General features: G+C 39.0%; 93 protein-coding genes and 2 pseudogenes. 77 read left to right on the top strand and 18 right to left on the bottom strand.

Annotation, left to right across the window (positions count from 1 at the left end; translation table 11 throughout):
* The first annotated feature begins 171 nt into the window (after window positions 1-171).
* Window positions 172-1413 (top strand): ornithine--oxo-acid transaminase, encoded by a 1242-nt coding sequence (gene rocD / locus M472_RS30870; RefSeq protein WP_021069756.1) that lies wholly within the window; start codon window positions 172-174, stop codon window positions 1411-1413.
* A gap of 197 nt (window positions 1414-1610) precedes the next feature.
* Here rocD and M472_RS30865 read toward each other — a convergent pair whose 3' ends face one another.
* On the bottom strand, window positions 1611-2147 hold the full coding sequence (locus tag M472_RS30865) for a hypothetical protein (protein ID WP_021069755.1): 537 nt from the start codon (window positions 2145-2147) through the stop codon (window positions 1611-1613).
* 411 nt (window positions 2148-2558) lie between these two features.
* Here M472_RS30865 and M472_RS30860 point away from each other — a divergent pair, with 411 nt between their 5' ends.
* The 13 genes from M472_RS30860 (at window position 2559) to M472_RS30810 (ending at window position 20442) form a co-directional block, all read left to right on the top strand.
* Window positions 2559-2741 carry a hypothetical protein gene (locus M472_RS30860; RefSeq protein WP_021069754.1) on the top strand — a complete coding sequence of 61 codons (183 nt, stop codon included), beginning with the start codon at window positions 2559-2561 and terminating at the stop codon, window positions 2739-2741.
* Window positions 2742-2809: 68 nt separating this feature from the next.
* Window positions 2810-4507 (top strand): tetratricopeptide repeat-containing sensor histidine kinase, encoded by a 1698-nt coding sequence (locus M472_RS30855; protein WP_158499891.1) that lies wholly within the window; start codon window positions 2810-2812, stop codon window positions 4505-4507.
* Between the two features lie 13 nt (window positions 4508-4520).
* The gene (locus M472_RS30850) at window positions 4521-5186 is read left to right on the top strand and encodes a response regulator (RefSeq protein WP_021069752.1); all 666 of its coding nucleotides are present in this window, start codon (window positions 4521-4523) and stop codon (window positions 5184-5186) included.
* Between the two features lie 173 nt (window positions 5187-5359).
* Entirely contained in the window at window positions 5360-5845 is a 486-nt protein-coding gene (locus tag M472_RS30845) for a hypothetical protein (RefSeq protein ID WP_144062687.1), read from the top strand.
* Window positions 5846-6101: 256 nt separating this feature from the next.
* Window positions 6102-7112 (top strand): hypothetical protein, encoded by a 1011-nt coding sequence (locus M472_RS30840; protein WP_144062686.1) that lies wholly within the window; start codon window positions 6102-6104, stop codon window positions 7110-7112.
* Window positions 7113-7202: 90 nt separating this feature from the next.
* Complete coding sequence (locus M472_RS30835; RefSeq protein WP_021069748.1) at window positions 7203-7769, top strand: RNA polymerase sigma factor; 567 nt, start codon at window positions 7203-7205, stop codon at window positions 7767-7769.
* Window positions 7770-7857: 88 nt separating this feature from the next.
* Window positions 7858-9051, top strand: a complete 1194-nt coding sequence (locus M472_RS0122630) for a FecR family protein (RefSeq protein WP_021069747.1) — start codon at window positions 7858-7860, stop codon at window positions 9049-9051.
* A gap of 190 nt (window positions 9052-9241) precedes the next feature.
* On the top strand, window positions 9242-12592 hold the full coding sequence (locus tag M472_RS30830) for a SusC/RagA family TonB-linked outer membrane protein (protein ID WP_031301544.1): 3351 nt from the start codon (window positions 9242-9244) through the stop codon (window positions 12590-12592).
* Window positions 12593-12609: 17 nt separating this feature from the next.
* The gene (locus M472_RS30825) at window positions 12610-14088 is read left to right on the top strand and encodes a RagB/SusD family nutrient uptake outer membrane protein (protein WP_021069745.1); all 1479 of its coding nucleotides are present in this window, start codon (window positions 12610-12612) and stop codon (window positions 14086-14088) included.
* Between the two features lie 13 nt (window positions 14089-14101).
* Window positions 14102-14998 carry an endonuclease/exonuclease/phosphatase family protein gene (locus M472_RS0122625; RefSeq protein WP_158499890.1) on the top strand — a complete coding sequence of 299 codons (897 nt, stop codon included), beginning with the start codon at window positions 14102-14104 and terminating at the stop codon, window positions 14996-14998.
* Between the two features lie 26 nt (window positions 14999-15024).
* Window positions 15025-17436, top strand: a complete 2412-nt coding sequence (locus M472_RS30820; protein WP_081643126.1) for a BACON domain-containing protein — start codon at window positions 15025-15027, stop codon at window positions 17434-17436.
* Between the two features lie 17 nt (window positions 17437-17453).
* Window positions 17454-19625, top strand: a complete 2172-nt coding sequence (locus M472_RS30815; RefSeq protein ID WP_144062685.1) for a BACON domain-containing protein — start codon at window positions 17454-17456, stop codon at window positions 19623-19625.
* Between the two features lie 4 nt (window positions 19626-19629).
* On the top strand, window positions 19630-20442 hold the full coding sequence (locus tag M472_RS30810) for an endonuclease/exonuclease/phosphatase family protein (protein WP_021069741.1): 813 nt from the start codon (window positions 19630-19632) through the stop codon (window positions 20440-20442).
* Between the two features lie 34 nt (window positions 20443-20476).
* On the opposite strand, the gene M472_RS30805 is transcribed toward M472_RS30810, so the two are convergent.
* Both M472_RS30805 and M472_RS30800 read right to left on the bottom strand, forming a co-directional pair.
* Complete coding sequence (locus tag M472_RS30805) at window positions 20477-21172, bottom strand: SDR family oxidoreductase (protein ID WP_021069740.1); 696 nt, start codon at window positions 21170-21172, stop codon at window positions 20477-20479.
* A 58-nt stretch (window positions 21173-21230) separates the two neighbouring features.
* Complete coding sequence (locus M472_RS30800; protein ID WP_021069739.1) at window positions 21231-21527, bottom strand: hypothetical protein; 297 nt, start codon at window positions 21525-21527, stop codon at window positions 21231-21233.
* Between the two features lie 159 nt (window positions 21528-21686).
* Here M472_RS30800 and M472_RS30795 point away from each other — a divergent pair, with 159 nt between their 5' ends.
* The gene (locus M472_RS30795; RefSeq protein WP_021069738.1) at window positions 21687-22721 is read left to right on the top strand and encodes a YncE family protein; all 1035 of its coding nucleotides are present in this window, start codon (window positions 21687-21689) and stop codon (window positions 22719-22721) included.
* 59 nt (window positions 22722-22780) lie between these two features.
* Here M472_RS30795 and M472_RS30790 read toward each other — a convergent pair whose 3' ends face one another.
* From M472_RS30790 to M472_RS30780, 3 genes are read right to left on the bottom strand one after another with little or no spacing between them, the layout of a single operon-like run.
* The gene (locus tag M472_RS30790; RefSeq protein ID WP_021069737.1) at window positions 22781-23923 is read right to left on the bottom strand and encodes a glutathionylspermidine synthase family protein; all 1143 of its coding nucleotides are present in this window, start codon (window positions 23921-23923) and stop codon (window positions 22781-22783) included.
* Window positions 23923-24291, bottom strand: a complete 369-nt coding sequence (locus M472_RS30785; protein ID WP_021069736.1) for a hypothetical protein — start codon at window positions 24289-24291, stop codon at window positions 23923-23925. Before M472_RS30785 ends, M472_RS30790 begins: the two co-directional genes overlap by 1 nt.
* Complete coding sequence (locus M472_RS30780) at window positions 24291-24593, bottom strand: hypothetical protein (protein WP_021069735.1); 303 nt, start codon at window positions 24591-24593, stop codon at window positions 24291-24293. Before M472_RS30780 ends, M472_RS30785 begins: the two co-directional genes overlap by 1 nt.
* Window positions 24594-24813: 220 nt before the next feature.
* On the opposite strand from M472_RS30780, the gene M472_RS30775 reads away from it, so the two are divergent.
* Genes M472_RS30775 through M472_RS30765 form a run of 3 tightly spaced genes read left to right on the top strand, consistent with a single transcriptional unit; the run spans window position 24814 to window position 25918 of the window.
* Window positions 24814-25143, top strand: coding sequence for a hypothetical protein (locus M472_RS30775; RefSeq protein ID WP_144062684.1), 330 nt, complete (start codon window positions 24814-24816; stop codon window positions 25141-25143).
* Window positions 25118-25684 (top strand): RNA polymerase sigma factor, encoded by a 567-nt coding sequence (locus M472_RS30770; RefSeq protein ID WP_021069733.1) that lies wholly within the window; start codon window positions 25118-25120, stop codon window positions 25682-25684. Before M472_RS30775 ends, M472_RS30770 begins: the two co-directional genes overlap by 26 nt.
* Before the next feature lie 21 nt (window positions 25685-25705).
* Entirely contained in the window at window positions 25706-25918 is a 213-nt protein-coding gene (locus tag M472_RS30765; protein ID WP_021069732.1) for a hypothetical protein, read from the top strand.
* 59 nt (window positions 25919-25977) lie between these two features.
* Here the strand turns inward: M472_RS30765 and M472_RS30760 are convergent, their stop codons facing one another.
* Window positions 25978-26460, bottom strand: a complete 483-nt coding sequence (locus tag M472_RS30760; protein WP_031301539.1) for a very short patch repair endonuclease — start codon at window positions 26458-26460, stop codon at window positions 25978-25980.
* 394 nt (window positions 26461-26854) lie between these two features.
* Between M472_RS30760 and M472_RS30755 the strand changes: the two genes are divergently transcribed.
* The 7 genes from M472_RS30755 to M472_RS30725 all read left to right on the top strand — a co-directional run bounded on the left by M472_RS30755 (window position 26855) and on the right by M472_RS30725 (window position 38048).
* Complete coding sequence (locus M472_RS30755; protein WP_021069730.1) at window positions 26855-27451, top strand: RNA polymerase sigma factor; 597 nt, start codon at window positions 26855-26857, stop codon at window positions 27449-27451.
* A gap of 76 nt (window positions 27452-27527) precedes the next feature.
* Window positions 27528-28685 carry a FecR family protein gene (locus M472_RS30750; RefSeq protein WP_021069729.1) on the top strand — a complete coding sequence of 386 codons (1158 nt, stop codon included), beginning with the start codon at window positions 27528-27530 and terminating at the stop codon, window positions 28683-28685.
* 264 nt (window positions 28686-28949) lie between these two features.
* Entirely contained in the window at window positions 28950-32384 is a 3435-nt protein-coding gene (locus M472_RS30745) for a SusC/RagA family TonB-linked outer membrane protein (RefSeq protein ID WP_031301538.1), read from the top strand.
* Window positions 32385-32403: 19 nt separating this feature from the next.
* A complete protein-coding gene (locus M472_RS30740; protein WP_021069727.1) occupies window positions 32404-33975 on the top strand; it encodes a RagB/SusD family nutrient uptake outer membrane protein in 1572 nt (523 codons plus the stop codon).
* Between the two features lie 106 nt (window positions 33976-34081).
* Window positions 34082-35827 (top strand): FISUMP domain-containing protein, encoded by a 1746-nt coding sequence (locus tag M472_RS30735; protein ID WP_158499889.1) that lies wholly within the window; start codon window positions 34082-34084, stop codon window positions 35825-35827.
* A gap of 93 nt (window positions 35828-35920) precedes the next feature.
* Window positions 35921-36961: an alpha/beta hydrolase gene (locus M472_RS30730; RefSeq protein ID WP_021069725.1), complete on the top strand. Its 1041-nt coding sequence runs from the start codon at window positions 35921-35923 to the stop codon at window positions 36959-36961.
* A gap of 70 nt (window positions 36962-37031) precedes the next feature.
* Window positions 37032-38048 carry a hypothetical protein gene (locus M472_RS30725; RefSeq protein ID WP_021069724.1) on the top strand — a complete coding sequence of 339 codons (1017 nt, stop codon included), beginning with the start codon at window positions 37032-37034 and terminating at the stop codon, window positions 38046-38048.
* Window positions 38049-38111: 63 nt separating this feature from the next.
* Here M472_RS30725 and M472_RS30720 read toward each other — a convergent pair whose 3' ends face one another.
* Window positions 38112-40814, bottom strand: coding sequence for a substrate-binding domain-containing protein (locus tag M472_RS30720; protein ID WP_021069723.1), 2703 nt, complete (start codon window positions 40812-40814; stop codon window positions 38112-38114).
* 335 nt (window positions 40815-41149) lie between these two features.
* Between M472_RS30720 and M472_RS30715 the strand changes: the two genes are divergently transcribed.
* From M472_RS30715 to M472_RS30600, 24 genes are all read left to right on the top strand, one after another.
* A complete protein-coding gene (locus M472_RS30715) occupies window positions 41150-42487 on the top strand; it encodes a sugar porter family MFS transporter (RefSeq protein ID WP_021069722.1) in 1338 nt (445 codons plus the stop codon).
* Between the two features lies 1 nt (window position 42488).
* Entirely contained in the window at window positions 42489-43367 is an 879-nt protein-coding gene (locus M472_RS30710; RefSeq protein ID WP_021069721.1) for a PfkB family carbohydrate kinase, read from the top strand.
* 20 nt (window positions 43368-43387) lie between these two features.
* A complete protein-coding gene (locus tag M472_RS30705; protein WP_037458339.1) occupies window positions 43388-44866 on the top strand; it encodes a glycoside hydrolase family 32 protein in 1479 nt (492 codons plus the stop codon).
* Between the two features lie 77 nt (window positions 44867-44943).
* Window positions 44944-48168, top strand: coding sequence for a SusC/RagA family TonB-linked outer membrane protein (locus M472_RS30700; RefSeq protein ID WP_021069719.1), 3225 nt, complete (start codon window positions 44944-44946; stop codon window positions 48166-48168).
* Window positions 48169-48172: 4 nt separating this feature from the next.
* Entirely contained in the window at window positions 48173-49873 is a 1701-nt protein-coding gene (locus M472_RS30695) for a RagB/SusD family nutrient uptake outer membrane protein (RefSeq protein WP_021069718.1), read from the top strand.
* Window positions 49874-51502 (top strand): glycoside hydrolase family 32 protein, encoded by a 1629-nt coding sequence (locus tag M472_RS30690; protein WP_031301535.1) that lies wholly within the window; start codon window positions 49874-49876, stop codon window positions 51500-51502.
* 146 nt (window positions 51503-51648) lie between these two features.
* Entirely contained in the window at window positions 51649-52212 is a 564-nt protein-coding gene (locus M472_RS30685; protein ID WP_021069716.1) for a sigma-70 family RNA polymerase sigma factor, read from the top strand.
* A 68-nt stretch (window positions 52213-52280) separates the two neighbouring features.
* Window positions 52281-53408, top strand: a complete 1128-nt coding sequence (locus M472_RS30680) for a FecR family protein (RefSeq protein ID WP_021069715.1) — start codon at window positions 52281-52283, stop codon at window positions 53406-53408.
* A 95-nt stretch (window positions 53409-53503) separates the two neighbouring features.
* A complete protein-coding gene (locus M472_RS30675; RefSeq protein WP_021069714.1) occupies window positions 53504-57103 on the top strand; it encodes a SusC/RagA family TonB-linked outer membrane protein in 3600 nt (1199 codons plus the stop codon).
* A 10-nt stretch (window positions 57104-57113) separates the two neighbouring features.
* Window positions 57114-58520 carry a RagB/SusD family nutrient uptake outer membrane protein gene (locus tag M472_RS30670; RefSeq protein ID WP_021069713.1) on the top strand — a complete coding sequence of 469 codons (1407 nt, stop codon included), beginning with the start codon at window positions 57114-57116 and terminating at the stop codon, window positions 58518-58520.
* A 19-nt stretch (window positions 58521-58539) separates the two neighbouring features.
* Window positions 58540-59391 carry a substrate import-associated zinc metallohydrolase lipoprotein gene (locus M472_RS30665; RefSeq protein ID WP_021069712.1) on the top strand — a complete coding sequence of 284 codons (852 nt, stop codon included), beginning with the start codon at window positions 58540-58542 and terminating at the stop codon, window positions 59389-59391.
* A gap of 2 nt (window positions 59392-59393) precedes the next feature.
* Window positions 59394-60875, top strand: a complete 1482-nt coding sequence (locus M472_RS30660; protein ID WP_021069711.1) for a DUF4302 domain-containing protein — start codon at window positions 59394-59396, stop codon at window positions 60873-60875.
* A 95-nt stretch (window positions 60876-60970) separates the two neighbouring features.
* Window positions 60971-62368 (top strand): DUF4302 domain-containing protein, encoded by a 1398-nt coding sequence (locus M472_RS30655; RefSeq protein ID WP_021069710.1) that lies wholly within the window; start codon window positions 60971-60973, stop codon window positions 62366-62368.
* Window positions 62369-62370: 2 nt separating this feature from the next.
* Entirely contained in the window at window positions 62371-63981 is a 1611-nt protein-coding gene (locus tag M472_RS44475) for a Type 1 glutamine amidotransferase-like domain-containing protein (protein WP_021069709.1), read from the top strand.
* 150 nt (window positions 63982-64131) lie between these two features.
* Window positions 64132-65223 (top strand): alpha/beta hydrolase family protein, encoded by a 1092-nt coding sequence (locus tag M472_RS30645; protein ID WP_031301532.1) that lies wholly within the window; start codon window positions 64132-64134, stop codon window positions 65221-65223.
* A gap of 36 nt (window positions 65224-65259) precedes the next feature.
* A complete protein-coding gene (locus M472_RS30640; RefSeq protein WP_021069707.1) occupies window positions 65260-65853 on the top strand; it encodes an RNA polymerase sigma factor in 594 nt (197 codons plus the stop codon).
* Window positions 65854-65879: 26 nt separating this feature from the next.
* Window positions 65880-66992 (top strand): FecR family protein, encoded by a 1113-nt coding sequence (locus tag M472_RS30635; protein WP_021069706.1) that lies wholly within the window; start codon window positions 65880-65882, stop codon window positions 66990-66992.
* A gap of 336 nt (window positions 66993-67328) precedes the next feature.
* Window positions 67329-70886, top strand: a complete 3558-nt coding sequence (locus tag M472_RS30630) for a SusC/RagA family TonB-linked outer membrane protein (RefSeq protein ID WP_021069705.1) — start codon at window positions 67329-67331, stop codon at window positions 70884-70886.
* A 5-nt stretch (window positions 70887-70891) separates the two neighbouring features.
* The gene (locus M472_RS30625) at window positions 70892-72313 is read left to right on the top strand and encodes a RagB/SusD family nutrient uptake outer membrane protein (protein ID WP_081643124.1); all 1422 of its coding nucleotides are present in this window, start codon (window positions 70892-70894) and stop codon (window positions 72311-72313) included.
* Window positions 72314-72321: 8 nt separating this feature from the next.
* Window positions 72322-73164 (top strand): substrate import-associated zinc metallohydrolase lipoprotein, encoded by an 843-nt coding sequence (locus tag M472_RS30620; protein WP_021069703.1) that lies wholly within the window; start codon window positions 72322-72324, stop codon window positions 73162-73164.
* Window position 73165: 1 nt separating this feature from the next.
* Window positions 73166-74629, top strand: a complete 1464-nt coding sequence (locus tag M472_RS30615; RefSeq protein WP_021069702.1) for a hypothetical protein — start codon at window positions 73166-73168, stop codon at window positions 74627-74629.
* A 2-nt stretch (window positions 74630-74631) separates the two neighbouring features.
* Window positions 74632-75951 carry a DUF4302 domain-containing protein gene (locus M472_RS30610; RefSeq protein ID WP_021069701.1) on the top strand — a complete coding sequence of 440 codons (1320 nt, stop codon included), beginning with the start codon at window positions 74632-74634 and terminating at the stop codon, window positions 75949-75951.
* A 342-nt stretch (window positions 75952-76293) separates the two neighbouring features.
* Window positions 76294-78363 (top strand): S9 family peptidase, encoded by a 2070-nt coding sequence (locus M472_RS30605; protein ID WP_021069700.1) that lies wholly within the window; start codon window positions 76294-76296, stop codon window positions 78361-78363.
* Between the two features lies 1 nt (window position 78364).
* Entirely contained in the window at window positions 78365-79690 is a 1326-nt protein-coding gene (locus tag M472_RS30600) for a D-alanyl-D-alanine carboxypeptidase (RefSeq protein WP_021069699.1), read from the top strand.
* Window positions 79691-79756: 66 nt separating this feature from the next.
* Here the strand turns inward: M472_RS30600 and M472_RS30595 are convergent, their stop codons facing one another.
* The 6 genes from M472_RS30595 to M472_RS45190 all read right to left on the bottom strand — a co-directional run bounded on the left by M472_RS30595 (window position 79757) and on the right by M472_RS45190 (window position 83697).
* Window positions 79757-80884 carry a TlpA disulfide reductase family protein gene (locus M472_RS30595; protein ID WP_021069698.1) on the bottom strand — a complete coding sequence of 376 codons (1128 nt, stop codon included), beginning with the start codon at window positions 80882-80884 and terminating at the stop codon, window positions 79757-79759.
* A gap of 167 nt (window positions 80885-81051) precedes the next feature.
* Window positions 81052-81510 carry a GNAT family N-acetyltransferase gene (locus M472_RS30590; protein ID WP_021069697.1) on the bottom strand — a complete coding sequence of 153 codons (459 nt, stop codon included), beginning with the start codon at window positions 81508-81510 and terminating at the stop codon, window positions 81052-81054.
* Window positions 81511-81655: 145 nt separating this feature from the next.
* Window positions 81656-82198 (bottom strand): CbrC family protein, encoded by a 543-nt coding sequence (locus tag M472_RS30585; protein ID WP_021069696.1) that lies wholly within the window; start codon window positions 82196-82198, stop codon window positions 81656-81658.
* Between the two features lie 151 nt (window positions 82199-82349).
* Window positions 82350-82862 (bottom strand): hypothetical protein, encoded by a 513-nt coding sequence (locus tag M472_RS30580; RefSeq protein WP_021069695.1) that lies wholly within the window; start codon window positions 82860-82862, stop codon window positions 82350-82352.
* 517 nt (window positions 82863-83379) lie between these two features.
* Complete coding sequence (locus M472_RS45870) at window positions 83380-83505, bottom strand: hypothetical protein (protein ID WP_021069694.1); 126 nt, start codon at window positions 83503-83505, stop codon at window positions 83380-83382.
* A gap of 9 nt (window positions 83506-83514) precedes the next feature.
* Entirely contained in the window at window positions 83515-83697 is a 183-nt protein-coding gene (locus M472_RS45190) for a hypothetical protein (protein WP_144062683.1), read from the bottom strand.
* Between the two features lie 196 nt (window positions 83698-83893).
* Here M472_RS45190 and M472_RS30570 point away from each other — a divergent pair, with 196 nt between their 5' ends.
* Both M472_RS30570 and M472_RS30565 read left to right on the top strand, forming a co-directional pair.
* The gene (locus M472_RS30570) at window positions 83894-84418 is read left to right on the top strand and encodes a hypothetical protein (protein WP_144062682.1); all 525 of its coding nucleotides are present in this window, start codon (window positions 83894-83896) and stop codon (window positions 84416-84418) included.
* Between the two features lie 124 nt (window positions 84419-84542).
* Entirely contained in the window at window positions 84543-84776 is a 234-nt protein-coding gene (locus M472_RS30565; protein ID WP_021069691.1) for a hypothetical protein, read from the top strand.
* Window positions 84777-84838: 62 nt separating this feature from the next.
* On the opposite strand, the gene M472_RS45185 is transcribed toward M472_RS30565, so the two are convergent.
* The gene (locus tag M472_RS45185) at window positions 84839-85015 is read right to left on the bottom strand and encodes a virulence RhuM family protein (RefSeq protein ID WP_144062681.1); all 177 of its coding nucleotides are present in this window, start codon (window positions 85013-85015) and stop codon (window positions 84839-84841) included.
* Between the two features lie 142 nt (window positions 85016-85157).
* Between M472_RS45185 and M472_RS30560 the strand changes: the two genes are divergently transcribed.
* From M472_RS30560 to M472_RS30550, 4 genes are all read left to right on the top strand, one after another.
* Entirely contained in the window at window positions 85158-85847 is a 690-nt protein-coding gene (locus M472_RS30560) for a tetratricopeptide repeat protein (protein WP_021069690.1), read from the top strand.
* Between the two features lie 98 nt (window positions 85848-85945).
* On the top strand, window positions 85946-86581 hold the full coding sequence (locus M472_RS44470) for an LA_2272 family surface repeat-containing protein (protein WP_021069689.1): 636 nt from the start codon (window positions 85946-85948) through the stop codon (window positions 86579-86581).
* A gap of 431 nt (window positions 86582-87012) precedes the next feature.
* Window positions 87013-87927, top strand: coding sequence for a hypothetical protein (locus M472_RS30555; protein WP_051146115.1), 915 nt, complete (start codon window positions 87013-87015; stop codon window positions 87925-87927).
* A gap of 521 nt (window positions 87928-88448) precedes the next feature.
* Complete coding sequence (locus M472_RS30550; protein ID WP_021069687.1) at window positions 88449-89390, top strand: hypothetical protein; 942 nt, start codon at window positions 88449-88451, stop codon at window positions 89388-89390.
* A 135-nt stretch (window positions 89391-89525) separates the two neighbouring features.
* Here M472_RS30550 and M472_RS30545 read toward each other — a convergent pair.
* Window positions 89526-89900 (bottom strand): annotated as a pseudogene (locus M472_RS30545) (Fic family protein); the annotation flags it as partial.
* Between the two features lie 537 nt (window positions 89901-90437).
* Window positions 90438-90623: pseudogene (locus M472_RS46050) on the bottom strand (IS256 family transposase); the annotation flags it as partial.
* Here M472_RS46050 and M472_RS45180 point away from each other — a divergent pair.
* The 19 genes from M472_RS45180 (at window position 90531) to M472_RS30465 (ending at window position 110176) form a co-directional block, all read left to right on the top strand.
* Complete coding sequence (locus M472_RS45180; protein ID WP_144062680.1) at window positions 90531-90716, top strand: hypothetical protein; 186 nt, start codon at window positions 90531-90533, stop codon at window positions 90714-90716. The pseudogene M472_RS46050 and the gene M472_RS45180 sit on opposite strands and share 93 nt — an antisense overlap.
* A gap of 449 nt (window positions 90717-91165) precedes the next feature.
* Window positions 91166-91708: a Pvc16 family protein gene (locus M472_RS30540; RefSeq protein WP_021069685.1), complete on the top strand. Its 543-nt coding sequence runs from the start codon at window positions 91166-91168 to the stop codon at window positions 91706-91708.
* Window positions 91702-92421, top strand: a complete 720-nt coding sequence (locus tag M472_RS30535; RefSeq protein WP_021069684.1) for a hypothetical protein — start codon at window positions 91702-91704, stop codon at window positions 92419-92421. Before M472_RS30540 ends, M472_RS30535 begins: the two co-directional genes overlap by 7 nt.
* Before the next feature lie 15 nt (window positions 92422-92436).
* Window positions 92437-93933, top strand: coding sequence for a phage tail sheath family protein (locus M472_RS30530; RefSeq protein WP_031301526.1), 1497 nt, complete (start codon window positions 92437-92439; stop codon window positions 93931-93933).
* A gap of 28 nt (window positions 93934-93961) precedes the next feature.
* The gene (locus tag M472_RS30525; protein WP_021069682.1) at window positions 93962-94411 is read left to right on the top strand and encodes a phage tail protein; all 450 of its coding nucleotides are present in this window, start codon (window positions 93962-93964) and stop codon (window positions 94409-94411) included.
* Window positions 94412-94436: 25 nt separating this feature from the next.
* Window positions 94437-94889, top strand: a complete 453-nt coding sequence (locus M472_RS30520) for a phage tail protein (RefSeq protein ID WP_021069681.1) — start codon at window positions 94437-94439, stop codon at window positions 94887-94889.
* Window positions 94880-95041, top strand: coding sequence for a DUF5908 family protein (locus M472_RS45965; RefSeq protein WP_021069680.1), 162 nt, complete (start codon window positions 94880-94882; stop codon window positions 95039-95041). Before M472_RS30520 ends, M472_RS45965 begins: the two co-directional genes overlap by 10 nt.
* Entirely contained in the window at window positions 95041-95670 is a 630-nt protein-coding gene (locus tag M472_RS30515) for a CIS tube protein (RefSeq protein ID WP_021069679.1), read from the top strand. The genes M472_RS45965 and M472_RS30515 overlap by 1 nt, the downstream gene beginning before the upstream one ends.
* Window positions 95671-95675: 5 nt before the next feature.
* Window positions 95676-97478: a phage baseplate assembly protein V gene (locus tag M472_RS30510; protein WP_144062679.1), complete on the top strand. Its 1803-nt coding sequence runs from the start codon at window positions 95676-95678 to the stop codon at window positions 97476-97478.
* Between the two features lie 3 nt (window positions 97479-97481).
* The gene (locus M472_RS44900) at window positions 97482-97781 is read left to right on the top strand and encodes a PAAR domain-containing protein (RefSeq protein ID WP_031301525.1); all 300 of its coding nucleotides are present in this window, start codon (window positions 97482-97484) and stop codon (window positions 97779-97781) included.
* Complete coding sequence (locus tag M472_RS30505; protein ID WP_021069676.1) at window positions 97778-98170, top strand: GPW/gp25 family protein; 393 nt, start codon at window positions 97778-97780, stop codon at window positions 98168-98170. Before M472_RS44900 ends, M472_RS30505 begins: the two co-directional genes overlap by 4 nt.
* Window positions 98171-98207: 37 nt before the next feature.
* The gene (locus tag M472_RS30500; RefSeq protein WP_021069675.1) at window positions 98208-101231 is read left to right on the top strand and encodes a hypothetical protein; all 3024 of its coding nucleotides are present in this window, start codon (window positions 98208-98210) and stop codon (window positions 101229-101231) included.
* Window positions 101212-101988, top strand: coding sequence for a hypothetical protein (locus M472_RS30495; RefSeq protein WP_144062678.1), 777 nt, complete (start codon window positions 101212-101214; stop codon window positions 101986-101988). The genes M472_RS30500 and M472_RS30495 overlap by 20 nt, the downstream gene beginning before the upstream one ends.
* Window positions 101960-103879, top strand: coding sequence for a hypothetical protein (locus M472_RS30490; protein WP_021069673.1), 1920 nt, complete (start codon window positions 101960-101962; stop codon window positions 103877-103879). The genes M472_RS30495 and M472_RS30490 overlap by 29 nt, the downstream gene beginning before the upstream one ends.
* Window positions 103880-103888: 9 nt before the next feature.
* Entirely contained in the window at window positions 103889-106639 is a 2751-nt protein-coding gene (locus tag M472_RS30485) for a contractile injection system tape measure protein (RefSeq protein WP_021069672.1), read from the top strand.
* 12 nt (window positions 106640-106651) lie between these two features.
* Window positions 106652-107077 (top strand): hypothetical protein, encoded by a 426-nt coding sequence (locus M472_RS30480; protein WP_021069671.1) that lies wholly within the window; start codon window positions 106652-106654, stop codon window positions 107075-107077.
* Window positions 107078-107087: 10 nt separating this feature from the next.
* On the top strand, window positions 107088-107570 hold the full coding sequence (locus M472_RS30475) for an eCIS core domain-containing protein (protein ID WP_021069670.1): 483 nt from the start codon (window positions 107088-107090) through the stop codon (window positions 107568-107570).
* Between the two features lie 30 nt (window positions 107571-107600).
* Window positions 107601-108902 carry an ATP-binding protein gene (locus tag M472_RS30470; protein ID WP_021069669.1) on the top strand — a complete coding sequence of 434 codons (1302 nt, stop codon included), beginning with the start codon at window positions 107601-107603 and terminating at the stop codon, window positions 108900-108902.
* A 2-nt stretch (window positions 108903-108904) separates the two neighbouring features.
* On the top strand, window positions 108905-110176 hold the full coding sequence (locus M472_RS30465; RefSeq protein ID WP_021069668.1) for a hypothetical protein: 1272 nt from the start codon (window positions 108905-108907) through the stop codon (window positions 110174-110176).
* Between the two features lie 62 nt (window positions 110177-110238).
* On the opposite strand, the gene M472_RS30460 is transcribed toward M472_RS30465, so the two are convergent.
* On the bottom strand, window positions 110239-111132 hold the full coding sequence (locus M472_RS30460; RefSeq protein WP_144062677.1) for a hypothetical protein: 894 nt from the start codon (window positions 111130-111132) through the stop codon (window positions 110239-110241).
* A 281-nt stretch (window positions 111133-111413) separates the two neighbouring features.
* On the opposite strand from M472_RS30460, the gene M472_RS30455 reads away from it, so the two are divergent.
* The 3 genes from M472_RS30455 to M472_RS44895 all read left to right on the top strand — a co-directional run.
* Complete coding sequence (locus tag M472_RS30455; RefSeq protein ID WP_144062676.1) at window positions 111414-112982, top strand: P-loop NTPase fold protein; 1569 nt, start codon at window positions 111414-111416, stop codon at window positions 112980-112982.
* 3 nt (window positions 112983-112985) lie between these two features.
* Window positions 112986-114785, top strand: a complete 1800-nt coding sequence (locus tag M472_RS30450) for a serine/threonine-protein kinase (protein WP_021069665.1) — start codon at window positions 112986-112988, stop codon at window positions 114783-114785.
* A 349-nt stretch (window positions 114786-115134) separates the two neighbouring features.
* A partial coding sequence (locus M472_RS44895) for a LuxR C-terminal-related transcriptional regulator (RefSeq protein ID WP_200859606.1) occupies window positions 115135-115343 on the top strand: 209 nt, incomplete at its 3' end.

Here is a 115343-nt window from a genome sequence, read left to right as displayed (position 1 = left end):
TCTTGATTTTTGAATAAATTCTTGTGGAATTCTGTTTTTTATTAACCTTTTATTGATTTGGAGGTTAGGCTTTTTGGTGCGAGAATATTTTTCTAGCTTTGGGAAAACAGTAATTTGAATGTTCTCTGTGTCAGGCTCTGCTGATCGGAGAGATAAAACAAAAATAAACTTATGTATCACAATTATCAAATTCCGGAAAAGACAGCTTCTTATATTGAGGTCGAAGAAAAACACGGTGCGCATAACTATCATCCGTTGCCTGTGGTGTTGTCCAAGGGACTGGGAGCCAAAGTATGGGACGTAGAAGGAAAGGAATATTTTGATTTCCTGTCTGGATATTCAGCAGTAAATCAAGGACATTGTCATCCAGATATTATTAAAGCCCTAACAGAGCAGGCGCAACAGTTGACATTGACTTCGCGTGCGTTTCACAGTGATAAGATGGCGGGATACACGGAATATATCACGGCCTATTTTGGCTACGATAAGGTGTTGCCAATGAATACTGGAGTGGAGGCTGTCGAGACTGCATTAAAATTAGCTCGTAAATGGGGATATGAAGTAAAAGGCGTCTCGGAAAATCAGGCTAAAATTATTACCGTAGAAGGAAACTTTCACGGACGTACGATCAATGTTATTTCCTTTAGTACAGACGATACTGCAAAAGGAGGATTTGGCCCATTTGTCTCTGGTTATGTGACGATTCCGTACAATGACTTGAAGGCTTTGGAGGAGGCGGTAAAAGATCCAAATGTTGTCGCTATGTTGGTTGAGCCAATTCAGGGCGAAGCTGGTGTATACGTACCTGATGCTGGATACCTGTCGTCTAGTTATAAGATTTGTAAAGATAATAATGTATTGTTTATAGCGGACGAAATCCAAACAGGATTGGCGCGTACTGGAAAGATGTTGGCTTGTGATCACGAAGGGGTTCGGGCAGATATCTTGATTTTGGGCAAAGCGTTAAGCGGTGGTGTATTACCGATCTCTGCAGTACTTGCGGATGATGCGATTATGCTTTGTATCAAGGCAGGCGAACATGGGTCTACCTATGGTGGAAATCCGTTGGCCTGTGCGGTCGCTATTGCGGCATTGGATGTTCTGAAAAATGAAGATTTGGCCAATAAGTCTCAGCTGTTGGGAGAGTTATTCAGAACTGAACTTGAGAAACTAAACCACAAATATATCCAAGAGGTACGGGGCAAGGGACTTTTAAATGCGTTGGTCATTAACCATAGTAATCCGGATGCGGCTCAGCACCTCTGTATCGAGTTGATGAAAAATGGGCTATTGGCAAAACCGACTCATGGCGATAAAATTAGATTTGCTCCGCCATTGGTTATTTCTGAAAAACAGCTTTTGGAAGCTGTCGAAGTCATTAAGAAGAGTTTAGTGGTCTTGGATCATATCTAAGCCATTTATAATTAGTGTTCTAAATAGGAAAGCCATCTTGATAGATGGCTTTTTTATTTGTCGTTGAGTCTATAAAGCCAGTTTTGGCCATGAGATCTAAATAGCGACAACAGACCCGCCTTAGGACCATGAGGAGATACACTAGTAACGAAGTTTTCTTCCGGTATTATCAGCGTATTGTCTTTTATAAATAGGTCTTAATCTTTAGCAATAAATACAGCTGCTACGGTTGATAATATGCCCAATGACACCAATAGTTTGAGACCATTTCGAACAGAAATATTGGAGCTTCTGGTAAGAGGTTTTGATGGCAGGTTTTGTTGCAGTCTGTTTTTGTTTTCCTTCTTTTCCGTTTGTACGGTGCTTTTCGCTAAATATCCCTCTCGCCATTGACGATAAGGTCGGGGTTGGAAATCTATTAATATAGCCAACATTTTAACGACGTCCTCGGACGGGTTAGAAGTAATTCCGAGAATATAATTTCTGAGTGGCCTAAATTTATCCAAATCATACTTACGTATGTGTGTGTCTAACTCAGCATACTCACCATTATACATAAAGAAACGTAAAAGCGTCTCTTGATCGTGCTGGGACAATCCCTGTGCCATTAGCAAGAGAAATAGGTTTCGTAAATCACCAGGTGATGGCTTCTCCAGTTCATCGTAGGGAAGCTCTCCATTCTTTTTCTTCGTTAGATAAGCAGACCTCACTGCTTCTTTAAATAGCTCAAACATATAACAAAGTTAATGTCCTCGTTTATCAGAATTTACGGAAAACCGTAACTGCTGTTGTTTTTCTCGTGCGCCGCATTTGATTGGAATTTTCGGAAAATCAATGGTTATATAGGAATATCCAAAGAAGTATTGGAAATAGTGGAATTGTTTGATTTTTAGATTGTTGTGGTAATTATGTTTGCTTCGTGAATCAGCGCTAATGGCAAGTTGATACTAGTTTTGACTTGCCCCTGTTGATTCTCGAAAACATATAGGGCGGAAAATATAAACCGGTTTGGGAAGCAGTTTTGTCTTCCGCACTATATGTCCCACTTCCCAAAAAATTCAGAAGGCCTTCTGAAGACAACTGTAGCAATCTCGTGCATGAAGCACTGGACCTACCTGTTTTTAGACTTTTAAATTTTTTGACCTATGTGGCATTTAATTATTGCATTATTTATGGCAAGTACCTTGTCGTTACATTCAACTGTTAAAACAAGTGAACCTGTAGAAAATATCATTGTAAAAAAGAAAAAAGAAGATCCAAAAGGTGGTGATACTGGTACTGTACGTCCACCGATCCCTAGAATGTTACCCCTAAAACGTACAGCCTAAAAATATAAGACGGTTCTATACCGTCTTATATTTTACTTTTTCGTAGATTCAGGGCATAATTGAATGTTTTGAGGATTACGAAATTATTTTTGGTTTTTATTGTCTTTCTAGCCTGTACAGCAAAGAAGAAAAAGATTCCCGATGATGTAAAGCTAGACCTCAGAAGTTACTATGAACATGCTTTTGCCTATTTGGACAAAGGCAAATTAGATAGCGCCTTTGCTGAGTTTGAACAAATAAAAAATTTGGCTTCGGAGGCCCATGATAGTCTCAATACTGCTAATTGTTTGATTCAAATGGCTATTACGGTCCGAGATGTTGGCGATTATCTTACGTCACAAGAATTGTCTTTGGAAGCAGGAACCTATCTGGATACGAGCAAAGTAAAACATAAAGTATATTTAAGTACCAATTATAACAATCTCGGTAACGTTACTGGAGAGCTGAAAGATTACGAAAGAGCTATTGAGTTTTACGATATGGCGATTCATTATTCAACGGATACAATGAATACTAAAGTATTCTTGAATAACAAAGCTAGAGCCTTATCAATGATCGGAAAGGAGCAGGAGGCTTTAGAAATATATGAAGATATACTGCACAGTGAGAATAAAGATCAAAAAGAATATGCTCGGTCTTTAACGAATTATGCTTTCCAACGAACGAAACTTGACCCAGACTATGATGCCTTATCGGATTTGAAAGAAGCATTAGCGATTCGTAGGCGTCTAGATGATAGGTGGGGAATAAATTCAAGCTACGCTTATCTTGCGTTGTATTATGAGGGCTTGGATTCGGATTCCGCATTGTTCTATGCACAGGAGAGGAATAAAATTGCAATAGAAATAAATAGTGTAGATGATCGCCTGGATGCCTTCAAGAAATTAATAACGCTTAGTCCCGAAAAGGTATCTAAGGATTATTTTAAAGCCTATGGAGAGCTATCGGACAGTATACAGCTTGTGCGATCTAATGCAAAAAATCAGTTTGCTTTAATTCGGTATGAAGTTGAAAAAAATAAAGCGGATAACCTAAAACTCCAGAATGAAGTTAATGACAAATTGTACAGAATTAATATGCAGCATCTATTGACTTGGTCCATCATAGTTGTATTTGCATTGATTACTGTCTTTAGTCTCTTTTGGTACAAGCGGCGTAAGCAGCGTCTTCTTTTGGAAGCTAATAACAAAATAAAAGCCAGTCAGCTCAAAACATCAAGAAAGGTGCACGATGTGGTGGCCAATGGGTTGTATCGGGTAATGACAGAGATTGAAAATAGGGAAGACATCGATAGAGAAGGGATTTTGGATCGATTGGAAAGCATGTACGAAAAGTCGAGGGATATTTCGTACGAGGTAGAAGAGGTGGCAACAGCAAACGAAACGCCATATCATGAGTCCTTAGGTGAGATGTTACGTTCTTACGCAAACGAAAGCCGTCAAGTCATTATGGCCGGTAATGAAGCTGAACTTTGGGCGGCGATTCCTCAAAATATCAAAAATGAACTGGAGCACACATTGCAAGAGCTTATGGTTAATATGCGTAAGCATAGTGGGGCGGATCGTGTGGTATTGCGCTTTGATCGCTTAGAAGGTGCTTTAAATGTCTTTTATAATGATAATGGAGTAGGTTTGTCCGAAAACTTTTCAAAAGGGAATGGGTTGAATAATACGGGAACCCGTATGGAAAATATAAATGGCAGCATTAAATTTGTGAGTGAGCGAGGGGAGGGACTGAAAGTGTATATATCGATTCCGATCCTTTGAAATAGCAATCATTATGTTTAAAAAAGTACTAATTGCAGAAGACCACGAAATAGCGAATATTTCGGTTCAAAAAACACTTCATGAAGTAGGAATAATAGATACTAAATATGTCTACTATTGTGACGATGCCTTGAGTTGGGTGCGCAATGCACTACGTGATGATGAACCTTATGATCTATTGATCACGGATCTGTCCTTCGAAGCTGATTATAACGAACAGCGTATTGGAGGAGGAGTAGAGTTGATCAAAGAAGTAAAAAAAGTACAGCCTGATATTAAGATTATTGTATTTTCTGCGGAGAATCGCAGCAGTGTTATCGAGGAACTGTTCAATCGGTATGGCATAAATGGGTATGTGCGCAAAGCTAGGAGAGATGCACAGCATTTGAAAGAAGCGTTGCATGCGTTGTCCGATGGCCGTAACTATCAGTCTCCAGATATAAAGCAGGCCATACGGAATAGAAATTCGCATGATTTCAGTACTTTGGATGTCAATATTGTATCGCTACTCGCCGAAGGGATATTGCAGAAAAATATTCCACACTACCTCCAAGAGCGCGATATAAAGCCTTCAGGATTGAGCAGTATTGAGAAACGTTTGGGTTTGATGAAGGAGCTACTGGGATTTTCTAAAAATGAACAGTTAGTGGCTTACTGTAAAGATATCGGTTTGATTTAGCGTTTTGCTCCTTTTGCCCCGTTTTTTTCTACCACTAGAAATAAAAAAATGGTTTTACGGTTTCCCGTAAATTTTGGTTTATTCTTCTGTTTACTTTTGTCAGCGTAATCAGGCTGTATAGTACATTCGTATTTTAGAAAGCACGGCTTACACGCAAACACAGCAGGATGACCATGAGCATATTCTTCGATTCAAACATTACTTTCCTTTTCAAAGAGGAAGCTATTACCAATTCCATCATAAAGACGAAGAGAGTATGCGACCTGTTGACCCATCAAAATGAAAGCTTCGGTGACCTAGAGCGGGCATTTTATTTGTGTCAACAGGAACATGGTCATATTTATGAAGTGGAAGAACGCTCCACCCCCTTGCTCTTGGGTATCTACTTGACTTGTTATCGGTTATTCCCTTCTGCATCAGGAGGTGCTCAGCTTTTGATAGGTGATGAGGAGTCGTTTCCTATTGATCAATTTATAGAGGCAAAAGCAATCAATTCTACGCTCTCTCAACCCATCTTGGAGTGTCTTGCCTATCTTGATAAGCAGTTACATGATAATGATAGTAGGGAAATAATCAAGCACAAAATTCTAGAGCTAGGTAACCAATTTCGCTTTCATATCATGGTGAAAAGCGATCTGCAAGCGTACTCCGACTCTTAAGACTTATGGAATAGAAAAATTGGAGCAAAAACTTTATTTGTTAGTTTTGGGATAAAGTGTTATTTTAGATTCCAATAGATAGTAAGTAATCAAATTAGACCTTGTAACATCACGTATTACATGTTAAAAGCTTTAGGAGTTAAGTTGAAAAATTCATATTAACTTAACTTAAGCATCGATTAAAAAGGATAATTTTGTGTTTTTACTAATTTCTGACTACTGGGGCGGTCCACTCGACAGAAAATTAGCGAAAAATATGAAATCAATTATTTTAAAAAGAACTGGATCAAAACGCATGCCTTTTGTGCCGTTATGTGTTTTTATCGGTATGGTTTGTACGTTTTCTTCTTGTGATAAAAACAATGAGAAAGGGGAGCTTGTGGATGGAATACAAGTATCCGAGACAGAAGGATTCGAAGAAAAAGTTGGTCAATTGAAATGGACAGCGGAGGGAGGATTGGATACGATATACGTAGCGAGTAATTCTCCATTAAAGCTTTCCTTTGAAACCAATGAGGTGAATAACTGGGTGAAGGTCGATAAGATAGAGGCTATTGCCGGAACAAACAAGTCGCGTGTTATTTTGGACGTGTTACCAATGGAAAAGATCTATAAAAAACGTGTCGGTGTGCTCAATCTCAATAATGATGATACCTATTCTGGTGTATTCATTCGCTTGAACCAAGGGTATAATATGCGTGTGGAGGAAAATTTTGCTTGGCTTAAATATGGTTCGGGGTCACCTCTGGACCTGAGTAAAGCTACTCCTATGGCCCAATGGACTGCAACACAGAAGCAAATCGGCTGGACCAGTTCAAATACAGCATCTACGCTGGGGATGAATGGTTATATGCTGTTGGGGGCTGCCGATCAAGGCGTCAATTTATCATCACCAATATATCCTGGTTTAGAAAAAGATAGTTTATTGCTATTGACCTTTGATGCTGTTGGATATATTTCTAAAGCAGGACTAAAGGATAAAGACAAGCTTACTGTTAAATTGGTGGGTGCGGAATTCGAAAACGGGGAGACTAGTAAAGTTGTCACACTGGCCTATTATGACTATCAATCTGCTTTATTGTTAAGTACGATGTGGGAAGGTTCCCAGTTTGAATTTGTCGTGAAGAAGCCCAATCTCAACCCTACAGCATCCACAATACAGTTGCAGTTTATGACGGGAGATCAGCAGGAAGAGTCTGGTAATCGAGTTTTTATTGATAATATCAATCTATATATCACCGATCAGTTTACACCTGTTAAGAAATAGTAACGCAACAATTTGTTAATCATTAAGTAACTTGAAGGATATACAAATTCACTTAGTTTGTACAAACGGTAGGTCATCTGATATTACACAATGGAAGTAATGAATGGTATTTTAGAAGGTGTTGATTTTGAAGATTTTATGCGGGGAGATCCTAAGGCCTTCCAAAAAGCTTTTGATTTCTATTTTCCAATAATATTTCGTTATGCTTTGAGTAAAGGTGCGGAACGAGAAGATGCGGAGGATATTAGTCAAGAGGCTTTTACGTTGCTGTTTTTGCATCGTGATAAGATCCATAGTTCTAAAGACCTGTATCCCTATTTGTACATTATTACCAAGCGTCTGTGTATATCCTTCTTTAGGAAAAAGATAAGTGGGGAGAAGACTGTCAAGGAAGCATCCTTGGAATGGTCTTCTATTTCTTTGCATTTAGAGCAAAAAATAAATTTTGGTGAGCTGAACTGTATCCTCCAGCAAATCATCGCAACCTTGCCTCCACAGCAGCAGGAAATCTATCGCCGATTTAAACTCGATGATGAGCCACAGCAAGAAATCGCGGATAGTATGGGCATTTCCCGCCATACTGTTAAAAATCATTTACAAGTAGCAACAAAATTGGTTCGTCTTAAGCTACAAAAAATCTATTTTTTTCTTTTCTAATCGTATTTGTCATTTTTTTGAAAAAAGAAGTGCTATAGACTAGTACATTTCTTTTTGACTTTCGTTTATAGATTAAAATTGACAACGATTGGATAAGAAAGAACTATATACATTGGTCAAACAATATCGGGAGGGAACGATCGATATAAATAGCCTCGAACGCTTACGTCTATTTCTCCAGACCGAGGAAGGGCAGCGATTACTCGAAGAGACATGGGATGATGAATTTGAACCTCCTTTCTATATAGGAGATGAATTGGTTCAATCTCGTGTTTTCGAAAAGATTTCCAATGATCCCCGATTGGAGTCTACATTGCTTTATCATAAATCATTTTTTAGGAGATATTGGCGACAAATTTCGGCGGCGGCGGTGTTGTTTCTGATTGGAGTCGCTTCTACGTTATGGTGGTACGGAATGGAGCAGAAGGTAGAAGATCGTATTTCTATGGAAACAAGTGATGTCATTGTGCCAGCGAGCAATAAAGCAAGGATTCAATTTGAGGATGGCAGTTTTATTGAGCTGGATCAGATTACATCGGATACGATTATAGCTGACAGAGGTCTTCATATCTTTAAAAAAGCAGATGGCAGTATTAGTTATGCCTATACTGATCATGCTGGAGTACAGAAAGAGAAGTACAATACCATCGTAACTCCCCGTGGCGGAGAGTATAACCTGACATTGCCTGATGGCTCTAAAGTGTGGTTGAACGCTGCTACAAAAATGAGATATCCTTTAAAATTTGCGAAGGGCGGTAGAATGATAGAGTTGGAAGGGGAGGCCTATTTTGAAGTAGCCAAACAGATGAACGGAGATAAGTTCGTTCCTTTCTACGTATGTAGTGGAAAGCAAAAAATAGAAGTATTAGGAACCCAATTTAATGTAAATACCTACGGCTTGACGTATAAGACAACCCTGATAGAAGGCAAGGTAGCGATGCACTATGAGGGCACCTCTGGAACCCGTGTTTTGAGACCTTCAGAACAGGCTGTGTACTCGACATCGACAGGAACCAATACCGTACAATCTGTAGACCCTTCTTATAGTATGGCTTGGCGTTCAGGCAAGTTTGCCTTCGACAATGTGTCCATCTACGAGGTAATGGCAGAAATAGCCCGATGGTATGATGTGGAGGTGGATTTTGAGGGGGATATGTCTCAGGTGAGATATTCGGGAAGTATATCAAGATTTGAAAAATTTGAACAATTGTTACAATTAATAGAGTGGACCGACCTAGTAACATTTAAAGTGCAGGGAAGGAGGATAACTGTCATGAAATAAGGCTACACAAGCCTTCGCATATAAAAAAGCAGGAACGTTGGAGCCGTCCCTGCCGGATGATATGCCCAAAGGCATTTTTGGATTGAAACTGAATGTATTATTAATCTCAACCTATTAACAAATGTATGAAAAAAAAAGGTTAGGGGCGGGCTATGCCTTTAACTTACCTAAACTGAAAATTCCATTGTATATGAAATTGACATGGATTCTGATTTTAGTTGCCTCCATGCACCTTAGTGCGAGTACCTTTGGGCAAAAGATTACGCTAAAAGGGAAGAATGTTCGCCTGGCCACTCTATTAAAAGATTTTGAAAAACGTAGCGGTTATACTGTGTTTTATGCACAAGGGATACTCCCTAATAATACCATTGCCCATGTTGAACTGATTGATATCGAGGCACTGGATCTGCTGCGGCAACTGCTGGTACCCTATGAACTCGAATTCAAACGTAAGGATCGTAGTATCGTATTGCTGCCAAGACAAGAATCTCAGAAAAATAATCTAATACCTATTGCTGAGAGAAAGCAGCAGCAACAGTTGTTGAAAGGGACGATTCGAATGACAACAGGTGCTGTATTGGCTAACGTCACAGTACGTGACAAATCCAATGGTAAAACAACGCGCACGGACGAAGCAGGTGCTTTTAACCTCGAGGTGAAATTGCCAGCGGTATTGGAGTTTTCTCTTTTGGGATTTGATAAAAAGGAAATCAATGTGACTAGTGCGGAAGAACTGAAGGTCGTGATGGTAGAAAAGATCACGGATATGGACGAAGCAGTGGTCATTGGGTATGGTCAAGTCAAGAAAAAGGATTTGACAGGATCGGTCGTTAATATAAAAATGGACGATGTGAAGGATGCTCCTGTACTTTCTGTGGATTTGGCGCTACAGGGACGTGTACCGGGAGCTGAATTTACAGCGACCACTGGTGAACCTGGTGCTACGACCTCGATACGTATACGCGGTACACGCTCGATAACAGCAAGCAATGAGCCACTTATCGTAGTCGATGGGGTTATGGATGCGGTAAGTAGCTTGACTGACATCAATACCTCAGATATCGAAGCTATCTCGGTTCTAAAGGATGCTTCTGCTACAGCAATATACGGAACACGTGGAAGTAATGGTGTTATTATCGTGACGACTAAACAAGGTAAATCGGGGAAAGACAATATTACGCTGCGCAGTACGGTGGGGTTGTCTCAGTTGCCTAGAAAATTGGATATCATGAACGCAGCACAGTATGCTCAGTATCGCAATGATTACGCTTTGTTTACATCAGCTGATCCTTACGGGGATATCACTATTAACTCTCCAATGTCTGCCTATCCTTACCCCGATCCCAATGCATTGGGCAAAGGTACGGACTGGGTTGGTGAAATAACCCGTATAGCACCATATCATACGCACAATCTGTCGCTGTCTGGCGGGCGCAACAAGAGTAGCTATTATGCATCGATAGCATACGATAATACGCAAGGGATTATCCAAGAGAGCGGATTGGGACGTTTTACAGGAAGACTGAATCTTGATTATCAACTTTTTCCTTGGATGAAAGTGGGTTTGAAATATAGCTATACCAAACGGGACGAGAATAAAAACTTGGTGACTATCGGAGGAACAAATTGGTGGAACGGTGCCATCTACTTGAATCCAATGATCAAGGTCTATGACAACTTTAATGATCTTTGGTATTCGGGACAAAAGTTTAACTCGCCACGTTCGATACTTGATTCGGATATGATCAATAATATCAAACATGACGGGATAACGAATACAGGATACATTGAGATCGAACCGATAAAAAATCTAAAAGTGAATTCGCAACTGACGTACTATTCTTACGGACGTCATACTTTTCAATATGAACCGGGCAGTCTGCCTGCCAAAGCGGATAATGAAGGGGGCACGGCTTATAGAGGAGAATATACGCAGAGTAACTTGATGAGTCAGACGACATTGAACTACTTGAAAAAATGGGATGATGTGCACCATTTGGATTTTACGGCCGGTTTTGTTGGTCAGAAAATTACAGATGATAATCTAACCTTACGAGGCGAAGGCTATCAATCCGATGCGATTCTTTGGAATAATATGAATGCTATTCCAGATAAAGAAAACTATGTGGGGGGATCTGGAAATACGGCAAAGACATCAATGTCTTATTTGGCACGCGCAAATTACAACTATAAAAGCAAGTATTATCTTACGGTAACAGGTCGTAGAGATGGTGCCTCTAACTTTGCAAAGAATGAAAAGTGGGCATTTTTCCCTTCGGCAGCTTTAAAATGGACTGTAAGTAACGAGGACTTTTTAAAAGATTCGAAATGGATCAATGATTTCTCTGTACGTGCCAGTGGGGGGCGTACTGGTAACGACGGTATCTCCTCGTACAGATCTCTAGCCGCTCTCTCATCGTCTACCAGTGGCTATCTTTTTAACGGTTCGCAACCCGTTGCATTCTATCCCTCTCGCTTAGCGTCGGAAGAGCTGTCCTGGGAGAAAACAGATATGTACAATATTGCTACGGATATCGCGCTGTTTAACAATAAGGTGAGTATGACTTTTGAAGCATACCTGTCTTATACGAAAGATCTTTTACTCGATGTACAGACGCCTACGCAGACTGGATATGCAACCCGCTTTGCTAATGTCGGTAAGACATCCAATCGCGGTCTGGAGTTCAGCATAGAAACACGTAATATTCAAAAGGACAAATTTTCGTGGACCAGTTCATTTTCTATCTCTCACAATAAACAAAAGGTGGACGACATTGGACATTACGGTTATGTGAGCGCTTATACCGCAGCTGGTAATAATGGCTACATGATGTATGGGTATGTTAAAGATTATCCCTTGAATGCATTGTGGGGATTTCAATATGCTGGGACATGGAAATCTCAGGAAGAAATCGATAGGAATAAGGTGACCAAAGCCTATGTCTCTGCTTCGGCTCAGCAATATCGCTTGGGATCTGCACGCTATATCGATTCTAACCATGACGGCATATTCAATGAGAATGACCTTATCTATCTTGGAAATGCAGATCCACTCGTGCATGGAGGCTTGCAAAACAATTTTAGATATGACAAGTGGACACTTGGTGTTTTTCTAAATTATTCCTTGGGTGGTAAGATTTATAACATCTCTGAACAATGGATGGGAAATGGGAGCAACTTTGCCAATCAATATGCCTACATGTTAGATGCTTGGCATCCTGTCCGTAACCCAAATTCGGATTTACCGAGGGCCGGATCGGTCGATAATATAGCATCCAGTCGCATGGTTTATGATGCTAGTTTTTTGAGACTCAAGAGTGTTTCTGTGGGATATACATTGGATTTGGCCAAATGGACTAATAAGAAGCTTCGGGATGTACAGTTTGGCCTAGCCGGGGAGAATCTATTTGTTTGGAAGAAATATAATGGATTTGATCCAGATGTCTCTTCGTCCAGTGGTACCTCGACGTTAAGAAGGATAGATATCGGAGCTTACCCTAAGCCTCGTACTATTGTGGGCAGTATTCAAATTAGGTATTAAATCAAAAAGGTTTATAAATGAAACGTTTATTTATATTTTTTCTAAGCAGTCTACTCTGGACGGGGTGTTCCATCGAGGAAGAACCGACCTCATTTGTCAATACAGATAATTACTATTTGACAGAGGCCCAGTGTATTTCGGGACTTAACTCTACATATATTCCCCTAAAAACTATTTACACTTATACTTACCTGATTGCAACGGAAGGGGTCAGTGATCTGATGTATATCGCATCGGGAACGCTGGATGCTCAATTGGATATATCTCCTGCGCAACCTCGGTTTGGACAGAATATGTGGACGCTGGGGTATAGGGGGGTAATGTATAGCAATTCTATTATCGAGGGTATTAAACGCTCTCCTTTGGCTCAAGAAACTAAAAATAGATTGTTGGCCGAGGGGATGGTTATGCGTGCGTATTATTATTGGTTCTTGACATCGACGTTTGGTGATGTGCCTTTTTACACGGAGGATGTTGCTAACGCTGAGGTCTTGGATCGGGTTTCTAAGATGGGAAGGATGCCCGCATCCGCTACTCGGGATTACCTGATTTCGGAATTGCAGGAATATGTACCTTATCTGCCACAAATACGTACCAATGATGTCCCAGGCAATCGCTCTGGAGCTGCTATGGGATGGATGTTGATCGGTAAGCTTGCACAATGGAATAAAAAATGGGACGTAGCGAAAGACGCTATGGACAAATTGGAAGCCATCTACGGTGACTTTAACAAATATCCACTTGAAGATATCGCATTGAAGAACAAGAATATCTTAGAATCTATCTTTGAAATTCAATATACCTATTCGGAAACAGGGTTACAGGTGACGACAAACTCAGGAGCGATATGTATGCCTCCTCGGAGTACAGGTGCTATCTATGACGGTGTAGAGATTCCGGAGTTAGGTACGAATGCGACAACGTGGTCACCACTCCGTCCTAACAATTTTTTCTTTCAGAGTGTGATGCGTCGCGGAGGTGAAGATCTGAGGACAAATCTGAATCTAGCTTGGGATTACAAGGGTGTCGCATTCAAGAGTACAGCTACAAGGCCCTGGTTAGGAACTAAGTTCTGGACGTACAATATGTATAATGTTGCGGATGGTAATAATCAGCGCGTATTTCGATACGCTGATGCATTGTTGATGCAGGCAGAGAATTATCTGGAGTTGCGGGATCAGACTACTGCTATTAAATATTTGAATATGGTCCGTAGCAGAGCTGGATTGCCATTGTATGAATTTAAAAACTGGGACTTGCTGCGCGAGGAGATACAAAAGGAAAGAGGACGCGAACTGTTGGGCGAGTACCAGCGTAAATACGATTTGGTGCGTTGGGGGATTTGGTACCAGACAACGTATGATTATACGGATTATGCAGCATTGAAAACTAATATGCTGCCTTGCCACGAGTACTATCCTATACCGGATATCGAAGTTGTAAAATCAGGTAATAATTTGGATAATAAAGCTTACGAATTTTATGGAAAAGGTTAATACACATATAAAAATGAAAAGTTTCAGATGGTCTTGTCGAGTGGGGTTATTTGCCCTTGCAATGACTGTCTTGGTTATGGTATCGTGCAAGAGCAAGGAAGAAACTGAGCCTATCATAGAGGAGCCCGAACCCGAGGAACTGGTATTGCCCGACACCTTAAAGGTCATCAGTTATAACATCTTGGAAGGGATGAAAAATGATAAAGCAAACAATTATAATAAGTTTGTGGAATGGATTAAATCCCAAGAACCGGATATCTTGGCCTTACAGGAAGTCAATGGTTTTAATCAACGAGATTTAGAAAAATTAGCTAAACGCTATGGACACAATTATGTGATTACTAATTTGAAATCTACTGATAATTATCCTGTAGCTTTAACCTCTAAGTATCCCATAGAGTCGCGTCGTAGAATCACATTGCATGTGTCTCACGGAGCGATATTTGCCCGCCTTAAAGATACCGATCTGAATATTGTGGTTACTCATTTTTGGCCACAGGCGTATTGGAAGACAGTCGGGGACAACCTGGGTAACGACTACCGGTTACAGGAGGCCAAGGTGGTACTGGATAGCACTATCCGAAAATTTACGGAAGAGAAGGAATGGATTTTTATGGGAGATTTTAACTCGGTATCCCGTCGTGATTATGATCCCGCTGTAACGACCAATAACTACTGGGCGACTGACGAGATTATGGGAGCGGGGTATATTGATGCGATCCACTACCTGCATGGTTACAAGGAGGATGGTAGTGCAAAGTATGATTTTCAATATCCTGGAAGACGAATCGACTTTATATTCGGAACAGAACCGGTATTGAAGCGAGTTACTAAAGCGATGCCGATATATGATGAGTTTACCAAGGTGTATTCGGATCATCCACCTATGATGTTTCATTTACTACTCTAGTATTTTAACGCTCGAATAATACAAAAATGAATAAGATAATAATATATAGCATGCTTTCCTATAGGAGTATGGCGCTCCTTCTTTTAACACTTTTGATGGGATGTGAAAGAAAGTTTGAGCTGGACCTTTCGTTGTCTGTTAATACCAACGAAATGCACCTGGAGGCTCCCGAAGGCAAAACGAAGATAATGGTGTATTCGGATGGTGACTGGAGTGTTGCTGTCAAAGAAGAAGCAGATTGGCTGGCCCTGGATCGTCTGTCCGGAACAGGGAACTCTGATATCTTGTTTTCCTATTCCCAGAATTTTGGGGTATCTCGATCAGCGACCTTGGTGATCTCAAAAGGAAAAGAGAAACAGGAAGTAAAGATTATACAAGCGGGATTGAATGCGGCTTTCCGTTTTTCAAAATCAAAGTATACAATTACGAGAAATCCTTTCCAGATTAATCTCCCTATTGTAAACGACTTGAAGTCGAACATCAAGAATATTAAGATAGATTATCTTTATGATGATGAGACATCGGAGAAGTGGATCACAGAGGCTTCGTTTACGGACAATGGGTTTCAATTTAAAGCGCTGGAGAATAACGCTGGACGGAATCGTACAGCTAGGGTATACCTAACCGTCATTGATGGATTTGACAAAGAGTATACGGTATTTGCAGATGTTGATCAATCTTTACAGGAGCCTGTTTTAGTACCTCGTAAACCGTTGTCGCTATTAACCCGCAGTGCTAAAATAGATACGGTGATCGTAAAGGGGAACGTCGGCGCATTGTTTCCTGATTTTGAGCATGAGATAACCTATGAACAAGGCAGCGGTTGGATCGAGAGAGTGGAATTGGCTAACGATAGCTTGTTGATGATAGCGGTTCGTGCAAACGATTCGGGCGAGAAGCGAACTGCACAGGTGCGATTGAAGTATGACAACAATGGAATCAATTATATCAACCTGGTACATCCTGTCGAACAGTCAGCAGATGATTTTGAATATTTGACCATGGAGGATTTGAAAGCACTGATTCCCACAGCTACAGGCGAAGTTATACTCCATACACCTCTTCAGGTATTAGAGGCTTTTGTGATTTCCGACGCGGGAAATACGAATATGGATGTCAATCCCAATAAAGCGTTTAACGCGATTGATTATGATGAAGCGCCTAAGACAGCTTATGTACAAAATCAACAGGGAAATTCGGGTTTACGATTGAAATTTGCAACAAAGAATGCGAATACATTGAAGCGTTATAGCAAAGTGGCACTATCGGTAGATGGCCTGGTATTGGTTAAGGAGTCTAATCCTACACGTTATACAATCAAAGGATTGACTGCAAGTGCGATCGTGAAATCGGAAGCAGGAACTGCTGCGAGTATACCGACAAGGTATAAAGCAATCGCTGAACTAAACGACAGTGATATGTACACCTATGTCAGTTTAAAGAATACGAGTATATCGGTTCCTTATGGCAGTTATGTCAATGTTAACATGGGCTATGCCGGTATTTTCACCCCTTGGAACCCACAAGGTACCAGTGGACCATATGTAGATGCGGTGCCTACAGCTATTTATGATGATCAAGGGGGAAGTCTCAAAGCCGTGGTAAATGTGGCGACTTCATGGAGTCGTAGTACACTGCCTACCGGTTCAGGTACATTCTCTGGTATTATCGTACACCACAAATTGCTAAAGTATGGCTATGGAGAGGGGGAAATCGGTCGTTACTCCATTCGACCTGTCACACAATCTGATATTAAACTCAATGAAGCAGAAAAAGCTAAAACATTGGTCGAGTGGAAATGGATGAATCCAAGCAATCTGTCAGCTAGTGTCCCAATTCAGAAAGATGGGGACAAAATCCGTCCGGCTGTTGGTCAGGGAGAGATGAGCTGTACGGTACCCGGAGCTCCGTCTTCGCTAGGTGCCCACCCAATCTACCATACGGATAATAGCTCTAAAGCAGTGCCCAGCTCTGCAGCACAATATAATACGAAGTGGTGGAACACTTCTACGAATATTGGGGAGGGTTTTGTATTCAAATTTTCAACCAGTGGGATCAATGCACAACGTTTACTTCTCAACTTCAGTCAAGGTGGAGGGTCAGGAAATGCTGCTACATTGCACGTGCCTACGTATTGGCAGATCGCTTATTCTCTAGATGGAATCAATTACACGGTTATGCCGAACTCAACGTATGGTATACGTCCGTTGGCAGGCTGGGGACTGAATCATATGTATACGGCGAATGGTTTAAATACATTTACATTCAAACTGCCTAGTGAATTGTTGAACAAACCGAATGTATTTGTCAAGTTACAGGCTCAAAAGGATGTCTGTGGTGAGGATAGTCCAAATGGTGCCGAGACTGGGCGGATTACAGCCGACTTGGGAATTGTTACGGTGCGTCTAGGAGCAGTAGCAGTTAAATATATACCTTAAAAATTCAAGATAGAAAAATGGTCAAATTACAATATATCGGTGTTTTTTGCTTGCTGATGATCGTGTTTGCTTGCAAAAAGGATGATGCAGAATATCTCCGGTTTTCGGAATTAGGAGCTGCAAAGAAAGAATATACCATACCAGCAACGGCTGGCCAATTGGAAGTCAACGTGTTGTCCAGCGGAAACTTTGAGGTGATGTTGCCAGCGGAACAGGAGTGGTTAAAGCTGAATAGTAATAAAATGAAAGGAGATACCAGCTTCATGTTGGATTACGAGGCTAACGATGGTTTTCCTCGTAAATCCTTGGTCGCTCTATATGCTCCTGAAAGCGAACGCTATGATACGGTAATGGTTAAACAGAGTGGGGCGGTACAACCTGCACTGAATTTTCCAACATTGAACACGACTGTGCTGGGAGATGGTGGACAGGTAGTGGGTAAGCTGAATACCAATATTCCATTGGAAGATATCACGATAGCGGTCGTATATCCATCTCCAGATGTAGAGCCTTGGGTTAATACAGATTTTGCTTATGATAAGAGTACGGAAAATTTTAGCTTCACCGTAAAGCCGAATACTTCGCAGACGGAACTGCGAAGTGTACAGATTCGTCTTTCATATAAAGATGGATGGGATATGGAACAGGTTTCTACGTTGTATCTTCTACAGGCAAATGCGCAAAATATGTTCGGAACGCAGGCTGATTTTCCGGAAATCCGGATTTGGGCGGGAGAGAAAATAACTTCTGACTTGTTTATAGAAGGCCATGTCGTGAGTGAGGCAGGAAATCCTAACGTAGGAGATGTACCCCAAACAACACCTACGAAGATCAATTACGCAGAAAATGACCGCACGGTATATGTACAAAGTGAGGACGGACGATATGGTTTTCGTATTTTGACGAGTACGCCTGCAGATAATATTTTTAAAAGATACAGTAAGGTGCAGATCTTATTGAAGGGCGTTGGTGTAGAGCGGGAGTCGAATCCCAATCGGTATACGTTGACAGGGGTTACCTCGATGATGGTGATGAAGCAGGAGGAAGGTTCTGCTGCTCAGATTGCCGTCAAACAGAAGTATGTTGGCGACTTGACGGATGACGATATCTATACCTTTGTGACATTGAAGGATGTGGAGTTTCCTATTCGGAAAGGATCTTTTACGCCGATCAATGAAGGATATTCAACTCTGTTTTCGGCTGATCGTATTGGTAAGTATCCGTTGTTGATGCGGGATAAAAACGGAGATGATTTCTTTACACTAACCAACACACGTACGACATACCGTAGAGATGGTAGTATGTTGCCTGCTGGGTCGGGAACGATCTCTGGTATTATTGTGCATGAGAAGTTTACACGATTTGAGTATCAGGATGCAGCTTCTGAGCAAGATTATGGCAATATAGGCCGTTATCAAATCCGGCACTTGGCGAAGGAGGATATTAAGATCAGTACTGCGCTGAATAGTGGTTTTTCAGAGTTGCTTACCGAGTATCAGTATCCGAATATTGTGAATGGAATAGCTTTGCCGACCTTTGGTAATAATGGAAGTATAAGTTTTTCTACGAATACGGTGAATCTGAGCCGAAGCTCTGATAACAGCTATTTAGGCCCTGTGGGTAAGGAAAACATAGGAAACACAAACCAATATGGAAATGGGGTGTTGACCAGCGCCGGTAGCAAGCAGAATACGGAAGCGACGACCAATTCGGATGGTAAGGGCGCTGTAACAAATGCAACTATTGTAGCGAACAATACTTGGTGGAATTATGAAAAGGATAGAGGCGAAGGCTTTGTGGTAGATTTTTCTACTTTGGGAATCAATACCAATCAGCTTTCTATGCAGTTTACCGTAAATAACCACGTTGGAGGAACTGGTAAGGGTGCGCCACGTTACTGGAAAGTAGAATGGTCGGAGCATGGAAATATGGATGGTGCTTGGACCAAAATAAAAAGCTATACGGTACCTGATGCACCCCTATGGGCAAATACGAACATACATCAATTGCCAGGTTATAAGAATATTAATGTGAAGCTTCCACTGGCCTTATTAGGAAAAGAAAAGGTGTACCTTAGGCTTGTAGTGGAGAGAAACTTGGCATCAGACGGAAATAGTTATGCGAGTGAACCATTGTCTGTCGCCACTACGACTGGGATCGGTTATTTGGCAATTCGTTATAATAAATAGAAAAATGATAAAGAGAGTTACAGGATTGTTTGGACTTTTGGCGTTGACTTGTGCTACTGCATTTGGACAGTTGCCGGACAACTTGCCCCTACGTATTAAGGTGGGGGTATATAATATTGGGCATTTTAATCAAGGACGATTAGGTGGTTTCCAGGGAGAGGGTAAAATGATGCGTGCTGAGTTGTTTCGGTGGAAAAGCTGGATCGCTCAACAGGGACTTGATATTTTTGCAGTCAATGAATGGAATACATATTTTGATAAAGACAGTACCGTGAATGCGGCGGCGGAGTTGTTAAAACCATTTTATCAAAATGTCTATTTCGGCAAGGAGAACAGATGGATATACAATGGTATCGCTACAAATTATTCCTTAACAAACATTCGTCAGGAGAAATGGGATGGAGATTATTATGCGGTGTTGGGTGATTTAAAAATAGGTGATAAGATCATTACGATTATATCATCACATATTCCTTGGCAGAAGGAATGGCATAATAGTTCCATGGATGCGCTATTGGCAGAATTAAAGAAGCATGAATATTTTATTTGTATGGGCGACATGAATGCTGTAGACAAAGTACAGTTGAAGTTTAAAGAAGCTGGCTTTAATATGGCGAATGGGGATGCACAAGGCTGGTTTGCAACTGCGGCAGGTACGAATGCTGCTGAAGGTCGGGTCGGAGCGGTACCCAATAGGAGTATCGATAATATCGTAACGAGCAGCAACATTAAGATTATGAATGTATCTGCTCCATTTACCCATTTAAATGATTTGGATCATTTACCGATCCTAGCGGATTTAATTGTTACTTGGTAATATGAAGGGGGGTCTTGCAAAAGACACCCCTTTTTTACATGTTATCGTCCTCCATAGCTGGCATATTGATTTCTTTCACACAACTGGAGTTGGAGGTGGTCGTTACAAAGCGAAGTGCAGCGATGACATCTTCTAGTGGGATGAGATCTTTATTCTCGGATTCATTGGGCAGTGTTGCTAGATACCCCAGATTCAAGATAGATACTCCAACCCTGTAGGTGCGAAGATTTTCGCGTAGCGCATGTACAATGCCTCTCAAGGCAAATTTGGTAGCAGAGAATACAACTTCTTTACCCTTATGATTGTCGAGTCCCCATGTCGAACCGATAAAGATAACTTTGGCATTAGGAGACCGCTTGAGGTTGTCAATAATCGATTGGACGATCAATAGGCAAGAGGTGATATTCGTATTAATAATAGTAATGATTTCGCTTTCGGGTACATGTTGGAAGTCGTAGTCAGAAGAGAAGGCGAGCTCTTCCCAAATTCCCACATTGTAGATAAAATAGTCTATCTTTTGATCTTGGATCTTTTCTTTTAATAGCTGAGTGGCTACGCTGGGTGCTGATAAATCAGCTGCTATCCATTGCATGTTTTTCTGTTGATCCAGGTAGGCCGGTTTGCTTCTTGAAATTCCAAATACCGTATCTTCTTTATTCGGTAGCTTTTGAGCTATTGCTTTCCCTAATCCCTTGCTGATTCCAAAAATTAAATAGGTCTTTTTATCCATTCCCTTCTAAATGAGTTTTCAGTTTGTTTGATCTGATATCGTTGTGATCAAACCTGATTTATTTCTTGATCAAGATTATCTTGTTACTTCCATTTTCTACACCTATATCTAGTGCTTTTCGATTTGTCAAGCTATTTTCTAATAGGGATAGATGTTTGGAAAAGTGTTTTGTATCTGTTGTCAGCCAGAATGAAGATGCCATGATGCCAATCTGTACCCGATAGACCGAGTCTCCTTGAGGTTCTAACTGTTCTATGACCTGAGCGTGGTACCATTGGATATTTTTCTCTTCGTGTTTTGCACCGCAAGAAAAAAAAACCGTAATGAAAGTGAGATATCGTATGGATCTGAACATAAATGTATAAAAGTAAAACCAAATTTAGTGTTTTAATTTATAGCCACAAGAGATTGAAAGTGGATTAAAATAATTCTTTACTTCGGAAATTAAAAGGTTGAGCAACTCCTCTAATAAAGACTTGTTTATAATTTATCTAAATAAACTATTTTATAAAATATGAAACAGATACTTTTAGGTGCGACGATGGCATTCGCTTCAGTTCTTGCGTTTGGTCAAGAGAATAATGCTAATTTTAAAATTGAGCAGGCGCAAAAACTGCCTAATGAACTTTATCAATTGGTATATAATCCCACTAATAACCTTGTCTACGTGGCAGGACCACAGAAGGGATTTAATAAAGAGGCCGAAAACTTTATATATGTTTTAGATGGGAAGAGTCTTGCTATACAGGATTCTATTTCGTTGGGAAAATACCTTCCATTTGCTATCGCTCTGAACAATAAGACGCAAACGCTGTATGTTGGACATTCCTTGCAGGATGCTGTGTCTGCTGTGGATCTAAAGAGTAAAAAGCAACAAGTGATATCCAGTGGGAAAGCCAAAGCTAAAATTCGGGAAATAGCCGTAGATGAGGTAAGAGACAAGGTGTATGTATCGGATCATGGTAATCCTTCTATTTGGGAGATCGATGGAAAGACGAATACTTACTTAGGATCATTTGATAAATCAGATGCTTATCTTCTTGGTCTCAATGTTGATCCTCAACGTGGCAAGGTATACGGTACAGATGCTAATACAATGGAGGGGAGTATTCTCGTCTATAACAGTGAGTCTGGAAACTTGGAAGGTCAGTTTAAAACATGGTCTTACTGTCCTCTAAATATTGCGTTGGATAAGGCGGGTAATCGCTTATTTGTAAGTCAGTCTAATGATAACAACGTAACGATAGTGGATGGTAATACAGGTGATATCCTACAGAAGGTTTATTTAGGTTATGATTCATCACCTATAGGACTGGTCTATGATGAAAAAAGTAAACTGTTGTATACAGCTAATCGGAATAAGCAGGAGGTAGCGGTTATTAATACAGACAGCTATCAGGTGGTAGAGCGTATTGCGACCAAGGGATTGCCTAATACGATTACTTTGGATCCGGCATCACGTGCTATCTATGTGACCAACAAGGGAGCCGGTAAGAAAGGAGAACCTGTGGAGAATGGGAATACGGTTTTGAAAATTAATAGAATTTAGTATTATTTTTATCAATTAGAATAAGAGCGCTACATCGACGATGAGCGCTCTTTATTTTTTTAATGCCTGATGATATGCGGTATAAACCGGCTTTGATCTGTGGTAATAGGCATATCGGACTCCCTGAAAGAGATACCGCAGGACTCTTGCCCAATAAGCCAACTGCCAATAATGGAGAATCCCGTTTCTTCGCGGTGCAATGTCGCTAGTTCTTGATAGATAAATCCTTCTTCACCATATTCTCCGTCTGTCGCGTAAATCATCTGTTTGTCATAGTACATCTCCACATTGGCTCCTTCGCGCGCAAGGATGGGTTTTTTTACAAAATGCTGCAGGTGCTGAGGTCTGTCAAAATAGGAGGCTAACAGGTGGGAATGATTAGGAAATAGCTCCCAAAGAATAGGTAATATTGCTTTGTTGGACAATAGCATTTTCCAGGAAGGTTCGATCCATTGGGCCTGGTTTAGATCGTTGATGATGTGTACACCAAACTCTTCACGCGTCATCCATTCCCAGGGATACAACTTGAAAATGGATTGTATAGGATCACCTTCGAGATCTGCAAAATTACGCCCGGTCCAGCCAATATCATCCATATAGATTAGCTTAGTCTGTAACCCTGCTTGAATGGCGGTGTCTCTTAAATATTCGACATTGGTTAGATCCTCTAAGGTTTCCTTACTACAGGCAAAGTGAAGTATATCGCCTTTTAAATACGGTGCCAGCTCGCCCCAACTGTTTATGAGCTGCTCATGAATACTGTTGAATTGATCTGTTAATTCTGGAAAATAATGTTTCTTCCAGTACCATTGTACTATTCCTGTCTCAAATAGCGAGGTGGGTGTGTCGGCATTGAACTCCAACATTTTCAAAGCGCCATTCGCCTTGTCGTAGGCAAAGTCGAATCGACCATATAAAGAGGGGGCATCATCTTCCCAAGTACGCTCGATATGATGTATGATATAAGGAGGGATATGAAAGCGTTGGTATAACTTATTTTTGATAATGTACTCGACCGCTTCTAGACACATTGACCATAGCTCATTCGTAGCTTTGTATATTAAATCGGCCTCTTTGGCACTGATCTCATAATAGTAATCATCGACCCAATAAGGAACATTATCTAGTGTGTGGTAACCATAACCTATAGATTCTAATCGGGATTTCCAGTTAGGATCTATCCGTAATTTATTTGTCCGCATTATGATCCTGCTGATGCTCTAGGCGTCGTGGTTGCACTTTTTCCAAAGCCGCCTCGCTGAGCTTTAAAGGCAGCAGCTTTGGCTGCATTAGTTCCGGAAACGGATTGTGGATGCAAGTTGTTGTTTGCATAACCTAATACACCACCCATATGCCTGAATGCCATAAACCACAATAAGGAAGAGCCCATGCCACCACCTGTACCGTGTCCAGGTCGGTAGTTGTCCGTGACCTCCGTATAAGCTGCTGTAGAATCTGCTCGCATATAGACTCGTTGCTTGTCTTCCACTTTAGCTTGTGGCTGTGCGCAAGAAGCCAATACAGAAGTGATCAATACCAATTGAATGTTTTTTGCTGAAGGTTTTCTCATTATTGTACAGTTACATAGATGGGAACTTTACTCAGGGTCTTCGTAGAATCAATGCCATCCCATGTATTTGGGGCCGCAAGAGTCTTGATGGTATCATTTTTTGAAGCAATCTGCTCGCCATTGTACCAAATATGTTGGCTTGTGATATGCAATACCGAATCTCCTTGCGTCACTGTTTTCAAAGTCACTTCACGAGCGGATTTCTTGTCCAGTTGCTCTAGAATCTGCTCTTGTTGACCGCTGTTACATGCCGTTAGCAAGGAGACGGATAGTGCCGTTATAAAGTAGTTTGTTACGTTCATACCTTACAAATATGCCATTAATCCTTGTCTTAAAAAAATGAGAATTATACAGAAAATAGAAAAAAATATGCTGTTCGGGAAAAAAAGTGAAATTTATCTAAAATATTTTCAACACTAGATTGTCTACATTTATAGAGGGCTCTGTAAAAGTAACACGGGATAATTTTGAAATAATATGAAATTAAGAAAAATAAAATTTGCCTTATTAGGCATAGCCTGCATGGCTGCTTTGAGTGGTGTCATCATGGTATTGTGGAATCTGTTGATTCCAGAAATATTCGGACTCACTTCGATTAACTTTTGGCAGGCACTGGGTCTGTTTGCGCTGGCACGTCTGCTTTTTGGCCGCTTCGGTGGAGGGCGAGGCAAAGGATGCGGTCCTGGTTTTGGTGCCATGAAAGGCGGAGCAATGTCGGAAAAATGGGCCAGTATGACTGCAGAACAACGTAAAGAGTTTATTTGTAAGCGACGGAAATTTGGTTTCGGATATCCTTTCGGAGCAGATCATTTTGATACAACACAAGATGACGGAACCAGGAAAGAAGATTGATGTTGACCGGCTCGTTAGAGAGCAGCAGCCCAAATTGCGCTCCTTTATTCAAAAGCGTGTCTCTAATACAGAGGACGCTGAAGATATTCTTCAAGATGTTTTCTACCAACTGGTAAGGACTATTGATGCTAACTTGACGCCTATCGAGCAGGTTTCGGCTTGGTTGTATCGTGTAGCACGGAATGTTATTATTAATAAGGGTAAGAAGAAGCGTGAGGTGGCCATGCCGTTACTTTCGCACGATGATGAAGGAGAAATTCTAGAAGAATTTTCAGATATCTTATTTGGCGAGCGTAGCCCAACTCCAGAATTGGTGTACCTGCGTTCTTTGGTGTGGAAGGAACTCGAGAGTGGGCTTTCTGAATTACCGATAGAACAGCGGGAAGCATTCGAATTGACGGAGATAGAGCGAATGCCTGTTAAGGAAGTGGCGATGAGTTTGGATATCCCTCTTAATACCCTCTTGTCCCGGAAGCACTATGCTGTTAAGCATCTTCGAAAAAGACTATACACACTGTATAAAGACCTTATGTTTTATTAGATATAAAAATACGCTATCATTATGATTTATATATTTGCTACCTCGGTAGAGAGCGATCAGGATATTCAGACACTGAAACCTTATTTGGAAGAACAGCTTCCAGATGCAAGATGGAACTTCGATCTCGAAGACTGTGACAATATATTTCGGGTGGACACACCGACATCAAAAGCTGCTGCTATTATTGAACTTTTAGTGGAGCTGGGGTATAATTGTGAGGAATTGCCCTACTAGTTTCTGGTAGGTATATTACATGTTCTGTTTTTGTGAACATAAGGGCTATGGGGACTGCGTTATCTCCATAGCTTTCTCGTTTCCAGGAACAGTTCGATTTGGTGGAGTACTGTTGGCAAATTCTTTAAAATATCTCGTGACCAAAAGCGAAACACAGTATAGTTCATCTCTCTAAGCGCACGGTTTACACGCTCATCTTTCTGCATATTTCGTTCGATCTTCGGAATCCAAAACAAGCGGTTGGATTTGATTTGCTCTCGGTTTTTTTTCCATTCGAAGCCATGCCAAAACTCACCATCGACAAATATCGCTAACTTATATTTCTTGATTACGATATCAGGGTGTCCGGGTAGGGTGTTGTCGTGGATGCGGAAACGAATATTCTTTGCCCATAAAGCACGTCTTAATAGGACCTCGGGTTTGGAGTGCTTGCTTTTCATTTTGGACATCATCTTACTACGTTTACCAGTAGTATAGAAACCCGCGGACTCCTCAAATCGCGGAACCATTATTCGATCTTCATCATCATAATTGTGCATCATACAAATTTAGAGAAAATACGGTTCAAACCTAAGATACCCGTGAAGAATACAAATTGTTAAATTCGTAATGCTTGTTGTTTTGTGTTTTCTTTTAAAGAAATATATATTGTTTGTCAATGCTTTAGTTTGTTTATATAAAGTTTTTGTTTTAAATAGATGCAGCTTGGTTAAAGTTTTTGTTTAGCTAGTTCTTTGCCATTGAAAAAACGTTAGAAATGGAATTAATATCCTGATTTTGTTATTTAATCGGTGTTCTTTATTTCATTATTTTGTGCGATGGTTGATGGAATGAAAAAATGGAATAGGATTGAGTGTATTCTTTTTTACGTTAATTTATTTGACTTTATTTAAAAGTTTTCTTTAATTCGTTGCCAACTGGCCAATTGTTTATACCATGGTTACGCTTTCTATAGAAGAGGAAAAAATGCTTTTAGTGACTTTACAGCTGGGAGATGTGAAGGCATTTGACCGTATTTATGAAGCATATGGTAGACTCATGGCACGAAAATTACACCAATTGGTTCGTATCCCTGAGCAGGTGGAGGAGATACATCAGGACGTATTTACTGCGTTATGGGTTCAACGTGAAAGTCTTGAAGGGGTACAGTCCCTGAAAGCCTATCTGTTTACGATTGTAAGGCACAAAGTGATCGATTTTTATCGGAAGGCGTCGAGAGATAAAGCTTTACAGGAGGAGTTGGTTCATTGGGCATCTTTTTCATACGAACATATCGAAGCAGTGTTAGAAGATAAAGAAAATGCAGCGTTATTGGAATCACTTGTTGCACAACTACCCCCACAACGTCAAAAGGTATTCCGTATGATCAAAATAGAAGGTAAATCTTATGCTGAAGCTGCTGCATATTTTGAGGTTTCTATGTCAACGATAAAGGATCACATGGCACGATCTTCAGAGTTTTTCAAGCAACAATTACAAGGCAAATATTCTCATCTTTTATACCTCTTGTTGATCAGCCTGTATCTTAAATAATAATTTTCATTTTTTTTTTCTTTCAGAGCCGAGAGTTTTCCAATTCGTTACGACTACACTATAAACGAATTATAAATTGGAGAACAAAAGTACTTTATTTGAACGTTACCTAAGCGGTGATATCAGTCGTGAAGAGTTGCAGCGTTTGTTGTCATTCTTTGAAGAAGAAACGAACGGAGAAACTGAACTTGATGATCGTATAAGACAAGTATTAGACGATAGGGATTCAGATAGCACAGATCCGGACTATATTTCTTCCATGTTGGAGCGTAACGCGACTAAACTGAATGCAGTAGTCAGACAGGAGGAAAAAGAAGTGAAAAAGGTGTATCGGTTATCTCAACAGCAGTGGTTGCGTATAGCTGCGGTCTTTTTATGCGTGTTGGTCGGTTTAGGTTATTGGAGGTTTTATGACTCTTCTTCCGATTTATCGGTCGCGACGGCTGTAGATATTGCTCCTGGGACTGATCGAGCTGTATTGATTCTGGATGACGATCGTACGATTGTGTTGGATAGTAGTGCATTGGGGATTGTCAATAAGGAGGATGTGGTACAGTACGCCGATGGGACTTTGTTGGCTGCTGTTGGTAATTCGGAACGCCTGATTCTGCGTACGCCAAAAGGGGGGCAGTTTAGAGTAAGTTTGCCAGATGGTACGCAGGCTTGGCTGAATGCAGATTCTGAGATCAGCTATCCCGTGGTATTCGATAATAAAGAACGTAAGCTGTCCGTACGGGGAGAAGTATATTTAGAAGTCGCTAAGGAAAGAAATAGACCTTTCATTGTGGAAAGCGATAATCAAAGAATCGAAGTGCTGGGTACTCATTTTAATGTCAATGCTTACCGAGATAACGGGCGAGTGATAACGACATTGAGCGAGGGAAGTGTACGCGTGACACATGCACAGACAGGTGAGGAGTTGGTGTTGAAGCCTGGGGATCAGGTTCAGATTGCACCTCAGGGAAGGATGAAGGTACAGCAAGTGGATATCACGGAGATTGTTTCTTGGAAAGAAGGCCTGTATGTTGTACATGATCAAGAATTAGGGTTGTTTGCCAAACAACTCGAACGTTGGTACGATGTTGATGTCGATATGTCAACATTTAATAGACAGAAGCTGTCGGCTGTCATCCCGCGGGATGCGACATTGGCTACAGTGTTGGATGCGATAGCATTAAAGACAGATGTACAGTTTCGTATAGAAGGAAGGAGGGTGACTGCTGTAAAGAAATAAAATAGAAACTTGTTCTTGGCAGTTTAGAACTGTCGCGGTGCTGAAGACACCGCGGACAGTGTGTCGGAACAAAAGCGGAGCATAATCCATTTTTATTAACCGAATAATACAAACTTAAACATTCCGGAAGTATGGCGCAAGCTTCTTTTTGTGTTTCATAAACAGGGAGATAGTCTGTATTGTTCACTTATGAATATGTTATAAACCATGAACAATAAAGGACTATGTAAAAACAGATTTTTAATAGCTAAGTATGTTTATTACATGAAGTTAACCTTATTTTTATTTTTAATGTCATTGATGGCGGCTTTTGCAGAAGCAAATGCACAGCGCATAAATCTGACAGTAAAAAAAATGCCACTAAAAAAAGTGCTCGTCGAGCTGAGCAGGCAAAGTGGATATACCTTTGTCTATGGTGATGCAGAGGTCGATAGAGTAAATCCAGTGAGCGTTTCTCTAAAAGATCAGACTCTGATTCAGACATTAGATGAACTATTGGGACCTAGATCGTTGACCTATCATATCAAGGGCAAATCTATCGCTATTGAGGTTGTCGGAAAAGAAGCGGATAGAAACGATCATATAGGGGCTCCTCGCTCGGCTGTACAAAAGGAGATAGAGATCAAAGGGCTGGTGGTAGACGAGAATAAAAATGCCTTATTTGGTGTGAGTGTTCGAGAAGAAGGAACGAGCAATGCTGTTTTGACCGATAGAGCTGGTGCTTATATCATCAAAATTGCATCGGATAAGTCTGGAGGCAAATTGAGCTATAGCTATCTGGGTATGAAGGCCCAGGTGATAGAGATAAATAAGCGTACTAAAATTGATGTCATTATGACCACCTTGGAAAATAGAATCAATGAGGTGGTTGTCACGGGGTATGGTGACATTAATTGGGATCTTTACACGGGGTCAGCTAAAGTGCTTAAGACGGAGGATATTGCCGGACGTCCCGTTGGCTCATTTGAAAATGCCCTCGGTGGACTAGTGCCCGGCTTGGCGGTGTCTAGCTCGGGTCAACCGGGAGATATAGCAGAAGTTCGGCTCCGTGGTTTCGGATCTATGAGTTCTTCAAGTCAACCGTTGTATGTGATTGATGGAGTAGTGTTTGATCAAGACAATACGACTGGTCATAGTGGTGCAGTATCCAGTCCTATGGCGACTCTGAACCCTTCAGACATAGCCAGTGTGACTATTCTCAAAGACGCTGCCTCAGCTTCGCTGTATGGATCTCAAGGTGCTAATGGCGTAATCGTGATTACGACTAAACAAGGGACAGCTGCGGATCGCATAAGGTACAATGTCGCTGTACAAGGAGGGGTATCGAATATATTTTCAGCGGTCAAGCCTGAGTTTGTTACATCAGAGCAGTACATGGAATTGTGGACAGAAGGGCAACTTCATCAACTGGTACAGCAGCAAGAAGGGAATTTTAAAGAGAATCTAGATAATCTCTACCATAATAAATTGGGATTCTTCCTTGGAGGGAAAAACTTCTATCAATGGGAGAAGATGGCTCGTCAAGCATTTAATAATTACTACGCTATCCCACAGCCTGATGGTACTACACAGTATTATGACTATTGGGGAGCCGATAGGGATAAATTGCCCCATACGGATTGGTACGACGAGATCACACGGACAGCTCGATTTCAGCAATATGATTTCTCGATGTCCGGAGGTAGTTCTAGTCTTAAATATTTTCTTTCATTAGGTTATTTGGATCAACAGGGGATCATTCTTAACAGTGCGTTGCAACGCTATTCTATGCGGTTCAATCTGAGTGCTGATGATCGTAAGAAATTAATAAATTGGGGTTTGAATAGTACGATCAGTGCTACAGACCAAAGTGGCCCATTAACTGCTGGAACATCGTACAATATGCCTCACTATGCGGCCTTGTTATTGCCTTCTGTTGTGCCGGCTTATCTTTCTGATGGATCTTATAACTTTAGCTTTCCAAATAATTTACTTAACGGTAGCCATAATCCTATTGCCAGTGCCTATGACAATATTCGTGAAAGGCCGCAATTCAGTCTTTTGACCTCGGGTTGGGTAAGGGTGAATATTAAGCCTTGGTTGGATTTTAAAAGTGATATTTCCCAATACTACATCACGGGACGTCGCATAGATTATTTCGGTAGAGAGTTCGGCTCGGGATACGGAGCCAATGGGGATTTGACCAACTACAATTCGAGAAGGATAAAGTTGACCAATAAGAATACGCTTAACTTTAACTATACAATCAATAATAGACATCGTTTTAATGCTTTAGCAGCATTTGAACTTGTTGATTTCAAGCAAGAGTGGACTTCGGTTTCTGCGGTGAACTTTATGAATGATGATAAACCGGTCTTGTCAACAGGAGCGGAACTGTCTGGCTGGGCTGGAAGTGGCTATGATTATTCTCAAGTATCCATTGTGTCTAAGTTGGACTACTCGTATCGATACAGATATTTTATAGGAGGATCGTTTAGGCAAGATCATTCTTCTCGATTTTCGCCAGAACACCGTATGGGCAACTTTTGGTCCATCTCCGGAGCTTATCGAATTACGAACGAGCCATGGGCATTCATCAAGACCATAACTCCCATCTTCAACAACATTAAATTCAAAGCGAGTTATGGTTATAACGGTACGCTTCCTACAAGCTATTACAGCTGGCGTAGCTTGTTTAATGGAGCTGGAAGATACAATTCGGAGCATGCATTGTCCCAAACATACCGAGGTACGTATGATCTGAGTTGGGAAAAGAATAAAATCTACAATGTAGGGGTGGATTTAGGGATGTTTAAGGATAAAGTGAAAATAACTGCAGAATACTATCAGCGTAAGTCTTCAGATCTCCTTCAGGACGTGCTGGTGTCTAAAGTGTCCGGTTATAATTCCATCTTAATGAATACTTCCGCAGGGATTGTCAATCGTGGATTCGAAATGGATGTCGAGGCTCGTTTGATTGATAAGCAAATCAAATGGAATACCAAGCTCAATCTTGCTACACTGAACTCAAAGTATTATGGATTGGAGCAGGATATTATAGGTACACATATCCAGCGCAATGGAGAGAGTGTCAGTTCTTGGTATATGAGTGAGTTTGCTGGTATCAATAGACATACAGGACAGCTTCTTTATTATGCTTATGATAACTTGGGCAATAAGATTATTGCAAACAATGATTACCCCTCATCGCGTCGTGTACTTGGAAAAGGTATTCCTACAGCTACAGGGGGATTTAGTAATTTCTTGAATTATCAAGGATGGGAACTGTCGGCATTAATGACATTTGGCTGGGGACATCAGGTTTTTGACGGAAGAAAGAGTTCGAGAACGGGTATTGATGGTCAATCTATGGATTACAATGCAGATATCTCCCAACTCGATCGATGGACACCGGATAATCCTTATGCCACGAGTCGGATTCGCATTAATGGACAACTGTCGCCTGGTGGATCTTCTAGACACTTGTACAAGGGAGACTATTTGAAATTGAAGAATATAAAGTTGTCTTATGCTTTTGCGCCCAGCACATTTAGAAAGCTTGGAATCAGCAATCTGTCGCTGTATAGCCAGGTAGAAAACCTATGGGTCGCTACGGCTTTGAAAGGATATGATCCGGATCTTCAAATGGATGGTTTTGTGGTGCCTGCGAAGTATCCCACTGCTACAACAACTACAGTAGGACTAAATATGAATTTTTAAATATATAGAGCCATAAATCATGAAATATATTATTACATATAGCTTATTGTGTCTCTTTCTATGGTCAACATCTTCATGCACGAAATTCTTGGACAAAGAATCGTATACAGATCATGACGAAGATATACTGACTAAACCAGAAGGAATACATGCATTGTTGAATGGAATCTATGACTCTTTTACGAAAGATGCGTACTATGGCCGAAATATGTATGCCTATGAGGGTGCAAAAGGAATGGATTTCTTTGTTCGGTTGTCCAGTGGCAATTCCTTCGAAAGAGAGAACAGGTATTCTGAATCTACCAGTGCGAGCGGTGCAGGACCTGGTATGTGGATAACAATTTACGGTGCAATTCGTACCGCAACTACACTTGTTGAAAATATAGACAAAACGGAGGGGCTAAGCCTAGAAGAAAAAGAGACCATACTGGGGGAGGCTACTGCTTTGCGGGCGTTGGCTTACTTTGATCTGATGCGACTGTTTGCCTATCCTCCTCGTTTCTCGGTTCCTGGAGGTTCAGAATATGGGGAACAGTTTTCTTGGGGCGTACCTCTTGTCGAGAATATGGATATGGTCAATAATATCTATAAACATGAGGTGCGCAGAAAGACTGCTTTGGAGACCTATACCTATATCGAAAATGAGTTTATAAAAGCAAAGGACTTGCTGAAAAACAAAGCTGCAATTGGTGGACGTATCAATTACGTGGCTACCTGTACGTTGTTAAGTCGAGTGTATATGTACATGAATAAGTGGGATGACGTTATTGAAATGGGAGAGGAAGCTTTGCGTGTGGGACAGTCTAGTTTTAATTTGATCCCCTATAACAGTTATAAGACGACCTATTATAAGCCTTTCAATTCGGAGAATATTTGGGAATTGACTTATAGCCTGACGGATCATATAGGAAGTAATTCTTTGAATTCGCTGGTACGTAAGCCTACTTATAACAACCCTGGCGCACCCAATGATGGACAGGTCTCTCAGAATTTAGGATATGCAGCGTATGGTTTGATGCCGGCCACGGTGAGCTTTTTGAAAAATACGGTCAATGGGATAGAGGATGTTCGGGGATACCTTGTTTGCGATTTGGGAATTGCAAATAAGGATTATAAGGGATACCGAAAATATGTAGGTGAATCATACCATTCGGTATACAATCTGCCAGTGGTAAGATTGCCTGAAATATACCTGAATTTGGCCGAGGCTTATTTGAATAAGGATGATATCAGTAATGCGCAATCTTATTACAACTTGATACGTACAGCTCGAGTTCAAGATACTGATTTTAAGACTTCGGATGTGGATCAATGTAAACGATTAGTTTATGAAGAAAGACGTCGGGAATTGATGCTGGAAGGCCATACTTTCTGGGATTATTTCAGACGCGGTGAAACGTTAAAACGGCCTGAGCTGTTGGAAAATGCCAATAAAATAACCATTGCTTTCGGTTACGGAACAAAGACTAATGCTCGCGCGCAGGTGATCTATCCTATACCCTTGAATGAGTTGGAAGCTAATCCTGCAATTCGTGATCAGCAAACCGTGGGCTATGAAAGCTACGATGATGTATATAATAGAATCGATTAAAAACCAGTTTATGAAATGATTAAGACTTATCTGTTACGTGTTTGCTGCAATGAACAGCGTGTGTACAAGACAAGTCTATAGCTTCATCACAATAAAAAATAAACAGATGAAAAATAATATTTTTTACTTCGTTATCCTCTTTTTGTGTGGATGTACTTTGCTGTCTTGTAAAAAAGAAACTATTAATATAGAGGAGGTACAGCTTGATAATATAGAGTTAAACTTTAACAAATCAGGACAGTCTACTTTGCTGGAAATTCCTGTGAACGAAAAAAGTAATGGATGGCATGTATACTCCCCTTCACAAGATACGTGGTTAACACATGAGATCGTCCCTGGACGCTCATCAATGTATGTGTATGTAGATGGTAATAATACGGACCAGTCTCGTTCTTCCTATATCGTGATCAGTAGTGGGAATTACACTCAAAAGATTATCGTAACGCAAGATAAAGAAGGTGGCGTGGATCTATCCCAAACGTATGTGCCAGTACGTTACCTCAACTCTTCTGCGCAGGTTACTATTACAAACTTTGAAGATCTTACAGATATAGCCGTGACACAGGAGGAAGGAACCGCAAGTTGGTTGTCCATATTGACAGAGGGAGATAAAATAAATTTAAATGTAAAAATAAATGAGTTGACTACCGCAAAGCAAGCGCTAATCACGGTTACCGCAAAGCGTCGTGTATCGGGAGAGTCGGTTACGTCATTTATTAATCTTTATCAGGGGAAAGGTGGTATGACACCTTATATTATCGAGATACCTGATTTTACAGCTTCCAGTGTATACAAGGTGATGGATGGTAATAAGCAAGTCGCCCAAATTACAAAGGAATTTTTGAGGGGGGTAGACAAGGTCAATGCACAAGCTGTCGTGGTATATCCGGTGGAAAATGATGTCGTTTATATCAATAAAGGATATGTAGCACAGGTTGTCCTGGAGAATAAAGATCTGAAAGATCTGACCTATAATTATGCGGCACCAACAGGTGCGGTACACGGTGGAACAGTTTCCTTTAATATCGGTGGGAATACCATATCCGGCTACGTGGCAGGTAGTGAAGCTACTCCAGTGACAACCATATATATGCCTGGTGATGTGGGGATGGGAACCGATGTGATTCCTGACAGTAAGCAGACTACGGTAGTACCACATGTGATAGAGGATGTTCGGAATAGTGAAACACAAATCTATCCCATTGTCAAAATCGGCACTCAGTATTGGATGGGCAAGAACTTGAATACGATGTATTACAATCAGAACAAAAATTTCCAAGGTATACCTACCAATCTAAACAGTAGTTTTATGAATCCTAATTATCATATCAACGGGTACAACAATGGTGCTTCGACTGCGGCTGGGGCTATTACAAACCGGGAACGGTTTGGTTTCCTTTATGCGTATTTGGCGATAGGTGGATTTAATACGGTAGCGGAAGCTGGTTTAGTAAATGAAGATGATGTCATAGCGGACAATATTTCGCCTGAGGGCTGGCTGGTGCCGACGGTACAGGAAGCGACCAAACTACGGGATTATCTATCGAGATTGTCTCGGTTGCGAAATTTTGTAATGTATGACGAGAATACATCTATTGGCTTTACACCTGATCAAGATGATAACATTACTGGATTTAACGCACCGAACGGAAGTTATAAAAGTGGAAATACAGCATGGGCAGCTTTTGGAAATGCGAATGGTGCTTGGTACTTGACACGATCATTTAAGGATGTGAACAATAATAAGCTATTCCATATGAATGGTATTCAGTCTTCTCAAGCGATGTATAGAAACTCGAGCATACGCAGTTTGAATGCAGGCGCTATAAAGATAACAGATAGCGATAGTTAAGTTTCGCAAGCAGACGCTATTTTTCCATAGCGTCTGCTTATCTTATGGATCAAAGAAATGTTAAAGAGCGTGTGTGTTAAAATAGTATATCTTATGCAAAAGAAAATTAGAGTAGGGAATGTTCGTGTCGCTATGCTTAAGCTGTTTATGATCGTTTTTATCGGTCTTTGGAGCGGTTGTAAGTCGTCTGAAACACCTGAACCTCCTATACCGCCTCCATCCAAAATACCGAAGGACGGTGTCTTCCTGAAACGCGGTGAGGGCTCTTTTACCTATAAAGGGTATGAACCTTTGTCCAATAAGCCAATCACCGTCTATTACTATATTCCTACGACAGGAAATATAGATAATATGCCTGTTTTATTTTCTATGCATGGTGCGGAAAGAGACGGAACAATACAACGGAATGCATGGAAGTACCTAGCGGAAGCTAACGGGTTTGTAGTCATTGCACCGCAGTATGCTAAAGCTTATTACAGTGAGAACGAATATCAGTTTGGTGGGGTGTTTACCAATACAAGTTTTACGATAGCTAACGCACCAGATAAATGGACCTATCAAACAATAGAAGCGCTGTTTGACTACTATAAAAAGGAAACAGATAGTAAAGCGATTTCTTATCATATGTTTGGTCATTCGGCAGGAGGGCAATTTGTGCATCGGTTTTTATTAGCAATGCCAGACGCTCGCGTCGATAAGGCTGTCGCAGCGAATCCTGGTGGGTGGACATTTCCTTACTTGAATGGAATTACGGGTACAGACAATAAGACCTACGGTTGGCCCAATGCCGTGTATGGGAGCCCTATGAGCGATGAAAATTACCTTAAGAAATACTTTGCTAAGAAACTCTATATACAATTGGGACAATTGGATATAGACGAGAATGATTCAAGCCTTCCAAGGGATGCTCCTGCCAATGCTCAGGGAAAACATCGCCTGGATCGAGGTCGTTTTTTTTATGAAGAGAGCTTACGTATAGCGGGAGAAATGCAGGCTCCCATAGCTTTTCAGAAAGCTGAAGTGGTAGACGGAACACACTCGTCTCTAAGGATGGTATATGGCGGAGTAGTTTCTAATGCGGCAGATATCACAAAGTTAGGTCCTAATGCCGCTTTTAATCTGCTTTTTAATTGAAAAATATAAGATTAAATGAGCACTGGATGTTTTTTGCATTGATGCTCATCAACGATTGAAAGATAATAAAATGAAAAATAAAGTTTTTTTGACCAGTTTATTGCTGCTGGTATTTATGGGAACGGCAGTATTTGCTCAAAAAGGAAAAGATAATCCATTTAAGCGTGGAGGTGGGGTGATAGAGTATAGTGGCTATGCACCTTTGAGCGATAAACCGATTTCATTATTTTATTATATTCCCTCGAGGGGAAATATAAAGAAGATGAAGGTTCTTTTCTCTATGCACGGCGCAGAGCGGAGTGGCTTGGTACAGCGGGGAGTATGGCGGAATCTTGCAGAGGAGCACGGATTTATTGTCTTAGCTCCTCAGTTTGTCCATAAGAATGGTTATTTAGAGAATGATTATCAATTTGGAGGAGTCTCTGAGACAGCTAAGGAGTTTGTCCTTAAGCCAGAAGAGAAATGGACTTATCAAATGATTGAACACCTTTTTGATTACTTTAAAGAATGTACAGGGAGTACAGCGGCTACGTATGATATGTTTGGACACTCTGCTGGCGGGCAATTTGTACATCGTTATCTGTTGATGATGCCGCATGCGCGGGTAGGTGTTGCGGTAGCTGGAAATCCTGGAAACTATACCTATCCGATGGCGGAGGATTTGATCTCACCTAATGGATTGTCAGCAGATCCTTCAGGTTGGCCTTTTTCTTTTAAAAATACGCCATTTGCTACAGACGATCGGTTAAAAGCTTTCTTTAAGCGAAATCTTGTAATTCTTGTAGGAACCAATGATACGGAATTGATGAAAGAAGGGACACCTGAGAATGCGGTAGCTTTGCTCCAAGGCAAACATCGCCATGAAAGAGGATGGAATTATTTCATTATGGGGCAGAATCTGGCAAAAGCCAAAGGATTTGAGTTTAACTGGAAGATACAAGATGTTCCTGAAGCGGGACACAGTAGTTCACATTTGGTATACGGACAACCTAATGTAAGGAATTGGCGTATCGATGGGGGAGAACGGGTGTACAACAATAAGGATCTAACTAATAAAGGAGCTTACAAAATTATATTCGAACCTTAGGCAACAGGGCAATTGTCATTAGAGGCCATAGGAGCAATGTTGCGCCTATGGCCTTTTTTATATTTACCTTTTGCTGTGCATGCGTTGGTAAGCTTTTGGACTTTGGTGATACTTTTGTGAAAACACTTTTGTAAAATAGCCTGGTGACGAAAATCCACATTGAAATGCTATCTCGGAGATTGTTAAAGGAGTAAGGAGTAAATTCATTGCCTTTTTTAGTCTCAGATTAAGTAGGTAATCCGCAGGAGATGTTTCAAAGGCTTCGTTGAAGCGATTGTAAAAATGTACTCTAGAAAGGTTGAACCTCTTTGCAAGATCACTTATGGTAAATGTATTGTCTGCTATATGTTCTTCCATGACTCGTTTCACTTCTTTTACGAATGGCCGATAATTTTCTCTTTCATTACTGTTTTCTATCAGTTGTATATCTTTCGGTCCGAAATGCTGTAGTTTATAGATCAGTCGACGTCGTTGTGTTAAAACGTTATTTGTCGCTTTGTGTAGCAATTGTATGCTGGTGCTTTTGTGTATAAAAAGATCACATCCGGTATCGTAGGCTTCTTCTTGAGCTGCATCATTGGTGCTAAACATGATAAATGGAATGTTATTATACTCAGAGCTGTCTTGCAGTACTTTCAGGAAATTCGTGTACGGAGTCTGATTTATAACATATTCACCTATGATGACTTCAACAGCATAGGTCTTCAAGAGGTCTTTAGCTTCATGAAAAGAATGTGCTGGCAGTACGTTGTAGCTGTTGTGAAATGTATCGTAGATTAAAGCCTGCCAGTCGGGGTCGTTGTCGATATATATAAGACTGGGTTTTTCGCGGAGAAAGTTCTCCCTCACTGTGGGGGTTGTTAGCTGTGCGAGATAGGGATCAGCTTCATTATCATTGACCAGCTCGTCTTTTAGTTCGAGTTGGGAAAATGCAATGTCGAAAGTGATAAAATTATGATCAAAATCGAAATTGATCTCTCCCAAGTGCTGTTTTATAACATCTTGAAAGAAGGAGATGCTGACGCCTAGACGTAACTCTTCTTGGAGTTTGGATCTGTCAAGCGCAGAAGAACTAAACGGTCCAGCGATGGCCTGGAAGCTTATTCTTCGTTCATTGATCGTATTGGATAGTTTGAATCGGAGGGACCCTTCTTCAGGCATGTTCTTTATCAAAAACTCAATGAAATTAAATAATGCCCGTTCCATCCATACTTTGCTGATCAGGATATGGTTATGATCCATATGATTTTCCACCTTGAAGTTTATCCTTTTTTCAACGAGTAAACTGTTCAAGCTATACAAGGCATTACGGAGTAATTCCCCGAAGTCAGTCTCCTCTACATGCAGATTTTCATTTTTATGGATGTTTTCCAGATTCTTTATGTCCTGGAAAATATTGTGAAGCCTGTTTGTCGTGTTTTGTAGATTATTGATATTACGGGTCTGTTCAATACTGTAACTATATCCTTTTTTATTTAGGTCTTTGAGGAGCGCATTTTGTAGAGCGAGCGGATTGCTTAGGCTATAGGTGAGGTTTTTAAAGAGATTTTGTTTTTCTCTAAAGTTGTCACTGAGTTCGCTGTACAGATTTTCCAGTTTTTCGTTTTGTGCACTTATCGTCTCATTATTTTTTGAGATAGTGGCTTTTGACGTTTTTAGATTCCTTAGTATGTATAGGATCAGTCCCAGCGCTATAATAGAAAATATAAGTAGGACTAAGAAAAAGTTTGATTTGATGGATTCTAATTTGTTGATTCCTTTTAGTTTATTCAAAATAATCTGTTGCCTGTCTATATCTGCATATTGGTCGCTGACTTTTTTTTCCAGATCATTCAATAAATGAACATTTTGGCTATCGATAATCATCGTGCCCAGGTCTATATTCCGTTGATATTCCTGCTTTGTTAATATCGCCATAGCGGTACGGATAGTTTCTTTACCTCCTGTGGGGTAGTGTATGGTGGCAAAGAGGGATTTGTTGATGACATGATTCAGTCCGTTTTTCGGTCCATATAGCCCATCTACTCCTATTATACGCGGTTTGTTGGCCAATTGTAGGGAATCTAGATACTGACTGCATGCAAATGCCATAGGATCATTGAAGCAAAAAATATAGTCCGCCTGTTCAATCGTGTGTCGATCTAGATTTCGTAAGGCTGTCGGCGCTGATTCTGGTTGCCAATTTCCTACAAGACGAATGAGGTTGTCGTTTGATATATATTCTTTCAAACCATCAGTGAATCCTTTTTCACGCTCTATAGATGCTGATGAATTCGTGAGTCCTGTTATGTATATAACCTTGCCTCTTAGGTTATTGTCTGTGTTATCTTGTGTAATGACTAATGATGCAAGTTTACCAACCTGGTAGTTGTTAGCACCTACATAGGAGTTGTAGTGTTCGGTTGAAGTCTTGCGATCTACTACGATAACCGGGACTCCCTGTCTATAGGTGCGATCCACAACAGGTGCCAATGGTTCTGATTCATTGGGACTCACGATTAATAAATCTATTGGCTTCTGCAAGATATGCTCGATCTGTTGGATCTGTTTTGCACTACTGCCATCTGCATCGTAAAGGGTAAAGTCAACATGGGGATAAAAAGACAGTTCCCTTTGCATTTCCTCCAGCATCTCTTTCCGCCAGGCATCATCAAGCACACACTGTGAGAAAACTATATGGTAGGATTGATTCTTTTTAGAATCTGTACATCCTATTAAAAGAAAAAAACTAAAAAGTGAAAGACGACAAATCCAGTTGAGGTTCATTCGATTGGTATTTATGTAAACTCGAAAGTACAAAATTGTAATATAAAATTATATCGATGTTTTTTAATAGTCTATCTTTTAGGTTTTTATATTTTTTGTATAGAGTTGACAAAACTGCTAGTTATAGTTTCAGTATTGCTGTTCTTTGATGGTATTCTCTTCTAATTTTGGTATGACAATTATAAACATCAAATGCCAGATGTTTTTACAATCATAATAGTATAAACTATGTATTCGTGCTGTCTGGCTGTGTTATGAAGAATAAAATGACCTATTATGATGAATAATAATCTGTTTGTTTTTGTCCTGATGGTCTTAATACTATAAATAATTATATGAACAACAAAATCAATTTTTGGACCTTTATTATTGCCCTTGGTGGATTCTTATTCGGTTTTGATACTGCAGTGATTTCAGGAGGGGAAAAGGACATCCAGCATTTTTGGGATTTAAGTTCCCAACAACATGGCTTCACCATGTCTATAGCTTTGATCGGCACGGTGCTTGGAGCATTGATAGGCGGAGTGCCCTCGGATAGATTCGGACGTAAAAACACCTTATACATTGTTGCCGTCTTGTATCTTGTATCGTCATTGTTGACAGCCTTTGCCCAATCTTGGCCTTTGTTTATGGTGTTTCGGTTTTTGGGTGGTGTCGGGGTCGGTATCTCTTCGATTGTCGGACCGATTTACATTTCAGAGCTAGCTCCAGCGGATAAGCGGGGCAAGTTGGTCGGTATGTTTCAGTTCAATATTGTGTTGGGTATAGTGTGTGCTTATGTGAGCAATTATTTTCTCGCTGGTATGGGAGAAGAGGCTTGGCGTTGGATGTTGGGAGTAATGGCTGTTCCTGCATTGTTGTTTTTGATCTTGATTCCACTATTGCCCGAAAGTCCGAGATGGCTTTGGCTTAAAACTGGTGACGACGCGAGGGTAAAAGGCATATTAAAGATGGTAAGTGAGGTCAGTTATGAGTCTGATTTTGTACGCATTAAAGAGCAATCCAGCAGTAAGCAGACTGGCACAGAGGCTTTATTTCAGAAGAAGTATGCACGGCCTATTATTCTCGCTGTTCTATTTGCCTGTTTTAATCAATTGGCTGGTATAAATGCAATTATATACTACGCACCTCGTGTTTTTGAGCTTGCTGGATTAGGAGCAGAGAGTTCCTTGTTGTCTACGATAGGTATAGGTACGGTCAACTTTATTTTCACTTTGCTTGCTATTAATGTAATTGATAAATACGGTCGTAAGAAGCTTATGCTAATAGGCAGTCTAGGGTTGATAGCGACGCTTTTTTTAGTTTCTTTATCATTCTTTGCTTTAGCAAATGGCGATAATGGTATTTTAGCGAACGGTAATATCATCGTCATGTTGTTGATGCTCTTTATCGCATTTTTCGCCTTCTCCCAAGGGGCGGTGATTTGGGTGTTTATATCCGAGATATTTCCAAATGAAGTGCGAGCAAAAGGACAAACATTAGGAAGTCTGACACATTGGGTATTGGCAGCAGTGATAACATTTGCATTCCCTATTTTGACGGAGCGTATAGGTGGAGGATATACCTTTATGATTTTTGCAGTATGTATGGTGTTCCAATTGATATATACATTGAAATTGATGCCTGAAACAAAAGGAATGAGTTTGGAACGTATTCAGATGGACAAAGATTAGTATGGATAAAAAAGTGTTGTGTATCGGAGAGGTATTATGGGATATGATACCTTCAGGAAGGATGATAGGTGGAGCGCCATTTAATGTAGCGTATCACCTAAATAGATTAAATGTATCGGTAAGTATGTTGAGCCGCATTGGCAATGATGAAGATGGGCACGAAATTTTGGCGTTCTTGAAACGATACGAAATGGATACCTCGCAGGTTCAGATTGACCATGAAAAAGCGACTTCTCGAGTCAATGTTTATTACGATGATACCAATTCGGTGAAGTATGATATTGTTTTTCCGACAGCATGGGATTTTATCGATATCCCTCAGGAAGATAGCACATGGCGAGATGTCGATTACTTAGTTTTTGGGAGTCTAGTATTTAGAAATATTGTATCGAGGGATACTGTGATGTATTTTTTGAAGAATACCACAGCGACGAGAGTATTTGATGTCAATCTCCGTAAGCCCTATTATTCAAAGTATCTGCTATTCGATATACTGCCTTATGTTGATGTCTTGAAATTAAATGAAGAGGAATTGCTGTTGATCTCAGACTGGGCCGGGATAGGAAATATCGATATTGATGCTCAGCTCAACAGCCTGATGGATCTTTTTGATATCAAGGAAACGATATTGACTTTAGGCGAAAAAGGAGCGTTGTATAAAGCTAAGGATACGTTAGATCATGTGTTTCGAGAAGCTAAATCTGTTGAGGTAGTAGATACGATAGGGAGTGGTGATTCCTTTTTAGCAGGTTTTCTGACACGTAGGATATCAGGGGATAGCATAGCGAGTTCCATGGATTATGCTATTGCGTTAGCAGGTCTGGTATCGAGTAAAAAAGGGGGCTGTCCCGACTATAGTTGCGATGAAATTGGTAATTAGTAAAGTTATAACATAAATTGATGATGAAAAGGAAAAGTATAAAAGTAGCTGCGCTGTTATTATTGGCCACACTTCGATTGAGTGCACAGACCGATAATCCCGAGAAATTCAGACCTGTATATCATTTTACGCCCGAACAGCATTGGATGAATGATCCCAATGGCATGGTGTATCACGAAGGTTTGTATCATCTCTTCTATCAACATAATCCCAATAGTTCGAAATGGGGTCCTATGCACTGGGGACATGCAGTGAGCAAGGATCTTGTTGATTGGGAGCATCGAGAAATAGCGCTATATCCGGACTCACTAGGAACTATCTTTTCGGGAAGTGCTATTATAGACAAAGACAATGTAGCCGGGTTTGGAAAGAATGCTATGATCGCTTTTTATACCTCCAACTATGAAACACAGGAAGACGGAAAACGTAAGCGTTTCCAAACGCAAAGCTTGGCTTACAGTACCGATAACGGACGCACTTGGGCAAAGTATGCGAATAACCCCGTACTTGACAACCCTGGAATTAAAGCGTTCAGAGATCCGAAGGTTATCTGGCACGAGGCTAGTAAAACCTGGATAATGAGTATAACAGAAGGACAGAAAATAGGTTTTTATGGTTCCAAAGATCTAAAAAAATGGGATAAGCTGAGTGATTTTGGAGAAGGTTATGGTGCGCATGGCGGAGTCTGGGAATGCCCAGATTTAATTAGCATGAAATCGGGAACAAAAGATGTGTGGGTGCTCATTGTTAGTGTTAACCCAGGAGGACCTAACGGCGGCAGTGGAACTCAGTATTTTCTAGGTGATTTTGATGGAACGACTTTTAAGCCTCATGATAAGGAAACACGATGGCTGGATTGGGGTACAGACAATTATGCGGGGGTAACTTGGAGTAATGTCGGAAATAAACACTTATTTATAGGATGGATGAGCAATTGGTTGTATGCCAATGCGGTGCCAACTGAAAAATGGAGAAGTGCAATGACTACGGTGCGGGATTTAAAAATTGTTGAGGTACAGGGTAAAAACTATCTGACAAGCTTCCCTATAGCAGGTTATCAAAAAAATCTAAAGGCAGAAGCAAATCGTTTAAGGTCTACTCATAGTCTAGATATCAAAGGATTTAATAACGCCTTGAAATTGAGCTTCAAGGGAGTTGACCTAAGTGAGGATTTTAGGGTAGTCTTTGAAAATTCAATTGGCGAGGCTTTGAGCCTACACTACAGTAAGAAATCTGGGTATTTTGCGCTGAATAGATCGGAAGGTGGGTTGATTAGCTTTCATAAAGACTTTGCGAAAAAGATGTTGGCTGAAAGTCCAATAGGTGACGGCAGGTGTAACCTGGATATCTATCTGGATAAAACTTCTGCAGAAGTCTTTGTGAATGAAGGATTGGTCACCATTACCTCTGTATTTTTCAATGAGGCTGATTTTGATAGCGTGAAGACTAGCTTTTCTATCAATCCAGGAAATATGAATCTTTATCGATATGTAAAGTAATCAATTTTTAGTCTTCCTCTTTATCCTGATTCCATAAGGATAAGGAGGAAGACGTTATAATTTTAAATGCCTGTATTATGATAAAAATTAAAAAGCATTTTATGCCTACAGGACACCTATTGCGTAGTCCTAAGGGAGGCTCCTCTATTAAGTCATCGAAGAATCGCTCCTTTAGCAAGGGGATATTTCTTCCTCTTTTGATGGTCTTGGGAAATCACACATATGCTGCCAATACCTTTTGGAAAGCATACGAAGCTCCCATTGAACATAACCCTGTAACGCAAAAAAAGATAAAAATCAGTGGTAAAGTACTGCGGGAGGTTGACAAATCGCCTCTAACCGGAGTAAGTATTACGGTCAAGAGTTCAGGGCAAAGCTTGGGTGCTACAACTATAGACGGTACATTTAAGGTGGAGATAGAAATTGGGACTGTTCTGGTCTTTAAATCTGTCGGATATCTTCCTAAGGAGATCAAGGTGTCAACAGAGCAGTTTTTGACACTTGATATGGAAGAAGACCTACAGACTATAGAAGATGTCGTTGTGACAGGTTACAAATCAGAGCGTAAGAAAGATATAACAGGCGCTGTGCATGTCGTAGACATGAAAGATTTGAATCAACAATCGACTGGAAACGCAATGAAATCTCTTCAGGGCAAAGTTCCTGGTGTGTATATTACATCCAATGGTTCTCCACGCGGGGCGGCGACCGTAAGGATCAGAGGGATCGGAACCTTAAATGATAACAATCCACTATATATCATAGATGGTGTCCCTTCAAAAGTCGGGTTGCATAGTATAAATCAACTCGACATCGAAAGCATGCAGGTGCTGAAAGATGCCAGTGCGGCAAGTATCTATGGATCAAGAGCCGCTAATGGGGTCATTATCATCACTACCAAGAGGGGAAAGAAGGGCGTTACTCAAGTTGATGCTAATTCTTATGTGGCAGCTTCTAAGTACACGAGTAAAATGAAAATGCTCAATACACAAGAATATGCGGAGACGTTGTTTAAAGCACAGACTTCGAATGGGGCCGATCCTAACGCCTTAAACCTCCCTTTTCAGTTTACTTATCACAAAGAGGGAACAAATTACGTTTTAGATAATCTGCAGATAAAGGAATTTCTAGATCCCGAAGAGACGATGAGGACTGCAGATACGGATTGGTTTGATGAGATCACACAAACCGGTTTGACGCAGAATTATGATGCAAGTGTATCTCGAGGATCAGAAACCGGTTCGTCACTATTCAGCCTTGGCTATTTTGCAAATGATGGTTTGGTCAAGAAAAGTAGCTTTTCAAGGACATCTCTTCGTTTTAACTCGGATTATAATCTCCTTGATAATGCTATTAAGGTGGGAGAGAATTTTAGTATAACCTATCTTAATGAAGGAGGCTCTGTGCCTATCAATGAGTCCATACAGGCTGCGCCTATGATTCCAGTACATACGGTAGATGGAATCGGCTGGGGTGGACCTTACGGCAGTATGAATGATAGACATAATCCGGCGAGAATAATAGAAGACAATAAACAGAATAGGGATCATTATATCCGCATGTTTGGAAATGTGTTTGCAGAGATGAATGTGATCAAGCCTTTAGTGTTCCGAACCAATTTTGGTATTGACTACGGTCAAGATTATATTCGTAATTGGCAGAAGGCCTATACTTCCGGATATTTGGTAAATCCACTCAATAAAGTCAATACCCGTCAATGGCATGATCTAAAAACAACATGGTCCAATACATTAAATTTTACTAAAAAATTTGCAGATGTACACAGTTTGGACGCTTTAGTGGGCATGGAACTATTTAAGAGCAGATACTCTACTTTCTTTGGCTCCCGTGAAGACTATGTCAATGTCAACCCTGAATTTATGTACCTTGATGCTGGTACCGGTCTCAAAGATAATGGCGGGAGTGGCTTACGCTATTCTCTGCTTTCTTATTTTGGCAAGGTAAATTATGTTTTTAATGATAGGTACATGGCTTCTGTGACTATCCGACATGATGGTTCGTCGCGATTTGGTGAGAATAATAAGTTCGGAACATTCCCCGCTTTCTCGGTCGGTTGGAGAATCAGTGAAGAGGGCTTTATGAAAAAGCTTAATCTGTTCGACGAATTGAAACTGCGTTATGGATGGGGGATAACAGGTAATCAAGAAATCGATGACCATGCCATCTTTGATATATATTCGGTTAATTATAACACCACTTCCTACGATATCACTGGGGCAGGTTCTGGTACATTGCCAAGTGGTTATGTGCAGACACAGACCGGAAATCGAAATTTGAGATGGGAATCGACAACCCAATCTAATATAGGATTGGACTTTTCGCTTCGCAATCAAATGTTATTTGGTTCGATAGATTACTACATTAAGGACACGAAGGATATTTTGTTGAAGCCAGGATATCTAGCGGTATTAGGAGAAGGAGGCGGACGTTGGCTTAATGGTGCTTCCTTGCAAAATAAGGGATTAGAATTAGCACTGGGAAATAGAACCGTGGTGAATGATAAGCTGACTATAAATAGCAGCTTTAACATCGATTTCGTCAAGAACAAAGTGACAAAACTTCCTGTGGAGGTCATTAATTCGTATGGTGGTGATGCACGTATAGACCAAAATATTCTTGGAAGAACACTGGGATCTTTTTATGGTTATGTAGCCGATGGTATCTTCCAAAATGAAGATGAAGTTTCTAATCACGGGACGCAGAATGGTAAAGGTGTTGGCAGAATACGATACAAAGATTTGAATAATGACGGTATCATCAACGACTATGACCGTACCTGGATAGGAGTTCCGCTTCCGGATTTTACATATGGTTTTAACCTCGGTGTAAACTATGGTAATTTTGATTTTTCTCTGTTTTTGCAGGGGATAAGTGGAATTGATATTCATAATGAAACTAAGATATGGACAGATTTTTGGGCGGTGACTAATACCAATTCTAATAAAGGGAAAAGGCTATTAGACGCATGGTCACCTGAAAATTCGAATTCGACTATTCCGGCTGTCTCTATGTTAAATAGAAACGATGAAGGAAGAATGTCAACGTACTTGATCGAGAATGGATCCTATATGAAACTTCGGAATATGCAATTGGGGTATACGCTTCAAAAAAACCTGACAATAGGAAAGTATAGCTTAAAGTCTGTTCGTTTTTATGTAAACGGTGACAACTTGGGTATTCTTTATAAGAACAGCTCTTTTACCGGTATGGATCCAGAATCACCTGCTTTGGGATATCCCAATCCTCTAGTAATTACGGGAGGCGTTAACCTTAAATTTTAGACTTATGAAAAGTGTTAAATATTTGTTTTTTTGTTTACTGTTCATCGCCTGTAGGCAAGAACTTGATATCCCTGCGCAAGGCGTTTTGAGTCCGGATCAGATCACTACATTCAAAGATGCTGATGCACTAGTGATAGCGGCATATTCCAGCTTAGGTAATGACCACTACAATTACCCATTCAGTTTGTGGCCCTATGGCAATGTGCGTTCCGACGACTCGTATAAAGGAGGAAATAACCTTACAGACGTCGGCAATTATAATCAGTTGGAAAATCCACAGTTGTTATTATTGAACAATAGCGCTATCGATGGCCTTTGGTTTAGAATCTATGTAGGTATAAGACGCTCAAATGAAGCCATCAAGGCTTTGAAGAAATTGGATCCTACTGTAGATAATAGCTACAATTCCCGTTTGGGAGAAATGTATTTTATCCGTGGCTACTGGTATCTTAAGTTAAAGATGCTGTTTAAATATATACCTTATATTACAGATGATACTGCTGTAGATGATTATGAGAAAGTATCCAATAGAGAGTATACAGATCAAGAGCTGTGGGATCTTATCGCTACGGATTTTAAAAAATCGATCGATCTGCTGCCTCCACAACAGAATCAAATAGGTCGAGCGAACAAGTACGCAGCATATGCCTATTATGCGAAGACGAGGTTGTATCAAGCCTATGTTCAAGATGATAATCATCAAGTGATCGAGATCAATAAAGCATTATTGCAGGAGGTTGTTGACGCGACAGAACCTATTATGAGTTCGACTTATGGTTTGGAAAGCGATTACGCCCGTAACTTCTTGTATGAATCCGAGAACGGTAAAGAATCTATTTTTGCTGTTCAGTTTTCTACTGATGATGGTGTAGGGACAGCAGGAAGAACGGATAAAGGCTATTATGTAACAGCACCTCAGGGAATGGGATGTTGTGATTTTCATAAACCTTCACATAATCTTGTAAATGCTTTTAAGACAAAAGCTGACGGAACACCATCATGGGATGACTTTAATAATTCGTTGTATAGTTTTACGACAGATACCTTCGATCCTAGACTGGATCATACAGTCGCACGCCCAGGAATGCCATGGAAGTATAATCAGAATGAAATATATACGAATAGCTGGAGTCGGGTTCCAGCCGTATATGGATATTTCCATTCGCTGAAAGAAAATGTATCAAGAGATTGCGACTGCTATAAGATAGACGGCTCGTTTCGTGGCAATAGTAAAAATAGAATAGAGATGCGCTTTGCAGACGTTATGCTGTTTAGGGCAGAGGCTTTGATTGAGCTGGATCGATTGCAGGAAGGGATAGATTTGATTAATTTGCTCCGCGTTCGGGCGAACGATAGCAAAGCGCTACTGAAGGATGAGAATACAAACTATCGATTGAATTATAACGTACAACCCTATCAAACTGGAACAAATTTCATATTGACGAAAGAGAATGCAATAAAAGCATTACGTTACGAGAGAAGAGTAGAGATGGCGATGGAGAATTCAAGATTCTTCGACTTAGTACGATGGGGCATTGCTGCGGAGACGATGAATAGCTATTTTGAGAAAGAGAAAGTAAGAATGCCTAATTTGTATAATGAACAAAGTAAGTTTACGGCGAAAATGCACGAGTATCTTCCTATACCACAGGCACAGATCAATTGGAGTAAGAACCTGTATATACAAAATGTAAACTATAAGTAGATGATGAAGAGAAAACTATTTTTATTAGCTCTTTCCATGATGGGAATAGCTTTTACAGGCACGGCGCAAGATAAGCTGAAATCTAAAGTTCCTTATTTCAGATTCGAAGGGGTGAAAAGTTTAGACGATAAACAGTTGACAGATAATCCACTCATGAAGAGGTTTGCTGCGGCGAGGAGCGCACAAGAAGCGAATGCGTTAAGGCCAACCTTCCATTACATTAATCCAGAGGGTAAGCTGAATGATCCCAACGGATTAAGCTATTGGAACGGCAACTGGCACTTATTTTACCAAGCTTATCCGCCTGAAGACCCAAGGCAGCACTGGGGGCATGCTGTCAGTAAAGACCTGGTACACTGGAAAGACTTACCTTATGCTATATATCCAGACCCAGAGGAGAAGGTTTATTCAGGAGCGACTTTCGTTGAGAAAGACCGTGTGATTGCGATGTACCATGGAACTAAGGCAGGTACGATGGTGGCAATCTCTTCAGACCCATTACTGTTGAATTGGGATAAAACTCCTCAAAGTCCAGTTATTGCTATGCCAAAGCCTGGAGAAAAGCTTCCTTACAACGTCTTTGATCCCAATATATGGAAACAAGATGGGGTATACTATACGGTGTTGGCTGGTACACGACCAGATGGTCCAGGTGGTAAGAATATCCGTGCAAACTTTTTGTTTCGCTCACACGATCTGAATAGTTGGGAGTATATGCACGAATTTATCGAAAATGATATGTATTCCTTTGTCGGTGATGATGGTGCTTGTCCTTATTTTATGCCTATTGGCAAATCAGGAAAGTATGTTTTTCTTCACTTTAGTCATATGACGGGAGGTAAGTATCTGATAGGGGATTATGATACTAAGCGACATAAATTTGTCGTAACGGACGGAGGGCATTTCAATCATGGGCCTGTAGGATTTGGCGGGGTGCATGCGCCGTCAGCATATCCTGATCAAAATGGTGATGTGGTCGTTCTTTTTAATATGAATTCTGGGAAAAGAATCCATGAAGGGAACCTGATCCAGGCGATGACTTTGCCAAGGGTATTGTCGTTGGATGATAAAGGAAAATTAAATCAACGACCAGTAGAAGCTCTACAGTCCTTGCGCTATAATAAGCAGACAGCATCCGGTATTAATTTGCCAGCGAATGAATTTGTTGAAATGAAACAAGGAACAGGTTCTGCCAAAGAAATTGTAATGAAGGTGGATATGAAAAAATCTAATTTTATTGAGCTTAATGTATTGTCTTCTCCTGATAAAAAGGAGTATACTCGGATTATGTTCTATAAAAATGGTGGATTTCCCGAAAGAGATATTAAGAATGGAAGAGGCCGTTTTAGTTCTATTGCCTTGGATAATTCCAACGGCTCTTTAGCAGACGATGTCACGCCACGGGTAACGGAAACGGCTAATGTATTTATCGATAAAGACGAAGCGGTTGAACTGCGGATATTCATTGATAAAAGTATAGTGGAGGTTTTTGTAAATGATAGACAGTGTGTTTCTATCGGGACATATCCTACATTAAAAAATAGCGATCATGTTTTTGTAAAGTCCCACGGTAAGGATGCAGAAATTATTTCCTTAGAGACATATGACATGAAGTCTGTTTACAAATAGTTGAAAATAAGTGTTTAGAAGAGCCACAATAGACGGTATGTCTATTTGTGGCTTTTTGTATAGTTTGATAATTATTTTTCTTTTTACGTTTAAACTGCTACCTTTCCTTTCAGTTAACCATTTTATACCATAGCAAGCTAGTTAATATGTCTTTTTCCGATTATTCCGACGACCAGTTATTGGTTTTTCTAAAGCACGGCGAAGAACGGGCTTTGAAAGCTATTATTGATCGTTATTGGGAAGGAATGTATAAAATGGCAGCCACTGCGCTTGATGATTTGTTGTTGTGTGAGGATATTGTACAGGATATTTTTATCCGGATATGGAATAACAGGGATGGCCTTGATATGAACCATTCTCTGAAAGCGTACCTATTTGCTTCTACGCGATACGGTGTATACCGTCAGGTGAAAATCCAATTGCAGCGGGGGAGTCTCCATAGAGACAAAGAAATGGTGGATATAGAACGATATGATCCCCATAACATGTTGGCCTATAAAGAACTGTTGAGATGTGTTGAAGACATCGTAGAAGGGCTGCCTGAGCGATGTCGTGAGGTATACCTTCTCAGTAGGGAGCAACACCTTAGTCATAAAGATATTGCTGATAAATTAAGTATTTCCACGAAAACAGTTGAAAACCAGCTGACTATTGCCCTTCGGCGTATTCGCAGCGGTATTGGTAAAACATTATTTTTGCTTTTTTTCTAATTTTTTCACAATTGCTTTAGGGGATGATAGGGGATACGGACTCTCCTGTATAAATAAGCTATTAAGAAGTGAAAAGAAAACCCCTATTACATTATATCAAGAATGTCCTGAGGAATGAAAATACACCCGAGGAGGAAGATATTGTAAACCAACATTTTTTCGAAGCTTTTGACTCTCAAGAATGGGATGAGACCAGGTTAGGAAACAAAGAGGAAAGGAAATCTAATATCCTTGCTGGTGTAGAATCAAAAATGGGAGCACGTAAGACTATCAATTTTAAAGTGGTAGTTAGATACGCCGCTGCTGTAGCCATTGTTGGCTTTTTGGGTTTCTGGGGCTGGAGTTTTTTTGATAATAAGGAACAAATCTCCCTGCCAAAAGATGTTTTGACTCCAGGAGGAGATGTGGCTGTTTTGGAACTGGGGGACGGTACTCGGTTTGATCTTACTGGCCTTACAGAAGGAGAAGCTTATGAAAAATCAGGAGTCATTATTTCGAGAAACGCAGAGGGAGAGTTGGAATATGCATATCAAGCTATGGATGAGGAACAGGCAACTGCGGAGTGGAATACATTAACTACGCCAATGGGAGGTAAATACAGCATTGTGCTGGCCGATGGTACCAAGGCCTGGCTTAACGCAGGTAGTACATTGACTTTTCCATCTGCTTTTCAAAATGGAAAACGTATCGTGAAAGCTCAAGGCGAGGTGTATTTTGAGGTGAGCAAGGATGAGAACAAGCCTTTTATTGTTCAAGCTAAAGGTTTTGATATTCAGGTTCTAGGCACCTCATTTAACCTATCTGCTTATGATGACATTGCTTCTGTCGCACTGATCGAAGGAAGCGTCGAGATTAAGACCCCTTCTGTCAATTCTAAAATCAAACCGGGACAGAAGGCCAAGATACATCCAGGTGATATCGCTATTTCTCCATTTGATATCGAGACTGAAATTGCATGGAAGGACAACTACTTTATATTTAAAGATCGCAACATTAAAGAAATCATGGCCTCTTTAGCAAGATGGTACAATGCAGAGATCGACTATGTAGGGCGTGATTGGGAAGACAAAAATTATACGATTCGGATGTCTAGAAATCAAGATATCAAAGACGTATTATCAATAATTGAATTGACAAAATCAGTGAAGTTCAAAATAGAGGAAAGGAGGATAACAGTTTACAACATTGCCAAATAAAAAAAGCATAAAAAGTCAGGATGCGGGAACATCCTGACCGATAAAAGCTAAAAAAACGTCTAAATTCTTATAAACTTTTAATACTAATCAAATTTATGAAAATTCCATTGGAAAAGGAACGCTTTGCGTTTATTCTAAAGATATGGCTAATTATGAAAGTATTGCTACTTTTTTTTCTGACCTCCCTTCAAGCAAGTATAGTAACCTACGGTCAGAACATCACACTAACACTTAAAAATACCACTGTCGAAAAGGCATTGTCTGAGATAAGTAAACAGGCAGGTGTTGATTTAGCGTATGATTCAGGATTGTTCAAGAAGATGAATCCAATCAACGTCAATGTCAAAAATGTCACCGTAAATCAGGCTTTGACAGCAGTGATTGACCATGACCTATTTGAGTATGAGCTTAAAAAGAACACCTTGGTGGTGAGAGATAAAGCGACCAAGCGGACGGTTGCTGCAGAAAATACGCCGATGGGAAAGCAACAGTCTGTACGTGGGCGAGTTACTGATGAAGCAGGAAAGGGATTGGGAAATGTAACCGTGAAGATAAAAGGAAAGCCCACTACGACTACGACTGATGGACAGGGAAACTATAGCTTTAGTAAACTTGCTGGTGGAGATATACTGGTGTTTTCTATCTTGGGGTATCAGAGCCAAGAGGTAAATCCGCGAGACCGAGCTGAGGTAAATATCGTCATGAAAGAAGAGACTTCAGGCTTGGACGAAGTTGTTGTCACAGGGTATCAAAAAATAGATAAACGGACTTTTACGGGATCCGTTGGTAAGGTCAAGCCTGATGAGTTAGCGACAGCTAGTAGTGGGGATGTTGGAAAAGCTTTACAGGGTATGGTTGCTGGGGTTGCTGTAGAAAACACCAGTGGAACTTTTGGGACAAAATCAAAAATACGCATACGTGGTAATTCTTCAATCAGTGGCAATCAAGAACCGCTTTGGGTAGTAGACGGTGTGGTATTGGATGATCCCGTCAACGTCAACCCTAATCAACTGTATTCAGGGGATGCTGCTACCATGCTGAGTTCCGCAATTTCGGGCATAAATCCAGATGATATAGAAGATATTCAGATATTGAAGGATGCATCTGCTACCGCGATGTACGGTACTCAGGCCGTGAATGGTGTAATCGTAGTAACGACAAAGAAAGGAAAAGTTGGAAAAGCAGCTGTGAGTTATAAAAACAACTTCAGCCTGGCTATGAAGCCCTCTATTCGAAGTTTTAATGTGTTAAATTCCAAAGAACGAATGGAATTTTCAGAAGAGCTTTATGATAAAAATTTAGTCGATTTTATAAATGTTAACGCAACCTACGGGGCATATGGTAAGCTACAAGACCAATTATCGCGTAAACAGATTACTTGGGATGAATTTGATGATGAAATAGAACGAGCTAAAAGCTACAATACGGACTGGTTTAAAAGTCTTTTTAACAATTCTTTGACCCACGAGCACAGCGCGAGCGTATCTACAGGGACAGATAGAGCACAGTTCTATATGTCAGGTAGTTATTTCAGAGATAATGGACAAACACGTAATCAATATACGGATAGGTATAGTGGAAATTTTAAAGGAAATGTAAATATTTCTGATAATTTTTCAATTACCGGGACACTCTATGGTTCGGCAAGAAATCAGCGCCTTTTTGGGGCTTTCAATGAGACAGAAGTAGGTTCTCTTCCTCAGCGTGACTTTGATATTAATCCGTATACGTACGCAAGAACGACAAGTCGCGCCATGAGACCTTATGACGACGATGGAAACCTTGAGTTCTACCGAGCGAATTTTGCTCCTTTCAATATTCTACATGAGATGGATAACAATTTTGTGGATGTATCATTAAAAGAGATCAAATTTCAATTAGACGCCTTGTGGAAGATTACAAATAATCTTCATTATGCAAGCATTATATCCGTACGAACAACTACAGCGCAATCAGAGCATATCACAACAGAACAATCGAATGTAGCACAAAGCTATAGAGCTATGGATCCTTCGATCAGAAATTCAAACGGAAAACTATACGATGATCCATTTGATGATAATCAATTTAAGATCTCTGTGTTACCGCGTGGAGGAATTCTAATTTTAGATAACAATCGTGGAGAATTTTACACCGTACGAAATACGATAAATTATAAACCCGTATTTCAAAATCATTCCTTTGATCTTATGGGAGGATCGGAATTGAGACAGCGAAAGTATAATAAACATGGTTTTACAGGTTATGGTCTAGAATACAACCGAGGAATGACCTCTAGCTCGGACTATAGAGCAATACAGCGTGATCAATTTGGCGGTAAACAGTATTATGGAGTTGGTGTCAATCTACACCGAGAGGCTTCGTTTTTTGCGAACTTAGCATATACCTATAAAAATCGTTACAGCATGACGCTTTCCTCTCGTGCCGATGGCTCTAATCGACTAGGTACATCAGAACGGTTTAGGTTTTTGCCGATTTGGGTTGTAGGCGCAAGTTGGAATATCGACGATGAACCATTTATGCGGGATATTGAGATTTTAGATTATTTAAAATTGAGAGGTTCTTATGGGACAAGAGGAAATATCAGTGGTCTAGGAAGTCCCGAGTTGTTAGCCTATTACGGAACGACCTTGCAATCGAATTTAGATAATATAGAGGAATTGATAAGTATTACGAGTCCTGACAATCCATTTATGCAATGGGAGAAAGAGAAAATGACAAATGCAGCATTGGAATTCAGTGTCTTTAAAAGGGCTTCTGTTACACTTGAGTGGTATCATCGAAAGAACTATGATTTGATTGCGAACGTACAAGTATCTCGCGTTAGTGGCTTTGGAACTAAAACAATGAATTGGGCGGATATGAAAAATGAGGGATTTGAAATCACATTAAATACAAAAAATGTGGATAATTCGAATTTTAAGTGGAGCTCAATTTTTACTTTCGGTTATAACTATAATGAAGTAACTCGTTTGCAGACCAATGCTGCTGTAGTTCGGCAAACGGTTAGCCAAGGCGCTCCTCTAGAAGGGAGACCTGTATCAGGTTTATACTCTTTTCGCTTTGCTTCTTTAAATGAGGAGGGACTACCGTTGTTTTATCTGGCAAATGGAGGTGTATCAACTTCTTTTTCGAGATATTCAACAAACTTAGATATTCTTCAGTATGAAGGAAGCAGAGAGCCGTTAGGTTCAGGTGGTTTTACCAATCAATTTCATTACAAAGGTTTTCAGGCTTCCTTCTTATTTACCTATGGGTATGGTAACAAAATACGTCTCAATCCATTCTTTGCTTCATATTATTCTGATGTTATGGCTCTAGACGGAGAACTTGCCAATCGGTGGAGTACTCCAGGTGATGAGCTGTATACAAATATACCTCGGATTGTAGATAAAGAAACTAGAGCCGAATTGTTGACTGCTAGTGCTGAGCCTTTTATGTCTTATAACCGAAGCGATATTCGAGTGGCCAGCGGTTCGTATGTGAGGTTCAAAAACATCATGTTAGCATATACATTGCCATCCGTATTAACAAAACGTTTTAATTTGGATAAAGTACAATTAACTGGTCAAGCACAAAACCTAGCTTTATGGGCTGATCCAAAACTAAGAGGGCAAGACCCAGAAGCAATCGTATCTGGTATTTCTATGCCTGTAGCAACAAATTACACCTTAGGTCTAAGTTTAACTTTTTAATTTATTTGGGATGAACAAACTTATATATATAATTACACTGTTTTCGATCTTAGTACTGTTATCTAGCTGTTCTAAGTATCTTGAAGTAAATCCCGATAACCGAGTGAGATTAGAGACGGTTGAGGATTACAAAGCGGTTATTAATGGTGCATACCCACAAGCCTATCATCACTTCACCGAGTTGTATACAGATAACGTTCGTTATTACGACTATCCTGATTACAATCAAGCTAATATAACATCTTGGTTATTTCCTATATATTTATGGTCTGATAGCTATGTCAGCACTGCGATTTCACCAAATTCTGCATGGCGTAAATACTATAACGATATTTACGAATCCAATATTGTACTAGAAGGGATTGATAAAGCAACCGGAGACGATGCGCTTAGAGAGTCCATAAAGGGAGAAGCATATATGATTCGCGCATATTGTCACTTTATGTTAGTTAACATATTTGCTAAACACTATATTCCAGCTACGGCTGATACTGATCTTGGGATTCCATATGCTATGGAATATGAGAAGAAACCAGGACAACATTATGAAAGACCAAGTGTGCAATATGTGTATGATCGAGTTGAAGAAGATGCCTTAAAAGCATTAGAAATGATTGATGAATCATTTATTACTGTGCCTAAGTTCCATTGGTCGAAAGCATCCATTCATGCATTTTTATCTCGTTTTTATCTTTTTAAAGAAGATTGGGAACGCTCTCTATACCATAGTGAGGAAGTCTTTAAGATCAATGGTAATATCCGTGATTTTATAGCAGACTATGATACATATTTTACTAAGGATCATGGACAGTTTGCAAATCAATATTTTGACTCAAAACAAGGAAGCGTGCTTTTAGTTAATTACAGTGTAAGTTGGAATATCTATAATCGGGGGAGTCTCTATGCTAATGAATTTATTAACCAATTTCATGCTAACGATCTAAGAGGTAAAATATACTCCCGATGGAATGTTAGTACACCTAATTATATGGCTCGAAAATTTAGGGTAGATGAGCACCCTTCGGGAGATCCTCATGCTGATGTCGGTTTATTCGTGGTTGAGGAAGTGATGTACAATGCCGCTGAAGCAAGCGTACGTAAACATAACCCGAATTTTCAGTATGCTATTGACAAACTGAATGCTATTTTGAAGCAACGATGGAGACCATTTGTAGCCTTGGACGTATCGAACTATATGGATAAAGACGCTTTGATATCTAAAATTCTAGATGAGAAAAATAAAGAACTTTGCTATGAAGGATACCGTTGGTTTGACATTAAGCGACATGAGATCACTGTTCGCCATTGGGATGGAAGACGTTACATTGAACTTTTACCAGATGATAAACGTCGTCTAGTGCAGATCCCATTTGAAGAACTAGAAGCGAATCCGATGATGAAACCTAATCCAAGGTAATAATTTAATTTATCAAGATATGAAATGTACAACAGTATTAGGATTTCTAGTATTATCTTTAGTTGGTATAGCCGTTTCCTGTGCTAAAGAAGAAGTTATCCCTTATAATAAGCCTGATTCGAAATTGATGCCTGTAGATCCAACAGAGCAAGCAATATATCACATCAGAAAAGAGTATCAGACGAAGATAATTTATCGCTATGATAGAAGGTATTTAGCAGCAAGTGCATTTGCCGCTCCTCCAGAGAAAGACTTAGTGTTACCCTATATAGAAAACGTTGTGAGAAAATTATTTATTGCTCCTTATGAAAGACAGAAATCAGACTTTATGCGGGAGCATATGCCCATTGAAATTATTCTATTTGGCACAAGTATAGGAAACTATGTCGAAGGCGGAGAAAATAACTTTAGTGCGTCAGGAGTTGCTGCTGGCCTTACGCGTATAACGTTGACTGGTATTAACTCTTACAACCCCAACAGCCGATCTTATATGCAAGCTCAACATGCTACATTTCATCACGAGATGGCGCATATATTGACTAAAATATACGGCCGACCCAAGGGATTTGATAATGTTTCTAAGGGATTGTACGCAGGTGGTGCATCGTACAATTCATTTTCACTAGCAGAAGTTAGAAATCGTGGGTTTTGGAGAAATTATGGCATGATCAATGAAAATGAAGATTTCGCTACTTGGGTAGATGGGATCGTAACAACTCCCAAACAACAGATGTTGGATATTGTGGCTGCAAATAACTTATTGTCCCAAAAATATCAAATGATTTATAACTTCTACCTAGATAAGGGAATCGATATTCATGTTCTACAGGAGTACTTACAAAGTCTTATAGACAAATTAGAAGAAGAATAATCATGAAAAATATTATAACAACGTTATTAGCGATTTTTTTTGTTGCATTGAGTTCTTGTGATAAAGAAATAAAATTACCTGCTCGAGAGATAGCGCCGTCAGTGGCGAAAGTAGCAGAAGAATATACAGATATATTGGTAAAAAGAAAAGATGGCTGGTTACTTACCTACACTCCCAATTCATTTGAGGAACCACTATACTTCCATTTGACTTTCAAAGACTCAGAATTGATAGATATTCAATCTGGATACCGCGACTTTCACGATGTACAGTCTAATGTCTCCTATTATTTTGAAGGAAAGTATACCCCTATACTAGTTTTCTCTGGTGAAAATGTTTTTACTACATTGGCGGATATATTTGATGATACGAACAAATTTAAAATTTATTACAAAGAGAGTGAAAATCGTTTTGAGTTTGTTAGAGCTGATGGTTTTGCTATAAAGGCTTTCGATCTAGTTCCAGCTAATGAACACAATCTGATGATGCTCAGCAAACAGGTCAATCAAGTCCTCGCAGAAATTGAGTTCGAAAAGGAGCAATTGAGGTTGTCTGAGGTAAATAGATTGAAAATTGAAAAATTTGTGGAAATTCAGTCCGATTTCTTTTTCTATAATTTGATAATAGATGACTTTTCTGCTGCTATTCAGTCTTTCGATACGTTAAATAATAAAATTACGTTGAGCTATAAAGAGACAGCAACATCTTCGCCAACTAAAGTAACATTGAATTATAATCTTACTCCGGAAGGTATCAACTTAAAGCCAGCATTGAAGTTTGGTGATAAGACAATTGAAGTAATAAGACTAGGGGATTTGGTCTACAATGATTTGGAGAATCCAGAACGCCCAACAAGTCTTGCGCTTTTAGATGAAAACAATGTTGTTAATGGTTTTATGGGGTATTCACACTTACCCCCCTATCCATTTACGAATACTATAGATCGTACAAAAACAGCTGCATTTCTTCTCGAAGACGATAATAGCAATCATGGTATATTGCAAACTACTATTGATGAGATGCATTATAGTACTAAAGCTAGGGAGATACGCGAGGAATTCAAACAGTTTTTTATCACAAAACGGGATAGTAGAACAGATACGTTCTTTGATTTTAATGTCTATTTGTACGATGCAACAGGAGCTAAACCTTCATTTGGACTAAAAACAGGTAATCCAGCTGGAACGGGAGTGAATTATTATTTTCTAAACTTGGAAACTATTGAAGAACATTTATACGATAATGTTTTGAATTTTGAAATTATAGGTTCTAGGGCAACGGTCACTAATAATCCGAGCATATTGGTTGAGTATAGTGAATTATTTCGTAAGTTCTTCCCAGAAGAAGGCGTGACTGTGGTGCCGCATAAGGAAGTTGGACAATTCACACAATTTAAGCTAGTAAGTAGAAAGGATAGTCGTATTTGGGTTAATTACTCAAGTAGTACAGCGACTCCGAACCTAAGAAATGTCTCATTTGATTAACAATTTATATATGAGGTATCTAGCTATCACAAATTAAACAAATATGGATGCAGATTTGGATATGTCATATAATATTTTAAAAAAAATACTTGAATATGAAAAGTCAGTATATATTATTTCTAGCACTTCTATTTTTCTATTCGTGCGATAAACTCCCTGCCGATTATAATAAGATTCCTGAAGATCTTGTCCGGATGAATGATTTGCAAAGATCTTATCAACAGGTTCTTATCAATAATGTTGAAGGTTGGTTTATGGAGTATAAACCAGGGGCTAATAATCCTTCAGTACCTATTTTAATGAAATTCAATAAGGATGGAGAGGTTATTATATTGTCAGATCGACCAGGATTCGACCAAGAGAAAACCTCAACCTATCGGATCGGTGGGGTAGTTGGTCCTGAGTTGATATTTGACACGTATTCAGTATTTAGCGCGATTGCTGAAAATGGAGGTGGTGTCTTCGATTTCAGGCTTTTTCCCACAGAAAACGGAGAGTTTAAACTGAAGCATGCAAATAAAAATTTAGATACAGAGTTTCTATTACGCAAAGCCTTACCTGAAGATTTTGATGCAATCAATGATAGAGCAATGATCGGAAATTTGCTAAAGAGCTTTGAAAGCAATGCAAGTGCATATTTCAAAAATCTACAGCTGACCGAAGTCTCCGCTTTTTGGGAGCTTGATGTAAACAAGCAGCAGCTTACGCTTAGTTGGGCTAAAGAAAATTCAAACGAAGTCGATAAGAAAACATTTCGTTACTCAACCATAGCAGGCAAAGGGATTCGTCTAGAAACTCCTTGGCAAATTAGATCAGGCCTCGAAGTTAGCGAACTGTTTTTTGGAGATGCTACAACAAATAGTGTGGCTATTGTAGATGCTGGCGATGCTGGTACTGGTGAAATAAAGGTGTCTCATATACCGCCATTTCCATATAAAGATTCAGCTAAACGATTTATTTGGAGTAATTCTTTTAATCCCCTACAGACTCCAGTTAACTTTTATGCTGGGATACCTGGTACTAGAGAAACTAGTATTACCAATTTTAGTCCTGCACTATGGCTCATCTATGAAAAAATATGGAGTGCAAATGTATGGCCTACTTTCTCAAGATTACAACTGTACAATTACAATGGCTCTAACCCAAAATCTAATAGCATTCAACTATTTGGTTATATCAATGACGAGAGAGTATGGCTTGCCTATTTCTATGCTTTTGATGAGATGGATGGTTCGCATGTAATGGTACGTCGACGAAACCAGGTACCTCTAGACCACGTAAACTACCACTCGTCTTATTCTTCTGGTATAGCGACAACGATGTACAATAATCATCCTGAAGTTAAGGACTTTTTAGATAAAATCTATCCTCCAGGAGTTGGTATTACCATTGTGCCATTGCCAGGTCAACGTGTACGTGTGGTCAGTAGAGAGAATAGTCTCTATTGGATGGATTTGAACATTGATAAGCCCGATAATTTTTGGACCAATTAAGCATGAAACGTTTATTCTATACAATTATTGGTGTTATAACGTGTTTAATTGGATTGAATGTAAATCACTCTAATGCTCAGGTTACCGATTCGGATACACCACACAGAACTGATTGGAATACCATAGGCCCACCTAAGGGGACGCTAATGATTATCGGGGGAGCAGCTTCCCCTGATAATTATAAATATTTTATAGAGACTATCGGTGGCCCTGATGTACCTATTGTCTTTATCCCCACTGCGGGAGATATTGTGGATGAAACCAATGATGCCTATATAAGCCTAAAGAATGCTGGAGCCAATAAGATAGTCACCTTACATACAGGAAATCGAGACGTAGCCAATACCGAGGAGTTTGCCGCTCCACTACGTACTGCAAAAGCTGTTTATATAGCAGGAGGTTTTCAAAAGCGCCTTGCCGCAGCCTACCTTAATACGCTGACTCATCGATTGATATTTGAGCTGTTAGAACGGGGAGGCTTCGTAGCAGGAAGTTCGGCAGGAGCTTCTATACAAGGGTCCTATCTGTATGGAGGAGGTACCGATCAGCAAATAGGATTTGGTTTTGTCAAGCAGTCGGCAATAGGTCAACATTATATTCGCAGAAACCGCATGGGCTCAGTAGCGAAGATCCTAACGACTAATCCCGATTTGTTGGGCTTTGGTATTGATGAGGCAACAGCGACAGTGATCCGAGGGAATCTGCTTGAAGTGGTGGGTGAAGGTAAGGTCGCTATGTACAACCCAAAGCGTGCAGGCTATGCTGAAGGTCAGGAGCAGGAGTATCTTTTTCCAGGGGATAAATATGATCTGGAAAAACGAGAAATCTTATCCCGTGTCGAAGAGTTTTCAAAAGACGACCTATGGTCCGAGGGAGGCAGGAACAGCTGGAAAGAGCCTTCTGCGGAATGGAAAACAATTGGTCCTCCAAAAGGAAAGTTGATTCTCTATGGCAAATCTCCCAACGCAGAAAATACCATAGAAGACTTCGTGCAATCGCTATCAAAACTCAAGGCGCAGCCTATCGTATTGCTTTCTACAGGGAATGAACAGATGCGAACAGCCAATCTCAAGCTGTTAAAGAAGTTCCAGGAATTGGGCGCTAAGGATGTCACTTTGTTACATACCATCAATAATGAACAGGCAAACTCCAAGACCTTTGCTCAGGTGCTCCAAAAGGCCAAAGTTGTCTGGATCTGTGATGACCGCAGTTGGCAGTTGATCGAGGTCTATCTGCACTCCTTGGTACATCATCATTTGTTTGGTGTACTGGAGCGTGGAGGAGTAGTTGGAGGCAGTGGTGATGGGGCAGCAGTGATGGCTTCCCGCTTATTTGGAGAACCTGAAAAGTACAAATGGCATGTCGGCTATGGCCTGGTCCGGAATACCCTGCTAATTGTCAATCCCGAAGATCTCAAGACAACATCCAAAATAACAGAAGTCTTGGAAAAGAATACAGGTCTATTGGGTATAGGCTTGGCACCAGAGTCCAAGGTCACGCTGCATAAAAACAATATTCAAGTCGAAGGTGAGGCAATACGTCTGTTCAGGCATGGCAAGGAGGTTCCCGATATTTTATATCCGAAACAAAAATATAGATTGGCTAATCCATAGCATCGCTGTATAAAAGCCTTCCATCAATGAAATAATGGAAGGCTTTTATATTGATATTCGATAATAAAATTTATTTTAAAAAAATATTTACCCTTAACTATGCTTTGTTCGTCTTATATTTGGATGAAGTATACAAAACCTAAATTTATTATGCCGTTTAACTTAAAAACCTGTCTTTTTATTGTCTTGTCGATGCTGGTCTTAGAGAAGACAAAAGCACAGCAAACCGATCAGTTGTTGCAAGAAATCAAGCGACTGAATGATAAAATAGAAAACTTATCTTATTCTTTTGATCAGATTACGAAAAAAATAGAGGATGTAAACTGGTACAACAAGTTGGAGGAGCTCGCTTATGTTGACAAAGTACGAATGACAGGTCCTCCCAAGAAAATTAAGAACGCCACAGCAAAAGGAGCTGGCAACCCCCTGGTATTTTGGTCTTATGTATTTATTCCAAAAGACTTTGATGCAAACAAGAAGTATCCACTGATTGTACTTGTCCATGGAGGTGTGCATGGCAATTTTGGTGTAGGGAATGATCATATCGTAAAAGAGTTTATAGCACAAGGGTACATTGTAGCTGCTCCTGAATATAGAGGCAGTACCGGATACGGTAAGAGCTTTCAGCAGAGTATTGACTATGGGGGATTAGAGATTGATGACACAAAGGCCTGTCGCGATTATATGGTTGAAAACTATAATTTCGTTGACAAAAATAGGATAGGTGTCGTCGGCTGGAGCCATGGTGGATTCCATGCTCTGTTAAATGTATTTAATTTTCCTGAAAGTTATACCGTAGCATATGCAGGTGTACCTGTGAGTGACTTGATTATGCGACTCGGATATATGGATAACAGTTATAGAAAGCTTTTTTCGGCAGATTATCATATCGGTAAGGAGGTCGTACAGGACGTAAAAGAATATCGTCGCCGATCGCCAGCTTTTCAAGCTCATAAACTCCAGACACCGCTGCTGATACATGCTAACACGAATGATGATGATGTATTGATCGAAGAGGTCGATCATTTGATCAGCGCACTTAAAGCAAATAATAAGAAATTTGATTATGAAATCTACGATAATGTAGCTGGCGGGCATCATTTCGATCGCATAGATAGTTACAAAGCGAAAGAAGTAAGGTTGAAGGTGTACAACTATTTGCAAAAATACCTAACACCGAGTAAGCCTTTTGCGGGATTACAAGATTTAATGAAAGCAAGCTATCAGCCCATAGCCAAGTAGTAAGCCAGTATATATGGATTTAACCCGTTTCATTCTATGAAAATAGAAACCATAGCTGAGAATATTCAAAAAGGAGATCATCAGGCTTTTATGGAAGTCTATGATCTCTATTTCTATCAGCTTCATGTTTTCATTAATCGTTATGTGCATGCAGACAGTATTGCTCAGGACCTAACACAAGACGTGTTTGTAAAACTATGGGAGAAACGGGAGTATTTGGATAAGGTTGGAAATTTTAACGCCTATATATACCGCATTGCAAAAAATCATACGTTAGACTACTTGAAGCGCGTTTCTCGCTTGGAATTGATGCCTAATGAAATACTCAAAGAGTTTAATTTTTCAGCCAATGAGGTAGAGCTTTTTGTTACAGAACAGGAGTATTTTCGATTTTTAGAGGCTTATATGAAAACACTGCCTGAAAAATCACAAGAAATATTTACGATGTGTCGGGAACATGAAATGTCGTACGAGGAGGTAGCGAAACAACTCAATGTATCGAAAAGTACGGTAAAACATCATATGATAACCACAATGAAGCGTTTAAAAGACGAAATTTTAGTTAAATTCCGTATAGACAAAATGCATATCTTCTATTTTTTCTTGTTTTTTAAAATCCTTTTGCCTTAAAAGGTATTATTATCGTCCTATCCGTAATGAAAGCCGAAGAGAAATATTATAGAAAGTTAGTCGAAGGGTATCTTAATAAGACGCTCACCAAAAGAGAACTGACCATTTTCTTTGACTTGTTGTCAAAAGGAGTATTGGATTTCTATCTGGAGGAGGATATGGTGGCAAATGTTCCAGAAAGCGTTGCAATTATAAAGCCGAAAAGGAGGCTGCGCAGTTGGTATTCCCTAGCGGCTAGCGTTCTATTGCTGATAGGTCTTGGACTGGGATTCTTTTATATGAAGAGTACTCCTGTGGAGACAGGACAGTCTACTGCACGCGAAGTCCGTCCCGGAGGAAATCAAGCGATACTCACCTTGTCAAATGGTGAGCAGGTGATTCTGGATGATCTGGAACAGGCAGAAGAGATTCATGAAAGAAATGTTTCCATTGTTAACAATAAATCTGGGAGTATTCAGTATGATCTTTCAAAGATAAATATCGAAGGTGTAGAGAAAGCGCAATTAGCAAAAAAATTTAATACCATAGAAACGCCACGAGGGGGTACGTATCAGATTATACTGCCCGATGGGAGTAAGGTCTGGCTTAACTCTTTGTCAAAAATTAAATTTCCGTTGGTTTTTTCTGATACACAACGCATTGTAGAAATGGATGGAGAAGCTTTTTTTGACATAGCGGAGAATAGAAAGCAACCTTTTATCGTCAAATCAAGGAACCAAGAAATTGAAGTTTTGGGAACCTCTTTTAATGTGAATTCGTATAATGATGAGCCATTTATACGTACTACATTGCTGACTGGACGTATTCAATTATCGAGTCCCTATACCTCATTGCAATTGACCCCAGGACAAGAGATCCTTAATAATAACGGGGAGTTAAAAGTTCAATCTGCCGATGTCGAGCAAGCCATAGCTTGGAAAGATGGGTATTTTAGATTTGATAAAGCGGATGTAAGCAGTCTAATGCGTCAAATATCGAGATGGTATAATGTCAATGTCAAGTTTATTGGACGCGTTTCAGAAGAACGGTTTGTCGGCAAGATAAAGCGTTCGGGAAGCCTCGATGAGCTTCTTAAAATATTTAAAGACGGCGGCATGGACGTCTCTCTAACTGGTAGAACAATCACTGTTCGGAACTAAAGTAAAATTATTTTATTTTTTTTTGCCCTTTCCAGGTTTGTTATCGTCCTATAGATAATGAATCACAGATGGACAGATCTAATCACTGTCCCTCTGTTTAAATAACTAATTACTGTTACCTAAAAAAAGATATGTAAAAATCCAGGAGCTATAGGTCTGTTTAAGTAACAGCCTTTAAAAAAGAATGTGCAAGGAGCCTCGGAACTCCCTGCACGATTAGATAAAAGAAAAACAATCGTCTTATTAATTATTACCTAATGACACAAATTTATGCATTTTAAATTAGATGGGGGTGTTTTTTATATTCCCTCAATTTTTAGAAAAATTATCCTAATAATGAAGCTTGTTGTTATCATCATGATATTGACACTTACGCATGTAAGTGGCAGTAGTTTTTCTCAGACAATAACTTATACAGGAAAAGGTGTTACGCTTGAGAAAGTTCTCAAAGTGGTGGAGTCACAGACGGGGTACAACCTTTTTTATAAGTATAACGAAGAAATTATGTCTAAACCGCTCCATGTTAACTTTGTAAATACAGAGTTAAAGGCGGTTTTGGAAGAAATTTTGGTCAAGAATGGATTGAAATATTCGTTGAATAATAAAACCATTACAATCAATAGACCAACTGCCGTACAAGATAGGAGTGCTAAGGGGCTAGAACAACAAGAACAGGTTCTCAAGGGTATTGTCGTCGATAAAACTACGGGGGAGACTTTGGTCGGTGCAACTATACGTGTAAAAGGCGGGTCGCAAGGTGTAGCATCCAATGATAAGGGGGAATTCACATTAAAGAATGTTAAGTCTGGAGCGACGATCGTTGTTGGTTATACGGGGTATAGAACGCAGGAGGTATTGGTTAGGAATCAACAAACAATACGTATAGCGTTGGAGAGCGAGCAAGGGAGCTTAGACGAAGTCGTAGTGACTGGTTATCAAAATATCGATAAACGTACATTTACGGGATCTGTAGGAAAGGTTAAGCCAGAAGATATGGCAACAGCTGGTACTGGAGATGTAGGGAAAGCTTTACAGGGAATGGTAGCAGGTGTCGCTGTCGAAAATACGAGCAGTACCTTTGGTACAAAGTCAAAGATACGTATTCGGGGTAATTCTTCGATCAGTGGCAACCAAGAACCCCTTTGGGTGATTGATGGGGTGGTACTAGATGATGCGGTGAATATCAATCCCAATCAATTATATTCTGGTGATGCTTCTACCATGCTGAGTTCCGCAATTTCGGGTATAAATCCAGATGATATAGAAGATATTCAGATACTGAAGGATGCTTCTGCTACAGCGATGTACGGTACTCAGGCCGTGAATGGCGTAATCGTAGTAACGACAAAGAAAGGGAAAGTTGGAACGGCAGATATCAACTATAAAAATACCTTTACGTTAAATGTAAAACCTTCTATAACTTCTTTTAATGTAATGAATTCTAAAGAGAGGATGGAGTTCTCTGAAGAGTTGTACCAAAAGAACTTGGTCGACTTTACTAATATGAACCGCACATATGGAGCGTATGGTAAGCTGCTTGAACAGATGTCCATGAAGGAAATAACTTGGGATCAATTTTACGACCGTATTGAGCGTGCTAAAACCTACAATACCGATTGGTTTGATGTCTTGTTTCGTAACAATTTGACACAGGAGCATAGTTTGAGTATGTCTGCAGGTGTTGATAAGTTTCAAGTTTATACATCAGGTTCGTTTTTTAAGGATCATGGGCAGGTCGTTGGTCAAAATACAGATCGGTATACCGCAAACATAAGAACGAATTACAATGTCTCTGATAAAGTTTCCTTTACAGCTACGTTAAACGGCTCTTTACGGAACCAAAAAACATTTGGAGCTTATGATTCTAAGGAGGGGGTACTTGGATTAGAAACGCGAGAGTTTGATATAAATCCGTTTACTTTTGCACGCACTACAAGTAGAGCGATTCGCCCTTATGGGGATGATGGTAGTTTAGAATGGTACCAGACCAATTATGCTCCTTTTAACATTCTCCATGAGTTAGAGAATAATTTTATTAACGTCAAATTGAAGGAATTCAGATTTCAATTTGATGCAAATTGGAAGATCAGAAATGATTTGAAATATACTGGATTGGCATCAGCACGTACTACTGCAGCCTATTCAGAACACATCGCTACCGAGTTTTCAAATGTTGCTGAATCTTACCGAGCTATGGCAAATAGTTCTGTAATATGGGGTAACGATAAATTGTATAATGATCCTTATGATTTATATGAGTTCCCGATTTCGGTTCTACCTCAAGGAGGAATTGTAGTAGTAGATAATACTGATGGGACGTTTTATACCGTGCGAAACTCGCTGAATTATACGCCTCGATTCGAAAGACATTCTTTTGATTTATTGGTGGGAAATGAGATTAGAAGTAAACAGTATTACAAGGACTATTATAAAGGCTATGGATTCGACTATTTCAGAGGTATGACATCCAATCCTGACTACCGCGCGATTATGCGTGATATTTTGTCATTAAGTTCAGATCCATATTACAAAAAAGGACAAAATACTTACAATGAAGTCTCGTTTTTTGGAAATTTAGCTTACTCTTACAAAGGTAAATATAATCTGACGGCATCTATTCGTTCAGACGGATCCAACAGGCTAGGCGCATCACAGAAATTCAGGTTTTTACCAATATGGGTATTGGGTGGAAGTTGGAATGCTGATGAAGACTTTAATCTAGAAAATGTCTCTTGGTTAGATCAGTTGAAGTTGCGTGGTTCATACGGTCTGAGAGGAAACATAAGTGGTTTAGGAAGTCCCGAAATGTTAGCTTATTATAGCAATACAGTTCGATTTGATCCTTCTACGGTAGAGAATCTAATTACAATTGATGCGCCTGATAACCCATCTATGCAATGGGAAAAAGAAAAGATGATAAATGCAGCAATCGAGTTCGGTTTCTTAAAGCGCTTTAATTTTATTATTGAGTACTATCATCGTGATAATTACGATTTGATTTCTGCCATCGAGGTGAGTCGGGCGACAGGCTTCCAACGTAAGACTATCAATTGGGCAGATATGACCAATCAGGGGCTTGAGATAACATTTAATAGCCATAACATAAAAAAGGAAAATTTCGATTGGAAAACAGTTTTCACATTTGGATACAACAAGAATACAATCAAAAGTCTGCAGACCAACAATACTATTCTACAACAGACCATTGATCGTGGTGCACCGATGGTGGGACGTCCGGTAAACGGTCTGTATTCCTTTGAATTTGCTGGACTGACATCCAATGGACTTCCCCTGTTTGTAGATGCATCCGGCAAAGAAACCTATCGTATAGATAAGGGATCTCGCGATTTGGATATGTTGGTTTATGAAGGGAGTCGGGAACCATTATCCTCTGGAGGATTGACCAATAGTTTTCGTTATAAAAAACTAACACTTTCAACGTTGTTCACTTTTAATTATGGTAACAAGATTAGAATGAATTCATTTTATAAAGGATATTATTCGGATATCGAAGCACTGGATAAAAACTTAGCAAACAGATGGCAAGCTCCAGGTCATGAACAGTATACAAATGTGCCTCGTATCATTGATGCAGATACCCGGAGTACACTACTCGGATTGAACTCTGATCCATTTACCTTTTATAATAGGAGTAACATCAGAACTGTTGATGGTTCATTTATTCGATTTAAAAGTGTCCTGTTGAATTATGAAATTCCTAATTATTTAGTGAAGAAAGCTGGGTTCAAAAAGCTGGTTTTAAATGGACAAGCACAAAATATTTACTTGTGGTCAGATAAAAAACTACAAGGACAAGATCCTGAGTCCATTGTATCAGGTATTTCGTTGCCGCTTACTACAACATATACATTTGGTTTAACCTGTACATTTTAATTGATATGAAGATTTTAATTCAATTCTGTGGCTGTTTGTCCCTAAGCATATTGCTTTTGTGTACCAGCTGTGAGAAATTTTTAGGGGTCAACCCTGACAACAGGGTGCGACCTACTTTAACAAGTGATTACCAAGCTATCATTACAGGAGCTTATCCTGGTGCCGAACACTTTTTCACTGAGCTTTATACAGACAATTATCGTTATTATAACTTTACTTCCTATGACAATGCATCAGTAGTTACATGGTTTCTGCCTATTTATCTTTGGTCAGATGAATATGTTCCAAATGGTGTTAGTCCAGATGCGACATGGCGCAACTATTACAATTATATTTATAAAGCAAATGTTGTCTTAGAACAAGTTGATGGGAGCGAGGGGGATGAAAAATTGAAGCGGTCTATTAAAGGCGAGGCACATTTGATTCGAGCATATTGTCATTTTATGCTAGCGAATATTTTTGCCAAGCATTATCATCCTGCTAATTCTTCCTCGGATCTAGGAGTACCTATTGTGACAGCCGCGGAAAAAGACAATAATACAATATATAAGAGAAATACGGTTCAGGAAGTATATGATTTCGTCGAAGAGGAGATTTTTAAAGGACTGGAATTGATTGACGAGTCTACTTACAAAGTGCCTAAGCATCATTTTACGACTGTGTCTGTATATGCGTTCCTGAGCCGATTTTACTTATTCAAATCAAATTGGGAAGAATCTCTAAAATATAGCAACAAAGTTTTTGATATCAATTATTCTATCCGTGATGTATTCACTGATTTTGATATGTATTTTCCAACCTCTCAGTTTGGACAGTTCTCGTATAACTACTTCTCTGTGGGCAAGCCTAATGTTTTGTTGATGAACTATTCGCTCGAATGGATGTCTTATTTCAGATCCGGGTTTTATGGTACTGAAGTGCGTGCAGCATATGCGGCAGACGATATTCGAGCACGTTTATTTACCTACAATAATGCTACCTACAGAAACTGGAATATGGCCAAATACAAAAGTGTATTGTCTGACAACGGTAATCGCTACTCTGATGTCCCGTTGTTTGTACTGGAAGAGGTGATATTCAATGCCGCAGAAGCGAATATTAAAAAACAGAATCCAGATTTTGAGACTGCAACACGGTTGGTAAATGACGTAATCGGTAAACGTTATAGGAATACAACTATCCCTTATCTTAATATGTCTGATTATGCTGGGGCAGAGGAGCTATTCAATGCTGTACTGATTGAGAAAAACAAAGAACTCTGTTTTGAAGGAATACGTTGGTTTGATATAAAGCGACTTAATATCCCGATTAAGCACCATGATGGAAATAAATATGTCGATCTACCAGCAGATGATTTAAGACGGGTTGTTCAGATTCCATTATCTGAACGTAATGCCAATCCAGATATAATTCCAAACCCTAGATAGAAATCAATATGAACAAAATATCTCAATTTATAATAGCCGTAGGTTTTCCCGTTCTATTTTTTGGTTGTGAGAAAGAGGATGCGATTCCCTATAATCCTTACATAGAGAATATTGTACTAGAAAATGCTACAGACTCGTCCGTTTATTCTATTTATAAGGACTACCAAACTAAGATTATTTATGACTGGGATCGCAAGTATATTTCAAGTAACGCTACTGCAGCCCCCCCTCGGTATGAATTAGTTAAACCCTATGTGGATAATATCGTCCGAAAGATGATCATTGCACCTTACGATCGGCAGAACCCTAATTTTCTACGGGAGAATATGCCTATCGAAATTGTATTGATGGGATCCTCAATCAATTATGCGTCTGAAGAGGGAGGATTTAGTTCGACAGGGGGAGCAGTGTCTCTAAGTCGCATTTTGATTACAGGAGTGAACAGTTATGATCTAAAAAATAGGAGCTTTACTAAAGGACAGGCTGTACTCTTTGCTCATGAACTTGCCCATATATTGGACAAAAAATACGGCCGTCCTATTGGGTTCGACCAGATTTCTGCAGGCAAGTATGCCGGAGGGGCATCCGTTGGATCCTTTAGCCTGCAGGAAGCTCGGAATAGGGGTTTTTGGCGTAACTATGGTATGTCTAACCAGATTGAGGATTTCGGTACCTGGGTAGAAGGAATTGTAGGGACGAAGAAATCGGAAGTACTGTCTCTAGTGGCTCAAAATCAATATCTAGGGGCTAAATATAGGGCTGTCTACAATTACTTTCTAGAAAAGGGAATTGACCTACATGTATTAAATGAAAATATTGAACGTATTGGTGATCAATTAAGTGAACTGTAACATGAGACATTTTTTAATTACACTTATCCTTGCTATAGTCTTCTCCTGTAGTAAAGATATAACTGTACTTCCAGAGGAGGAAACATTGACAAAAGAAGAGGCAGTACAGCAGCACAAGGATTTTGTGAATAAACTAGTCAGTAATGAACAAGGCTGGTTTATGAGTATAGGTGGTGCTGAGAGCAAAGATTCTACAATGCTACATCTCGTATTTAAAGCTGATGGTGAAGTATTGGTAAAGTCTACTTCTAGGGAAAATCTAGTAGCAGTTACTAGTACATATCAAATAATTGGAGACTATAAGTCTATATTGAAATTTACAGAAAATTCTATTTTTGGATTGTTAGAACGGATCGATGATTCTCCTCGAGAGCTTGTATTCAAAGATTTTTCAGGTATGCAGGCTACTTTGGCGCGAGCTGATGGTTACAACAATAATCCTATTACATTAGCTCCTTTTGCTGAAAGTTTACAGAGTGTCTTTAAGATCAAGCAGGACAGTGTATATGCCTTGTTAGATTACGAAGCCGCATTTGCGTTAACTAAAGGACTATTTCGAAAGATGCTTGGAGATAATGAAGAAGCGACTAAAAAGCGTTTTAGTGTCTTTAGCTTTGCAGACCGTGGTTTTCATTGGTCTGACGTAGATACTGTTGCTAAAAAGATTTCCTTCGAGTTCGTACCTCCATATAATGCTGTCAATCCTACGTTTATCAAATACAAGAACACTTATTCATTTGATTATTTCCCTGGAGGAATGGTGTTTTCTCCCGCGATAACCTATGGCAATGTATTGGTCGATAGTATATTTTTCGATCATTACGATGAGAATAATAAGGTTCTTTTACTGACTAAAGCCGGAAACCTTAATAACGTAGAGTTCGGTTATGCTAATAATGAAGCTCATGTATATACCGGAATAACGAAGTTATTCGATGTAACGGCATGGCCATCAAATGCATTCGTTTATTTACTCGCAGGAACCGGTATTAATTCCTTTTCTGGACGGTTCTCTACACTTTTGAACAATGCTCGAACAACGTTACGGAGTGATGGCACTGCTATTCCGGCAAATACAGCTATATCTTTTAATATCCGGATTAACAGTTCTGGTACCAACGGAACGGGATCTATGATCCAGGTCTATATCCCTGTTCTTGGAAACATTTTCTTCAAATGTGATTATGTAATAGAAGGTAAGAACATATTAAAGATTAGGAATGTAGCGATGACGCCACAGACTCCCAATGCAATGTATGATAATACTGTAGTGCGAAACTTAATTATTGACATGTTCGGAGGTGATGGCTTTTACATTTCACCGACAGCAGGAGCTCTTGTAGTAACCCCTTTCAAATTACATCTTTTGGATAGGAATGTAGCTGAGGATCAGATTTCTGTACAAATTAATGAAAATGCGAGTAATATAGCAATGATGAATTATTACGACCAATATACCCGATAAACATGAAAAATACATTTTTAATCCTCCTATTATTTCTTACATCCTGTAGTAAAAGTAGTTTTGACTACTTGATTCCAGAGGGCACTCCTTATTTGGAGGATATTCAAAAATCCTATGCAGATAAATTGATAGCTAAGAGTGAAGGTTGGTATTTGAACTATCAAATTGATGGAGTACGTTTCAATTTAATTGTAAAATTTAAACAAAATGGATTGTGTGATATCCTTTCGGATGTAGATGGTTTTCATTTTTTAGATAAAGACATCAAGTACAAAATAGCTGGTTTGGTAGAGCCAGAGTTACAGTTTACTTCTTATTCTGCATTTTCTGATATTTTTGAACATTTCAAAGGCGGCTTTGAGTTTACGATAAAAGAAAAGGAGGATGTGGGATTCCAATTGGTGCCCATAAAAGGGGTGAAAGCTTCACTGAGTTTAGTACCTGCAACTACAGCCCAATACGATGACATCGCTCAAAGTGCACATGTAATTGATGTAGTCAATGATTTTAGCGAGAATGCAATAGCTTATTTTAAGAACTTTGAAGTCAATGGAGTCAAAGCTTTCTTGGATTTAAACATGGCAACTCGAAAAATAGTTTTCTCTTGGGTGGGCGCTGACGATAAAATACTTCGTGAGCAAAGGACGTTCAATTATAAAGCAAATGGTATTACCTGGAGTTCTCCTGTTACTATTTCGGGAAAAACTTTCAGTCAGCTGAATTTTGGGTCGTATAATCAAGATGAACTGGAGATCGTCGACGACGAAAGCGTTACGATAGGAAGAATATTTGTTTCGCATACCCCTAGTATCACTTTTCCCCACACAGCAGATGCCTTTTTATATCGAGGCAAACCAACTAATTTATTCGCCTATACTGGAGACGACCTAACTATTTATGCGAGTCCAGACTTGGCAGTAAAGTGGGAAGAGATGAGACAGTTGATTTCGCCTTCACTTTTCCGGATTACGATCAATACCAATACAACGTCGACAAATGGTCCCGACAATGTGACCTTTTTGACAAAGCCTGATGGGGCTGCAACTAATTATTGGCGTTTTGATATGAATATGGCCAAATCGGGCGAAGATCATGTTACAGCTGCCTTTAAAGGAACAAATTCTGCAAATGCAAATAATTATAAAGTACAACTTATCGAGTTCTTGGATTTGATATTTCCTGCTGAAGGGGTGACAATTATGCCCTTAGGAAGGTATTCGAGTGGTGAACATTTTTTTCGTATTATCAGCCGAAAAAATAGTAGGATATATTTTAATGTACGTATTTCGACAGATTCACCACTAGATTATACTTGGGAGTAATATTTTTGAAGAAAAAAGCGGACACTGTGTCCGCTTTTTTCTTCAAAAGCCTAAGCGGATTAGGTAGCAATTTACAGAAAAGCCGTATTCTAATATGTGTATCGTGAATGCTTGATATCAGAGTTATAATACATCGTTCCTATACCAATAATGCTAGTTTTGTTTGTGATTAATAATTTGGCGCAGCTGTACGGTATCATATACTGTTGCGAGTAAAGGGTTTCCAAGTTATTTTATTATTTTTAGAAATAAATACCCTTAATCGATTTTTGTCCGTCTTGTATTCGGATAAAGTATAGGAAAATGAGCCTATAAATATTGTAATAAACTATAAACCAAATAATGAAAATTAAAATTACTATTGTCTTTCTGTTTCTGTTCTCCATTCTAAATGCACAAAATACACGATTGTCAGAGTTGTTGTCCACCCCCTATATCGGTAAGATTGTGGGAGCTGCTGCATCAGACCGGATAGCCTTTACAGTCAATGATAAGGGACACCGAAATATCTATATGGCCGAAGGGCCAGCGTATACGATTCGAAAATTGACGAAATTTGATAGTGATGATGGGCAAGAGATAACAAGTTTATCGATGACAAGCGATGGAAAGTGGATTGTCTTTGCTCGAGGAGGAGACCACGGTGCCAATAGTGCCCCTGTAGCGACCAATTCCGCTTCTTTTGTAGAGTCCACAAAAATAGAAATATTTACATTGTCCGTTGACGACCAAAAGCTGCACAAAATCGGCTTAGGCGATTTCCCGATCATTCATCCAGATGGAACTGCAGTTACCTACCTTCGCTCGGGGCAAGTGTGGACAGCTTCTTTGAATGGGGAAAATGCCGCAAAACAACTGTTTAGCATGAAAGGAGCAGCCGGTAATATCCAGTGGTCTCCTGATGGTACCAAGTTGGCTTTTATGTCCAGACGTGGTGATTATAGTTTCATAGGTATCTATAGCAAATCCAGTTCAAGGATACAATGGATAGGGCCATCGTTTCATTCGGACAGTTCGCCTCAGTGGTCTCCTGACGGACAGCGTATTGCATTTATAAGAAGAGATGCGAGTGGGGGACCTTTAGATTCATTGACTTCGTTTAACTATCAGGGCTGGTCTATTATGATAGCATCCATTGCTGATGGTATAGCACATGAAATCTATCACGCTCCCGTCAAAAAGCAAGCTACTTTTCCCAGGATAGGAGGACAGGCAAATCTAAAATGGAAAGATTCCCGATATATGACATTCATGTCGTACGAAAGCGGATGGCCCCACATCTATCGATTAGATGTATCTACTAAGGACGTACAGCAACTTACCAAAGGTAACTTTACTGTGGACCACCTCAGTTATAGTGCGGACGGTAAGGATATTCTCTTTGCAGCTAATACCGGAAGAGATCAATTTGATTTCGAACGATCCCATATTGGACGTGTAGACGTAGCTTCCGGTAGATTTGAGATGTTGACTGAGGGGAACGAGATTGAGACTGCTCCTTTTTATTTTGACCGAGGAAAGTCTATCGGTTTTTCGTCCAGCTCATTTAATCGAGCTGTCAATCCTAAAGTGTACCATATGAAAGATAAGAAGTCGATATTGTTGGCTACAGAATTATTTGGTACCGAGGCATCTGGCTTTGTAAAACCCGAGCAAGTGTTTATTACAGCAGCAGATGGCGTTCGTTTCAGTGCGCAGTATTACAAACCAAAACAAATAAAAAATAATCTGCCCGCTCTGGTTTATATTCATGGTGGCCCACGTCGACAGATGTATCTCGGTTGGCATCATATCGATTACTATTTCTACGATTACATTGTCAATCAATATTTGGCAGAACAGGGATATGCGGTATTATCGGTCAATTATAGAATGGGCACCGGATACGGTTTCGATTTTCAGCACCCCAACTCCGCTGGCAACCTAGGAGCCTCCGAGTATGCCGATATATTAGCTGCAGGCCAATGGTTGCAACAGCAGAGCGATGTTGATCAGACGAAAGTCGGTGTCTTCGGAGGGTCTTACGGCGGATACCTTACAGCAATGGCATTAGCGAAGAATTCAGATGTATTTAAGGCTGGTGTGGATATACATGGCGTACACAATAGAGAACGTAAGCAGAATCCTTCTCAATATGCGCCCGACTTCGAATTAGCAACCCAGCTCAACTGGGAATCCTCTCCATCAAAGTGGGTAGACTCCTGGCGGTCTCCGGTTCTGATCATACATGGTGACGATGACCAAAACGTCGCCTTTTCTCAAAGCATAGATCTATATAATAGACTCCAAAAGAAGGATGTCGACATGGAAGTATTGGTCATACCAGATGACAATCACCATTGGCAATTATTCGAAAATCTAGTCAAGGTAAAAGAAGCTACTGTAGATTTTTTTAACCGTAAATTGAAATAATATGCGTAACACCATCCTATTTGTAATTGCCCTGTTTTATCTAATCTTATTTCAGGCCTGTGTCGTAAAAAAAACTACTTCCCATCCGTATGCTATTGATCAAGACTCTTTGCTCAATACGATTCATTACGGGCTGAAAATTGTGGATTTGGACAAAGGTACGATACTCTCTTCGACCAACTCGCATAAGTTTTTTATGCCTGCAAGTAATACCAAACTACTGACTATGTATGCCGGACTGCAGACATTTGGAGATCATATCCCCGGCTGGAATATCGGAGAGAGCAGCAACTCTATTTACTTAGAACCCAATGGTGACCCTACCTTTCTGAATGCAGAGTTTGATAAACAGCAGGTATTCGAAATACTAAAAAACACGGAAAAGACTGTCTATATCCTTCTGCCCGAAGCAACCGCTTTTGGACGATTTGGTTCCGGCTGGTCCTGGGGGACCTGGCAAGAAACCTATTCACCAGAGCGCAGTGTGATGCCTGTCTATAATAACATGGTTAAGTTCTATAGAGAAGGCAACACCTTTAAAGCCATACCGTCCTATTTCAATTCGGCAATAGAGCAGCCGACAGAAGATATTCTAGGCACAAAGTACAGTACCGTACTTCGTGTAGAAGACAGCAATACCTATCAGGTCAAGAAAAATAGCACACGAAATAGTTGGACAAGGCCTTTTACAGGCATGAATAATGACACCTTAGCCTATATGCTTCTGAGAGATACGTTAATGACCTTCAATCCTAAGATCGAGATTTCCTTTACGCGGCAGAAACCTACAGATATCACGTTTTCTCCAGTGTACACCGTTGCGACGGATACGCTGTTAGGAAAAATGATGAAGCGCAGCGACAATTTCTTTGCAGAGCAAACGATGCTTATGGCGGGAAAGATAAGGTATGGTTCGTTTGCCGATTTCGGAACCATCAGGAAGCTCCGTGAAGATCTATTTGAGGGTATCCTCGATCAGGGAAAGTGGGTGGATGGCAGCGGATTGAGCCGAGGCAACCTGATATCTCCCGATGAGTTTATCAATCTGTTAACAGCAATATACAGGAGTGAGGATTTCGAACGGGTCAAAGAGATATTGCCTCATGGTAATGAAGGTACACTGAAGGGGTTGTATGTCGGATATGAAGCTAACATCTGGGCTAAAACAGGTACATTGGCCGATCATCTTGGCTTAAGCGGCTATCTGAAAACCAAAAAGGGGAGTAACCTAGCCTTCTCCTTTCTGATCAATAACTTCCGTGGCAGCGCTAATGATTATCGAAAGAAAATGGAGGAAATATTAATCTGGATTATCGAACATAATTAAAATCTTAAGTATGCTCTTGTGCAATAGGGGTATCCTTTTGTACAAGAGCATGCTGTGATATGGGGCTTACAGTTCGCTCAATTTTTTAAGCAGCTCTTCACCTCTTAATCCTCTACCTATGATCTTACCATCGGGATCTATCAGAAAACTATCCGGGATTCCCCTTACCACATACAGCTTTGCGGCTTCATTATTCCAGCCATTGAGGTCAGAAACTTGAGGCCAGGTTAGTTTGTCCGATTTTATTGCCTCTATCCACTGCTCGCGGGTGTTTTCATTATCGAGAGATATACCCAGGATCGTAAAATTTTTATCTTTATAGGTGTCCAGAGCTTTAATCAACGTGGGATTTTCATGTCGACAAGGACCACACCAGCTCGCCCAAAAGTCGATCAGGACATATTTACCTCTGAAATCAGTCAGTGATATGGGATTGCCTAAAGGATCATTTTGTGTAAAATTAGGAGCTATCTGTCCGATTTTGGAGTTGTCAAGATTTTCAATCAGCGTACCAAGATCTTTGCCGAGCTGCATGTTTTTTAAATCCGGACTGATACCGGTCCATAAGGTTTTAAGTTCATTGATTTCTAAATCTTGAGAGATATGCGTTAATCCGCATACACTGGCAAAGCTGCTGGGATTTTCTTTGACAAACCCAATTATTGTATGCAGTTTTTCTTGCTTTATCTCTTTAAATTCCTCGCTGAAACTGTCTGATTCAGATTTTGACATATTACCTTTATCCAGGGCCGGAAAATATCTCTCGTTCCACTCAAGGTGTTTTGCTTCTATATTGGCTAATCGCTTTTGAAGCCTTTTGAATTCATCTTGGAAAACCGAGCCTTCTACGTTTGCGTCCTCCAGTAGGCGAGAGGATGTTATTCTTATATTCGATGGCGCTATCAAAAAATTAATATTATCGACATCATCTTCCGAATCGGAGTCTTCCAAAGCCAAACTTGCAACAGTGCCTGATGTTGCGATTCCCTTAAAACGAAATACGCCATTTTTAACCAATGCCGAATCTATCTTACTTTCCTTTTCAAGTTCATAGGTCAGGAAGACTTTAGTGTTCTCTTGTAATGAATCGATTTTACCTTCGATGGTGAAGCTCTTTTTTTGAGCAAATGAGGTGCTGCTGATTGTAACCAAACAAAAGACGGTAAGCAAAATCTGTGCTTTTTTTAGATTCATAAATAATATGGGGCAAGTATAAAATGGTAATTGTGAAATTTAATCTTTAAAGATAATAAGAAGCTTTCATTTTACAATATTAAATTGTTTTTATGGACAGATACTCCTCTAATCTATTTTAATCTTTATCTTCCAATATGTAATCGCTGGTTTGTTTGTAGATTTTATTATTGCACTTGAAGTCTATACACTTTTTCGCCATCTTTTTCGTGCCCTGTAAATTCGAATCCACATGAAGTATAAAGGGAAATTGCTTTTTTGTTACTTGGATCAAGGCCTAAATACAGTTCACTAATAACTTCGGACATACGCAGCTCTTCTATGAATAGGCGAAAAGCTCTTTTACCATAGCCTTTCCCCTGATGGCGATAGTCTATCATATATCGTAATACCCAATAGTTGTTCTGGTCATTTACGTATGGTCCCCATAGGATAAACCCTACAGGCACTTCACCATCATATAAGGCTTGCGGTTGTAGATCGGGAAAGTATTTCGATTCAGCGAGAGAGAGTGCATTGCAACAGATGAATTCTTCATCAAGTGTAGGAATTCCGTCTACGTTCGTAGTCAACAGGCTTACATCATAATAGTTGTCTGCTGTGACAGGTCTTAATGTTATGTGCATTTTTGTGAGTTAAATTCAAAAGTATGCTTATGTATTCTAGGTACTGTTCATTCGAATGGTGCTTTTTTGTATCTGCTGTTTTCTGTTTATTTTTAGAGAGATGATTTAGCCCCGCATTTGGCAATACTTTTAGCAGCAGTATTTTTTATGTAAAGTCAACGTGAAGTCTATGTTTTCCGCATTCTAAACATTGAAATAAGTAAGCCCCTAAGTCGCTGTCTTTTGTAAGTCCTTTTGTTATGTACTCTGTTGGAATGCCTGAATTTTCAATATCATCTTTAAGTTCGTCTAAAAATGGTTCGATTAATTTACTGTCCGCATATCCAATAAAAGCACAAGGCTCATTACAATGAGTCAACCATACTTCTTGCTGCCAAGAAGTATAACTTGGTGTTCTGTTTGTAATTTCAATTAAGTGTTCTTTTTCAATACTTGGTTCAGGGTCGTTTGGGTCAGGCGAAACGCCCTCAATTCCACAATAATCGTTAAAATCTCCATTGTATTTTTCGGATGCTTTCCCATTTGCGATACACCAAGGGCAAATGTATTCAGGGCTTTCAATACTATAGAATGAACCCGTATATTTAATTTGTCTCTTTTCGTTACATATAGAGCAAACACCTTCAATATTTTCAAAAAGGTCAAGTTTATATGCGTTTGGGCTATATTTAAATTTTGGTAGTTCCATCTTTATACTTGTGAAGTGCGTTCCGTGTCTCGTCCTGAAAATCCTTTACAATTATACAAAGTACTTTTCAAATCCAAAATACCGATCTATATTTCTTATAATTAGCGTTTTTTGGTTTAAGTTACTCCCTCTCCAAAGACTGATTTTTTATCTAGTTCATTACAATACTCGTTTTCTTACTTTCTATTCTAATTGGTGTAAGCTTTTTTACTACTTGTATTTCATCTGAATTAAGATTTCCAGTTTCCGTCCTATTTATTAATTCTTTTGCATCATAAAAGAGTTTTAATTGAAAAGTTCTAGAGTCACAAGCTAACATATTCGCATTTTTCCTGCCATTTATGATGATTTCAACCTTAGACTTTGCAGGAATAACTAATAAATCGGATTCCTCATAATCTATCATTTCTTGATCCCCAGCTGACCATAAAGGTATATTGCTGCAGTCAATTTCAACATCGTAGTACCTCCATTTCTGATTGAAATCAGTTGCAGGTTTTAGAATAGTTATGTCATTTTTTGACTTATTTATTACTTCTACATGAAGTATAATGGCTCCAATGTTATCTACTTCAGTTTTATCTTTTATAATTTTAAAGGTTACTTTTTGTGAGAATGCCAAGTTAGCGATTATCATAAATGCTAATAATAGTATTTTTTTCATTGTTTTGATTGCTTTTCCATAACTCTCTCATTAACAAAAGTTATTCGTTTTTAACTGTTTATATATTGTCAATAATTAAAAATGATAATATCCTGGGCATCTTTTTAATGGCTGAAAATATACGCTAAATTACAAAAAAGTCAATATAAAAGCACCGTTGCAATCCCCCATGTGACCAACCTCATATTAAAGGCAAGATATAAAATGTGTTGTATTTTCAATCAGTCCCAAGCATATTGTTTAGACTTTTAGATTTCGTACATAGTCTCTATATCGATTTTGGATAGCTATGATTCAATATATCCTATTGTATAGTAGATATATAAGTGTTATATTTATTGTTCATAATTTTAAAACCCGCATCCCTGCGGAGTTATAATTAGGTTAGACATAGCCCTTGCAGTCTGCAAGGGCTATCTTGTATAGCGTTTATTTATTTCGCAACCATTAAATGTTAGTTAATAGAAAGACAACTGCTGTCCTTTGGAATGAAGTCCTATAGAGCTTGTGCTAGAAATCAATTCAGCAAGAAGTAGATGGATTTACCGACCGCATAGCCCATTTGGTAGACCAGATATATCGCTGCTAACGCAGCTATCGTAAACCGTTTATTCTTGATGTAAAATCCATAGAGCTTGATCATAATTCATATCTATGCGTATATGATTGCCGAAGCTATCAATCCAGTAATGGCAGCTAATACGGTAGTGATCTTAATAGCGCGTGAATGGGTAGTTGAAAACAAAAGCGCAAATACACCTGCTATTGGTGATAAGAAAAAGGCAACATCTAATACTCCTTTATTTCCGTCTCTGTACTTGTCTAGTTTACTCATGTCTAATAGCTTTATTGGATGTGAGCTATGTGCGCACAAATAAATATACACATAATTTCTGAGAAGCAAGGAGAATCTGTCTTCAGATGAGGGCTATCTTTCAGCACAGCGATGAGAGATCAGAGATTACAAATGCGGCCTCTAATTCTACATAAGTAATTGCGCAAACTGAAAATAATTAATAAATTGTAGCTATATGTATCGATATAAACCATTCCTCACGTTACTGTGCAGTACAGTTTTATTATTAGGCAGTGTGATGGCCTACAGTCAGACGAAGGTAGAATTAGAAAATATCAATGAAAAACTAGAAAAAGTATATACCACCGATCAGCTGACCCGAAGAGAACTAAACGAAGCCCAGAAAACATACGGGTACGGCTCCAAAGAATTTAATGAAAGGCTAAATGCGATGAACGTCCAAGACTCCATCAATCGCGGGATAGCTTTAAATATATTAGATAGATTTGGCTGGCTTGATAAGCCCCTCTTGTCAGATAAAGCAAGCAAAGCTTTTTTCTACACCATCCAGCACGCAGACCTCGAGACTCAAATAAAATATAAGCACTTCATGGGAGAAGCTTTCAGAAGTGGTCAGATATCTAATCACGAATATGCGATATTTCAGGACCGTCTAAATGTTAGGCTAGGGAAAAACCAACTATATTGGCAGCCAGACTGCCTTCGACAACCTTGGGAATTCCTACCTGTACCCGGTTGATAATATCGATTCCATCCATAGGAGGCGAGGCGAGATCGGTCTTCAGGAACTGGACCTGCAGCTTAAAGAATCAAATATTAGATACGACTTTCCACAAAGTAATAGCTCAATATATGACATTGCGTTGATTGGACATTTTTGGAACACGTCCAATATTGGTGTAGCCAATATTTCTGTATGGCATGGTGAAAACCTTATCGGAGAATCTGATTTAAATGGCTTTCTCTTTTGCAAATACAGCTTTTTTGACAAAGAGGAAGTAACGCTTACATTCAAGCAATTGGATAAAACTGTCGGTCAGCAACAGATAAAAAAGGGGAAAGATTTCTATGAGCTATATATTCAAATAAGGCAGTAATCCTATTAAATCTATACTGATAGTGGCTGCTCATAATAATATTGTTGTATATCATGTTGTATTCAGTCCCGACACCTCAAAACCATCATCCACCAGACCTTCACCTCATTGGCATATTCAAGAAGGTCTTGTAGTAGGGATATAACGTCCAACTTGTAATATTCTACGTCTCTTTCTACTGTTCGTTTGCCCTCTTTTTGAACTGTCGCAAAATTTGCGACAGTTGAATTCTCTTTCAATTCCTCTTCTTTGAAGATGGTAATTATATGCTTACCACTCTATTGTAGAGTGAGTAAAAGACACAAATTAATATCGAACCCCATATTTATTATGAAGCAAAAAGTAGTATCTTGTAGAGATTAACTTACTGATTATTGATCCATGCATATCATAAACCGAATAGTCACCCTTTCTCTATTATTCTTTACCACTGCATCGTGCGCACAGGAGAATAAAAACGCTGAAGACATCAGAATGTTGCCAAAGTATGGAGGTGTCCAGAAAAGCAAAGAACAGTTGGCTGCTGACAAAGACTTTTTAGATGAAATTCTTAGCGAGGATAAGTATAGAGACAATAAAAGACTAGCTTCGGACGAATTGATAAAAATCGGTTTTGACTATCTTTATAAGGGAGATGTTAAGACGGCCATGTACCGATTCAATCAGGCCTATCTGGTTGATAGTACCAACACAGATATCTATTGGGGGTTCGGTGGAGTATATATGACACAGTCGATGCCGGATAAAGCTAAAGAGCAGTATGAGATAGGGCTGCGAGAGAATCCGCAGAATACACATTTACTTACGGATTTAGCGACTTATTATATGATCAAGTTCCAACAGGGAGAAAACAGTAATACAAAAGAATTAGATCAGGCACTCAGCTTATTCGAAAAATCCTATGGGATAGATGATAAGGATCAAAACACACTGATCAAACTGTCAATGACTCATCTTTTAAATAACAATTGTAAAGCAGCATGGAAGTATTATCGCGAATGTCAGGCATTGGGTGGCCTTCCGATTACTAAAGAATATACAGCTCATCTGCAGACTGTCTGTAAAGAATAGGTCCGGTCGAGGTAAACTCTGTCGACAATCAATTAATGACAGTTATATATTCATAAAAAGAAACCTCATCCCTGCGGAATTACAATTGCTTAAACATTATGAACAAGTTATTCTTATCAGCTTTATTGACTTTTTTTACATGTTGCTCGTTAGCATTTTCTCAAGAAAGTATAACTGTCAAAAAAAGAGCCATTGGCACTTTCCATACTTCAAATACCGAGTACAATGGGCTTTCATTTGGATTTGGGTCTACCATGGCTGATAGTCGAAACGTTAAAACGAATGGTGTTAGACTTGAAGTACCGGGAATTGGAATCATTTCATTTATGGGGAATGGCTTTCCCAATGCTACTGAGCCCTTTGACCTAAGCGATTTCAAATACAGTGAAGTGATCAATGGGGTAAATCTATCTACAGGCTCTTGGTGTGATTGTAATTATAACGGATGGACTATTGCCGCGGTGGGGCAGTACGGTAAACTGGGAAAGGGACTGTCATTGGCCGGAGGATGGAATATAATTGACAAGCAAAATGGAGTACAGCTTTCAATCATTGCAAATAGTTCGTATTACATGTCTGGTGTGCAGATATCAGCATTTAACTTTATACATAGTGGCACCGGCTTACAGATTGGATTGCTAAATAGAAGTAGAAATTTCAAGGGAATGCAATTAGGATTATGGAATGTCAATCAGAAAAGGTCGCTACCAATCATTAACTGGAACTTTGATTAATAATGTATTCATTTTTACCAATAGACAGAAACACTGTGCTTTTTTCATTCCTTATGAATCGCCAACATTAATCATATATAGGACTAACCTATAAAGCCAAAGCAATTAAATCAGTTTTTGTAATTTAGCTGTATGATTCATAAGTTAATTGACTATAGTCAGCGAGGGCTATCTTGTATAATGTTTATTTATTTTTTTTGCCCCCCCATGTCAAAGAAATCAATATGAATCCATGCCTAATTATAAGAATTGTATAGGTACGGGCTATAAGCTCTCACCAGCTCGGGGATTTGTCCCAAATGCGGGATTGACTCCGTACTAGGTCAGAGACTCGCCAAAGGAAGAGTCATTTCCAATATGAATTCAATAGAACAATCCGTAAATTACAACCATAAAATAGGAAACGCAGGAACGAAATGCACCCCATAGTTATGATGAAAAGAATATTTACCTTTTGTTTATTTGCACTGACTTGTCTTCAAGGCTTTTCTCAGAGCAAGTACTTTTTAATTGATTCCTTAGATTCGAAGTATAAACTTAGTCATCATGTACTATCCACAAAAGATATTTATCCGATAGACCATAAGATAGAGTTATTCAATATTACCTATAATAACAGCGATGGACAAAACCTTATTCTGTTCTCGGTTTTACCCGATTTGGAAACTGGTCAGGATTGGATAGAAACTTCCTTTGACCAATTGCAGGATAGTTTAATAAAATTTGGACCTATGCAGAAGCTCTTTGAGGCCAATACATGGAGTAGGTTTGATGGGGTTTATGGTGAACAGACGAAATATCTCAACATTTATAAGCCTGTTGTCTGTAAAGAAGGACGATATTATGTCCCTGCTAACTGTTTGCTACAATTCTACGCCATTCGCAATAGACCAAAAGTATTTAACAACGTCTTTGGAACGATAAATATCAATCTAGACGAGGTGACTATTCTTGAAATGGAGAAGATATATAATCAGACGTACCCCTCTACCGAATTCCCTTTGTACACTCTACGGTCTCCGGTATACTCCACTACGATGGATAGGTTGAGAGACCGTAGAGAGTATCTGTCTATGAAGCATACTCTAGCGGACGGGAGGATTGCCTATCAATTTTGGACCTATCTGGACTGGAATAAACATAGGTTCCAGTTTGAAAGCGAACGAGGCATTGACCGTTTCGTCTATTTGCCTGAAGAAGGAATTGTTGGCGGCTCGTTTGATTTTTATTTCTTTCACCATCTAAAGAAGACAGGCATTACCGATCTATATTTCTTAGATAATATCCGGAAAGAAAAAATAATGATCTCAAATCGAATAATTAAAGAACATCAAAGTAAGTACTGAGCTGGCTAGTGTGGCTAACGTGAAATATAAGATGTCCATGCGACAAACTTATTTTTTAAGGGCTTAGCTCTTTAGCGCAAACATAACTGCTGGCTTCTGGAAACAGGTACTATTAACAGGGGAGATAAAACCCATAGTATTGTATTTTAGATATATAAGGGTTATATTTAGATATTCATAAAAAGGAACCGCCCCCGCGGTTTATAACTGATTTGGTGTAGCCCTTGCGTCCGCAAGGGCTCTTTTGTATAATGTTATTTATTTTTTGGATGTATCCACTGTCAGAGTAATCATTATGAATCCATGATTAACTATAAGAATTGAATAGACACGAGCTGAAAGCTCGCGCCATCATGGGTCATCAACCTATTTCAGTGGAACACGCGAAACGCGTACAAACGCCATTACTGTTTTAGGTATGTTTAATTATATTTTTTATGAGTATATTTATAATTGTTTGAATTCTTAAATAATGCAGTTCTACTAGCGATTAATTAAAACCAATTTATTTTTCTAAAATTATGACAGTACAAAATGTATTAGACGCATTTCAGAATAGAGATTTAGTCTATCTACAAAGCAAAATAAATCCTTTGGGAATATACTCCGGTATTGCAGTTGAAGGTTTCCTAGACACAGTCGATCGTTTCTTCAAGAAAGTTGACATAGAGTCCCTAGCGGATGAGCATTTCTACGATCCATTTACTTGTGGCGAATTAGCTAGTAATGAGCAAGGATATGCTTTCTTTGATGAAGAATCTTACTGTAATTATTTACTGGTTATTACCGTAGTCGACGAGATTGTGACGGATATAAGAACCTTGTGTGACAAGCCAAAAAGTAATTATATTCTTCATAGCGAAAGTAATGAAGATTTATCTTATGAATATCTCTTGCAATTTAAAATCTATGAGGAGGATAAAATTGGCTATGACAGCTCTTCGGTAGATTACCAGATCTATTTGCGCGAGCGAGCCATAGCAGCTATCCATGACCGAAGCCATATATCGGCACTTGATGTCGAGTTCCTTGAATCATGGTATTTAGAAAACAAGTATTTGAAGACCAGCTATGAGGACGAATATTACGATGAAGAAGAATGTATTCCTGTTGAAAAATACCGATTTAAAGATACTTTTACGGAGTATCTAAACGTAGTTGAAGAATATTTAAAATCAGCAAAATCGAATAATGACCATAATATACTCAAACGGTTTTATAACTCATTAGATAAAGATAATGAAGCGCACTTAGACAAGTGGTATAACATTTGTAAAAGAGAGCAAGCTTTTAAAGAGAGAATGAGCTACTTTGTATGGCCATTTAATATCAATGATGGCTCACTTTATCATTTGGGGCTGAGATTTGATAGTAAGCCCCTTGAAGATATCTTATTTACGACAGATAAGTATAATGTTATGCGAAATCGAGAGATAGAACACATTCGTTCGTTGAGATCTTGATTATGATCATCATCAAGAATACCTATCTCACATTGATGACTCACGGTATGAAGGACTGCTATATACTGCACCGGTCAGGAGACCAGAGAATATTTTAAGTGTCGGATAGCTAAGCGAACCATTAATTTAGAAAATTTATTCTGGCAATCCAGCCACAGATTTTCCTTTCATTCCCTCACTAATTAGGTGACCAACAAATGATGTAAAAGGTTCTATATCCTGTTCCACGCTTGCTTTTTCAAGCGCCTGCATATATTCGTCTCTTCTTTCCACGGGTATCACCGTCCAAGGATAACCTCCAGAAGCCAACATAGCATTCATTAAGAATCTTCCCATACGTCCGTTTCCATCCATGTAAGGATGAATGAACACAAATATAAAATGGCCTAAAATAGCCCTAGCAGAAGCCTCAGGCTCTTCTTCGAGCAGTTCAAACAAAACAGGCATAGTATCTCTCATAGCGTCTACACTAGGCGGTACATGCTTAGAATTACCTATATATACTTGGTGGTTTCGATAACCAGCATATTTCTTGCAAGAATTTTGGGGTTTCTACAAATCTTTCACGTGGTGTGGCCATATTCTTATAAATTTATTAAACCCTGCTGTGTTATTTTTATTAAAACATGATGTGTTAATTCTATTAAACCGTGTTTTTAAAAGGTGACGATCTATTTGATGATAAAGTCAAAGTTTTAACATTCTAATTTAACAGACAAAGGAAAACAGTTTATACACTCCTTACGCCCCATCCATTCAACAATTGATTCTTTTTTAGTAGAACCAATAGCGCTACGGTTTCCCGTACAAAAGTTATCTATCAGTCTTGTATTATTGTACAACATTATTTGATTCATTATTAGATTTCAGGTATCTTGGAGGAGGCTTCTCGATGATCGCATTTAGTTTATCGCTGTATAGGATCGAGTATGGAGTCCCCGTGTCAAATTGCATATAGAACTTATGAGGACAGTTCTTTAGCGTCACAGTAATGAGCATAGCCAAATGCGGCTCCCATCTCTGAAGAATAGTAGTACGTGTTGTTCATCCCTTTGCATACATACTCAGCACGTGACCTTCCAACTGCTCTGTAATTATAAGCTGACGCTTGGGAACTACCTTAGATTCGAAAGTACCGGTATGAAGACTCCGAACAGTCTTTTTGGTCTTACCATTTCGACGATTGGAATTACTCGAAGCCTTATCTTCCCGAAGGTGACTCTCTATCTCACCATAGGTACAGCAGGGGTAGCCTCGGAAACGAATACTGTCAAGAACATCGCTGTACCGTTACATTTCATGGCTAGCCTCTTATCCCAATCATAACCTTTGTCAATGTCCGGGATAATAAAATGTCAATTGTCAAACTTAGATCACCGATCCAGTTCCAGTCTATATTGTCTTGTTTCATCATCTATTTATATCTATTTCTCTAAGATAGCCATCAATAATGAACGCGTATTAAATCTTCATATTTAAATATAGGCAAATTAAAGTCGATCTATCTCACGGAGGATTGTGTCACCTTTTCCCGTCTGATAATTCCATCGCCCACTACAATCCAAGGGTTTCACATTCTTTTTCGTCAATTGTCCCCCAATTGTCCCCCCTGTTCGTTTTATTTATTGCTTTATATAATAGATATTAGCAGGTGTTAATTTATGTAGATATATCAGTATAGGACCTAGTGGTATATATTATTGTCGATCGAGAATTAGCTGCTTTTTTATTGAAAATTAATATATATTTGAGTAACCGTCTATGAAACAATAGTTATGATTTATAACATTCTTACCAAACTTAAGTTAATCCTTAACGAAGGGGTGAAATCCTCATTCGGATTAGTAAAGGATATAGTAGAGATATCTTCCATTACCAAAGAAAAGAAAGAAGGCAGAGTACTTATTACGCTATTGAATGTCGAAAGAGACACAAGCGCAGGTATAAACTTTAAGAGTAGGGCTGGGCTATCAGTTTCTAATAAGTTTATACAGGGCAATCCTTCATGGAGTATTAATTTGTTAGTACTAGTTTCTGTGGTGTTTCCATCAAGTGGATACGAAAGCTCATTGAAAATAATGGATTTAGTATTAGATATATTACAGCGAAATCATCAACTAAATCTTCCTAATAGTACAGAATATCTTGTTATTGAACCTGTCAATGTAAGTATAAGTGAATTATCTAACATCTGGAGTATATGCTCTAGTGATTTAAATCCTTCCATTGTCCTCCGAATACGTTCATTTAATATTGATGGTAATGGAGTCATGCAAATACATCAAGAAATAAAAGAAAGGATTTTAGATCTATGTTAGATAGGAGCGATCAAATGGAGTATTTCTCTGTTTCTTTAACACATGATTATTATTCAGCAAATATTCCCATTACACTATCAATCAAATCCAAAGATTTGATTGATAAGTATAATTTATATTTTTTGCAGCGCGACGATAGTTATATTTTAATTGGTAAATCTCTTTTATACAACAGGTTTAAAGAAGAGTTTAAAAAAGTACACTTTTTGCTCGAGCACAATGCGTATACGATGAGGAGATATAAGCAAATTAGAAGTGAAGGCGAAAGTCTACTGATTTTTCTGAAAGTAAATTCCAATTCGTTTTATTTTGTCACGTCACCACTAAATGAAGAGCAAACAATCGTTCGTATAGATACAATTATGAACTCAACCGATCAAACAAAAATAGCTTGTCATTTTGCTGGTGTCAGAAAATGTTTTCAATATATATTCATTACTAAGAGAAAACACAATGATCTAGAACTAATCGAAGAAGATGGATCATTGTTGTTTGATAAAGATCCGAATTCAGAGCTGCTAGGAGAAAATACAATATCTTTTTCTACAGCAGACGCCGTTTTACTTAAGAAAGATACCAGTTATAAAATAAATTTGATAGAGCGAAATAAATATGGGCTAAAGACAATAATCTCGAGATTAGACATACCGCATCCATCTAGTTTTTCACCTGACAAATCTAAAACTACAATTACCAAATATTATAACTTATAACTTAAATAAACATATATGTGTGCTATGAAAACCCCAGGGGTGTACATTTTAGAGAAAAATGCTTTCCCAAATTCTGTCGTGGAGACTGCGACAGCTGTACCCGCTTTTATCGGCTATACGCAGATAGCTAAAAACGGAAGTAAATCTTTATTAAATAAACCTTTCAAAGTAAGTTCTCTTGCTGAGTTTAATCAGTATTTCGGATTCGCTCCGTCACCTAAGTTTGAGTTGAAAGACGGTGATGAAGAGAATTTTAATATTTCTCTAGAAGGGACTGATAAAGAGAAATTATACGGAGTTCTAGAAAGAAAGGATCGCCATAACCTTTATTATAACCTGAGATTCTTTTTTGCCAACGGTGGAGGCCAGTGTTACATAGTTTCAGTCGGTACTTACGAAGACGAGTTATCGAAAGAAAAATTGATAAGTGGGATAGACACTTTGTTGGAGGAGCAAGAGCCGACGATGGTTCTCGTTCCGGAAGCTGTTAACTTGGAGAATAAGCAAGACTGCTTTGATATCCAAACAGCTGTTTTAAAACATTGTGGTATGACGATGCGCAATCGCTTTGCTATTCTAGATATTTATAATGGCTATAAAGATAGAAAAGGTGAAGATGGAGATGTTGTGAATGAGTTTAGAGAAGCAATGGGCACCGAGTTTTTAGACTTTGGAGCTACATATTATCCCTGGTTGTCTACTTCTATTGTTTCTGACGAAGAGATAGATTTTAATAATATAGAAAAGGAAAGCTGGGCCAAGCTGAAGGAATTATTAAATGCCGGCTCCCCACATCTTTTGGAATATATAGAAAAGATAGATGCAGATAAATATGGACAACTTGAATTTAATGAGATTAATACAATTAACAAGGTATTGAGTAATCAAAGCAAATTCTATGCTGATCTGCTAGCAGAGATAAAGTTGCAACTGAACTTGTTGCCTCCAGGGGCCGCTATGGCAGGTATTTATACATTGGTAGATAGTACAAAGAACGTGTGGAAAGCACCGGCCAACATAGGGTTATCAAATGTGATAGCTCCGATTATTAACATTTCCCACGCTACACAAGAGGATTTGAATATGCCAATCAACGGCAAGGCAGTGAATGCTATTCGTTATTTCGTAGGAGAAGGAGTAAAAGTTTGGGGGGCGAGAACACTAGATGGTAATTCATCAGATTGGAGATATATCAATGTTCGCCGTACAATGATGATGCTAGAAGAATCTATAAAAAACGCTACTAAAGCATATGTTTTTGAAGCGAATACGGCTAATACCTGGGTGAGTGTTCGAAGTATGATTAATAATTTTTTGAATGGTATATGGAAGCGAGGCGGTTTAGCAGGAGCTATTCCCGATGATGCTTTCAGTGTTCACATCGGTTTAGGTGAGACAATGACGGGCGAAGATATTTTGGATGGTATCATGCGCGTTACAGTTTTGGTCGCATTAGTGAGACCTGCTGAATTTATTGAGATTACTTTCCAACAACAAATGCAAAAAAGCTAATTATTAATTTATAAAGAACTATAAAGTTATGGCAGGAGAAGCACAAGACAACGTATGGCCTTTACCGAAGTTTTATTTTCAAGTAAAGCTAGGAGATACAGAGGTAGCCTTTCAAGAGGTTTCAGGATTAGATATAGAGGCACAAATTATTGAATATCGACATGGCAATAGTCCAGAGTTTTCAACAATAAAAATGCCCGGAATCAAGAAAGTGGGAAATGTCACTTTGAAGAAAGGAGTTTTTGTAAAAGATAATGCATTCTGGGATTGGTTTAATCAGATAAAGATGAATACCATTGAGCGCAAGACAGTGACCATCAGTCTGCTTGACGAGTCAGGAGCTCCCACAATGGTATGGACCTTGAATAATGCTTGGCCTACAAAAATAACAGGGACTGATATGAAATCTGATGGAAACGAAGTCGCTGTTGAGACAATAGAGGTGGCGCATGAAGGCTTAAAAATTGAAAACAGTTAGATAAATCAACTATAAAACAGGAAGAATGAAGATTTTTAATTGGGATATACCAGTTGCCTTTTACTTTCAAGTAAAAATTCAAGGGGGTGATTTTGCTTTCAAAGAAGTTTCTGGACTATCTTCCGAATTAGAAACAGAGACCATTATTGAAGGTGGCAACAATGATTATGTACATATAGTCCCGAAAAATGTAAAACATAGTAACCTAGTTTTGAAACGTGGACTCAAGCCAGTTAATAAAGATGACGTGGTCTGGATTTCTTCATTTTTTAATGGTTCCATCCGTTATCCGATAACTACAGTATCCATTACTATAAATTTATTACAAAAGGATGGAACCCCTGTTTATTCTTGGAATTGTAACAATGTTTATCCCGTCAAATGGGAAGTTGAATCATTAGATTCAGAAAAGAACAGTGTTTTGATAGAAATATTGGAATTATCTTATACTAGAATAGAACGTATACCATGCCGATAATAATCAAAGAGATACATGTGAAATCCACAGTAGAGCCGGATCGTAAGAAGACTGGTGTTTCAAAAGAAGAAATAAGTGGTTTGAAGAAAGACATTGTTAGTGAACTTAAAGAATTTCTTCATCGTGAGTATTTACGCAAAAACGAACGTTGATGAGTGATAAAATAAAGATTGATGGTTCGTCAAGTGGGGGAAGTCTATTTTCCACGCAGATTAATCCATCTTCGGTGCGGATTAGTAAAAAGGTGTCTTATGAGAATGTAACATCATTCGGCAGTGATCAATACTTTTCCAAGTATAAGCATCATGAACCATCGCAGATGTCTTTTGAGATCTATATGGATGATACTGGTGTTATTCCACAGACCGATGGATTAACAATTGTGCAGCGAATCGAAAAGTTAGAGTCGGCAGTTTATTTGTTGCAGCAAGAAAAGAAGGAGCCAGGTCTCGTAAAAATCATTTGGGGTCCCACTATTTTTCACGGTAGGGCCGAGTCAATTGACTATGACTATACCATGTTCAATTCCGATGGGAGTCCATTACGAGTAAAAATTACACTCTCTTTTGTAGGATCTTTTGAAAAATCTACTGTAAAAGCTTCTGCCAATAATAAGGCAAGCGTAGTCACATTTTCAGCAGGCGATAGCTTAGCGGATTACTGTGATAAGACCTATGGAGATCCTTCTTACTGCGTAGACGTCGCGATAGCGAATGGATTATCAAGTATTAGGAATGTAGATCCTGGTACTGTCCTTATATTTCATGAATTAGTACGTTAATACAAATGACATCATCTAAATCAAGTTTTTTTTCGATATATGACGGCCCATCAGCTCAAGGCATGGTTACCACATCCATATACATCAATGACAGTCTTTTAACAACAAAATCACTGCTCGATTCTATTTGGATAAGAAAAGAAGTTAATAAAATTGGAAAGGCGGAGATTGTCTTTAAGGTTTGGAGCAGTAGTACTACCGATGAAACAGAAAGTGAGGAGAATGCCTTTACACCAGGCAACAAGATACGTATAGAAGCAGGATATTTAAATGGGGAATCTGAAGCCAGTCTATTTGAAGGAATTATTGTTGAACAGGATATAGACTTAGAGCTTCGAGGGAGCTCTCGCATAAAGTTAGGGTGCCGTGATCATATGTATCTTTCTACCCTAGTCAAGAAGTCATCTATATACACCAAGGTAAAAGATCAATCCCTCTTGTCAAACATATTATCCACTTACAAAGAAGTAAACGCCTCTGTAGGCGCAACAAAATACGAGTACCAAGCTATTACGCAACATAACAATACCGATTGGGATTTTATATTAGAACGCGCCAAGAGAAACGGCTTAGTGGTACAGACAGAAGGATCTACAGTTACTATCAGCGAACCATCAATCTCCTCGAAGCCCGTGTTCCATTTAAGCTTAAAGGATAACATTATAGATATTAAGGGCCAGTTGAAGGTAAAAAAGCAATTTACCTCGGTCAAGGCTCTTGGATGGAATCAAAAAGAACAAAAGTTGGAGACTGTCACGGTTGCTAATGATTCGATCAAAACCAACAATCAAGGAGACATCTCATCAAAAGAATTAGCTCAGGCACTTGGTATCAACGAGCTGGTCTTACAGACAAGTGACTTCTGTAACCGAGAAACGCTCCAGAAATGGGCCGAATCCCAAATGACATTTAGTACTTTGCAGCGCATCAGTGGAGAAGTTAGTTGTAAAGGAACAGCAGCAATCAAACACGGTTGCATAGTCGAGATTAGTGGTGTCAATAGGCATATGGATGGAAGCGCCTACTGTGGGGCAGTAGAACATGAAGTAAAGAATGGAGATTGGAATACAAAAGCCATAATAGGTTTTGATTATAGATTTGATGAAGACGAAGACTTACAAAGAAGTATCTCCGCGATTCAGATAGGTAAGGTCTCTCAAATTGATGAAGATCCTACCAAGGAGTTTAATATTCAGGTCGAGATACCATTGTTTAAAGCTACTGAAGTAAACAAAATTTGGGCACGAAGAGCTACATTTTGGTCGAGTAATGGTTACGGAAGCTTTTTTATTCCAGACGTTGGGGATGAAGTAATCATAGGTTTTTTGGATAGTAATCATAGCAATCCGGTTATTTTAGGAAGTCTATATAGTAGTAAACAACCACCAAAGGAAGTCATAACAAAAGAAAACTACATAAAGAGTTTAGTTACCAAAGAAAAGCTATCGTTAATTTTTGACGATGAAAAAAAATCAATCCTTTTGAGTACCCCAGCAGGAAATACAATTGAGATTAACGATAAAGGAAAAAGCATTAGTATTCAGGACCAAAATGAAAATACGATCATTATGAATTCAGATGGAATATCTATAAAATCCGCAAAATCAATATCTCTGGAAGCCAAGACAGAATTGACAATAAGCGCGGGCACAGATATAAGTATTAAGGGGAAAAATGCGGTAAATCTAAAAGCAATGAATATTGAAGCCAAAGCCGATGTGGGTTTTACGGCAAAGGGAAGTGCCAAATCGGAAATATCTGCCGGAGGCCAGACTATTATTAAAGGAGCAATGGTAATGATTAATTAAATAATGTCAGCAGCAGCAAGAATTACAGACCTCCACCTATGTCCAATGGTTACCCCTGGAATACCACCTGTTCCGCATGTGGGAGGTCCCATTATAGGTCCGGGGATACCCACTGTTTTAATAGGTAGTCTACCAGCCGCGGTAGTTGGAGATGCATGTGTATGCACCGGGCCACCAGACAGCATTGTCAGTGGTTCAAAAACAGTTTTTATAGGAGGCAAACCCGCAGCTAGACTAGGCGACCCCTGTGCGCATGGGGGCAGCATAGTACTAGGTTGTGTAAATGTTTTAATAGGCGGATGACAAAAAAAATAGATTTTTTAGGCAGAGGTTGGTCCTTTCCACCATCGTTTACCAAGAATGGTGTTCAGATGTCCGAGTATACATTAGATGTCAGAGAGAGCCTTCATGTCTTATTATCGACCAATAAAGGGGAACGTATTTTTCGGGCCAACTATGGTTCCACACTAAAAAAATGGGTCTTTTCTGTAATCGATTCGACAGAAAAAACGCTAATCGCTGACGAATTAAAAGATGCCATTAGCAAAGGAGAACCGAGAATTACAGTTTCGAATATAGATGTAGTTACCAAACATGATGCCGAAGGAATACTATGGATCAAAATAGAATACATCATTCGGTCTACAAATATTGAAGACAATCTAGTGTTTCCGTTTTACCTAACACCCTAGATGTCATTTATGATGGATTAATAATTTAAATGAATTAATGAGCGGATTAAGTCAGTTTCAACGATTTCAAAGAATTAAAAATATCATTTCTCCCAAGGTTGTTGAAGATAATCCGGAGAAGCTGCTAATAGATTTTTTAGAGATAGCCTCATTTATTAAGATGTGCCATCCTGATTCGTTACCACACCCTAAAGATGATTTTTTTTGGGACTTATTTGAACAAGGAGAGACCTCTATTCTTAAAGCATATAAAAATAAAGAATGGAATGGAGATATGGACCCTAGTTGGTCTTTAGTAATCAGTTTTATACAGAATTTGGCTGAAACAGCTAATCTATTTAACCAACGTTGGGCAAAGCTGCCGGATTATTATTTTGAAAGTATTTTGGGCGTTGTGCCTCACGGGATGATTCCCGACAATGTTTGGATATCTCTCGAGAATATAACGGATAGATCCATATTGCTTCCTCAGGGCACGACGTATAAAGTAAGACGAGGGGATCATCTTTCTTTATATCAATCTCTTAAAGATGTCGAGATTGGTAATGGAGCGATTGAAAAGTTATATTTATTGAATGATAACAGTGCTAGGGCGATTCCTTCCATAAGCCGTTATAACGTACAGGAATATTTACTTCTCGATAATAATGTCGTTGAGGTCAAGGGGATAGATATCGAAGTCGGTGTCCGTGTCTCAAGTCCGATACTTTTTCTAAAAGAGGGTCGCCGCACAGTAAAAGCCACTTTATATTTTAAAAAGAATGATAACAAAGATTTATATTCAACAAGTGTAAAATCAAAAATAGAAGTCAGCGAATTATTTAAATTGAGCATTAGTACAGCGTCTGGCTGGGAGACAATTGAATATAAGACGATCGACATGGATCTGATCTCAGGAGAGATATGTTTTAATTTTAGCCTTTCAGAGTCGTTTAATCCAGTTGTAGCATGTTCAAAAGATATTCAGGGGTTCGATAGCGAATGTCCTGTACTAAATATTATTGTCAATCTAGATTCTTCCAAGTATGATATCGATTTATTGGCAAATATGCTCGTAAGAAAAGTCGAACTAAGCGCAATCGTCGAAAATGTGGCTGACGTACAGGTATATAATGAGTTAGGGAAGATAGACAATTCAACGCCATTTCTCCCATTTGGTATAACTGCTAATAAAGGATCTTGGTTTATAATTGGTAACTACGAATCAAGCATAAAAAACACCACAGAAATAACCATTAATTTGAAGTGGGATAAATTATTGTCGGATTCAGAGAACCTGCAGGAACATTACAAAGACTATCATAGGGGAATAGACAACACCAGTTTTAAAGTTGATATCAAGTACCTTTTAGACTTTGAGTGGAAATCGCCAGAAGGAAAAAGGACATTTAATCTTTTTGAGAATAATGCCTTGACAAAGCAGTTGTCCCAAGTTTCAAGAATAGGCAACGTGAATATCGACAAGATGATTGCGACAAATGTAAAAGAAGAAAAGTATGTTTATTCTATGCAATCTAGAGAAGGCTTTATTCAGATAACACTGGACCAGCCCAAAATTGGATTTGGGGACGAAACATATCGTAAACTATTTACGGAACAATTGCTAAAAAGTTCAGGGAAGAAAAGAAATCCAACAATTCCTCCTCCAGTCCAGCCCATTCTCAATCGCATCACTATAGATTATAAATCGAGGGATAGTATAGCTTATGGGCTTTCGAATAATGATAGACATTCTTTTTTTGCACCAATAGTACCTTTAGATAATTTTTCGAATCAAAACAAGATAGATAATAGTGATCTCGTACTCCTTCCTAATCTGAAAGGGAGAAATATTTTATTCGCTCTGAAGAATATTAACGCAGGAGAATATGTTAGCCTTTTCTTCGACCTATCCCCTTTCGAGACAGAAAATTTAGAGAGTAAATCAATTTACGAACAGCGTGATTTTTTGGGCAATGTCAGTTTGTACTTAGGCAATCCCCTGTGTTGGAGGAGAGCGGCACCAGGTCTGATTAGTAGGGATGAGACCATGGGCTTACTCATAAACGGAGCATTGATTTTACATTTTCCGGAACACATAGAACCTGAATTGTATGATCATGATGGGCTACTTTGGGTTAGAATAAACTACGATTCTTGCGATCAAATCCATTTTCCCGAAATACGGGGCGTTTATGCGAATGTTGTCAAATTAGAATTGGTGACACCAGTTGATAGCCAAGATGAAATAATTCTTAACGCGAATGATGGAGAAATAGAGGAGGATGCTATAGTTCCAGGAATCGGCAAAGTAAACCGTATAACACCTTTTTATGGTGGCAGAAATAAAGAAACAGCGGAGGAAGTATTTTTGAGAATATCAGCGTATAACAGACATAGAGGTAGAGCCGTTACACGACGAGACTATGAAGAATTAATACTTCAACGATTCGTTGAAATTGGTAGTGTAAAGTGCATTACTTTGCCCCATGCTACTTCCGATCAGTTTAGCCTTTATCTGGTTATCGTACCTACAAATGATACAAGTAACACCAAGTATCCATTAGCTTCACCTTATCTGATCTTTGAAGTTGAGAATTATATGCGTCAACTTATTTCACCATATATAAACAATTTAAGGGTTATTAATCCATTGTATGAGGAGTTGATTATCAAGTGTCGGTTTACATTAAGAGGTTACTTCTCGGCAAGAAATATGAAAAAACTAATACAAATGATCAATAATAGTATTGCTCCTTGGCTCGCTACCAATACGAGTCCAGATTTTGACCATCAGTTTAGTCTTAAAAGACTACATGAAGATCTAGTTAATGAATTTGGACAATTGATAGCAATTAACGACCTAATAGGTATACAGCTATGTAAAAGCTACAACGATGTGTTTATCAAGGAAACAATCTTTCTGATCGGAGACCAGTTAATCAGCGACGGGAGTATCACTGTATCCAAGCCCAATGCCGTATTAGTCCCTTCGAACAATCACCTCATTAATTGGGGAGAAGATCACTTATCGACCTTTGGTGTCAAAGAGATGAGTATCGGTGGCAATTTTATTATTTAATCTAAAGAACAGTACAATGGCTGAACGTGGTAGAGATCTGCTGAAAAACTTTTTTAAAAACGGAAAAAGACCAACAGAATCCGATTTTAGTGATTTGATTGATTCAACGGTCAATAAGCTAGATGATGGCTATACAAAAAGTGATAATGACGGGTTAAAGTTAACAGCAAAAGGATCTAATAAAACAATAATTACGTTATGCGAAGAAGAGAAAGTTTCCTGGAAGTTTTTCTTTCAAAACAGTAAGCTTGTATTACAGAACTATTTGAAAGGCTTCTCACGTGACAATCAAAGCAAAGAAGTATTAGAAGTTAGATCTCCAACAACTAATATTGAAGGCGATCTAAATATCAATGGCGATTTTAGCATTAGTGGGGTTAGAAAAGGAGCTAGTGTGAGTGGTATGGCCGCCGATGGCAAGTGGCATACGATTACGGCGCTGAACTATGGCGTATACGCTATGGAAGTTTCGGCATCTGTTCACGGCAGGAGCGGGAATGGAAAGTACGCCGTTTTAGTAGGTTGGGCGACACAAGCTTTTGGTAGTGGTCGGAAAATAAGAACCATTAGTTCTCATTATGGTTTTTGGGGCAATCGTCTGAAACTACGTTGGAAGAAAGTAAAGGATAAGAACGGGGCCGTCAATTACCAATTGCAGGTACGCACCAAAACCAATTATAATGATTCTTCAGCATTAATCAATTGTAATCTAACACTTCTTCATAGCTATGAAAAAGCCGATAATCAAAAAACGTAATATTCAAGACAATTACTATAGCCATCTTCAGTCAAGGTCTTTAGATCGGATTATCGAGTTAAGCGGAAATCTGTGGACAGATCACAACGTCCACGATCCGGGTATAACGATCGCAGACTACCTAAACTATGGGTTGTATGATATTTATTTCCGGCAGCTTTTTTCTCTTGAAAATTACCTGTTCAAAAATCTAGAAGACAAGGATTATAGCCAGAAGGGACTACAGTCCAGAGAGCAGTTGTATACCTTCGAAAATCCCTCAGGCATACGGGTCGATGCCAAAGTGGTGGTAACAGAACAAGACTATGAAGAACTCTTTGTTGATTTTTTTGGAGCGAGAGTCTCCGGAGTCGAAGTGTATTATAATAAGATAGATCGGAGCTATGATATATTTCTACAGCGCAATAGTGGGTATGATAGATCAGGTATTTATACCTTAGAAAAAGAGGTTAAAGCGCTATACCATAAGAATCGAAATCTAGGAGAAAACTTGGGCAATGTATTTCATTTTGCATTTAGTCAAGTACCTAACAAAAACTTGTATCAATCACGCAAGTATAGACATCACAATAGCTACGATTTTCCAACGTTTTCAGCGCAGGAAGACATGGACGAAAGCAAATTGTTTACACCAGACTACCAAACTATTCAATATGACTTTCCAGAGCTATACGGCATTAGTAAAAGAGGCATACCCTCACACGAAGATCCAGATTACAAGGCCCGGGTATTACAGCTAAAGGGGTATCTCTTGAATTTTGACTATTTAATGGCCAATCATTTGCAAAAGATGGATAGCGTCCATCAATTATTTGACATTGGCGCAGTGGTGCCGACATCGCGAATAGCAAACGTTCAAATCGTAAACGGAGAAGAAATTATTGATGAAAAGAAACAAGAAGCAGCCGCTATTGCCTTTCAAAAAGAAAGATTTAACAGTGTTCAGAAATTTGCATATCTAAACATGTTAGATGCTATTTACGATGAAAACACACAGCACCTCTTCGGAAGTTTGGATACAGACAGCCTGAATTCCAAAAGAGCTCGGTTGATCAGCAGATTACCCCAACTTAATGAGCATCGGTTTCGGGCCTGCAACATCTACGATCCCAATAGCATTTGTAGTCTTCAAGACCTGCTCGAGGAAATAATCTCTTTGCGATTTACCAATCGTAGACCGTTTCACTTTAGAGGCGTGCGCGTCATCAGCAACGAACTCTTCAAAGAAAGGTACAAAAGCCTTCTTCTGGTCGACGAACAGTATTATTATCAAAGTATACCGGTTATAGTGTATCCTATTGCTGAGAGCGACGAAGATGTATTTGGTAAAATGAAAGATATGTTATCTCTGATATGGCATGCTGTTTTACCCGAAGATATTTTAATATACGGTACAGATGTAGAAAATTATAAATTGAAAGTTGAAGGAGATGATTACTCTTTATTATTTAGAAGTCCCACCGGAAGACTGGAAATAGAGATGAGCTTACTTTGCTCCGATAGCGATATAATCATTGAACAAGCCTATCTCTTTATTCATTTTATCCGTCAAATGAATAGAATGGAGCACCAACAGCGCTTCTATTTTATTGAATATATTTTATTAGGACAAGACGATGATAAAGATTTGATTTCGATAGTTTACCCTAAGGATCTGATCGATCCCCACAATACCGCCTTTCAAATAGACAGATTTTTAGATGAGTTTTTATACGATAGATTTCCTGTTCATTTACGCTATAGGTTGCATGGTTTAGCACAAGACGATTTGGAGAACTTCCACATTACCTACGCTGCATGGCGACGGGCTATGGCAGTTAACGATGGTCAAGCAGCAACTGTCCATGCGGCGGTTCTTACGTCATTTCTGAATATTCGCAAAGCATCTTAATTGTAGAAAGTGAATCAGGTCGATAAGATAACATTAAATTTCATCGGAAAAGACGAATCGTTTTTTCGGGATTTGCATGCTGATTTTAATACAGCCTGGTCAGACCTATTAGAACGCGTGACCGATCGGGTATTATTGGAGTGGAGCAATCCAAATGTGCATTTAGAAATTGATAAGCTCATATTAGATTTACCGCCAATTGGAGCTAATAATTTCAAAAAAGAATTTCTTGTACAATACGAGACCATCCTTGAACGAGAGTTAATAAAGGTTGTAAAAAAACACCAAGGAGAGGAAGTCATTACAAAAGCAAGACGCGATCGAACCGAGTTGTTATTCCATTATTTACTGCACGGGCATCTACTTTGGAGACCAGGCGATAGTTCATTCAATTTACAGGATTTATTTTTAGAAATCCTAAAAAATAATAGTGCTGCGTTATATAAATTTCTACGTACTCACGGCCATTATACAAGTTTGCAGGAACGGATTATTTACCAATTAGAAGAAAAATCACTTTATGCGGGTATCAAGTTACTGGCTCCGAATGATAGCCAATTTATTGTTAGCTATATAAAGGCTTTAAAACAAAAGTATAAGCGTTTGACCCAACCGCAAATCACTGAAACCAATTATCAGTACGCCGTGTGGAAGGTCATTTACGCTTATGTGTTGACCATGCAGACTACTTATTTTAATAAGAAGATGTTTGTCAAACAGACGATCGTAAAAATAGGGAATCATTATAATATTAATTATAATCACCTTTTGCGGTTGCTATGGACAGATCAAAACGAAGATCATATTTCAGGCGAGCTATATCTGATCTTGCAAAATCTCTTTCAAGAAGAGAAGCGAGGTATCGTTAAACGCAAAAATTGGCGGCATTGGATTCAATTGATTGCCCAGATAGAAGGCACCCTTTTAGACGGCTTAAAAAGAGAAAAGAACACGTTGATCCAGTTGTTAAAAAGTGACAACTCCATTTATTTGCTACAATTGTTGAATGAGCAGGAGATACTAACCCTGGTAGACTTTGTAATACCTAATGAAGCCCCTTTTATTCGCAATTATACATCTGTCTTAGACCAAAATCAACAAAAGGGCTTATTACAAGGGAAAGCCGGGGGCGAATTTCGTTTATTAAAGTGGCAAATTATATTTCCCATTCTCTTTCAGAATAACGGGGCTAATTTTAATAGAAAGTATTTTGTCGAAAAGGTTATTTTAAAAATTGCTGCCCATTATAATTTACAAGCTATTCAATTGTTGAATTATTGGAGCATAGGTGATAAGGTGTTTCAAAATGACAAAGTGCTTTTGAGTATCTGGAAAGAGCTGTTAAACAAATATGAACCATCCCCAACAAAATCAAAGGGGTTGGTTTCTGTTCATAAAGATCATATTATTTTAGCCATTCGACGTCAAGTTGTGTTGACTGTAGACCAGATTGATAGACTAAAAGAATGGGTAGAATCTTCGACAGAAGGTATAAAGTTCATCGAAAGACTAGATCCTATAGCACTTCAGCATTTTATTAAAGTAAACTTTAAAAAAGATGCTGAATGGATTATCCACTACGCTTCCTATCTCGATCTACTTGAAAACAGTAAATTTACAGCCCTAAAATTAGGAGGGAAGTTCACAACTATAAAGTGGCTTTTCATTTTACAGACATTGCTGGGCGGCTATCGGCAGTCATTGAATAAGAAGTATTTTGTAGAGCAGGTACTGGCAAAGCTTTCCGACCATTATAACATTAAGAAAGATGTCATAATTAAGATCCTAACAGACAATATAGGCGATGTTGGATATCAAGTGCCTTATGATTTATTTAAGGTTTTAAATGACCTTCGAAAATACGCAGTGGTTATTAACAAAAAAGATCCGATCAATGATCCGAAATCAAATTCAGCTGATGAGGCTGCTGAAAACGCATTCATACACCCCATCTTAGATCTTTTAGCTAGTATTTTAGGAGTGTTCGATAGGCAGACAGTCTTACGGATTGATAAGAAACATATGTTGTTTGTCCTTGGACGCTATAGGAGTTCCCATTCAGGCCATTCACAGTTAGATATTTTACGTTTTATACTTTCTTGGTTACTCGGTCAAGTCCCGGTGCCAAACCAAAAGAGTGATTGTTTACAACAATTGACGATTTTATCAGAGCGTAGTCCTTTATTACAAGCTGCCATTCAACAAGAAAAGTTACAGCGTATTATGGAGCAGGACAACGATAATGATGAGGTAGCCGATATTAATACATTTCGAGAGGTTCATAATGCCGGGGTCATATTAATTGCGGCTTATTTGCCACGGTTATTTTCCATTTTAAAGTACACCGAAAACGGACAGTTTTGCAATCAGGAAAAGCAAATAAGAGCTGTTTTTTTGATTCAATACCTAATTTTCGGAAATACCGAATACCCGGAGCATGAATTATATTTCAATAAGATTTTAACAGGGATAAGAATAGATAAAGCGCTTCCGAATTCTTTGGATTTGACCAAAGAAGAGATGGAAGTATCTAATCAAATGCTAGCCTCTATTCTGATGCATTGGCAAAAAGTAAAGACAATAGGAGCATTGCGAGAAGGATTTTTACAACGAGGAGGCCTACTTTACACGAAGGACGACGTCTTAGAGCTGTCCATTGATCAAAAGGCTTTCGATATGCTATTAGATTACGTATCTTGGAATTATAAAACCATCAGGTTTCAATGGATGGAGAAAACAATCTTAACTAATTGGAGGTAATAAATTAAACTTATGAAAATTGAAACTCAAAAAAGAGATGAGCAAGAAACAGCTCAAAGAAAGTCAAAGAACCAAGGTTCTATAGGTCAAATATTACAAACATATAGAAAAGCTAATGCTAACAGCACTCATACCCCGGTTGCACAGAGAAATCCAAGAATAAAACTAGGCCAAGATTTATACAGCAACCTTATCTCTAAGAATTTTCATTCAAAGGGTATATTTAAAGGTATGAACCATATGATGTATAGAAACAATATTCCCATGTCGCCCGAACATGAGCTAGTGTTGAGACAAAAATTAATAACGGAGAATGCAGGACTATGGGATACGCTAAAGGCGGAGAATTCCCATGTACTAGCCAGTCAGGGACATGGATTATTGTATAATATGGGAAAACAATTCCACACATATTTTGTACATCCTTTTACCAAGTAATAATAAGCTTATGAAATCTATTGCTCAAAAAGAACCATTAGAGAATTCTGCGAACGAGAAGGCAAGTAATCAAGCACGTTCATCTAGTATCTTACAAAAATATAAAGACAATGCAATTCAACGAAGAGGGATGGAGAGCCAATCTAATAGTACCGGTTTGCCAGATAATTTAAAAAATGGTATAGAAAGTCTTTCCGGTTACAGTATGGATGACGTAAAAGTACATTACAACTCCGTAAAGCCAGCGCAACTGCAAGCACATGCCTATGCTCAGGGCACAGATATCCATGTCGCACCCGGGCAGGAAAAGCACTTACCCCATGAGGCTTGGCATGTCGTGCAGCAAAAGCAGGGGAGGGTAAAGCCTACCCTACAAATGAAAGGAAATATAGCAGTAAATGATAACGAAGCATTAGAGAAAGAAGCAGATGTCATGGGGGCAAAAGCAAGCGGTATTGAAAGTTCTTCTTCCCGATTAGCCCCTTTAGAGTAGTTACTACGATTCGACGAAACAAAATAGAGAATGACAAAATTAATACTATCTCAAATCTCCCAGCTGCTGCACACAGCATTCTCGCTGTACTTTCAGCATGAAAGCGAATACAGTTCCCTCCGGGATATTCCGTTAGATAGCGATGAGCTGTCTAGACTGACTGGAAGAGAGCTCACCTGGGAAGAAACCATCATTTTGCTATTGGCCGCCACACCACATATCCACCCACAGGCATTAGACTTATTTTTTATCCATAACAAAGAGCTAGATCGGCCATATACCGAATTTGGAGGATGGAAAGGAGTGTCTCACAGTGGTTTTTTGCCCACTGGAGAATCTGCTGCATTTTTGTTATCTATAGACCATTCAGAAAGTCGCCCCTTAGTGACCCGTCTCTTTAGTAGAACGCATTGGTTTTACACGGAAAATATATTGCGCTTAGAAGGTCAAGGAGCGGGTGAACCATTTTTGAGTGGCAAGTTAACTGTATCAGAAGAATTTTTGGCAAAAGTGCTCGGCAATGAAAGCTATCGACCGGATTACAGCGGCGATTTTCCTGCCAAACGCATGCAGACGCAACTAGAATGGGAAGACTTGGTCGTAGCACATCACCTACGCGAAGATCTGGAAAGCATTTCCCTTTGGCTACAAAATGAAAAAGATATCCGATCCCGGTGGAGGTTAAATAAATACATCAAACCTGGCTACCGTTGCTTGTTTTACGGCCCACCAGGTACAGGAAAAACCCTAGCTGCATCTTTGCTCGGCAAGAAGCATGATATGGATGTATACCGTGTAGATTTGTCCATGATTGTTTCCAAATATATCGGAGAGACCGAAAAGAACCTCGCCAAAATTTTCGATCGGGCCGAGCACCAGAATTGGATTCTATTTTTTGACGAAGCCGATGCCTTATTTGGGCAACGAAGCGAAGGCAATTCATCCAACGATAGACATGCCAACCAAGAAGTAGCCTATTTATTACAGCGTATTGAAGATTTTCCGGGTATGGTGGTCTTAGCTACCAATCTCAAAGACAATATGGATGAAGCTTTTTTTCGAAGATTCCAGTCAGTCCTTTATTTTCCAATGCCTGAGAAGCAAGCTAGAAGACAGTTGTGGAAGCAAATGCTTCCTAGTGAGTGGTTAAGATCTGATGAACAAGACATACTCGTCTTCGCCTCCGAAGCGGAATTATCAGGAGGGAGCATGATAAACGTAGTTCAGCGCTGCGCTTTGATGCTCTACACATTAGAAAAACCGCTGCTTACCAAAGATCTATTTCAGATAGCAATGCATAAAGAACTCGAAAAAGAAGGTACAATTAGATAAATATGCGATTCCAACTACTACTTATTAGCCTACTGTTATTCTTTAGCAATACACCACCTGCATCTGCTCAGGACTATCAATGTCCAAATTGTTCGATCGAAAGCGATTTTGATAGATTAAAATTTATAGTCTTTCATGATAGTATCGTCGTACGGGATACCATTCGGGACACCGTATTTGTAGGCTCTTCTTCCATCCAAGAGCTGAGCAAGAATCTGAATCTATCATATACGGATTTTGTCGAAAATTTTCTTGACTATGTAAGGGCGCAAAAAGCCATCGATAGCCGAGATAAGAAGTATGACGAGTTTATGAAGGATTATGTAGCCAAGATTTATAATGAAATATACCGTGGACAGTATATATATCAGACCTATTGGATTGACAAAAACAGTGATAATATCTTAAAAAAAAGAGAAAGACACCCTCAATTAGCCCTACTGCCCGATGCTGCTATTTTAGAGTTTGTTTTTGTACAGCACGGTGCGGATCATACACAAAACTTCCTTAACACGAAGAATGAACAAATTAGATTGATAGAAGCTATTTTTAAAGATATAAGAGCCCTTCCAAACCAGGAGAACAAAGAGATTGCTATTAACTTTTATCTTCCAGACTTCGATTTTAAGGACAAAAGATCATTATTCCAATTTGTCAAATCAGTCTCTCTCTCCATAGATAGTATAAAAGTACAACAGATTAGAGACGTAAAGCTGTATTTCTCCTTCAATACGCATAAAGTTGAAGACTATAACACATACATTGTCGGCCTATATGAAATGATCGATGGTGTTTATTCTGTTGAATTAGGTACCGGCGTCCGCGAATATGTAAAGCCTGCGGATCTATCTTCTTTTTATAAGATTCGCAATCAGTTTTTATTCGCTAGATTTGAAATAGCCGATTTTCCAGAAATAAAAGAAAACGACATCAGCTATTCTACGATATACAAATTGGTCAGTACCGATTATCCCGAGATTTGGGAAGAGTATTTTTTCGCAATATTGGGAATAATTTTTCTATTGCTTGTTTTTGCATTATGTTATATACTAGCACCGCGGTTTTCCGATTACATCAATCAAAACTACCTGTATGCCTTAGCCGTGAGTATCATTATGGGCGCAGAGCTTATTATTATGTTTATTTACATGGTAGAGGAGATGGGGTCTAAGACCAAGATAATTACATTGAAGGACATTATATTGTTTCAATTACTTTTAGTTTTTGCTCTACCACTTGTCATCCGTATTTTTAAGAGAAAGGATATTCCTTAGAATATCTCAAATGCATAATGATAGGAGGAAGGAAATATTATGATAACACAGTTTATTTTTTGTTAATTATCAGGCAGACTTCGTGCTGGACTTACTCCCCGTCTCGTCATATCCCATGGCGCATTTCGAGCTTGTTTTGCTGTTGGATCGTAATCCGGGTGAAAAGTCTTTATGTTATCGCGCTCATTATTAAATAAATCCTTGTCCGCTTCTGGAATATTTGGGTTTTGAATAATATTATTTGCAAATGGTGGCGCAGCAAATCGCATTGTTGCAGATATCGCTCTTCCCCTTTTCTGGTCAAGATCACCTGATTCTTTATATACTGCTGTAGCTCTCCCTCTATTGAAAGTATTGTGCCCCGTTGATCGATAATGAGTTCCGGATGAACCTATAGGCATCTGTTGAGGATGATGCTCCAACGTTTCCACAGTACTTGTTGGGTGCGCTGACGCTATTTCACCTCCTCCTGCAAGGGGCACTCTGTGTCCCACCCACATAGTAGGTAGACGTGTTTCGTGAGCCATAACACAAATCTCTCGGACATCAGCCATTCTACCTTCTGAAAATGCTTTTCTAGCTAATTTAAAAGCAACTTCACAAGATATTAATTCGTCCATTCCTGGATACATTGCTCTCAATTTATTACTAAATGCAGCTTGGTTGTCTTCTAATACTGCAGTAACTAATTCATCAATAGTAAACTGAATAACAACACGTTGAATTGAACTAGGTTTATTGTTTGCAAGATGATTGTTTGTTTTAGTCTTTAATTGAGTAATTGATTTTAACAGAGGACTATTATTGGTAACATCGTGGATTGTTCGTAGAAAATTTGCTTCTCTGCGATTATCAACAAACTGATAAGCAGAATTATCACCACTTCGTTTTTTAGGTAGATTGTGAGATACAGTTTGGTCTTTGCTTTGTTGTATATTATCGGCATGAGTATTCATAGTTTTCCTTTTTAGATTCTGATCAATAGCGTATAACTTCTGGTTAAACAAAACTAATATACAGAATGTTTTGTGAATCTGTCCCTATAAGCTTATTTCATTTTATATAACTTGTGTTTGTGTAATGATTTGCATCATAACTCTTTATAAAAGTGTGATCCACTCACCAATTGATTCTTTTTAGTAGAACCAATAGCGCTACGGTTTCCCGTACAATAGCTATTTATCATACTTGTATTATTGTACAATATTATTTGATTCATTATTAGATTTCAGGTATCTTGGAGGAGACTTCAATACATATGACACCGGGACAGACAGAACCATTTGTTATTAACCAAGATTCTTTAGAGCAGCAGTTCAAAGATCACCTTGCAGACATTTACAATCACCGTATCTTATTCTCTGGGCCATTTGGGCAGGGCAAGACTACATTCCTTAATAAAGTATTCGAAGATGAGGAAGCCGAATATCACACCATAAAACTTTACCCCGTCAATTATTCTGTATCGTCCAATGAGGATGTATTTCAATTGATCAAGTTTGATATACTGACACAGCTCATTGGTAAGTATGGCAACCAGCTTAATCTTCAAAAAGAAGACTTCAGTAAGCTGCTCACAGCACAGGTGTTTGTACGAGATAGTATGTCGTTGACACCGTGGATAGAAGCCATACTTTCCTGCTTTGGTAATATAGGCAAGTCTTCAAGTAGCTTCTTCAAGGCTTTTAGAGACACAGTAAAGGACTTTGATGAATTCCATAAGAGTATACAGCCAGATGAAACCAAAGATATAGAAGCCTTTGTAAATGGTTTAATAGAACAGGAGGGAAGCGCCTATGAGATGGATACTATATCCGAGAAGATAAAGGAATTGATAGCACGTCTACGAGACAAATCAAATCATAAAGTCATATTGGCCATAGACGATCTAGACCGTCTGGATCCAGAGCACATCTTTCGTCTTTTCAATGTCTTCTCCACCCAGTTCGAGTATCGAGGAGACAGTCTGCATCGCAATGGCTATAACAAGTTTGACTTCGATAAGATTATCTTCGTGTGTGATATCGAAAATATCCGCCGTATATACCGACACAAGTATGGTGCAGGTGTAGACTTTAAAGGTAACTTGGACAAGTTCTATTCGCATGCTCCTTTTGATTTTGATAATCGGCAGTTTATAAAAGATCACATCCGCTTAATTATGGGTAGAATAAGAAGAGAACTCACCTCAGATAGTTCGAGTTGGTTTGTTAGTCAGGTCGAAGCAGAAACTAATTTTAAATATGTATTCGAATGGCTGTTGATAAGCTTGATAAATAATAGACTACTTAATTTACGAACTTTATTACAAGTCGATGAAGTTCATCTTAAAGACATATTGCTTAATGTTAATAACAGAAGATTAAGCAATTTTAATTATCCTATTGTATTGTTACTTCAATTTCTCTTACGTTACTATCCAAACCTTGAGATTTTTAAGGATAATTTGAATGTGCTTGGCGAATTGTATGATCAGTCTAGAAATCACAATATGTCCGGAGAGCATTCAGATAATAGCCGTATACATCGTTATATTATCACAGAATCCATACCATTTGTGGCTAATACAAAAAAAATGGTAACAGATCTTTTGGAAGATAAAGAATATAAAGTCGAATACGCTGAGTCTCTAAAATGTTTTATTCATTTCGAAATGAAAGATAATTGGGAGATGGATAAGATTGAGTATCTTTTTCAAAAAGCAACTAAACAGATAGATAGTGAAAGTGAAGAAATTGAGCTGAATCCATATGATGTGTTATCTAAGACACTTTTGAAATTAAAAAAGTTAGGGGTTTTAGAATAAGGTATGTTTAAAAAAAATCAAACAATCGAAGTAGAAGGTGCCGAGTATAAATTTGATAAGAAAAAGGGAGAAGGTGGGGCAGGTGCAGTATGGACGGCGGAATCTGGTGGACAAAAGTATGCGATTAAGTATATTAAATCAGAAATTTTGCTAAATGATAAGTCTGGTAATAAAATTGCCCGTTTCAACGCCGAAACTTCCTTTAGCAAACATACAACCCATCGCAATATTGTGAAGGTAATTGCTGAAGGTAATCATAAAGGGATACCGTTTTACATAATGCCATACTATTCCAAGACTTTGAGACAGGTTATCGATGAGCAGAAAAATGCAGATGTGCTTATCAAGTATATACTGAAATTATGTGCTGCTGTTAAATATATCCATAAAAAAGGAATCAAGCATCGTGATATCAAACCGGAGAACATACTCATAGATGGTAATAATCTAGTGCTGGCTGATTTTGGAATCGCCCATTTCAAGGAATTTGGCTTGACCAAAAAGAACGATTGGCTAGCGAATAGAAACTATATGGCACCTGAGCAAAAACTTAAAAATAATGCACTTAATGTTTATGAGGCTGCTGATATCTATGCACTAGGACTGATTATAAACGAATGTTTTACCAAGCAAAATCCCACAGGCTCTCAATTCAAAAAAATAGCAGATAGCTATCCTTTGTTTTATGAATTAGATAATCTAGTTGAAAGCATGATTAGGAATGTAGCTGAGGAACGAATAGCTATTGATAGTGTGATAGCTGAAATAAAATTTATTTATCAGAAGCTGAAGAAGAATCTTGCTGATATTAGGGATGATCTCGAAATGTTTGGTCCCCCACAAAAAATGAAGAATACAACATTAAGAGAAATCTATAAACGAGCAAGTGAAGATATTTTATTTGGTAAATATCTATTCCAGACCCATACAGCTAAAGAGATTAATAGATATAATTATAACTGGCATATGAAAGTTGGTTATACCGTAAGTGATTTCGTTTACAAACTCTTTGTACAGGAGCAAATACTTCAAGAATGTAAGCTCCGTTTCTTACGTGAGAGTGAGTATTACAATGCAAATACTAGGTCACAGACTTGGAGTATTGAGGAAATAGAGAAGTATAAATTGTTGTATACCAAAATGTCTGATATCCTAAAAGTATATGATCTGAAGAGTGAAGGATACTCAATAGTGGATTTGACGGGTCAGATTTTGAAATATTTCTCTTCGTGTTCCGAATACGGATGCGAAAATATTTTGGGCTATATATCCGAGATTGAAATACTTACTAAAAAAAATCTAAAAAATAGCCCGATAATTTGGATAGCTTCATATTTGAAAGATAGGATTTACGAGAATAGCGATGCTTTATCAAAGGGAATTAATGGATTAGGAGGAAGGTTTGAATTTAGATTTGAAGACCATATTGCAATCAATTGGGACAGGACTAGATGGTATGAAGAAAATGAAGATGATATTAGATTGAATAGTAGTTCGCATTTGAGAGAACAACTAAATATAGCGCAGATATTACACCTGTTTCAGAAGAAATGGAATATTAGCTTTTCGAAGGTTGATGATTCGCATTATTCGATAAAATTCATTAATTATGGTCAGTTCCAAAAATTTAGAGAACATGCTCTGCAATTGGCAAAGCCACATTATATATTTGAAGGTGACGTCATAGATGTACTACGAGAACCTAATTATGTAGGCAATATGGTAGAGTTGAGATTAGACAAAGTGTTTGATGTCTCAAATACGCTAGCACAAATTTTAGGTATGAAGGAAGTAAATGCTTAAATTTTTTTGACGTGATAAAATATTAATACAAAAATTATCACTACTAACCGACAAAAAAATAAATTAAGGAGCTTTCAGATGAGGGAAGCTCCTTTTTCATATTTTGGTTTTACCACAAACTCAAATATGAGAGATGAAAGATACTTCAAAAATTTAGTCGGTCAGCCAATCTGGATATTACGGTTTGATTTGTGCCAGTCATTTCGGTCGGATGGTGCCAGCTATTACGGTTCAAATGATGCCACTTTAGTGGTTTAGTTTTCTTCCATCGCTCCGTTTTTTACGGTTCGAATTGTGCCACTTCAAAAAGATCGGGAAAGAATTACCTTGTCGCTCTAAATACAGCGATATGGCCAACAAACTTGATCCGATGGACTTAAAACAAATACTCACATTACATCTGGACGGTTACAGTAACCGTAAAATAGGTTCCGTTCTGGGTATTTCCCGCAATACGGTCAATACCTATATGCAGCTGTTTGCAGGCAGCGAATACTCCTTTCAGGAACTTCTGGGCTTCGAAACGTCTGCTCTGTCCGAGCTGTTCTCCTCGTATAC

This window comes from Sphingobacterium paucimobilis HER1398, assembly GCF_000416985.1.
GTDB lineage: Bacteria > Bacteroidota > Bacteroidia > Sphingobacteriales > Sphingobacteriaceae > Sphingobacterium > Sphingobacterium paucimobilis.
Note: the sequence above shows the minus strand (reverse complement) of the source record. Positions and strands in the feature narration are given on the sequence as shown.

Coding starts and splice junctions, on each gene's coding strand:
- rocD (WP_021069756.1), top strand. CDS start 172: ATGTATCACAATTATCAAATTCCGGAAAAGACAGCTTCTTATATTGAG.
- M472_RS30865 (WP_021069755.1), bottom strand. CDS start 2,147: ATGTTTGAGCTATTTAAAGAAGCAGTGAGGTCTGCTTATCTAACGAAG.
- M472_RS30860 (WP_021069754.1), top strand. CDS start 2,559: ATGTGGCATTTAATTATTGCATTATTTATGGCAAGTACCTTGTCGTTA.
- M472_RS30850 (WP_021069752.1), top strand. CDS start 4,521: ATGTTTAAAAAAGTACTAATTGCAGAAGACCACGAAATAGCGAATATT.
- M472_RS30845 (WP_144062687.1), top strand. CDS start 5,360: ATGAGCATATTCTTCGATTCAAACATTACTTTCCTTTTCAAAGAGGAA.
- M472_RS30840 (WP_144062686.1), top strand. CDS start 6,102: ATGAAATCAATTATTTTAAAAAGAACTGGATCAAAACGCATGCCTTTT.
- M472_RS30835 (WP_021069748.1), top strand. CDS start 7,203: ATGGAAGTAATGAATGGTATTTTAGAAGGTGTTGATTTTGAAGATTTT.
- M472_RS30830 (WP_031301544.1), top strand. CDS start 9,242: ATGAAATTGACATGGATTCTGATTTTAGTTGCCTCCATGCACCTTAGT.
- M472_RS30825 (WP_021069745.1), top strand. CDS start 12,610: ATGAAACGTTTATTTATATTTTTTCTAAGCAGTCTACTCTGGACGGGG.
- M472_RS0122625 (WP_158499890.1), top strand. CDS start 14,102: ATGAAAAGTTTCAGATGGTCTTGTCGAGTGGGGTTATTTGCCCTTGCA.
- M472_RS30820 (WP_081643126.1), top strand. CDS start 15,025: ATGAATAAGATAATAATATATAGCATGCTTTCCTATAGGAGTATGGCG.
- M472_RS30815 (WP_144062685.1), top strand. CDS start 17,454: ATGGTCAAATTACAATATATCGGTGTTTTTTGCTTGCTGATGATCGTG.
- M472_RS30810 (WP_021069741.1), top strand. CDS start 19,630: ATGATAAAGAGAGTTACAGGATTGTTTGGACTTTTGGCGTTGACTTGT.
- M472_RS30805 (WP_021069740.1), bottom strand. CDS start 21,172: ATGGATAAAAAGACCTATTTAATTTTTGGAATCAGCAAGGGATTAGGG.
- M472_RS30800 (WP_021069739.1), bottom strand. CDS start 21,527: ATGTTCAGATCCATACGATATCTCACTTTCATTACGGTTTTTTTTTCT.
- M472_RS30795 (WP_021069738.1), top strand. CDS start 21,687: ATGAAACAGATACTTTTAGGTGCGACGATGGCATTCGCTTCAGTTCTT.
- M472_RS30790 (WP_021069737.1), bottom strand. CDS start 23,923: ATGCGGACAAATAAATTACGGATAGATCCTAACTGGAAATCCCGATTA.
- M472_RS30785 (WP_021069736.1), bottom strand. CDS start 24,291: ATGAGAAAACCTTCAGCAAAAAACATTCAATTGGTATTGATCACTTCT.
- M472_RS30780 (WP_021069735.1), bottom strand. CDS start 24,593: ATGAACGTAACAAACTACTTTATAACGGCACTATCCGTCTCCTTGCTA.
- M472_RS30775 (WP_144062684.1), top strand. CDS start 24,814: ATGGCTGCTTTGAGTGGTGTCATCATGGTATTGTGGAATCTGTTGATT.
- M472_RS30770 (WP_021069733.1), top strand. CDS start 25,118: ATGACGGAACCAGGAAAGAAGATTGATGTTGACCGGCTCGTTAGAGAG.
- M472_RS30765 (WP_021069732.1), top strand. CDS start 25,706: ATGATTTATATATTTGCTACCTCGGTAGAGAGCGATCAGGATATTCAG.
- M472_RS30760 (WP_031301539.1), bottom strand. CDS start 26,460: ATGATGCACAATTATGATGATGAAGATCGAATAATGGTTCCGCGATTT.
- M472_RS30755 (WP_021069730.1), top strand. CDS start 26,855: ATGGTTACGCTTTCTATAGAAGAGGAAAAAATGCTTTTAGTGACTTTA.
- M472_RS30745 (WP_031301538.1), top strand. CDS start 28,950: ATGAAGTTAACCTTATTTTTATTTTTAATGTCATTGATGGCGGCTTTT.
- M472_RS30740 (WP_021069727.1), top strand. CDS start 32,404: ATGAAATATATTATTACATATAGCTTATTGTGTCTCTTTCTATGGTCA.
- M472_RS30735 (WP_158499889.1), top strand. CDS start 34,082: ATGAAAAATAATATTTTTTACTTCGTTATCCTCTTTTTGTGTGGATGT.
- M472_RS30730 (WP_021069725.1), top strand. CDS start 35,921: ATGCAAAAGAAAATTAGAGTAGGGAATGTTCGTGTCGCTATGCTTAAG.
- M472_RS30725 (WP_021069724.1), top strand. CDS start 37,032: ATGAAAAATAAAGTTTTTTTGACCAGTTTATTGCTGCTGGTATTTATG.
- M472_RS30720 (WP_021069723.1), bottom strand. CDS start 40,814: ATGAACCTCAACTGGATTTGTCGTCTTTCACTTTTTAGTTTTTTTCTT.
- M472_RS30715 (WP_021069722.1), top strand. CDS start 41,150: ATGAACAACAAAATCAATTTTTGGACCTTTATTATTGCCCTTGGTGGA.
- M472_RS30710 (WP_021069721.1), top strand. CDS start 42,489: ATGGATAAAAAAGTGTTGTGTATCGGAGAGGTATTATGGGATATGATA.
- M472_RS30705 (WP_037458339.1), top strand. CDS start 43,388: ATGATGAAAAGGAAAAGTATAAAAGTAGCTGCGCTGTTATTATTGGCC.
- M472_RS30700 (WP_021069719.1), top strand. CDS start 44,944: ATGATAAAAATTAAAAAGCATTTTATGCCTACAGGACACCTATTGCGT.
- M472_RS30695 (WP_021069718.1), top strand. CDS start 48,173: ATGAAAAGTGTTAAATATTTGTTTTTTTGTTTACTGTTCATCGCCTGT.
- M472_RS30690 (WP_031301535.1), top strand. CDS start 49,874: ATGATGAAGAGAAAACTATTTTTATTAGCTCTTTCCATGATGGGAATA.
- M472_RS30685 (WP_021069716.1), top strand. CDS start 51,649: ATGTCTTTTTCCGATTATTCCGACGACCAGTTATTGGTTTTTCTAAAG.
- M472_RS30675 (WP_021069714.1), top strand. CDS start 53,504: ATGAAAATTCCATTGGAAAAGGAACGCTTTGCGTTTATTCTAAAGATA.
- M472_RS30670 (WP_021069713.1), top strand. CDS start 57,114: ATGAACAAACTTATATATATAATTACACTGTTTTCGATCTTAGTACTG.
- M472_RS30665 (WP_021069712.1), top strand. CDS start 58,540: ATGAAATGTACAACAGTATTAGGATTTCTAGTATTATCTTTAGTTGGT.
- M472_RS30660 (WP_021069711.1), top strand. CDS start 59,394: ATGAAAAATATTATAACAACGTTATTAGCGATTTTTTTTGTTGCATTG.
- M472_RS30655 (WP_021069710.1), top strand. CDS start 60,971: ATGAAAAGTCAGTATATATTATTTCTAGCACTTCTATTTTTCTATTCG.
- M472_RS44475 (WP_021069709.1), top strand. CDS start 62,371: ATGAAACGTTTATTCTATACAATTATTGGTGTTATAACGTGTTTAATT.
- M472_RS30645 (WP_031301532.1), top strand. CDS start 64,132: ATGCCGTTTAACTTAAAAACCTGTCTTTTTATTGTCTTGTCGATGCTG.
- M472_RS30640 (WP_021069707.1), top strand. CDS start 65,260: ATGAAAATAGAAACCATAGCTGAGAATATTCAAAAAGGAGATCATCAG.
- M472_RS30635 (WP_021069706.1), top strand. CDS start 65,880: ATGAAAGCCGAAGAGAAATATTATAGAAAGTTAGTCGAAGGGTATCTT.
- M472_RS30630 (WP_021069705.1), top strand. CDS start 67,329: ATGAAGCTTGTTGTTATCATCATGATATTGACACTTACGCATGTAAGT.
- M472_RS30625 (WP_081643124.1), top strand. CDS start 70,892: ATGAAGATTTTAATTCAATTCTGTGGCTGTTTGTCCCTAAGCATATTG.
- M472_RS30620 (WP_021069703.1), top strand. CDS start 72,322: ATGAACAAAATATCTCAATTTATAATAGCCGTAGGTTTTCCCGTTCTA.
- M472_RS30615 (WP_021069702.1), top strand. CDS start 73,166: ATGAGACATTTTTTAATTACACTTATCCTTGCTATAGTCTTCTCCTGT.
- M472_RS30610 (WP_021069701.1), top strand. CDS start 74,632: ATGAAAAATACATTTTTAATCCTCCTATTATTTCTTACATCCTGTAGT.
- M472_RS30605 (WP_021069700.1), top strand. CDS start 76,294: ATGAAAATTAAAATTACTATTGTCTTTCTGTTTCTGTTCTCCATTCTA.
- M472_RS30600 (WP_021069699.1), top strand. CDS start 78,365: ATGCGTAACACCATCCTATTTGTAATTGCCCTGTTTTATCTAATCTTA.
- M472_RS30595 (WP_021069698.1), bottom strand. CDS start 80,884: ATGAATCTAAAAAAAGCACAGATTTTGCTTACCGTCTTTTGTTTGGTT.
- M472_RS30590 (WP_021069697.1), bottom strand. CDS start 81,510: ATGCACATAACATTAAGACCTGTCACAGCAGACAACTATTATGATGTA.
- M472_RS30585 (WP_021069696.1), bottom strand. CDS start 82,198: ATGGAACTACCAAAATTTAAATATAGCCCAAACGCATATAAACTTGAC.
- M472_RS30580 (WP_021069695.1), bottom strand. CDS start 82,862: ATGAAAAAAATACTATTATTAGCATTTATGATAATCGCTAACTTGGCA.
- M472_RS45870 (WP_021069694.1), bottom strand. CDS start 83,505: ATGATCAAGCTCTATGGATTTTACATCAAGAATAAACGGTTTACGATA.
- M472_RS45190 (WP_144062683.1), bottom strand. CDS start 83,697: ATGAGTAAACTAGACAAGTACAGAGACGGAAATAAAGGAGTATTAGAT.
- M472_RS30570 (WP_144062682.1), top strand. CDS start 83,894: ATGTATCGATATAAACCATTCCTCACGTTACTGTGCAGTACAGTTTTA.
- M472_RS30560 (WP_021069690.1), top strand. CDS start 85,158: ATGCATATCATAAACCGAATAGTCACCCTTTCTCTATTATTCTTTACC.
- M472_RS44470 (WP_021069689.1), top strand. CDS start 85,946: ATGAACAAGTTATTCTTATCAGCTTTATTGACTTTTTTTACATGTTGC.
- M472_RS30555 (WP_051146115.1), top strand. CDS start 87,013: ATGATGAAAAGAATATTTACCTTTTGTTTATTTGCACTGACTTGTCTT.
- M472_RS30550 (WP_021069687.1), top strand. CDS start 88,449: ATGACAGTACAAAATGTATTAGACGCATTTCAGAATAGAGATTTAGTC.
- M472_RS45180 (WP_144062680.1), top strand. CDS start 90,531: ATGAAGACTCCGAACAGTCTTTTTGGTCTTACCATTTCGACGATTGGA.
- M472_RS30540 (WP_021069685.1), top strand. CDS start 91,166: ATGATTTATAACATTCTTACCAAACTTAAGTTAATCCTTAACGAAGGG.
- M472_RS30535 (WP_021069684.1), top strand. CDS start 91,702: ATGTTAGATAGGAGCGATCAAATGGAGTATTTCTCTGTTTCTTTAACA.
- M472_RS30530 (WP_031301526.1), top strand. CDS start 92,437: ATGTGTGCTATGAAAACCCCAGGGGTGTACATTTTAGAGAAAAATGCT.
- M472_RS30525 (WP_021069682.1), top strand. CDS start 93,962: ATGGCAGGAGAAGCACAAGACAACGTATGGCCTTTACCGAAGTTTTAT.
- M472_RS30520 (WP_021069681.1), top strand. CDS start 94,437: ATGAAGATTTTTAATTGGGATATACCAGTTGCCTTTTACTTTCAAGTA.
- M472_RS45965 (WP_021069680.1), top strand. CDS start 94,880: ATGCCGATAATAATCAAAGAGATACATGTGAAATCCACAGTAGAGCCG.
- M472_RS30515 (WP_021069679.1), top strand. CDS start 95,041: ATGAGTGATAAAATAAAGATTGATGGTTCGTCAAGTGGGGGAAGTCTA.
- M472_RS30510 (WP_144062679.1), top strand. CDS start 95,676: ATGACATCATCTAAATCAAGTTTTTTTTCGATATATGACGGCCCATCA.
- M472_RS44900 (WP_031301525.1), top strand. CDS start 97,482: ATGTCAGCAGCAGCAAGAATTACAGACCTCCACCTATGTCCAATGGTT.
- M472_RS30505 (WP_021069676.1), top strand. CDS start 97,778: ATGACAAAAAAAATAGATTTTTTAGGCAGAGGTTGGTCCTTTCCACCA.
- M472_RS30500 (WP_021069675.1), top strand. CDS start 98,208: ATGAGCGGATTAAGTCAGTTTCAACGATTTCAAAGAATTAAAAATATC.
- M472_RS30490 (WP_021069673.1), top strand. CDS start 101,960: ATGAAAAAGCCGATAATCAAAAAACGTAATATTCAAGACAATTACTAT.
- M472_RS30480 (WP_021069671.1), top strand. CDS start 106,652: ATGAAAATTGAAACTCAAAAAAGAGATGAGCAAGAAACAGCTCAAAGA.
- M472_RS30475 (WP_021069670.1), top strand. CDS start 107,088: ATGAAATCTATTGCTCAAAAAGAACCATTAGAGAATTCTGCGAACGAG.
- M472_RS30470 (WP_021069669.1), top strand. CDS start 107,601: ATGACAAAATTAATACTATCTCAAATCTCCCAGCTGCTGCACACAGCA.
- M472_RS30465 (WP_021069668.1), top strand. CDS start 108,905: ATGCGATTCCAACTACTACTTATTAGCCTACTGTTATTCTTTAGCAAT.
- M472_RS30460 (WP_144062677.1), bottom strand. CDS start 111,132: ATGAATACTCATGCCGATAATATACAACAAAGCAAAGACCAAACTGTA.
- M472_RS30450 (WP_021069665.1), top strand. CDS start 112,986: ATGTTTAAAAAAAATCAAACAATCGAAGTAGAAGGTGCCGAGTATAAA.